Raw genomic sequence first — 115,343 nt, 5'->3', positions numbered from 1 at the left:
TTGCCAAATTATCGCATGGGCTTTAAAGATGGCATTCAAGGCATGCAATGGGATAACCCGCAGTACACCTTGGGAGACATGGTGGTACGTCGCCAAGATGGCATGATTAATTACATTTTAGCCGCCAGTCTCGATGATGGCCTGCAAGGCGTCACGCATATTATGCGCGGCTTAGATATTTTACCGATGACCACCGCCCAAATCAGCATCATGCATGCCGCGCGCTTACCGGCTATCGACTATTGGTATCATTTGCCGCTGATATGCAGTCCTGACGGTCAAAAGCTGTCGAAACAAAACCTTGCCCAGCCGATTGATACTCGCGACCCAAGCAAGCTAATTACTCATGCTTTACAGCTATTGCAGCAGCCTGCCGTTGATAGAGATACCCCAACAAATATGCTTAAGCAAGCGATTGCACAATGGGATAACTCACCGCTACAAAATATGCAGTCTTTAAATATGCCTAGCATTGAATAACATAGTCCTAAGCCCTAATAGAAAAAGCGCCGCTATTAGCGACGCCTTTTTATAGTTAATGATTAGAGTGAGAATGTCTTAAACAATATAAAAGTATTTAGCACTTTATCATTAAATGGTTTAATAATAACGACACTGGCTTTTCTCAATCTCAGGGCTTTCTTTATAAATCTTTAGCAGCACCGCCACCATCACCAAGCTAATCAGCATCGATGAACCACCATAACTAAAAAATGGCATGGTCAAACCTTTGGTCGGAATCGCGCCCATATTCATCGCCGCATTAATAATCGTCTGGGCAATAAACACCACGGCGATACCAAAGGCGGTATAGCTCATACGCATTTGGCGACGTTTAAGGGCATTATAACTGATGCGCATGGCACTACCGATAATCAGCGCCTCAAGTATCAAGATCATCGTGACGCCAACAAAGCCCAATTCTTCACCGGTAATCGCTAACAGGAAATCCGTATGTGCCTCTGGCAAATGCGACAGTTTTTGTACACTTTCGCCATAACCGACACCGGTAAACTGACCACGACCAAAGGCGATTAAGCTGCGTGCCAACTGATAATCGGTATCTTGCACATCATCAAAAGGGTCCAAAAACGACATCACGCGTACGAGGCGATATTGTACAGTCGCCACCATTAATACTGCGCCACCAACGGCGACAGCACCGAGCGCGATAAATTGCTTATAGGGCGCGCCAGCAATATAAAATATTGCAAAGACAGTACCGATAATAACCACAAACGAGCCAAAATCTGGCTGCGCTAGTAACAGAACGGTAATTAGCCCGACCACTATCGCAATGCGTAAAAAGCCATCCCAACCATTACGTACCTCAAATGAGCGGCGTACCACAAAGTCTGAGACAAATATAATCATCACCAGCTTTGCAAGCTCTGCGACCTGAAAGTTAAAGCCGCCGAGGGTCAGCCAACGCTTCGAGCCGTTAATAGGCGTACTAAATAAGGTGGCAAATAACAAGAGCCCGGTAATCGCCAACAGCATAAACTGGGTTTCAGTTCTATAGAGCCTTTTTAACGATACCAGTTTATAAGAAAAACCGGCGATAAACAGACCAATACCCATATAGAGGAGCTGATTATAGAAAAAATTCAGCTCGCTCATGCCGCGACTGAGCGCAAAAGGAATAGAAGCAGAAGCCACCATCAATAGGCTAAGCACCAACATACAGCCGACGCTCGATAATAAAATTGCGCGCGCTGATGGCATAGACAAAATACCATCTGAGCCAGTAGCTTGTGGCGATTGAGAGTTCGAACGAAAAAGAGAAGAGAGCGCCATAATTTTATATACACTAGCAAACGAAAAAACACGGCGTTTATAAAACGCCACCGTTTAAAAAATATGAAATAGATTTTATTTAAAAAGATAATAGCAGACAGCTAGTTAGTGACAAACCACGTTTTTTGGCAGTTTACCATGTCAATATTAAGTACTGACATGGCAACGTGCTTCGGTTGCTGCTTGGTTCGTCATCTGATTCATCACTGGGTTGTCGCAAGCCTTACTGCTTATATTTGACAGTAGCAGCAATTCATAAGCAAAACAATCATTTATCAAAAAACGCCTGCCATTTTTACAACGATAAACGAAACAGTATAAAAGCTGATGGTCGTGCTATCTAGCGACAAGCTCTTTTATGGCAACTTATCTGAAGACCAACTATCTGTTGACACAATATCTTAATAAACACTGCCTTAAGAAACACTGCCTTGTGAGACAGTGTCTAACTGCTTAACAAGCTGACTAAAGTGCTCGCCTCGGGCAGCAAAGCCACTAAACTGATCAAAGCTGGCGCAAGCTGGTGATAAGAGCACCGCTTGTACTTGTGATAGGCTGCTTTCTGTGACCTGTTTAATCATCGCAAAAGCGCCTTCTAACGTCTGACACTGATGTAATGAGACATCGTCAGCACGGATACCTGCTGCTCGTAAATGCTGCTCAATCTGTTGGCTGTCTTCACCAATAAATAGCACTTGGCTGACATACTGATTGATAAACGGCGTTAATTCACCAAATTGTTGCCCTTTGCCTTGACCACCTAAGATTAATAATAGCTTACCGTCTTTAGGTGCGTATACCGCTCCTAAGCCCTCGACAGCTGCCATGGTTGAACCAATATTGGTGCCTTTAGAATCATTAAAATAATCAATCCCATCGACTGTAGCGACATATTCACAGCGATGCTCAAGCCCTGTAAATGCCTGCAAGGTGTTAAGCATACTATCAAGTGGTAAACCTGCAAGCTCGCCCAATGCCAAAGCTGCTTGGGCATTGAGTAAATTATGACGACCTTTAATGCGCAGTTTATCCGCCGAGAGCAAACGCTCTGTCCCGCGGGCTAAATACGTATGCCCTTCTGAGTCGGTAATAAGCCCATACTGACCTTTATCAGGGGCGTGAATGCCCGTGCTCAAACGTGGCAAATTATCCGCCACCAGCGGGCGCGTCAAGGCATCTTCGCGATTGATAACCACTGACTTGGCACCTTGAAAGATACGATGTTTGGCTTGATGATAACCGAGCATATCGCCATGACGGTCTAAGTGGTCAGGTGACATATTCAGCACCGTTGCCACTTGTGCGCCTAAATTGGTGACGGTCTCTAATTGGAAACTTGATAGCTCAAGAACCGCTAACTCCATCTCGCTATTAGACAGCAAAGTCAGCGCTGGCACACCAATATTGCCACCCACGCCAACATTCACCCCTGCATCCGCCGCCATTTGGCCAACCAATGTCGTTACGGTACTTTTAGCGTTAGAGCCAGTAATGGCAATAATCGGTACGCGGCACGCTTCACAAAATAACTGAATGTCGCTGACGACCGGAATATTCGCCTCTTTCGCCGCGGCAACTGCTGCTGTTTTTAGTGAGATGCCAGGGCTGATGATAATTCGAGCCGCTTGTTGCAATAACTCTGCATCTATCGCCCCAAATTGGCGAATCTCAACCGCAGCAGGTAATTGGTCTGCTAAAGTGGGGCTCACTTGATTATCAGTCACAGCGACTTGGTAGCCTTGCGCGGTCAAATAATGCGCCACCGACAGCCCCGACTGCCCCAAACCGACCACGACTTGTAAACCACTGCCTTTATGAAGTAAGGCGTCTTTTGCGGTGCTGGCGGTCATATCTATTCCTTCTATCTATTGGACGAACAAAATTGTGTCAAGCATACCGGTTTCATAAGCAGCTTTATAAACAGCTTTTATAAGTAGATTCTATAAACAAACTGCCTATAAGCTTAGATCTATAAATACGCGCTATATATAGCCTGCATAAGGCGCTTTAGATGAACAGCATCATAAAGGTATCACTCGGATTTCGGTACTGGTTTTTTGAGACTTTGTGTTATTATGCGCCTGTTTTTATATTGAGTCGCTAATGCTATAATAGCTGCCCTAATAGGAAGCGCTAGGTTAAATAGCTATTTTGACCAAGTATGCAATCTAGTATTTTAGTTTAGCATGTTGTCACACGTATCGCGCTATTGTCACATCTCTTCAGCAACGATTCATATGGTGATAATGGTATGACAGGCAAGCACTGCCCTATATTGTAGCGTTTTCGTCTGACAGATTATTTATCTTCTTCTACCGCAACAGACCATCGCGGACACTTATTCATCATTTTAAAGACTGTCATCATATTGATTATGGGTGATGGCATTTGCGATACCGTTATAAAGGTCGATAGCTAAGTAGTTAGCTAATACTCAAGCAGGCAATTACTCAAACAAATAATTACTCAAACAAATAATAGTGCCACAGCCATATGGCTGCATGAGTACCTGTTTACAGAACGATTATCAGCATCTATTACGATGACTTATTTTTTATAACGTAATTATGGTCGATATCATCTCGACATAGTTAATCACGATGCAATCCTTTTATCGCTCAGCTTTAACGCTCAATGATGAACGATTGCTTTTTTTGCCTCTAATCCTATGCAGTTTACTTATGACATCTTTTTTTGGCAGTTTACGTGAAGAGTGGTTTTCCAATATTCGCGGTGATACGTTATCAGGTTTGGTCGTCGCACTGGCCTTGATTCCAGAAGCGATTGCCTTTTCCATTATCGCCGGTGTCGACCCAAAAGTCGGTCTGTATGCGTCGTTTTGTATCGCCGTGGTGATCAGTTTCGTCGGTGGTCGTCCCGGTATGATTTCAGCGGCGACCGGTGCCATGGCGCTGGTCATGGTTGATTTAGTTGCCGAGCACGGCTTGCAGTATTTACTAGCGGCAACCTTATTTTGCGGCGTCATCCAAATAATCATGGGTATCTTTAAGCTTGGTAACTTAATGCGCTTTGTATCGCGCTCGGTGGTCATTGGTTTTGTCAATGCGCTGGCGATTTTGATCTTTGCTGCTCAGTTGCCCGAGCTGAACCCGATGACTGAGCGCGTCGGCATGACGGTTTATATCATGACCGCAGCCGGTTTAGCCATTATCTACTTGTTTCCGCTGATTCCTAAAATCGGACGCGTGATTCCATCGCCGCTGATTTGTATCGTTGGCCTGACCGCGGTCGCCATGTATATGAATCTTGACATCCGTAACGTCGGTAGCATGGGCGATTTGCCAGATTCTTTACCGGTGTTTTTATTACCTGACATTCCGCTCAATTTGAATACCTTATTGATTATCGCACCTTATTCTATCGCGCTTGCCGTCGTAGGTTTATTAGAATCTATGATGACCGCAACCATTGTCGATGAATTAACTGACACGCCAAGTGACAAAAACAAAGAATGCCGCGGTCAAGGTATCGCCAACGTAGTGTCGGGATTCTTTGGTGGGATGGCAGGTTGTGCAATGATTGGACAGTCGATGATTAACGTCAAATCTGGCGGTCGTACGCGTTTATCAACGCTCATCGCTGGCGTGGTACTGCTTATCATGGTGGTATTCTTAAGTGACTGGGTCAGCCTGATACCGATGGCCGCACTGGTGGCGGTGATGATTATGGTCTCTATCGGCACCTTTAACTGGCAATCTATCCGTGAATTTAAAACCCATCCGATGTCCTTTAATATCGTTATGCTAGCGACGGTTTTGACCACCGTCTTTACTCATAACCTAGCATACGGCGTCGGCGTTGGGGTATTGTTATCTGCCTTAGCATTTGCCAATAAAATTGGGCAATTCCTGACCATCTTTAGTGAATATGACGACAGCAGCAATACCCGCTATTACTACGTGCAAGGGCAGGTTTTCTTTGCTTCAACGACGCAGTTTTTGCAGAGTTTTGATACCAAAGAAGCCTTAGATAGCGTACATATTGACGTCAGCCAAGCCCATTTTTGGGATGTCAGTGCCGTTGATACTTTGGACAAGCTGGTCATGCGCTTGCAACGCGAAGGCATTGATGTCAAAGTGGTTGGACTCAATAGCGCCAGCCGCACCCTTATCGATCGTTTTTCGATTCATGATCGCCGAGATATTGGGCTCTTGGATTAAGCAAAACTGCATGGGTGTTATCAAGCTGAGATAGACATTTGGTTTATTCATCAGCAATTATATTGGTATATAAAATCAGGCTCGTTGGTTAAAGGATGACTTTAACCAACGGGCCTGTGTTTTCATTATTGAGATATGTGGTGCCTTTATGAGTAATTTGAAGCCAGATAGCGTGATTGCTTGCTTGGATTGTCCCGATCATGTGCAAGCCGTATTGGATGCCAGTATGTGGGCGTCTATTCGTCTGCAAGCGCCCATTGGCCTGCTCCATTCCGTACCAAGTTTACAACAAAAAGCCGCTGTTGATTATTCAGGCTGCCTAAATATCGATGATGAAAATGTCTTGCTCGATCAATTTACGGCAAAAGAACACTTCAGTAATAGCGAGCTAAAAGCCCAAGGTAAGCTACTGCTACACCAAGCAACCACTTACTGCGAGCAGCAACCTCATAAGTTTAAAACCTATACATTACATCGGCATGAAAACCTGAGTGATAGTATTGATTATGTCGATGACAAGGCACAATTAATCGTCATCGGTCATCATGTCACCTGCAAATCAACCTTAAGCCAGCTTATCCGCTTAAGCCACTGCCCCATTTTGGTGACTCATGCACCATTTTTGCCCCCAACCACGGCATTATTTGCTTTTGACAATAGCCCTACTTCGCATAAATTGCTCAATTGGCTGTGTAAAACGGCTCTTGTTCGGGCATTGACCGTGCATATCGTCATGGTTGCCAAAGAAAATTCAGAAAACTGCGATGCACTGCGGGAAGCTTATGCGCGCCTTAAGCAAGCTGGCATCAAATGCAAAAAGGCCTTGCTTGACTGCCGCGATGTAACTGCCGCCTTAAACTATTATCAAAGTAAAAATGATATTGGTCTGCTAATGACCGGTGCTTTTGGGCAACCACGTTTGCTTGAATTGCTAAAAGGTAGCGAGACCAAAAAACTGCTTGGTAGCACCAAGACCCCGTACTTACTCTTCCCCAAGGCTTAAGGCCGCTCGTTTATTTGAATACAGAGGCTGAATATTAAGCGTGATTCATCGCGCTTTACTATCGTATTTAGCTTAAGCCTCTGTAACCTCTTCCTGTTACGCCTCCTCGTTTCTTTGCCCTCACCTTTTATCAAATCATCACATGAAATAAAGTGATAGCCTCCCCAAGTGCTTAAAAAGTTGGTTATAATAAAGTTTTCGTTCATGCAACGTTAAAGGTTGATTTCTCTAACTTATACCAATAACTGTGCTATTTATTGTTATGGTATAAGCGCTATTTTTTGTCATACTGATGAGTGTTTTTGAGCGCATGTGCGCAAACCTACCTACCCCCTTGAGTAGGTTTGGCACAATTCTTGAAGCGCTAACCATAAGCATGACAATAATATGCGGCAGCAAACTGCCTCTATTAACCTGCGACATCACCCATATAAGGATTTTTTTATGAAGCTAATCACTGCGATCTTAAAACCGTTTAAGCTCGATGATGTGCGTGAAGCGCTTTCTGACATCGGTGTGAAAGGCGTCACCGTCACCGAGGTTAAAGGTTTCGGTCGTCAAAAAGGTCATACCGAGCTCTATCGCGGCGCCGAGTACGTGGTGGACTTTTTACCTAAAGTAAAAGTCGAAGTGGCGGTGATGGATGAGATGGTCGAACCTGCTATCGAAGCCATTACGCGTATCGCCAGTACTGGCAAAATCGGCGACGGCAAGATATTCGTGACCAATCTTGAGCAAGTCATTCGTATTCGTACGGGTGAGACAGGTCCTGACGCTATTTAATAATTAAGCGCCAGACCATCTATAAACACTGATTTATAGGTCATCTCGATAGTTATATTGCATATATTCAAGGGGGAATTAACATGCAAAACCAAATCTTTGAGCTCCAGTACGCGCTAGATACGTTTTACTTCTTAATGTGTGGGGCGCTGGTCATGTGGATGGCAGCTGGCTTCACCATGTTAGAAGCAGGATTGATACGCTCAAAAAACACCGTCGAAATCCTCACCAAAAATATCGCCCTCTTTGCCACCGCCTGTACCATGTATATGATATGCGGTTATGCCATTATGTATGATGGCAATCTGTTTTTGAGCGGTATTGCTGGCACTGAAACTTTAGTAGCAGATGCATTGGCGACCTCAGCTGAAAATGGCTTTGCTGGCGATGCCGTATATTCGGCCGCCTCTGATTTCTTCTTCCAAGTGGTTTTCGTCGCCACCTGTATGTCAATCGTTTCAGGTGCCGTAGCTGAACGCATGAAGTTATGGTCTTTTTTACTGTTTGCCGTTGTCATGACCGGAGTTATTTACCCATTAGAAGGTAGCTGGACGTGGGGCGGTAAAGCCGTGTTTGGCCTATTTAGCCTTGGCGATTTGGGATTTTCTGATTTTGCTGGCTCAGGTATCGTCCATATGGCAGGAGCCGCTGCCGCGCTATCGGGCGTATTACTGTTAGGGGCGCGTAGAGGTAAATACGGTCCCAATGGTGAGATACGTGCTATCCCTGGGGCCAATTTACCCTTGGCCGCACTTGGCACCCTTATTTTATGGATGGGCTGGTTTGGTTTTAACGGCGGCTCAGTGCTCAAGCTTGGCGATATTGCCAGCGCCAATGCGGTTGCGGTAGTATTTTTAAATACCAATGCCGCCGCTGCCGGTGGTGCCATCGGCGCCCTTATCATCGCGCGCATCATCTTTGGTAAGGCAGATTTGACTATGCTCTTAAATGGTGCATTGGCAGGTCTTGTCGCTATCACTGCCGAACCCTCTACCCCGTCGGCGCTTCAGGCCACGCTATTTGGAATGGTGGCAGGCGTCATCGTTGTACTATCCATCTTAGTATTAGATAAAATAAAAATTGATGATCCGGTTGGCGCTATCTCGGTGCATGGCGTGGCAGGCTTATTCGGTCTACTAATTGTCCCTCTGACCAATCCAGCCGCTACATTGCTCGGTCAAATTGCCGGTGCTGCGACCATCTTTACTTGGGTGTTTATTAGTAGTCTGATAGTCTGGAGCATCGTTAAATTTGTCATAGGTCTGCGTATCTCTGAAGAAGAAGAATATCAAGGAGCAGACATTGCTGAATGTGGTATGGAAGCCTATCCAGAGTTTATAAGGTAAGCCCACTATCTACGATGGTTTTATTGAGGACTATTTTATCCACAGTAAGACCATCATTAATAAAATTGGCATTGATAAAATCAGTATTAAGAAATTTCACATTAAAAAAAACATCATTGATAAAAACGCCACCATTAAAAATCCCGCATAACCTTTCGGTCATGCGGGATTCTTTATGCTTTAAAGTTTTAACACTTTATCTTTCTATGAAGTCTAGTCTACGTTAACAACCAAACTTCATAAGGCAGAATTATAGCAGTTTATTTCTTTTTCCACGTTTGGCTACGTGAGAATGGACCGATATAACCTTTTAATTTTAAAGTGCTGCCACTTAGATTAGCAGTCATGCGATAGTCTTTATTTTTTTCAGGGTCAGTAATCGTACCGCCACTGTATTTACCACCACCGTCAGCTTTCAGACCAGAGATAATCGTCATGCCAACATGCTTTTTACCTTTTTCTGAAGTCGTGCTGATAAGCTTACCCGTTAGGACGCCGTTAGACTCAGTGATTTTAACCACGCCTTTTGGCTGGCCTTCATCAAAAGTCTGCCAAGTAGTGTTGTGTAATGGGTCAGCGGCGAATGCCATGCTTGCTAAACTGATGCCAGCAACTGCTAAAGTGGTTTTTGCGAATAATTTCATAAATTGACTCCCTTCATTCAATGATTACTAGAAACGTTGTGTTTCTGATGTCCCACGCTTATCCTTTTATCAACAATCTTTTATTGCAAGCTTGCAGCTCTATCCTAAGTTTCAGTTAAAAGCCGATATTAATATCTTATTAATGCTTAGCTTTGCAAAGAAGGTTTGATCGACATAAGCGATGTCTTGACCCATTATAAGCAATTTTTAGATTTTGCCTAGTAATTTTTTTATAGTTTATTATTACTATAAAATCAAAAGCATATCAAACAGTTACAGGAACGGATTGTCTATAATTTTATCCGCTTGGTCATCTTTTTCTTTTGACTTATCATCGTAATTACTATATTGACTGCGGTTTTCAAATGCCAGCATAATTTTACTAGTGAGCTCGTGTAGCTGCTGTGCTTGCTCAAATCCCGCCTCATTAAAGACCAGATTAATGTCGCCATAAATAATGATTTTGTCTTCTTGATTTTCAATAACCAAATCACCAATCTGCATACTCTGGTGATTATTTGCAAATGGATCAATCATCTCGTCCTCCTTTACCTTAACAGCGCATTACCCAATCTTTCAATGCTGTGGGGATTTAGTTACATTTAAACCACTTATGCCTGCAATTGTGCCACGAGCCAGTCAATGATTGCTAGGACAAATAGCATCCAAACCGGTTCTTCTTGGGGAGTTTCGGGCAAATCTGAGCTATCACCTGCCTTTAATGGCAAATCAAACGCTTGGGCTTTGGTTTGGGCATCCAATACCGGTAACACATCAATGCCAATCTTGGCGGTTAATTCGTCAAGACTAATCACCTCTATACGCTCTGATTCATCATTGGGCGCATAATAGACGCCTGCTTGGTTGCTCGCAGGTATGTAAACCGCTTTAAAGAAATGACTGGGTACCAGCACACGATCCGCCAGTTGTTTGGTCTTTTTACTGGTAAAGGCCACCCCTGTAATGGTGTAAACCTCACCGTATTGCTGGGTTAGATAGCGCGTGGCAGACTCAATATTACGCCAAATATAGCGATTATTACGCGGTGATTGCGGTGCGATGTTAGCAAGGCTAAAACTATCATACTGCTGGCTGCGATTGGCCATATTGCCATTGGGCGCTAAATGGCCGCGATCATAACCGGAGCCTGAATAATCAGACAGTTTGGCGCGCATGGATTTTGGCAGGCGACTTTCTTCATGAAAACTGTCTTCACGGTCAATCTCTTTGGCTTGCTGCAAGCGCTTGCGGTCGAGATATTCTGCTGACCACAGCGGGGTGCGTGATACGCCCGAGTACATAACGGCAAAACCGTCCATACATAGCGCTTGGGTATTATTACTGAGCTTAGGATTGGTAAATTCAGGATAGACGCCACCATAAAAAGACTGGCTACACTGGCTCAGGTCATCCGCTTGTGCAGACGACATCCCTATTAAGACAGTGAATACTGCCATTATGAGGTTATTTTTAACCCGTGCTTTATCTTTAAAAAAACTTATCATGCCACTTTCAACCATCTATGCCTGCCATTACGTATGCGCTATCCTAGCAGGCAGTTACCAATAAAGAAAGATGCGGCGCAAGTGGTGACATTTTAAATGCTATCCGCTATACTTAGGCAGCCAAAAATCTTGGTCTTGCAAAAAACGGTGAAGTGGGTGAGTGGCTGAAACCGCACGCCTGGAAAGTGTGTATACGTTCATAGCGTATCGAGGGTTCGAATCCCTCCTTCACCGCCAATCTTATTAAATATCAGTTTTCCTACCTATTCCCAAACACTCCCATATATATCTGCAACCCTTTATAAATAACGCTTCTAGCGTTTTTTTTATGCCTACTGTTTTCCTAATCTATCCGAACATAACTCACATATCCCATAGCTTGTGTTGGTCTATTCTATTCGTTGGTCTATGATTCAATTAGACCTCAAAAAGACCAACATTTAAAAGCTTTATGATTCAGCTTTAGACCAACGTTTTTTTTGTATCGCTTGATTTATATAGCTTGTAGCCACAGGGAATAGACCAACATGTTAAGTGATGCCAAAATTCGTAAGCTCAAACCCAGTGAAAAATGCATGCCTTCACGTCCTGATAAATACAGTGACCAGCAAGGGAATTATCAGAATGGGTTAGCCACTCAGAACGTGAGCAGCATTGAGCAAGGCTTACGAAAAAGCGTGACAGCAGTGAGCTATAGTCAAAGAACTTATAAATCGCCACACAGCCATAAGAAATAAAAGAACAGTGTGTCAACGCAATCTAGCCGCCACTCTTTACGTTTTTGTTTGACCCAAGCCCACATTTGCTCGATAGGATTCAAATCAGGACTGTAAGGTGGCAGCCATAAAATAGTGTGCCCTGCATCTTCTATAAGTTCAGTTGTGTCTTTGCGCTTATGGAAGGTTGCATTATCCATAATAATGACACTGCTTTTCGGTAGGCTCGGTAGCAGCAATTGCTCAACCCAACTATGGAACACATCACTATTGACACTGCGATCATAAAGTCCAACAGCGAACAGCTGATTATTGTAAATAGCACCTATCGCATTGGTTTGGTTTTTAAGCTGCCAGTTGTATTGTCCAAAGCATTTTTTACCTCTATTAGAGTAACCGTAAGGCCTGTTCTCATGAGACTTAAAGCCACTTTCATCAAGATAGATAATAGGCTTATCATCAAACTCAAATTGCGCTAACTTTTCAAGAAATATTAAACGTTTTTTATCATCTGCTTTTGGATGAGTTAAGCTCTTTTTTTTGAGTGATGCCGATTCGTTTTAATGCAATGCCTATCGCTCTTTGAGTACAATTAAAACGCCGAGCTCGTTCGTGCTGATAGTCATCAGGATAAGCCTCTACATCCGCTCTCAGTAATGCATCGTCTATTTTAGTTGGGGTAAACTGACGTTTTTTACGCTCAGGAAATTTTTTCCAACGCTGAATAGTGTTGGTGCTAATTTGATATTCCTCGGCAAGTTGTCGAATGCTATAGCCTTCTGCAAGCTTATTGAGGATCAGTTGTCGGTAGTCTTTTGAGTATGCCATATTATATACTGTAGCGGATTTTTGTTTCTTTTACTATAAAACCATCGGGCTAGAGATGCGATAAAAGAAGGAGCTGATCATTCAGCTCCTTCTTTTATTGTTTCATACAAGGCCAGTCACTGGACTACATGAGATACCGTAAAAAAATATGGGACTCCGTAACTGTATGAGAAGAAAGATTCTCATTAATTTACAAAGGAGATAATCATGCAATTATTAAATGCGAACACACAACAAAACGTATCAACAGCTAGCACTTTACAGATATCTCGCATGATACCGCTCAAGCAGGTAATGCATTATACAGCGCTTAGCAGTAATACGATTTATGAGATGGTCAATAAAAAATCTGATCGTTACGACCCAACATTCCCTGTTCAAGTAAAGCTATCAAAGGGACGTGTAGCATGGGTAGAAAGCGAAGTGGCTGATTGGATTGAAAGTAAGATGGCTGCGCGGATTCACTGATCAAGGACAGAAAACAAGGCGCGTAGTGCGGCTTGTTTTTTGCCTCCTTTTTGATCCAGTAATTTAGTAGCATGCTATATGCAATGTAGCTTTAATTAGACATATATAAAGGTTAGATACAGACTATAGCTATGGATTTAAGAAAAAAAATAGCGTTGAATATTTCTGCAGCGCTATCTAGAATCTTGTCAGATAAGATCACTAGACAGACTATCAGATGGATGCAAAACTTTGATACTGCATTAAATATGGGCTATCTCAAAAACTTATGGGATGATGTTTGCTATCAGCGCCAAACAGAAAAGTCTTTTTCATGGAGTTACTACGACGATATGATTTTATCGTTTGTAGCAGCCCAGCTCAAAGAGCTAAGCAACTATGAGGTTAATGGTATTTGGTTGCAAACTGACGCAATCTACGATCAGCTAGATCATATGCAATCCAACGGGATGACTACAGCTAGCGCATACTCAGAAATTAACTTGCTTTGCTATATAAGTGATATAGCAAGATATGTGATAAATGAGTATATTTATAGTCAGGCAGATAGGTGGCAAAACGATAGACTCAAACAGCTACTAGGCACCTTAACCTAGCTACATTTAGCTATCCTTAGCTGTTTTTAGCTATCCTTAGCGCTTTGCAAGATACCAAGACCAACCTTCAGAAACGACTAAACTGAACCGCCCCGACTTTATCAGAGGTTGATTTACTTGAGCTAGGCAGCTTCACCTAACAGATTAAGATTATTACTATACCCCTTTTCAAACTCAAAGGGCCACACATAACCAATCGTACTATGCAAACGGGTTTTATTGAACCAATCCACCCATTCAAAGGTTGCCAGTTCAACATCATTTACACCGTCCCAGCTCTGCTTTAAATAATGAAACACCTCAGATTTATAAATCCCATTAACCGTCTTAGCCAATGTATTGTTGCATGAATCACCATTGGTGCCCACAGACGCAATAACGTTCGATTCGGCAATTTTATTGGTGTAGCAGATGGATAAGCACTGAACCCCTCGATCACTGTGATGAATCACCTCTTTAGGCTTATTTCTGTCTGCTATCGCTTGATTTACCGCTGCTATATCAGTGTTCATACGACTAGATACTTTCCAGCCGACAATTACTCGTGTAAATACATTAATGATAAAAGCAGTATATACCCAGCCGCTCAATGTCTTGTAAGCCATAATGTCTCATTAATCGCTCAACAGTACATCGAGCAACCTCTAAACCGTTCGCTTGCATCTGCTGCCAAACCTTACGCACTCATAACGGCATTTACTGTCCAGCCAGATACGGCTGATTTCACTGATGTAGAAATCAACATGCCACTGACGCTGTGAACAGCAGGTTCTTTAATCTCAGGAGTGTAGGTTTGTCTTTTCATTGTCGTATTCTCTCAGAATTTTTAGTCTCCGACAATCCCGAGGCGGTTCAGTCTAGCCAAAGACACAACTTACATCGTGATAATATATTAGCGGACTTAAAAATAGCTCAGCAACACTTTAAACATTCGTTGTACAGACAGCCCAATTGTGTCTCTCTATATTAGATATGTCAGCTTGAAGCTTAATAACTGCTGATAGCCCATTCATCAATAAAAAAATAAAAGATGAATGAGCTTGGTCTTGGTATAGATGCGTTGCCTCAAAAACTCATAAATGGAAAAGGAAAACCATAATGGACAATCAAGATGTGAACGAACAAAGTATGGATGAACAGTATAAAAACAATCAAAAAATGGATAATGATATGAATAACCAAACACTAAAAGGCGAATGGAACCAGCTCAAAGGTTCAGTAAAACAAAAGTGGGCAGATTTAACAGATGACGATCTAACCCATATCGAAGGTGACCGTGACAAATTGGTTGGCCGTATCCAAGAGCGTTATGGTCATTCAAAAGAAGATGCTGAACGGGATGTAGCTGAGTGGCGTAACCAAAATAAATATTGATTATTATATCTTCAATAATCATACCCTGAAAATGTAAAAAGCCCGTGACTATGGTCACGGGCTTTTTTAGTCAGTTTAGTTAGGACTTGATCCTTTGGCTGTGTGTTATTGATACTTTATCGTGGCTTACTACGATGCTTAGGATAACATTGGAAATTGATAGATTTTTGCGTAAATCAACGTGCAAATAAATACGCCTAACCCGCTCAGCCATATCATGTATGCATGAGAAGTTGACCACCCGACTTTCCATATGATTTTACTTTCTACGCTTAGCCACTCTGTAATACTGATGCCAAGTGTCAACCAAAATGCACCTACTAGATAACCGCCCAGTACATCGCTTAGATAATGCTGGTTCAATACAACTCTGCTCAATCCGATCAAGAGGATAAAAAGAATCGCTATTGTAAATATACGAATTTTTTGAGCAAAATTTTGGTGGAATCGAATCAGTAGGTAAGCGATAAATCCATATAACGCCATAGCGGTCGTCGCATGACCACTTGGAAACGAATAAGTTTGCACAACTAATAAGCTATTAGCAGGCCTTTCACGCTGAAATAAATATTTCAACAAAGAAGTAAATGCAGTGCTGCCTAAAGTAGCAATCAATAACCCTACTATTATATAGCGTTGCTGCTTTACCCAGCAATTCACAGCAACAAACAAAACCACCAAAACGGCAATAGGCGTAGACGCAAAGCTGGTTATCGGGACGAAAAAACCAACAACGTCGGAATCACGTAGTAAGCTCATCTGTGCCGATATAAAATAATCGATGGAAACAATAGAATTCAACGTAGCCACAGCTTCAGCCAATGCAATGAATAACACCAGCATGCAACCTATCACTACCCATAGAAATGTCAGTGACAGCCCATGAAAATCCCGTAAATCAAACCGCCGAGACATTATCACATCCAGCTTGGGATACTTACCTCTGAATAGAATGATACGTTTGTTCTTTGCAAGACTCCGTTTTGTCCTCACCCAACAGCGGATTGCTTGAGTGAAAAGCTGCTGACCATAACGAATAACCGCGTACTGCAATATCAATAAAACAGTGACCACCAGAAAAATCAGAAAACCTAAGGCGAACAATGGCTGATTTTCTGATATTAAAGATATCATTATTGAACCTTTTCCGAGAGTATTCTGAACCCTGAGTAATTACTTTCTATAGTAGAATTACTTTAAAATCGATACAGTGCGACTGGGATGAATTTTTCGTAGCCTCTGTGATAACAGCAAGCAAGGAAAATTTATACCAGTCGCACACAGCTATAATGTCTCGCTTTTATTTTGAACTGACTATAGTTAAAACTCTGGATAGAACTTCTGTTTAAGTTACTAAATCTATTAGGCATAGCTGTCTGACTTAAGTAAATCAACCACCGATATAGTCAGAGCGATTCAAGCTGATCACAACCTTACAGAAACCCTTTAATCTTTAATGGATTGTGCACTTTCTGATATTTACTGCACTCCATCTGCTGGTGTTTGATCTAAGTTCGAGTTATTTTCATTGACAGTAACCGTATCATCAGCCTTTTGGTCATTTTCTACACTGCCATTACTAGAATAGTACGCTGTACCTCCCGCACCTTCTACATCCTCTGTGGAAGCAGGGATTTGATCTTCAGCCTCGGTTGCTGTTTGCACAGGTGTCATTTCGCTAGATTCTGTATTAGGAGCTGGCTCTTCTGTTTCACTGCTGCAAGCGCTGAGACCAAAGAAGCTCACCAAAAATACTATCCATAATTTATTTTGAAGCGACTTAGTAGGTACGGATGTTTTCATTTTAATATCCTTATTATAATTAAGATCGAAATATTTAAAAAAACTCTAGGAAACCATCATACAGTCATTGAGCTGAGCCAATTTAAGTACTAACGCAGACCATTTACTCTTTTTATTATTTATTGCTGTCATTCTTTTATGAAACAAAAATAACGCTCAACTAACAAGTTAAACCTAACAGACAAATTTAATGTTTTCACGTGGTGAAAGGTAAGAGTTTGTTAGCTTGTGTGCCATATATTTTTTAAAGAACATATGGTTCTTATGAACACCTAAGATTTAAAGTCATAGTACAATCGCCATTGGGTGATATGGGAAAGCCATTTCCAATTCTTCACATGGCACTATAAATTTAGCTATACGGTATATACCAAGGAAAAACAAAATGGATTGGATAAGTATTTTTATTTATGACACTACATGGGCTTTTGCGGCAGAAATAGTCATACGTACCACCATTATGTTTTGCTTGATCATTTTGTTATTACGAAGTACAGGCAAGCGCGGCATCCGCCAACTTTCAATTTTCGAATTAACTATAATTTTGGCACTTGGTTCTATTGCTGGTGATCCAATGTTTACAGAGGATCTCCCACTTATCCAAGCGGTGCTCATCATGAGCCTTGTCCTTTTTCTCTATAGACTTTTTACGTGGTTCAGCACAAAACATAAGCTTTTTGAGCTGTTATTAGAAGGCAAACCTACTTATATCGTAGAAAATGGCATGCTGATAATGGAAGATGTCAAGAAAGGTAAAATGTCGCACGATGAGTTCTTTGCTGAAATGCGCCAACAAGGTGTGCGTCACTTAGGACAAGTGGAAGTAGGATTGCTCGAAACAGATGGTGAGTTTAGTGTATTGTTATTTCCACACGAGGACACACAGTATGGGCTACCCATTTTTCCTAAAGAGTTTCAGGCTACGAAAGCCATAAAGGATGGTCAGCTCTATGCTTGTATGCATTGCGGTTATGTCGAATGTATTTCAGCGCCAAATGAAGAATGCAATCGCTGCCATCTTTCAAGAGGATGGGCTAAAGCTTTAAATAATAAGATTGTAAATTAGTCAGTATGGCGGTTTACCACCTCAATAATGCTCTTACAAATAAGACTATTGATGCTGCGTAGCTTTTGCTCAGGCGCGCCTTGACAGATGCTGCGAAAATCATAAAGCTCATCTTTATAACCAATGCAATAAAAAAACGTTCCGACAGGCTTCTCCTCCGTTTCAGAGCCTCCAGGCTTTAATAAACCTGTACAAGCGACATGCAAGTCGGCATCAAACATTGTCTTAGACTTATTAACCAGTTCTTGGGTGACTTCTAAGGATTCAGGTGTACACTCAGCAATTAATTGGCTCGATATATTTAACACGTTCTTTTTTATCGCAACGTCATAGCATACCAAGCCGCCCATTAATATATCGCCTGAATAAGGACTCATAGAAAAGCGATGTGCTAGATAGCCCGCGGTCGCGCTTTCAATGAAGACTATAGTCAATTGCTTATCTGCCAACAACTTTGCACAGCTATTAGTCACAACGCCCTCCATATCAACATTAGAACAATCAAGGCTATTACAGTCCTTTCCTATTAAAAACTCAATTCATATCGTGATGAATTTGCGTAACAGTACTTTTTAATTAGGTTTGCACTAGCAAAGGTAGAATAGGTAATAGTTTAGGTTCTGTAATCTGATTAGATTAGGGCATGCTATTTTTCTCGATAATCACTTTAAAGTATTTGGTTTGGTATTCTATTATGTCAATTATGACTGTGTCTGATGTCAGTATACTTTTTAGAACACCGCTAAATAATTATTAGGGCGTGTCTTCAATTGGATAAGGCATAAATAATAGTTACAATACCGCATCTACTGAGTCGATGCGAGAAATACAAGTTATGGCAAGAAAAGCATTAACAGATACGCTTTGGGATCAATTGCAATCGACGATGATAAAGTACGGCTGCTATCAAACTCAAAACAGTCGAGAGATCATGGAAGCCATACTGTGGAAACTACGCACAGGGGCGCCTTGGCGTGACATACCTAAAGAATTGTGTTCTTGGAAAACAGCTTATAGTCGCTTTAATCGATGGTCGAAAACTGGCTTATGGGAGAATTTTTTTTTAGCTTACGCAAAGAAATTGATACGGAATGGGTATTCACAGACGGAAGCTATGTTCGCTGTCACCAGCATGCAAGTGGAGCTCGGCGTGGTGAAGATAGAGCAATTGGACGAAGCCGTGGCGGCGCAACTACAAAGATACACCTATCCTGTGATGCCGATGGATATCCGCTCAATTTTAAAATCACTGGGGGTGACGTCCACGACAGTCAAGTTGCAGGTGAATTGATTGACATGATTGGACAAGCTGATTACTTTATCGCTGATAAGGGCTATGATTCCCAAGCGATTAGGGATAAAGCTTACATGCATGACATGATCCCTATAATCCCTAAAAGAAGCAATGCTAAAGCGCCTAATCCAGAGTTTGATAGCTATTTGTACAAACTGCGTCATCTTGTTGAAAATATGTTTGCAAGGCTTAAGCACTTTCGTAGTATCGCTACTCGCTATGAGAAGTTAGCTCGTAATTTTAAGTCAATGCTCTATCTGGCGTGTACTCTCGTTCATTGTAAGATGAATTGAAGACACGCCCTAGTAACTATTGTTACAAATTACCTTTAATTTGAATCCGCTTTATTCCACTATAATAAGAAATCAGTCATCAACAAGATAAGGTAAATTAATGCATCAAATGAGTGAGTGGGTGCTGGCTATCATGGCAAAGTTTGGCTATGTCGGCATTTTATTCGCTATGTTTGCTGAAAATGTTTTTCCGCCTATACCATCTGAGCTTATTATGCCAGCAGCAGGTTTTTCGGCCGCTAGAGGTGATTTGAATATACTATTAATCATAGTAGCCGGTACGTTTGGTAGCGTCCTTGGTGCATTACCTCTTTATTATCTGGGAACTTTGTTCAATAAAGAACGCTTAATGGTATTTACTGAAAAGTACGGAAAATACGTGTTTATTAAGTCTGAGGATGTTTTATCGTCCAATGCGTGGTTCGATAAACATGGTAAGAAAGTGGTCTTTTTTGGCCGCATGGTACCTGGTATTCGTTCATTGATCTCCATCCCTGCAGGGATGAATAAGATGCCAATGGCCTCTTTTTTAGTATTAACGGCTTTGGGATCTAGCATTTGGACGACAATATTAGCCCTAGCAGGATTTTACTTAGGTAAAAATTATGAGGTCATTACGACTATGTTAGCGCCTTACTCCAAAGTTTTCTTATTGCTTGCCATAGTCATTATTATTGTTTGGTTTATTAAACGTCGACTGTCTGATCAGCATAGTAGTAATAATATTTAATACAAAACCGATTTATTTGACTTCCAAATTTCAATGATTTTTTTAAATAAAACACAGCTACTGTAACCCTCAATCAGCGCTACGCTTCACCTATGTTTTCTTCCCTATACTGAAATTATAAATACAGTAGATGGCACAACCCATCTGTCATAAAAAACACTCAAAGACAAAGGATAACATCATGAAAAACTTATCAACTCTAAGCAAATCTATCATTATGGTACTTAGTATTGCAGGTGTTAGCACCGCTGCTATCGCTGTAGGGCAAAGCACCACTACAAGAACCGAAGTCAGTGAGGCTGTAGCAGCGGCACAAAGCAAGATCAGTCTTGAGCAAGCCATTGTTATTGCTAAAAAAACCATTAAAGGTGATGTTGTCAGCGCTGACTTTGATCAAAATGACCATTCAGCAGGTGGCAATTACGAGGTTAAGACTACCGCTAATAATACTGAATATAAAGTAAAAATAGATGCCAATAGCGGTAAGGTTTTAAGCAATAAGCAAGAGAAACTTGATAAAGAAGATATAGCAGAATATAACGCGATGAAAAAGTCTAAGACCAGTTTGAACCAAGCAATACAAAAAGCGAACCAAAGCGTGAAAGGAAAAGTCATTGAAGCAGGATTTGATATGGATTTTGGCAAACCTACTTATAAAATTGAGATTATTAAAGGGACTAAAGTACATAAAGTGGTTGTCGATAGCATGACTGGTAAGATTATTCGTAGCCAAGTAGAAGCAGCTGATAATGATGATTAATATTACAGTAAGTCGAACTGATAAATAAGCTAACACCCATGTCTAATGATTTCTAAAAGGCTCTAAGCGACATCCCCATATCGCTTAGAGCCTTTTGGTTTAGAGCGGCCACTATAAAAATGTGTTAGTGCAGATTAGGATGGCTGTGATGATTACAGAAAATTGAATCAATAATATACTGTTGAAATTGCGCCTAAAACCATTTGATTTAGCTATTTTGAGCCTCTCCTAAAGGGAATGTAACTGCTTATAATACACTAACAGGAGAATAAGCAATGACTACTCAATCTGACATTAAAAAACTGGCCGGGCAAATGGCTGGTAGCATGAATAGCTTTGATGACATCAAAGACTTTCAAAAGTAGCTCATACAATCCTTTATCGACACTGTAAATAGTGTTGAACAGTGTGTATTTATAAATCATTTAATCGTGCTTAGGAGGTATGGAGTATGTGCCAACGACATGTGCAACCAAGTCGCTAGATCCTTCTGAGTACAAGGAAACTTCGCCTACGATTAGCGTACGTCCTACTTTTAGTAAGGTGCACTTAGCAATGATACGTGCTTCTGCTGCTGGTTTACGCAAAAAATTGATGGTTAGGCTCGTCGTTACTGTTAAAGGCACAATACCAATTTTACCAAGTATCGCTACATAGAGTGCGACATCAGCAATGCTCATTAATACAGGACCAGAGACGGTCCCACCTGGACGCAACTCATCTCTACCAATATCATGCGATAAAATGGAACTGTTATCGTCTACTGCTTCAACTATGCATTTGGTTTGAGGAAACTCTAATGCCAGAAAGGCAGTTATCTCTTCTTTGGTTGCTGACATATATAATCCTAGAGTCTAATTATTCTCATGACCTAGCCGACTTTCTCATCAAGGGTCAGTAGTCTGTTACTATCGTCGAATGTAGAGAATAGACATTTATTTAAACGAGCTAAAAATCATGGTGATGTGCTAAAAAAGCATGCTATCACCAGACATAGCCATAATTGATATAAAAGCATACCACGTATCCCACTCTCAACTTCGAAAGTGAACCGTCCCGACTATATCGGAGACAGATCTACTTGAGTCAGGCAGCAATGCCTGACTGATTAAGATTATCCTAATAGCGCTTTTCAAACTTAAAGGGTGCCACATAAAGAATCGTACTATCAATCGTATTTTATTAAACCATTACAATCATGAACGCCCATGGGTAATGGCGGTTTTACGCCTATACAGAAACCAAACCATGCATCTTAATGCTATTAATTCAATGCGTTATGCATGGGACGATTACCTAACAAGCTGAATGCTGCGTTCCCTAGCCACGCTGATAAAAGCCCTTTGATCAATAGTTCCAAGACTGGCTATAAGCTCAGTCCATTCAATTAAAATACTCACGCTCAAACACCAGTCTAGGGGATTTTAAAGAAAGCTTTTAGTTTTAAGATATATAGTTATCCTACCCAATTTTTTGTCTAAACCTCATAGATTCAAGAGTAGCAAGCCATATCAAAGGTAGGATAATCAGCGCAGAACCTATTAACAAAGTTATGTTTGGCACTTCGTTAAACCATATGATTCCGACCACCACCGCCCCTATTAAACCTGAGTATTCCGCACTAGATACTTTGTACGCTTCAATGTGTCGGTACACCTGTACGCATATACCCGCATAAATCAAAATAAATACATTTGAACTGGCGGCCGTAATCAATGAGCGCCAGTCAAATGGCTGTCCCTCCCAAATAGCCAAACCAAGCGCGAATGGGATTCCTAATAAATTGGTTAAAAGTAGCGTTTGATAGACAGAATGATTTTGTGGAAGTTTACGAACTAAGAGATTGTTTATCGCCATGGTTACCGCCACTATAAGCGCAAAAACCGCCCCTAAATTAATCTGTTTTGGTTGTACAATAACGAGGATACCAGCAAAACCTAACATAGATACCGCTATAGTTGGAAAGGTTAATCTGTCTTTATAAAATAAAAAACCTAGCGGCAATATAAACAAAGGGGCTGCATAAAAAATAGCATTCGCAGTCGCGAGGGGCAATGCTTGAAGAGACAGTACCATGAATATCACACCCAACAACCAAACGTGACTACGGACAAAGTGCCATTTCAGATTACTGAATAACTTGCTCTTTTTATAGATTAAACAAAAGGGCAACAGCATTAAAACCGCTGTTAATTGACGAAACAGGATAAACTGATACACCGCCGTCTCAGAGGGCAAGTCCTTTATCAAGGCATCCGAGAAGACCGCAATGATATTTCCTAGTACCAATAGCGTCATGGCAAATGCAACACTCATCTTTGGCATTCTTATCCTCCCCGCCCTACTCTAAATTCAGAAACTGTTAAAACCCCAACGGGTTCATGCTGATTTAACGATCTGTCAGGCAGTATATTCAAGTAACGCTATGATGTATAATGATATAAAACATATTTAGTATTAGCTGAGGTAATCATGGATTTACCACCGCTGCGTGCAATACAGTGCTTCGAATCCGTTGCACGGCTTAACAGCTTTTCAAAAGCAGCAGAGAGCCTCAATGTGACACAAAGTGCCGTGAGTCACCAAATACGCATCCTTGAGAAGTATCTTGGGGAAGCAATGTTTTACAGGCAAGGCCGGACCTTTTCGTTAACAGAGGTTGGTGAGCGTTATTTCACAGATGTGAGTGGCGCTTTGGGTCTTCTTTCAGATAGTAGTCAGATTATTAAGCATGGAAAACCTGGGCATATACGCTTAGCTCTGTACAGTTCAGTCGCAGTAAATTGGTTGATCCCTCGATTAGAAGACTTCTATAGACAGTATCCAGAAATAGAACTCACTTTAGATATGGTTAATCATCCGTCTGATCATAATGAGCAAAGGGCCGATTGTTATATTACCGTCAATCCCCCTCCACATGCTTTCATCAGTAAGTTTTTATTTTCTGAAACTTTATATCCTGTTTGTGGTCAAAAGCTTTGGGAGAAAATAAGAGATAAACCACTTCCTGATACATTATGGCGGCATCCAATATTATCCGTGAGGTATACAGATATAAGTGAGAATACAGCGGAGGATTGGCTGCGGTGGTGTAAGGCAGGCGGATTTGAGTTACCGAAGGATATAAAGATAAATCATTTTAGTCATGTACTACTAGCGATAGAAGCCGCACGGTATAATCTGGGAGTTACCCTCGTTAACAACTATATGATGCTAGATAAATCTTATAAGCAGACACTCGTTAGAATCCCAATGCATGAATTACTAACAGGGGATAAGTTTTACTTCGTTTGCAAGGAATTAAAGAATAATCAGGATGATATTATTAAACTATCTAAATGGTTAGAATCTCAATGCTAGTAAAGAAATCCTCTATCTTATTTGTTGTTACAAGGAAAATAATGATTTGTTAAGGGGTTTAAGATGATGATTTAGAAAATCCCGATTCAATAACTCATAAACACTCGTATCCTCAAAAAATAGTCATTCATTTTATCTGATATTCGAATAATATAAGTTAATAGGTTGAAATTTAAAAGGAATAAAGCTCATTACATTTAGTTAAAGTCGAATTAACTTTAGAATAAAAACGGAAATTTATACGTTTTTTTATTGTTTATCTGTTAGTGATAATGGCTGTTATCATATCTATTCTTAATATGGATTAGGGTCTATATATATATTTGCTTAAACTTGCCCGAATAACATTACGCCATGTATTAATGAAGGGCCTAAGAATACCATAAACAATCCCGCTAAAATCATTGTTAAACTGGCTATAACGCCCTCATCCTCATTGCGCTGACTTGCCCGGGCTGTACCAAAACCGTGTGATGCATTACCAAATGCGATTCCATTTGCAAGATGGGAGCGAATACGAAAAAAAGTCAAGATCATATCCCCTAAAATCATTCCCACCATCCCTGTAATCAAAGTAAACAATGAAACTAAAGAGGGAGATCCGTGAATCTTTTCAGATAAGTCTAACGCAAATGGTGTCGATATTGAACGGGCCATCAAACTATAGGTCAAGGTCTTATCAAAATGGAACAAACCAGTGAATAGGTATATGCTTAAGACTCCCACCACCATCCCAACAGTTATAGAAGCGGTCAAAGCCAAAGCATGTTGACGTATTAAACGACGATACTCATAAATAGGTATAGCAAACGCAACCGTTGCGGGGGCAAGTAACTGCACAATCCAAGCTGTATCCTTCCAATATGTATCATAAGAGATATTAAAAATAATCATTAATGAAAGCGTTATTACTGGAACCGTAATAGCAGGGTTTAGCCAAGATTTTCGATAGCGCACATAGATTACTTTAGCCATATAATAAGCAGCTAATGTCCAAATGAGACAAAGGATTGACCAGACATTCATCGCAAATCCTCACGCATTATCATCATTTTTTAGGTTTAATTGGGCTTTATGAATCTGATGTCGATACAATCTACGTTGCAAACGGTGCCCCATGATAAAAGTTAATGCTGAGCTTAACATCACCATCGCGGTACTTAAGATAATCGTCAGCATTAATTGCCAGCCCTTACTGATAAATAGCGCCTTGTATTGAAGTATTGACATCATAAGTGGGATAAACATTAATACTAATTCACCCAAAACAAATTTTGCCCCCAGTCTGACCCAGTTAACCTTAATAGCACCACTCATTAATAATACCAGCATTAAAAACACTCCTAATACGCCTGAGGATACGGGTAAATGCAATAATTCAACCAATATCGCAGCACAATACCAGACAGCTGCGATAATAGCGCATTGCATAAGCACATGAAGCCATGATTGGCGATAAAACTGCTGAAGTGTAAGTTTGTTTTCAGCTACAAAAGAGAGGAGTAAGCGAATATTAAGATTACGCATAATAGTTGTTGTTTGTTAATTAGAGACCACTTATTATAAGAACACTACAGTCATAAATTATGAATTATATTTTTATTTTTATTCCTAATTTCTATAATAAATTTCGTTCTCATTCCTAACTGTGGTTTATTATTTATGATAACTTTGAAACAATTACGCTGCTTTGTGACAGTTGTAAAAACAGGTGGGTTTCTTCAAGCCAGTATTCAACTCAATTTAACCCAACCCACCGTTACCAAATCCATTAGTAATCTTGAAGAATATTTAGGCGTAGCTCTGTTTGATAAGCCGTTGACTCATAGAAAAAAGCGGCTAGTTAATTTAACGGAAATTGGCGAATACCTCTATATTCAAGCAATGGATATCTTACAAAAGGCAGATAATCTTGAACAAACAGTAGTAGATTATCAGCAATTAATAGGTGGTAAGTTGCGTCTGGGGATTTCACCGTTAGGCAGTGAAATACTAAGCAAAGCTATTTTTAACTTTTACCAAATGCATCCTAGTATAGAAACCTCACTTATCGAAGATGGTGCTGAGTCACTTAAGCAGGCCCTTCTAGAGGGGCAACTTGATGTGGCAACATTGATGAAGCCGATTGACGATGATTTTGACTACTCGTCGATATGTTGCTATCCAGTGGTGGTCGTAGCAAATAAAAACCGTATGGGTAAGCGAAAAACCAAGGTAACACTTAAGTCACTATCAAATGCACCCCTAATTTTATTTACCTCCAATTCATCATTTACTCCGATGATTATAGAAAACTGTCAATCACTAGGTTTTGAACCTAATATTATTTGCCAAACCAATCAGTGGCACTTGCTTCTTGACATGGTAAAACAGGATATGGGTGTGACTCTTTTGCCTCAATATTATACTCAAAAGTTGGATTTAACAGGATTAGTCTGCTTGCCACTAACCCAACCTCAGTTAAAATGGGAGCTTGTCATGGCTTGGCGTCGTCATCGCTTGCTTACACCAAGTATGCGAGCTTGGCTTGATAACATAAGAAAAAATATATAACCAGGCCTTGATAATGCTTTGGCTGAAACAGGGCATAGGTTATACAAAACAGAGGTGATTGAATATTTAAAAGCAGGTTGGCAAGGTTTAGCGAATGTACAACTTGCGACATTGAATTGAGTAGATTGGTTCAATAAAAAGCGTATACACAGTGCATTGGGCTATGTATCGCCTTTTGAGTTTGAAAGCGGCATTATTATAGTTTGATCCTGGCAGGCATTGCTACCTGACTCAAGTAAATCGGCCTCCGATAAACTCGGGGCGGTTCACCACATCCTTAGACTTTGCTGAACATATTCTTTTAGATATACCGATTGAAACCAAGAAGAATAACTAATCCAGCTTATCCTTTACCTTGAACGGCTCTGAGAATTGCAGTATTAAGAAATTGACAACCGATAATATGATCGCTATCTCATAACGACCATAAGCAACGGAGATGCCAATAGCAGCAGTATTCCATAAACTTGCAGCCGTCGCCGTCCCCTTTACACTATCATTTCCTTTAAAAATAGCACCACCACCGATAAAGCCCATGCCCGTAATAATCGCGTACATGATTCTCGCTTCAGGCTGTGAGCCATGATAGATATCTACAGCAACTAGCATGAAGGCACAGGATGCAATACTTACTAGTGGAAAGGTTCTGAGTCCTGCACCCTTATCTTTCATCTCACGATTGAGCGCAATCGGCAGCGAAAGTATAAAAGCAATGCCCAATTGAGTAAGGTGATACACCATTAGTTTTAAGCTTAAATCGAATTCAAACATGGCTTATTACGCTCTTTAAAATAATGTTAAATGAACAAGAATAATCGTTATTCTTAATGTGTAGAAGATGGTTTATTGCCACGTATTGAGACTTTCCTGAAAAGTGTGTAAGTATTGCTATAAGCTAAATGACAGTTACACAGAATCTGGGATGGTCTCTAGTAAATTACCATTTTTATCGAATAGGCAATCGACCACAATCAGAGGAGTAGCATCTACGCTATCTTTAGCGTAGTAATGCGTTGTAACTTTGAAATTACCGTTATTTAATAGTCTGTAGTCTGTATTTTTGCGGTTAATCTCCATAGACTTAAGGTTTTTAAGCATAGGTTTTGTCGTTTCTTGACACTTCGTTAGCAGTGCAATCTTTGATGTTTTGCGAGCTTGTTCAAGTTCAGTGTCTTTTTCTTCATAAAATGAGTTACTGTCGCTTTGAATCCAAATATAAAATGCTGCAAATGTAATAATAGACAATCCTGTCAGCGTTTCTTTTTTCATGATATGACCCGTTTATTAGTAACAGATGAAGATATTTACCAATATACAATCATAGTTCATTAACCCATACAGTACACCACAAAAGTGTTTATTCAATCAATTTACAATTATAACTAATATTCTTATTGGTCTCTGTCATTATTAGGAAAGAGCACAGTCTAAACGCTTTCAACTCATGCTATACCGTTGCTAATTAAGGCCACTCTTTTAAAGCAATCTCAACGAAACTTAAGCGATCTTGACCAAAAAACATCTCACCGTTCACGAAGAAACTAGGTGCACCAAAAACACCTCGTGCTACAGCTTCCTCAGTAGTTGCTTTCAAACGCTCTTTGACCTCAGTCTCACTAATACGAGCCATAAAATCAGTCACGTCAATGCCTGCTTTGCTCAAAACCTCAGCCACTACTTCTGGTGATTCCATGTTTAGCTGTTCAGACCATAAAGCGTTAAAAATGGCTGCTAAATAAGTCTGGAACTCAGGTTCTTCCAAGTAAGCGGTCGCACCTCTCATTAAATGCATCGTATTCAACGGGAAAAATGGATTGAAGTTAAACGGCACCCCATAAATATTTGAAAAACGCTTAAGGTCTTTGAGCATATAAGCGCCTTTAGCAGGAACCACAGCTGGTGACGCATTACCAGTGGCTTGAAAGACAGCACCAAGCAGCATAGGCCGCCAAATGATTTTAGCGTTAGTGCGCTGTGCAATACTCTCTAATTGTGTCCATGCCAAATAACTGGCTGGGCTTCCTACATCAAAGAAAAACTCTACTTTTTTACTCATCTCAAAGTACTCCTGACAAAATATATTAGAAAGTTTCTAAAAGGTCTCTAACCATGGGCGTAGATCAAGCTCATGCGTCCAGCTGTCTCTTGGTTGACAATGTAATTGCCAGTACTGCTCAGCGATATGCTCAGGATTTAAGATCCCGTCTTGATCTTTAAGCGCATAACGCTCAGGAAAGTTGTCACGAATAAAGGCGGTATCAATGGCACCATCAATAATAGGATGAGCCACATGTATACCTTGTGGCCCTAACTCTCGAGCCATGCTTTGCGCCAAAGCACGTAAAGCAAATTTAGCGCCAGCAAAAGCAGAAAAACCTTTACTACCTCGTAAAGAAGCCGTCGCGCCGGTGAAAATAATCGTGCCCTTTCCACGGGGAAGCATTACTTTTGCTGCCTCTCTACCTGTGAGAAATCCAGATAGCGCTGCCATCTCCCATACTTTTCGGTAGACTCTTTCTGTGGTGTCTACAATGGAAAAATGGACATTCGCACCAATATTAAATACCACAACTTCAATCGTGCCAATGTCTTGTTCAATATGGGTAAACAGCTCAACCATCTCTTGCTCTACACGCGCATCGCAACCAAATGGCTTTGCTATTCCACCAGCGGCTTCAATATCACTGACTAATGCGCTCAGCTTCTCCACATTCCTTCTGGTCACGCATAAGGTAAAACCTTCTCTTGCAAAACGTTTCGCAACAGCACTGCCAGTGGCATCGCCTGCGCCAATTACAACCGCTACGGGTGCTCTATACATGTCTATTTCCTTATAGGTTCCTTTTTAGAACTAACAAAAATATAGCTTCCTTTTCAGAGTCTGTCAAGCTAATCTATTACTCATACATGTAGGAGGTAACATATGCGCTGGGATGAACTTGATAAACAGCCTTGCTCAGTAGCTCGCACTTTGGCAGTCATTGGTGATCGTTGGACGCTAATGATTTTACGTGACTGTTTTTTAGGTGTCAGACGTTTTGATATATTTGAGCAACGCTTAGGCATCACACGTCATGTCTTGTCTAACCGGCTTCGTAAGCTGGTTGAGTATGACGTTCTGACAAAAACACCGTATCAACAGCAACCACTGCGTGAGGAATACCGGTTGACAGAGCGTGGTTTAGATTTGCATCCAATCGTTTTGGCACTGGTTAGCTGGGGAGACAAACACATGGCTGATGAACGGGGTGCGCCGTTGCTACATAGACACAATAAGTGCGGCCAAATAATGCATCCCGTAACGGTATGTTCAGAATGCCATAAACCAATAAATGCACGGGATATTAAGATTGAAATAGGACCTGATTGGATAGGTGAGGACGAGTTTGGTATATGAAGAGAGGGTTCTGCCAAGCTGTTTTACAGTTGCTGAGATATTGCCGTTATTTTCTACTATCTGTTTAACTGCTTGAGCTTTAAATTAGTTTCTGTAGGCCCTGATTTTTTTATGCATGATAAACGCCTGTTATGATGCTTAGTCTACCAAGTTCATCTCTACGGTCTTTTCAGTATAGCTCAATATCAATATCGGGGTGGCTCATTTGAATAGGCAGGTTATTCAATAAAAATCTATCAGGCTTAGCTGCCTGACTCAGAATGTTAAGTCTCCGACCATCTCAGGACAGTTCGTTCTTAATGGCCTTTTTAAGAGATCTACTCAAAAATAAGTACTCTAGATTTGATTCTAGATGTTATTCTTAAGGAATGCTTTAAAACCATAACTAACTGCTTGAAAGCAAGGGATAAATAATGTTTCCGTTCTAATTAAATCAGCTTAGTATTATAAGCTTTGGTATTAGAACACTATGCGCTGTCCCCAGCAAAACTAAACTACCGCTATCGCAACAACCCAACTCCCAACTCATCATAACTTATAAAATAGGGCTTAATAAAAGATGGATACCTTAAATATCGTGTATCTCGTAGGAGCAGTATTAATTTTCGCCAGTATCATGGCGAGCACTTTATCAGCACGTTTGGGTGTACCTCTTTTGCTATTATTTTTAGTCGTTGGGATGCTGGCTGGTGAAGAGGGTATCTTGGGTATTGAGTTTTCTCAATATGCAATAGCCAATTTTGTCGGGCAGGCGGCATTGGCTTGTATTTTGCTAGACGGTGGACTGCGTACTTCTTTTAAATCGTTTCGAGTTGGACTAAAACCAGCAATTACGCTAGCTACTTGGGGCGTACTTGCGACCGTAATGATACTGGGTGTATTCGTCACGTGGCTGCTTGATGTCGATTGGCGCTTTGGGCTATTGCTAGCGGCAATCGTTGGTTCTACTGATGCGGCAGCGGTGTTTTCACTGCTGCGTAATGGCGGTGTTAAATTAAATGATCGTGTCCAAGCCACGCTTGAATTAGAGTCGGGCGCCAACGACCCTTTAGCAATTCTGTTAGTAACTGGATTAATTGCTTTAAATGTTGATCCTGCCGGACAGACAGCGCTAGGCTTTTTAGGGCTGCTATTACAGCAGCTTAGCTTTGGTCTAGGAATGGGCTTGTTCTTCGGGTACTTCCTCTCTCGGTTATTACCCAAAATACACTTGGCAGAAGGTATGTATGCCATCTTGATATTATCGGCTGGTTTAGCGGTGTTTGCTGCCACCAACTTACTAGGCGGAAGTGGCTTTTTAGCCGTCTTTGTCACGGGTATTATGATTGGCAACCATAAGGTACGCTCAACTGAGCATGTCATGCGCGTGATGGACAGCTTTGCGTGGTTGTCGCAAGCGGTGTTATTCGTCGTATTGGGTTTATTGGTCACACCATCGAACGTTCTTGAAGTTTGGCCTTATTCAGTGGCCATTGCTGCCTTTATGATTTTAGTGGCTCGTCCTATTGCAGTCTATACCAGTGTTTTACCTTTTAAGTTTAAAAACAAAGAGATCGGTTTCATCTCTTGGGTTGGCTTACGCGGTGCGGTACCCATTACCCTTGCCATGTTGCCAGTGATTGCAGGGGTAGATAATGCCTTTATGCTATTTGATATTGCTTTTGGTGTGGTAGTTTTATCATTAGTATTACAAGGGACGACCATTCCTTTTATGGCCAATCTGTTTAAGGTGCGTATTCCTAACAATAAAGACCCAAAAGAAGAGCATGAAGTGTGGGTGTCAGACAGAGCAAGCATTACGTTGTATGAATTTGAAGTAAAGTTAGGTGCGTTTGCAATTGGTCGTCATCCAAGGGACATCTCTACGCGCATCAGCCCTGAGGAAATCCGTGTTTTTGCCTTGGTGCGCGGTCAGCAAATCTTGGCAATTAATAAAGACACCAAGCTTAAATTTGGCGACAGCGTTTGGTATGCCATGAGCGGCAATCATGCCGGTCAGATTGCGGATGTTTTTAATGACACGACCTTAGACCGTAGAGCCATCGATGATTTTTATGGCGATTGGTTGCTATCGCCGAATGTCAAGCTTGGGGATGTGCCATTCTTCAGCGATAAGATGAAATTCGAGTCTCTGGACGATGGCTTGAACACTAAAAATGAAGGCAGCTCAAAAAATATGTGGGAACAAACGGTCGCTCAGTATGTCAAAGCAAGCTTAAAGATGGCACCCGTATCGGGTGATACGGTGGTGATTAATGAGGAGTGGTTACTGGTTATCAAGGATGTTGATGATAATGGAAGACTTAGAGCGATTGGCTTAAAACAACAAGAGCCCAAGCAGCAGTAGCATAGTCTATATCGCTGTTAGACTTAACATGAGCTAGTGGCTGCACGGCAAATATCTCAACCATAAGATACTTATCCAATAGGATTAAGCTGCATTATTTAACAGTTAATGTCTAGTTTTAAGCGTTCTGATTTATTAACGGAATTATCATTAAAGTTTATGCCAATCTTCAATCGCTTTGTACCCAGTTTCTAGTCCTACATCATAGCTATAACGGATTTTAGCTTTATCTTTAGATAATCGACTCGCCATATTTTTCAAGTCGGGTGGGCAAACTTCTAAAAACTTCTGTGGTGATGCAGAATGTAAAAATTGCACCGCATCATTATAACGTTGGGTTCGTGTCAATAAGCTTTGGGCAAAACCATATCGTTGCTTAGAAAAATATTTAGCCAACAGCTGATCGCCTTTGCGACCTGCTTTATAGTAATTTTGAGGGCGAGTACGTATTACCATTAGCTGAGCAACACGATCTTGTTGAGCGGCCCAATGCACAGGCAAAGCATCAGCTACACCACCATCGAAATAAGGTTCGCCAAATATCTCGACCGCTTGTCGAGTTAGCACTGGAATAGAACTTGATGCTCTTAATCCATCCAAAATATTGTCTTTACAGGCTTTAATATAGTTAGCTTCACCTGAAATAGCATGTGTTAGCACCATGTAAAACTCAGCATGACTGGCAAATAATTGTGCCTGATTTAGTGGATGCTCTTGTTCCACCACATCCCACATCCACTTTAGATCCAGTAAGTCCCCGCCTTTAAGGAAACGACCATAATGGATAAATTCAGGTCGAAGTGAATGATCTAAGTAAATCTGCAGGGTGCGACCTCGTTGTGCAGCTAAATAGTTAGCAACGTTCGTTGAGCCTGAGGACACCCCCACACAAAGATCAAAAGGATTAAATTGTTGTTGTAAAAATGCGTCTAAGACACCACTGGTAAATGCGCCACGCATTCCACCACCTTCAACTACTAGTGCTTGTCGATGTTGTTTAAGCATTGAAAACCTCGAATTTTTGTGAATACCACCTTTTTAACTCAACCATTACATAGAGTAATTAAGTGAAGCGCCTCGGGTATATCGGAGGCTGATACTTTTCCAAAAAATCATCTTAAACTACCTAGCTCCAAATTCCACTCATTCAAGTAAAGCTCAGCCATCCCGTCGAGCCTAGCCTTCACCTCTTTCCAGTTCGGCATTACTTGAGTTAGTAAGCGCCAAAAATGCTCGATAACAATATGAATATTATGGGTACTGAGAAGATATGTTTAACAGGGTATATGTATAAGTCATTTAATCATGCTTAGGCGGTACGGAATAGGTACCAACAACATGTGCGACCAAGTCACTAGAGCCCTCTGAATATAAAGAAACTTCGCCTACGATAAGCGTGCGACCTACTTTTAGCAAGCTACACTCAGCAATAATACGTGCTTCTGCTGAGGGTTTACGCAAAAAATTAATGGTCAGGCTTGTCGTCACTGTCAACGGTACAATTCCAATCTTGCCAAGTATAGCTACATAGAGTGCGACATCAGCAATACTCATCAATACAGGACCTGAGACAGTGCCACCAGGACGTAACTCGTCTATACCGATATCATGTGATAAGGTCGAACCACTATTACCTACTGCTTCAACAATACATTTGGTTTGAGGAAACTCTAACGCTAAAAAGGCAGCTATTTCTTCTTTGGTTGCAGACATACATACTCCTAGAGTCTAATTATTCTTATGACCTAACCGACTTTCTCATCAAAGGTTAGTGGTCTGTTACTATCGTCGAACGTAGGGAGTGGATCTTTATTTAAATGAGTTAAAAATCTTTTCTAACTTGCAGGATAGCATTACTGAAAAGCAAGATAAATAGGAAGCTTCATTACCATCCTAACCATTTATCTCAAAACCTCACGACAATCATCGTCCTCTGATTCTTACCTGCGCTCAGATTTTTCAATCATCTATGTCTATATCTAAAGTCATCTTTGCAAGGCATCGATCTATCTGATTAACATAAAAGTTGGCAGTATGATTTATACCAGCATCTATCCCAATACTACTCTAATAATTGATCACTCGCTGACAGCTTGCTGTAAAAAAATTATCACTGCACTGGTAACAAAATGCTTCACCATCATAATATTGATAATAAGTGAAAAAATTATCTTACGAGTATACAATGAGAATCATGCAGACATCTTGGTTAAGGAACCATTAATTCTTTTAAAACACAAAGCCTAAAGCTTATATTTAACCTTCAAGACCCACCCTTAAATGCTCGGCAATTGAGGCAACCAAAACACCAATGCCAATAACGTTGCTAATAATACGGGCGGCGTTATCAGCAGACCGACCTTCATATATTGTCCCCAGCTTATCTTATAATCCTTTTCTGCCAATACGTGTAACCACAATAACGTCGCTAAACTACCAATAGGCGTGAATTTTGGTCCCAAGTCATTGCCGATGACATTGGCATAAATCATCAACTCTCGAGTAGCAGTGGGCACTTGGGCGCTATCAATTGCCAGCGCGCCTATCAGCGTCGACGGCATATTGTTCATCACAGACGCTAAGATGGCGGATAAGAATCCTGTGCCAACCGTCGCAACGAGCGCGCCTTGTTGACCTAACCAATTGAGTATTTGCGCGCCATAAGCAGTAAGCCCTGCATTGCCCAAACCATAAACCACCAAATACATACCAATTGAAAACAACACAATTTGCCACGGGGCTTTCTTAAGAATATTAGTCATAGAAAACTGGGCATCACGTCCGCCTTGCCACCAGCGTCCAGCAATCGCCATGAGTATAAGCGCCGCGGCACTCGTCACTACGGAGATAACCAGCCCGAGCGATTCAGTCGCGAAATAAGCGATTAATAATAATGCCAGCAGTGGAAAAGCCGCTCGAAACACCAGCGGGTCTTTGATAGCGGACTGTGGTGAGCTAAGATTTGCCGTTGAGTAGTGTTTAGGAATATGCCGCGCATAAGCAATCCACAATACCAATAGCGTTGCTAGGACAGAGACGATATTTACCGGTACCATTACCGCCGCGTAGCGACCAAAACCAATATCAAAATAATTGGCACTGACGATATTAACCAAATTAGAAGTCACTAATGGCAAACTTGCGGTATCAGCAATAAAACCAGTGGCAATAATAAAAGCTAAAGCAGATTTGGGGGCAAAATCAAGGCGCAGTAGAATAGCAATCACAATTGGCGTCAGCAGTAAGGCCGCGCCATCATTGGCAAAGAAAGCGGAGATAAACGCCCCTAACAGCACAATCATCGGAAACAACAAACGCCCGCGCCCATTGCCAAGCCGAGCAACGTGTAAGGCCGCCCAGCCAAAAAATCCCGCTTCATCTAAAATAAGAGAGATGATAATCAGGGCGACAAAGGTAAAGGTAGCATCCCAAACGATATCCCAAACGATACCAACGTCAGACCATTGCACCACACCAAATACCAAGGCAACCAAAGCGCCGCCCATCGCACTCCAACCAATGCCAAGCCCTTTAGGCTGCCAGATGACTAAGACCAAAGTCACGATAAAAATAGCGAATGCGAGCATGAAGTAACCTTAATGAGCCAATTGAAGCAATGAAATATTAATAAAGGCAATAATAAAATAACAACGTTAGAGCGATTTTTGATTGACGCGTTGTGAGACTTCCGCAGCGCTTTCAACCCGTTCTGAATAGCGATCGGTCAGATACACCGAACGACCTCGGGTAAGCCAGGTAAATTTGACCAATTCTTCGCAAATGTCAACCACACGTAGATAAAGTGGAGACATTTTCATGCGGTCATTATCGTCAAATTCCAAAAATGCTTTAGGGATAGAAGATTGATTGGGGATGGTAATCATGCGCATCCAGCGCCCAAGAATACGTAATTGATTGACGGTATTAAAGCTTTGGCTGCCGCCACTGACTTGCATGATAGCGAGAGTTTTACCTTGGGTCGGACGTACGCCGCCGAGCGCCAATGGAATCCAGTCAATTTGCGCTTTCATAATACTGGTAATGCTGCCATGGCGTTCTGGACTGACCCACAGCATGCCCTCTGACCACTGTGCCAGCTCGCGTAACTCTTGCACCTTTGGGTGGTCGCTATCTGCGTCATCTGGCAGTGGCAAACCTGATGGATTAAACATGCGCACCTCACAGCCATACCAACGCAATAGACGGCTTGCTTCCTCAGCGGCCAATCTAGAAAATGAGCGCGCTCGCAGGGAGCCATATAACACCAATATTCTTGGCGCATGGCGTGGGTCATCTTTACCGACCAAAGACTCAATATCAATGGCTTGTATTTGATCAAAATCAACATTGGGTAAATCGTTATTAAGTGAATCAGCAGCGGGCAAATCAGTAGCGTCAATATTACTAGTACTTTTATTACTAAGACCGTCTACTATTAAGACTTCTGTCTCTTTATTCTGTAACATGCTTCACCACTTCCCCATTCTCTTTTGTGAAACTACTGACCGGATTTTCCAGTAATTCAAACACTCGCTCTGCCGGTCGGCACAGCACCGCGCCTTTATCGGTAACAACAATAGGACGATTGATTAAAATAGGGTGCGCTATCATGGCATCAATCAGTTGCGCATCCGTCAATGCTGGATTGTCTAAACCAAGCTCGGTATAAATACTCTCTTTACTGCGTAAAAGCTCGCGCGGAGTATTCTGCATCAATGCCAACAGCTCAACCAAGTACTCACGTGATGGCGGTGTTTTTAGGTATTCCACCACATCTGGCGTCTCACCTGAGGCTTGCATAATGGCAAGGGTATTACGAGAAGTGCCGCATTTGGGATTATGAAAAATTATTGGCGTCATAAGGTTTTCCTCTTTTAAGGTGAAAGGGACGAGATTTAGTATGTCTTGATATGACCAAACCGCCATGCAATTAAAACAACGTATAATTAAATAGACAAATAAGCACTTGATTGAATAAACCCTAAACTACAGCAGCTTTACCTAAACATAATAAATTTAAAACTATGGCAAAAAAACTACTCATTATAACGCGAGTTGGATTGGTCGTTATCGGTACCGTTATCATGGTTGATTGTGCCGTGTTAATGACGGTTGGCAAAATCAACTTTGGCACCGTGGTACCGTTTTTATTGGGCAGCGCATTTGTCGCCCATGGGATATTTTGGCATGCCATCCGCAAATTTACTAGGCAAAACCCATTTCGCAATCGTCTTTGGTACACGCTATGGCTGCTGTTTTTTATTTGGCTGATAAGCTTTGGCTTATTTGTTTTCTCATTGCAGCAGCAAATTAAAAGGAGCTCGCAGCCTGTATCAGAGGTCGCGGCGATTATTGTATTAGGGTCAGGTACTATCGCCGGTAAGCCAACACCAACGCTTGCTCAGCGTTTAGATACGGCCGCGCCGCTGATTAAAGCACAGCCAGAGGCGCTAGCGCTGACCAGTGGCGGTATAGGTATGGGGCAGACGCGCAGTGAAGCCAGTATTATGGCGACTTATTTACATGAGACACATGGCATTGCCTTTGAGCACATCTTACAAGAGGGCAAAAGCACCAGTACCGCCGAAAACTTAATCTATAGCCAAGTAATTTTGGCGGCAAAAGGCATCTCTATTTCAGCGCCTATTGCCATTGTGACCAGTGACTTTCATACCATTCGCGCCGCTGCCATTGCCAAGCATCAAGGCTACCAGCAGCCTATTCTGCTCGCCAGCCCAACACCGTTATCCATTCGCTACAATGCATGGTTTCGCGAGTATTTTGCCTTTGTCAGTGGTTGGCTATTTGGCGAATATTGATAGAATTTAATAAAGCGGTTCATAAATTAGCCCGATACATAAAACCGTTTTTAAATAAAAATAATAACCATAATTAACCAGAATAATAATGGACGGCAGCCCTATGCTCATCGACATCTTATTAACCATTCACTTTATCCTACTGGTGCTGATATCCTTGCGCGTCCTATCGCGCGATGACTTAACCGCGCCCGCACGCTTGGCTTGGATTGTTATCTTATTCATCTTACCTTATTTGGCGTATTGGTTTATTGGATGTTCGGTGAGGTGCATTTAGGGCGCAACTTCGCGCGTGAACGTGAAGACATTATCAATAAATTACGTCAACACCGTCCTGCAGTGCTCGGTAGCGATGTGGCGTTAACACTGGCCGTCAAACCTGAATATCAAGCAGCCTTTGCTTATTCAGCAAAAGCCACCGGTTTTCAGACCACGGTGGGCAATCGTGCCGAGCTGATGGCTGATGCCGCTGAGACCCGCAGTCGTATGATTGCCGATTTTGATGCGGCAACCGACCATATCCATGTGCTGTATTATATTTGGCTGGTCGATGGTATGGGCACTGCTACCGCCCAAGCACTGATTCGCGCCGCAAAGCGCGGCGTTACCTGCCGAGCAATGGTCGATGGTATGGGCTCGCGCAAGATGGTCGGCTCAACGCTATGGCAAGAAATGAAGGACGCGGGTGTAAAGCTTAGTGTCGCCCTACCCTTGACCAATATATTCAAAGTGCTGCTGTTCAGCCGTATTGACTTGCGTAATCACCGTAAAATTACCGTGATTGATGGCAAAATTGGCTACGCTGGCAGCCGAAATTGTGCCGACCCTGAGTTTATGGTAAAACCCAAATATGTCCCTTGGGTCGATATTATGCTGCGCATCGAAGGTCCCATCGTTGCGCAAACTCAGATGCTATTTGCCAGTGATTGGCTGACTGAAAACCCTGATACGCCGCTCGATAGCTTTCCGTATGCGACGGATTTGCAGCCAAATCTGCCGACCAATGATTTTGCTGCGCAAGTTTTCTCTGATGGTCCGACTCAGCGTCACGGCACCACGCCGCAGTTTTTAGGCGCTTTGATTAGCCAAGCTCAACACACGCTAATGATTTCTACACCTTATTTCGTACCCGATTATTCACTGGTGAGCATTCTATGTGCGACCGCCTATCGCGGGGTTGAGGTGACGATGGTTTTCCCGAAGAAAAACGACTCCTTTATCGTCGCCGCGACCAGTCATAGCTACTATTGGCAATTACTTGAAGCAGGGGTAAAAATCTATGAGTATAAACCTGGGCTGCTACACGCCAAAACTCTGACTGTCGATGGTGAAATCAGCTTGATTGGTTCAACCAATTTGGATTTGCGCAGTTTTCATTTGAACTATGAAAACAATATCCTATTTAGTGATAACAAACTGACTGCGGATATTATGGAGCGCCAATATCAGTATATCGCTGACTCCGATGAAGTGACGCGCGAAGAAGTCAAAAACTGGCCGCTGTCTTATCGGATTTGGAATAATATCGTTGCCACTATGGGACCCGTTTTATAAATGAGTCCTTGTTAATGAATCCTTGTTAATGAGTAATTATTAATGAGTGCTTACGCCAATCTCAACTTATCGTAGGCTTTTGATTTTTATAGAATTTAAAATTTTAATTGTTTTAACTGAAATTTTAAAAACTAAGTAAACCAATACCTTAGAAAAATAAGTTGAGAGTGGGGTGAGTGCTTATTAATGAGTACTTGTTAAAGAGAAATTATTAACATGAAATAATTTGTCATTAAATGTGCTTTATTAATTCTATTGAACAGCTGTTTTTTGCAAAATATAGATGACAAACTTGGCTTCTGTCGCAAAAGGTTTGGCTGCCACTTCTGCTAGTAGCGCCTGTCTTTTGTCGCTACGCGCACGATACGCATAAGGGGTCATGGTCATTAAGTCCGCCAAACCCTCTGCCGATAAATTTAAACTACTGCTGATATGATGGGTTTCTAGCAGCTGGAAATAAGGCGCTAATTCCTGTAAAAACTTCTCAGAATCATGCTCACGGACGTCATCAAATAACGCCTCACGCATCGTCGCTAAATGCCCCATATCGGGCTTGGCAATGATTAGATAGCCTGCATCGCTTAATACCTCATTAAACGCTTCTGGCAAGATGGGGCTAAAAATACTGCTAATGCCATTGATGCTATGCGCGCGTAGCGGTAAATGCGCCGCGCTAGTGACCAGTGGGTAAATAGCTGCTGCCTTAATTGTTTCCTTACTAGCACTGTCTTTAGCTTGCTGATACCAAAGACGACCTAAAGCCTTACTGGTTTTTGCCAGCTCCACAACGGCAGGTTTACTGATATCCGCAGCGATAAGCATATCCATACCTGTTTGCGCCATTGCCTGCGTGTAATAGCCCTCTCCGCAGCCAATATCCAGCCAATTAATGGTCTTATCTTTTTGGTTAAGACTGGCTTTTTTTGCCGTCAATAATGCCGCCATCTTTTGGCAAATTAAGTCATTTAATGGCTGATAATGTCCGGCATTTAAAAACCGTTTGCGCGCATCAATTGATTGCTGACTGTCGCCCGGCGCTTTGGATTTTTTTTGTTGTACCGGTAATAGATTGACATAACCCTGACGCGCCACATCAAACGGATGAGACGTTTGTTTTGGGTGCAAGCTACCATCACAGCGCCAAGTATCGTCAGCTGGTTGCAGGGGTGATTGGCAAAGGGGACAAATAAATAAGCTCACAAGTATCTCAACGTCATCACAATATGGCTGCCATTTTAACAAAGTTCAGGCTTCGTAAGGGATAAAAGGCATAACAAAAGAGAAGATAGCATAGGACATAAAAAAGCCATCTCAGATTTTGAGATGGCTTTTGATTTGAATTTTTTTGATTTGAAACTGTTTGACGATTTAACGCAGTTTTAAGGTCATCAGCCCAAGAATGACTAGGATAATGGCAATAATCCAAAACCTTGCCACCACTTGCGTCTCTTTCCAGCCAATCTCTTCAAAGTGATGATGCAATGGTGCCATGCGAAAGACGCGCTTTTTACGCAGCTTATACGAGCCAACTTGTAGCATGACCGACAATGCTTCAGCGACAAATAAACCACCCATAATGGCAAAGGCAATCTCTTGACGGGTCATAACCGCAATCGTGCCGAGCATCGCGCCCAATGCTAACGCCCCAACATCACCCATAAATACTTGCGCTGGATGAGCGTTAAACCATAAGAAACCAAGCCCGGCGCCAATCATCGAACCACAGACAATAATCACTTCCGAGTTATAGGCAATATAAGGTACATGCAAGTAATCCGCAAAGCGCACGTCACCTGAGACATAAGCCATGGCGCCTAAACCTGCTGCGACCAAAACCACCGGCAAAATAGCCAAACCATCCAAGCCATCGGTTAAGTTGACGGAGTTAGAAGCACCATTAATCACAAAGTAGGTAAAGATAATAAAGCCAATACCAAACGGCACGGCTGAGAAGGGAATTATCCAATCTTTAAAAATCGGTAGCAGCAAATCCTGCATCTCACGCGTGGTCGCCATATCTGGCTGCAAGGTAGCAATATAATATAAAGAAATACCGACGAATAACGCGCCCATCGAGAGCCAAAAATATTTTTTGCGGGCAATCAGACCTTTTGGGTCTTTATACTTAATTTTAAGCCAATCATCTGCCCAACCGACTGCGCCAAAGATAATCATGACAATGAGCAAAATCCATACATAGGGATTGTTTAATCGCGCCCACAATAAGGTTGAAACCCCAATCGCGCTCAAAATCAGTACCCCACCCATGGTTGGCGTACCGGTTTTGGCCAAATGCGACTGCGGACCATCATTACGAATCGCCTGACCATACTTCAGCGCACGCAGACGTCGAATGACGCGTCCCCCAAAAATCATGCTAAAGGCAAGCGCGGTAATGACCGCTAGTAACGCGCGCAGCGTCAACGAAGAAACCGCAGAAAACGGCGTATAATACTGACCAAGCCAGCCAAACAACCAAACTAACACCGCCTACTCCTCGATTAGCGCATTGATAAGGGTTTCCATTTCCATGGAACGTGAGCCTTTAAACAGCACCGTACAAGGCTGCGCTTGCTGTGCTTGTAAATAAGGCTGTAAATATGCCAACAAACTGTCTTTATCAGCAAAGGCATGGGCGTTGATAGCAGAAATCTCTTTTGCGCCTGCCACTGTATAAGGGGCATATTCACCAACACACAGCAGCACATTGATGCCAGTGGTCGCAATCGTACGACCTAAGCTTTGATGCTCGCTGACCGCCGCTTCTCCCAGTTCTGCGATATCACCCAGCACCATGACTTGCGTGCCCGTTTGCGCCGCCAATACTTTTGCTGCCGCTCGCACCGAATGCGGATTGGCATTATAAGTATCATCGATCAAACGATGCATACCGAGTAGCTGGCTGTTTAAGCGCCCCTTAGCAGGACGGGCATTTTCAAGTCCGACGACGATATCACTGATATCGATATTTAACGCATGAGCACAAGCAGCAGCGGCCAAGGCATTATTGACATTATGCTCGCCCGCTAACGGCAGATTAATATCATGGACTTGGCTGCCAATATGCAGCTTAAATTCACTACGCTCAGGTTCAACATCTAAATGGCTGGCACTGACATCGGTATTACCAAAGCCAATCACATGTGACGTATGCTGCTCTGCGATACGGCGCAGCTTATTGGTAAAGTCATCTTTATCAGGAACGATAGCGTACTGCGTGTCATTCAAAGTATGGTAAATCTCAGCCTTGGTTTGGCAAATGCCTTCACGGCTACCAAATTCCCCTAAATGCGCGGTACCAATATTGAGAACACAAGCGACATCCGGCTTTACAATCTCAGTAGTATAAGCAATCTCACCAATATGGTTAGCGCCTAGCTCCAAAATCGCATAGCGATGATGATCGGATAATTCGAGCAACATCATCGGTACGCCCAAGTCATTATTTAGGTTGCCACGGGTAATCAGCGTCGGTGCCAAGCGTCCAAAGATACTACCGAGCATCTCTTTGCAGGTGGTCTTGCCGCTAGAGCCAGTAATGGCAATCACGGTCAAATTTTTATGCTGCTGACGACGATAAGCTGCCAATTGCCCTAACGCCAAACGTGTGTCATCAACAACTAATTGTGCAATATCAGCAGAAATGGGACGTGAAACGATGGCCGCAACCGCACCTTGTTCGATGGCGGTAGCGATATAATCGTGACCATCAAAATTATCACCGCTGAGCGCCAAAAAGATATCACCGGGTTTTATGGTACGGGTATCGGTAGCGATACGAGTGCTGCTAATGGGTTTGCTTGCGTCAGTGCTGTTATTGCTTGATGTCGTTTGACCTTCAGCAAATTGCCAATGCCCGTTGAGTGCTGCGGTTGCCGCAAGCAGATTGTCTACTTGCCAAACATACAGCCCTTGCGACTGAATGCTGTTATCGTTGTCGGCTGTCATAATGATTACCTTATATATGATGACTACTTATCTTTGATATTTAATGATATCTGTTTTTTAAAAAGTACAAAAAATGAGGCGCAGGCGCTATTATTTATCTATAAAGGCTATACGCGCCCTGCTTGCTTTAAAGCATTTTGCAAAATAACACTGTCGTCAAAATCATAACGAACATGGTTAATTTCTTGATAGGTTTCATGACCCTTGCCCGCGATAACGACAATATCATCAGGCGCTGCTTGATTGACTGCATATTCAATGGCGGTTTGGCGCGCCGGTTCGATATGGGCTTGCTGATATTGCTCGTTTGTCATGCCCGCTTGCATATCTTGCAAGATTACATTTGGGTCTTCGGTACGTGGATTATCCGCCGTCAATACAACGTTATCGGCGCCTGCCAATCCCGCTTGTGCCATCAATGGGCGCTTGCCAGCATCACGGTCGCCGCCACAACCAAATACTGCCCATAGCTGACCTTTGCAATGGGTTTTTAGGCTGGCAAGCACTTGGCTTAACGCATCAGGCGTATGCGCATAATCAACAATAAAACAACCATCATTGGAGGGCACACGCTGCATACGTCCAACGGCACCTTGTAGCTGCGGGATAACGGCCGCAATGCGCTCAAGGCTAATTCCTAAGGCTACGGCAGCGGCGATAGCAGCCAGCAAATTGGCAACGTTAAAACGCCCGAGTAATGGGCTGACGATATTAATGCTATTGGTTTCTTTGTTTTTAAAATCAGCATTATCAAAGTCACTGTTACCAAAATCAGTACGCAGCGCAATCTCAACACCTTGCAAACTTGGCTTGATTTCAGCGGCAACAAAGGTCGCAGATTTTGCTGGGTCTAAACTATAGGTCCAAACCGTTAATTGGCTTGCTTGTGCGGTATCGAGCATAATCTGTGCATGCTCGTCATCGATATTGATAATGGCGTGGGTTAAGTCGGGAAAGTGCGCTTGATCAAACAGCTTGGCTTTTGCCGCAGCATACTCTGCCATATCGGCATGATAATCTAGATGATCACGGCTCAAATTGGTATAAATCGCCACCGATACAGGCATCCCTTGTAAACGCTGCTGATCCAAACCGTGCGAGCTGGCTTCCAATGCCAATAATTCAGCATTCTCTGTACCCATTTGATATAAAAACTGCTGTACCGCTAAGGCATCACCGGTGGTATGGCTGGCTTGCACCAGAGCGCCTAATCTACCGTTACCCGCCGTGCCCATCACGGCGCTACTCATGTCAGTCAGCTGCGTCAATTGCGCCACCAATTGGCTGATAGTGGTTTTGCCATTGGTGCCCGTTACTGCGACGACCGTCGGCAAGGTTACAGGCTGCTGATATTGCAAACGCGCCTGAATCAAGTCACCTAAAAAATCACGGATATTTCGCACATATAATACCGGGCAAGGCAGGCGGTCCAATTGCTGCTGCGCGATAGATTCAGCATTATCATCAGTCAAAGCAAGATTGGCATGCGGCGGTACATTAGCTTTAGTAAGCAAAGCGCGCGGGTCAATTTCTGTTAGGATAAACGCCGCATTTTGCGCGGCTTGATAAAGGTAGTCACGACTTTTTTGACAGTTTGGCGTATGACTTTTTAATAACACAAAGACGTCGTTGGCTGCCAACTGACGGCTGTCTAAGCAAAACTGCTCAAATGGGATATTGGCAAGCAATGTTTTTAGATTGGGCAACTGACTGTTAGATGCGATTATCATCGCTGTCAATGCTTGCGCTAGGCTTTGTTTGTCTTTGTGGTTCTGCCTATGACTGTCGCTACCGCTGGCTTCAATCAGCTGTTGCAAGGTGACTGTGGTGCTGCTTGGCGGCGAGATAGACGGAGTCATTGGCAAATCCTAAACGGTTAAAACGCATCAAATGATTAATAGCTGAATATTTAAAAAGATTACTTTTTTACCTACTGTTCTTCGGTTTTTAACGGCTTATCTAACGGCACATTATACAAACGCAGCGCCTCTTTCATGACGTTATGGAAAACAGGAGCGACGGTTAAGCCCGCATAAATCTGACCACGCGGGTCTTCGATAAGTATCACACCGACCAGCTTAGGATTAGACGCTGGGGCCATACCGGCAAAGACGTTACGATATTGGTCGGTATAGTAGCCACCTTTTGGATTGATACGGCGCGACGTTCCTGTTTTACCAGCAACGCGATAACCATCGATAGCAGCACCCTTAGCCGTACCACCCGGTTCGGTGACACTCTCCATCATTTGTACGATAGACATGGCTTGCTCATGTGCCATGATACGCTTACTGGGCGGCCGCTCGCCATCTTTGGTCAGCGTTAATGGATGCATAACCCCGCCTGCTGCTAGCGCCGAATAGGCCTGTGCTACCTGCGCCAATGTCACTTGCAGACCGTAACCATAACTGACCGTCGCCCGTCTTGAGGTTTCTTTCTCTTTTGGCGTCACGACAAGTCCACTGCCCTCACCGGGGAATTGCAGCGGTGTTTTTGAGCCAAAGCCAAACTGTTTTTGCATATTAGTAATGGCATCAGGCGGCAGTGATAACGCAATCTTGGTCGAGGCCACGTTACTAGATTTCTGTAGTAGCGTGCCCAGAGTAATACGACCCAGATTATTATGATCGCGAATCGTATAACCACGCACACGAATAGAGCCAGGATTGGTATCAATCAATGACGTCGTCGTATACTTGCCTGAATCTAAAGCGGCGGCAACAGTAAATGGTTTCATGACCGAACCGGGCTCAAAAACATCAAGCAGCGCACGGTTACGTTGGTTTTCACCGGTCATCTCATTGAGATTGTTGGAGTTAAATGATGGCCATGTCGATAGAGCAAGTACTTCACCGGTTTGCACATCGACGATCATACCCGTTGACCAGCGCGCTTTTTGCAAGCGGCCGGCTTTTTCCAGCTCTTTATAAAGCAAGTACTGCAAGCGCGAATCAATCGTTAACGCCACGTCTTTACCGGGTATCTCTGGTTCAATTTGCTTGATTTCTTTCAAACTGTTTTGCTTGGCATCTTTGAGTACCAATACTTTACCATCATCGCCCGCCAGCTCAGTTTCATACTGACGTTCGATACCGGCGCGGCCTTCATAACCGCCTTCAGGATCATCGGCATTTTGGCCCATAAAACCCAACAGCTGCGAGTTCGGTTGCGGCTGCGGATAATAGCGCTGGAAGAAGTTTTTCTCATAGACGCCCGGAAAATCAAGCGAGCTGACGCTTTGAGCAATCTCAGGGGTGACTTTATTAAGTAGTGGCAGATAATGCGAGCCTGCGCCCGATGGTAGCGCCGCTTTAACGGCTTCCTCATCGGTTACATCGATACTGTCATCGATAGCCGTGACTTTTTTAAGCTCAGTAACTGAAATATTGGCCGCTGCCGCAAGGGTCGTCAAATCCATATTATCCAAGCGCTTTTGCATACGCGCGACCAGCTTTGGACTATCGGGATTGGTCAAAATAATGCGTTTAAGCTCATAATATTCACGGGCATAATCATGCGGACTAAAAGAAACCGTCGCTAATGGCGCACTGACTGCTAATGGCAAATCATTGCGATCGGTAATCATACCGCGATAGGATTTTTGCGTGCGCACGCTGGTGATAAGCTCGTTACCTTTATCTTGGTAAAATTGAGCGTTGGCCACTTGTAAATAATAAGCACGGCCGATAAGCCCTACCAAAATCAGCAGCGCCAGTGCCCAAATCATACGAAAACGGTTTTTGTCTTGCTCGACACCGCCGCGAGAGGAGGCACCAGACGCTTTACCCAAAAACGCTCTTTTGCTTTTTAGGTTTTTAACACTGGTATAAGCGCCCTGCTCTTCGTTCTTTTTGAGGCGAACAAACAGCTTGGCTTTACGGCTATCACTGGTTTTATTGTCAGGCTTGCTACTCGTTTGCCCAGATTTGGCGGCACTGGCCCGGCGTAACGGCTTGGTGACTTTGCCGCTGGCTGGTTTTTTGTTGTTATTCTTAGCGGCAGCTTTATCGCTATTGGCATTGGATTTTTTATCACTCATCGTCCAGCCTCCGCTACATCAGCATCGTTTGTAGGAGTCTCAGGAGATAAATCCGTAGAAGCCCGTGGCTCGATGACTTCAGTCTCAGCTTTATTTTCATCTGCACCATCAGACTCGAGAACTGGCGTCATTGTTGCTGGTGCAACTGCCTTGCCCGGTTGGATAATAAGCTTGTCTTTGAGGGTTGGCGAAAACATACCCAGTTCAGCAACGGCACGACTGGCAATTTGCGGGGTCGCACTAAAGGTTTGCTGCTCGATAAGCAAACGCTGATGTTCTACTTGCAGTTTGCGCTCTTGTTTTTTCATGTCTTGCAAGGTTTTATAATCCTGATGATATTGCTGCACGCCTTCGGCAGTTTTAATACCGCTCCAGATAATTGCTGCCGCCAATAGCAATAATATGGCCACGTAAATACTAACCATATTAAATCGGCGCACGAATAATTCGCCAACATCAGTATTAGGAGGCATTGCGGCGCGGCGGTTTACAGGTTTGTCAGATATTGCCATGACGATCTCAAAAAAGTGAACTTCAAAATATAAAAAGCGCTAACCATTTGCGAGTGATCACACCCTCATGAGCCATCAGCACCATCAATAAAAACAAATAAGATTAGAAATAAAACAAAACCAAGCAAAAAAGTAACTGCTGAGCCTAGCAGAGAATGTTTACAGCTTTTTAACAGCCGCGTAATCATTAAAACATTCAGTCATATTCTAACCACATAATTTAATAGGAATATCTATGGCTGAACGTCTGCTACATAATCAGTATCGGTACGGGTTGCCAGTCGTAACCATGCACTACGCGAGCGCGGGTTTTTGCTGATTTCTGCTTTACTAGGGCCGACGCGTTTGGGCTTGCTAAAATAACGCGGACGCTTCGGCGGCATCGGCAAATTCTCATCTTCTGGATACTGACCTTTACTATGACGCTGCAAAAACTGCTTAATACGGCGATCTTCTAAGGAATGAAAACTAATCACCGCCAACTGTCCGCCCGAATTTAAAATCGGAATGCTTTGCTCTAAAAAGTCGTCAACATCGCCAAGCTCATTATTAATGAAGATACGCATCGCCTGAAAACTTTGCGTCGCCGGATGCTTACCGCGTTGCCAGTTTGGGTGCGCGACTTTTATCACTTCTGCCAGCTCAAGCGTCGATTCATAACTGTCCATTTGCTTGATCGCACGGGCAATACGGCGGCTATGGCGCTCTTCGCCGAACTCATACAGCACATTAGCCAGAGTCTCATCATCGACTTTTTCTAGCCATTCAGCAACCGACTGCCCGCGGCTGGTATCCATACGCATATCGACTGCACCATCACGCATAAAACTAAAACCGCGACTGCCATCGTCAATTTGTGGCGATGAGATACCCAAATCCGCCATTAATCCATCAACTTGCGTGATACCCATTGCCGCTAGGCTATCAGTCAAGGTCGCAAAGCTGTCATGCACCACTTTTACGCGACTGTCGCTACTTGCCAATTCATGAGCAACGCTAATGGCCGTTGGGTCTTTATCAAAAACAATCAAGGTTGCGTCATCGGCCAGCTGACTTAATAACAGTCGACTATGGCCGCCACGCCCAAAGGTTGCATCGACGTAGATGCCACTCATTTGTAAGCTATTCTGTCCTGCGTCGTCTGTTTGCTTGGGCAGTGATTTGACACCCAATACCGCGGCGACCGTTTCTTGCAATAGCACCGCATCATGAACGAAACTTAATTCATCAGAAGTGGTTTGCTCTGTTATAGCAGCTACAGACTCTTGAGCGGGTGAATTAGCAGAGTCACTCTCTACAACAAAGTCATTTCCCACCGCAGACAAGTCACGCGCTGACTTAGCGTTATCAGTGGCTGACGAAGCGGTTGTTTTAAGATCTTGCTTACTTTTTGGCTTATTATTCGATATGGACACAAACGACTCAGTAGATGACGACCATTTTGGTCAGTAATAGTAAAAAATCAGATGAAAATAAACAAGTTATGACTTGTCTAACATTATTATCGCAAGGATACACTGGTAGTCAAGCGCTAGACGGGCTTTTCGTTAAAAATATCCCATCTCTCTGTTATACTAGCGCTATATTTTACGCTATTTTTCTACCTTGACGGCTATTGTTTGTGCCGTATTTTTTGTTCAAACTTGTCATGCACATTTATTATTAATACTTTTAATCGCCATTTTTCACAGCCATATTCATTAACCACCCTATTCTGAGAATTTTATGATGCAATCATCGACTTCAACTAACAGCACGCGCCCTGTCCGTACTCGTATCGCGCCTTCACCGACTGGCTTTCCGCATGTTGGCACCGCTTATATCGCGCTATTCAATTTAGCCTTTGCTAAAGCCCATGGCGGCGAATTTATTTTACGTATTGAAGACACCGACCAAACGCGCTCAACCGAACAATCTGAAAAAATGATTTTGGATGCGCTACGTTGGGTCGGTCTCGACTGGAGCGAGGGTCCAGATATCGGCGGTCCGCACGCGCCTTATCGTCAGAGCGAGCGTAGTGATATTTATAAAAAGCATGCCGAGCAGCTTATAGAAAATGACCATGCGTTTCGCTGCTTTTGTACGAGTGAAGAGCTCGATGCCATGCGTGCTGCGCAAATGGCCAATGGCGAAACGCCACGTTACGACGGTCGCTGTGCCCATTTAGCCCCAGAAAAAACCGCGCAATTGGTTGCTGAGGGCAAACCAAACGTCATTCGTATGCGTGTGCCAACCGAAGGCGTTTGTCAGGTACAAGATATGCTACGCGGGACGGTTGAGATTCCTTGGACGCAAGTCGATATGCAAGTGCTGCTAAAAACCGACGGCATGCCAACTTACCATTTAGCCAACGTCGTTGATGACCATTTAATGGACATCAGCCACGTATTGCGCGGCGAAGAGTGGCTCAACTCTGCGCCGAAACATCAGCTGCTTTATGAATATTTTGGTTGGGAGATGCCGGTTCTTTGCCATATGCCGCTACTACGTAATCCAGATAAATCAAAGCTGTCTAAGCGTAAAAACCCAACCTCTATCACTTACTACCGTGATGCCGGCGTGCTACCTGAAGCGCTGCTCAATTATCTTGGTCGTATGGGCTACTCTATGCCTGATGAAGCGGAGAAATTTACCTTAGAGGAAATGATTGCCAGCTTTGATATTCAACGTGTGTCGCTTGGCGGCCCTATTTTCGATATCGAAAAGCTCAATTGGCTGAACGCCGAATGGCTACGTGCGCTCACCCCTGAAGAGTTAAAGAATAAAATCCTTGACTGGGCAAGTAACAGCGATAAATTAACGGCTATCGCCGCTGCTATTCAGCCACGTATTGAATTATTGTCTGATGCGGTCAATTGGGGCGGCTTTTATTTCCAAAACCTACCTGATATCAATGCTGAGAGCTTTACCCATAAATCACTGACGCCTGAACAAATTACAGAGATGCTGCAACTGGCACTTTGGCAGCTAGAAACCTTACCAACGTGGTCAGAAGAAAATATCTACGCCACCCTAAAAGGTCTTGCCGCCCATCTTGATATTAAGATGCGTGACTTTATGGCGCCGTTCTTTATCGCTATCGCTGGTAGCACCTCATCGACACCCGTCATGAACTCTATGGCGATTATTGGCGCTGACATGACGTTGACGCGCTTACGTCATGCAGTTGACGTACTAGGCGGCTTGGGTAAAAAGAAGCTGAAAAAACTTGAGAAACAAGCAGCAGAATTGCCAGACTTCTTAGCTGATAAATAGTTTGGCAGCTGAATAGTTCTTCAATTTTTAATTAAAAACAAGATTGCTAAATATAATCAGTTCAAAATAAAAGCGCTACGTTATAGCTATATGCGACTGGTATAAATTTTCCTTGCTTGCTGTGCGCTTTGCACTCCAGAGGCTACGAAAAATTCATCCCAGTCGCACTGTATCGATTTTAAAGTAACTCTACTATAACGAAAAGGGGTCAGGCTAATACTGCCCCTTTTTTACGTTAATCTCAGCATTTAAAATTCAACACCCTCATTGGATATAAATATGGCCGCCAAAACCGTCACCATCGAAAGCAAAGATTATGTCTTTAACACCCTCAAAGAAGCGCAGAATTACTATGATGCCATCGTAAAAGAGCTTTATAACGCAAAACTGACCCTGACAACCGGTCAAGACTTTGAAGATTTAAAATGGATATATAGCACTTACTGTAAGTATACCAAGCAGAATTTAGATAAATTAAACAATTCTGACATTGTTGGTTTTAAAGGTATAAGTACTGTCCGAGAAAAAGGTGGTCAATATATCCCAACGGAATGCTGTGCCATCATTTTTTCTGACAGCAGCTCTAATTGTACGGAAGAAGAATTCTTTACCGATAAAGCCCTAAAAGAGATTGCCATCAAGCAAAATCCACGTTAATTTAAGCTTATTCAGCCGCTAAAATGGCTTTAAACGCTTTTTTTTGCATATTTATGCATTATTTTTCAAATAGCAGTTGACAAGACTGCCGGTCTTACATAAAATACGCACACTCTTAGCGAGGGGCTATAGCTCAGTTGGTAGAGCACTTGCATGGCATGCAAGGGGTCAACGGTTCGACTCCGTTTAGCTCCACCATACTATTTATCGCAACGCTCAGTATGACTGAAACTTGATATAAATACTCGCTAGTAGGACGATATCAGCACCTAGGCACAGCTTGCTCTGTTATTAATAGATAAGCTCTCTGATATTGTGAAGTACCGTTATAACCATTGGTTATAACACTCTATGCGTCCCCATCGTCTAGAGGCCTAGGACACCGCCCTTTCACGGCGGTAACGGGGGTTCGAATCCCCCTGGGGACGCCACTATTCGGCGTCACTTATTAGCACTTTTGCTTAGCATCTTTTAAGCATCAGGTTAGACTAATAAGCGAACAATAAAAAAGCCCAGTCATCATATGGTGACTGGGCTTTTTTATGTCTGTGGTTTTTAAAAATGGCTATTAAGGCTGTATAATTCCTTGGGAATATTGATAGAATGCAAGGTAAAGGCGCTCTATAAACTATAGATATTTGAAGCTATCACAAGGATGTATTGGCTATGTTTGGTATTGAGAATTATCTAGGGTTTGTCATGGCGGCCATTTTGCTAAACCTAACCCCTGGCAGTGATAGCATGTATATCATCACCCGTAGCATTTCACAGGGTAGCCAAGCAGGGTTTTATTCTGTGTTAGGTATCATCTCAGGCATTTTAGTCCATACGTTGTTAGCAGCGCTGGGCTTGTCCATCATTTTAGCCAATTCTCCACTGGCATTTATGATCGTCAAATATATCGGTGCTAGCTACTTATGTTATTTGGGCGTAAAAATGCTTATGAGCAAGCAGCAGCCTTTGATAGCCGAGAGTTTACAAGAAAACGAAAAATCTTCGTCCGCTAAGACTCTAGATCATTGGCAAATATATAAACAAGGTGTACTCACCAATACCTTTAATCCAAAGGTTGCTCTATTTTTCCTCGCATTCTTCCCGCAGTTTATCGATGCCAGTTATGCTTATAGCATGGTGTCGTTTATCATTTTAGGATTGACCTTTGCTGTTACTGGCTTTATATGGTGCTCCTGCTTAGCATTACTAGCGTCGAAGTTTAGTGAAAACCTAAGAAAGAACCCCTCTATCGAAGTCATTTTAAATAAAATAAGCGGTGTGGTGTTTATTGGTTTGGGAATTAAACTGTTGACTGATAAGGGTTGAAGGTAAAAAACAACGTATAAAAAATCATTCTGCACAAAAAAAGCCCAATCCCCTACTTTAACTGGGATTGGGCTTTTTTATTATAAATAGAGCTACCTATTAAGCAGCATTTTTACTCTCAGCTGCCAATTGACGTAGCACATAGTGCAATACACCGCCGTGACGCACGTATTCGCGCTCTTTTGGCGTCTGTAGCATGACATTGACATCAAAGCTCTCAGTTGAACCATCGGCACGTGTGGCCGTAACCTTGGCGGTTTTGCTTTCGCCATTATTAAGACCTGTGATGCTCAGCACCTCAGAACCGTCTAAATTATAGGTCGCAGCATTTTCACCGTCTTTAAAGGTTAATGGCAACACACCCATACCGACTAGGTTTGAGCGGTGAATACGCTCAAATGAGCTGGTCAATACCGCTTTTACGCCGAGCAAAATCGTACCCTTCGCGGCCCAGTCACGACTAGAGCCAGAACCATATTCTGCCCCGCCAAGTACCACGAGCGGACGCTTGTCTTCTTTATACTTCATAGCCGCATCATAGATGGCCATTTCTTGACCGTCTTGTAGCGTCGCGCTATCGCCGTTGAAGTAATAAGTGTAGCCGCCCTCTTTACCAGCCATCATGGTGTTTTTGATGCGGATATTGGCAAACGTACCGCGCGTCATGACCGCATCATTACCACGGCGTGAGCCATAGCTGTTGAAGTCGGCTTCCATTACACCGCGCTCTTGCAAGTACTTACCCGCAGGAGAATTGGCATCGATATTACCGGCTGGTGAGATATGATCCGTGGTGATTGAATCACCGAATAGACCCAAGATACGCGCGCCTTCGATATCAAGGATACCCTCTGGCTCCATGGTCATACCATCAAAGAACGGTGGGTTCTTAATGTACGTAGACTCTTCGCTCCATGGGTACAACTGGCTATCAGCTGAGCTAATGGCGTTCCATGCGGCACTACCGTCAAACACTTCACCATAGTTTTTACGGAACATATCAGCGTCGATATTATTGGCAATCAGCTCATTAATTTCTTCTGACGTTGGCCAGATATCTTTTAGGAAGACATCATTACCGTCGTTATCCTGACCTAGTGGATGCGTGGTTAAGTCAATATCGACAGTACCTGCTAGCGCATACGCAACAACGAGCGGCGGTGACGCCAAATAACTGGCTTTGACGTGTGAGTGAATACGACCTTCAAAGTTACGGTTACCTGACAATACAGCTGCGGCAACCAAATCGCCTTCTTCGATAGCCTCTTCAATCGCCCCTAATAGTGGTCCTGAGTTACCGATACAAGTGGTACAACCATAACCAACTAGGTAGAAGCCGATTTTTTCTAGCTCATCCATTAGCTGAGACTTTTCAAGGTAATCAGTCACCACTTTTGAGCCGGGAGCCAGTGAAGTCTTAACCCATGGCTTAGCCGTTAGACCTTTTGCAGCGGCTTTTTTCGCAACCAGACCTGCGCCTATCATCACTGCTGGGTTTGAGGTATTGGTACAAGAAGTAATCGCCGCGATAACGACAGAGCCATCACGCAATCTATACTCTTCATCTTCGATTTTGACCGTGCAATAAGTACTGCCTTCCGCGCAGAAAGGATTGGGTTTTGCCGCCAGAGTTTTTGCTTGATCTTGCTTACCGCCTTCTTCATCAAAGCGTACCTTGGCTTCAACTTCTTTTTTACGGTCTTTGGTCATCGCCGTTAAGGTTTCACCAAATTTTTCATGCATATCAGATAGGTTAATACGCTGCTGTGGCAAGTTCGGACCGGCAAGTGCTGGCTGTACGGATGATAAATCCAACTCTAACTTACTTGAGTAAGTCGCTGCTGGCGTATCGGCGTCGTGCCATAAGCCTTGCGCTTTGGCATATTTTTCAACCAGCTCAATCTGGCTTTCTTCACGACCTGACAGACGTAGATAATCAATCGCCATTTGATCAATCGGGAAAATACCACAAGTGGCGCCATACTCTGGTGCCATGTTGGCAATGGTTGCACGATCAGCAAGTGGCATACTGTGTAGACCTTCGCCGTAAAATTCGACGAACTTACCAACCACGCCATGCGCACGTAGCATTTCAACCACACGTAATACCAAATCCGTCGCAGTAACGCCTTCGGTTAATTTACCCGTCAGCTCAAAGCCAACGACTTGTGGAATCAGCATCGATGATGGTTGACCAAGCATTGCGGCTTCCGCTTCAATACCGCCGACACCCCAACCAAGGACGCCAATACCATTAATCATCGTGGTGTGACTGTCCGTACCAAACACGGTATCAGGATACGCAGTCAGCTCACCGTCGACATCAGCAGCCATGACCACGCGGGCTAGATATTCAAGGTTAACCTGATGCACAATACCCGTTGCTGGTGGCACGACGACAAAGTTTTTAAAGGCATTTTTGCCCCAATGTAAAAACTCATAACGCTCATTATTACGTTTAAACTCAATTTTCTCGTTTAAATCCAGTGCATCTTCGCGGCCATAGGCATCGACCTGTACAGAGTGGTCAACGACCAATTCACTTGGGATAAACGGGTTAATTTGCTCAGCGTTACCGCCAAGCTCAACGACTGCATCACGCATGGCTGCCAAATCGACCACCGATGGTACACCGGTAAAATCTTGCAGGACCACACGCGCTGGCATAAAGGCAATTTCTTTTGACGCTTCTGCACCTGCGTCCCAATTGGCAACCGCTTCGATGTGATTTTTACCGACAGATTGGCCATCATCTTCATTACGTAATAGGTTTTCTAAGACGATTTTCATACAAAATGGCAGCTTACTGATGTTCTCGTAAGTGTTGGTCAGCTTTGTCAGGCTGTAATAAGCGTGCTCCTTGCCATCGACCGAAATGGTGTCTTTTACATTAAAAATATCACTCATGGTAGCTTCCTTATCGTTGTTATAGATCCTGAACATAAATGACTCTTGAACTAATATGACTATCAATCAATAAGCATTTATGCTGATAACTGGTGGCTAAATAGATGGTGGTTTAGTTGTTCTTAAATTAAATGGCTTTGTTAAATTGAATGGCTATACTTAGTTTCTAACAAGCGCTAAATGTTTCACAATAGCTAACTGCCCTAGCCAACTGTGCTTTTACTCTAACAAACCCTGTGTTAATAACGGTTTTATTAATACAGCGACGTTAACAAAAGCTATAAGCATCTGTTTAGCGTTTAACAGTAACGCCCTTTTACCATAACAAATAACCCGCCCTTTGTTAACGTCTAGATGGTGTTGAATCGTGGCACAATCGTAAACGCAGCAATGCTTTAGCAGTTAAGGTTTAACAGTTAACTGGCAAGGTATGAATTTATCTTTTATTTTTGACGGCGACGACCACTGCGAAACACTTGGCTATCATCATAAAAGTTAGGCTTGGCATTTTCAGCCCAATAGTGCGGTACCCCCAAAATGGGTAATGGAGACAGTTTGCGCGGTGTCACATCCGGCTGTGATAATAACGCCTCCATATAATCAGCTACTCTTTTATCCAAGTGACTAATGCGCTCAGATAGCGATAAGGCAAAAAAATCTTGCGTGACATTTATCACGATACTATGGGAGCATAATGCCTTGCGCGGCTGAAGTAGCTTCTCTAATAATGCATGACCAAAGATATAAACTGCCGCCTGAGAGTGGTTATTCGATTGCTTTGGTTTATCCCACTTGTCACGCGGTGCAACCAAACTTGCCTGCCAATCGAAATCAATCAACGCCTTACCGATACTAGACTCAGCGGTGACTAATATTGCGCCATTTTCATCAAATACGGTAATGGTATCGCGGACACGCCCGCGACTGGCACCAATACCTTGCTGCTCAATCTCAAGCATATGATAATAATTCAGCAGGGCTTTAGTCTTGGGAAAGGTTAGCCAAATGCTACCGTTAAATAAATCGTGCAAGTTATCGCGGGTTGGAATATTACCAGTCGTGCCGATAAAACTCTCGTACGCCTCGCCTGCTGGCAACGCATTTTGTGAGACAAATCGTAAGGTGTGGCCTTGATTGTTTAGTGCAGGTTTGGTTTGCGGTAATGACTGAAGTAGGTCATCAGCCTGTTGCTGCAACGCTGTATTTAAAACTTTAGCAATAATATCAGGTGTATTTTCGAGTTTATCTGTCTGAGCAGAGTTATCTCTTAAAGAGCTAAGCTTTGTGATGGCTTTACTAATATAGCCTAACTGATTTAAGTGACAGAGCCATGGCGCTTGCCAGTCAATAGCAGCAAAGCTGTCATCAAGCGTGCTGGCGCATACAGACGGGTTATTAATAGAAGCGTCAGAAGAAGCAGTTGGATAAGGCTTAGCAGGTATATCAGTAGCGATCATGTTCACTATCTCTATTAGACGACTGGCTTTGCTATGGTATCATGGAGCGCTTTTTTACGGCTAGACAAGCCGCTCGAAATAACGTTTTCGCGCGCTATTTATTGATGAGTTTTTATGGCAAATTTTAACACCCACTTAAATGTTGCATTCATGGTCAGCGGTACGATGAGTCTAACGGTTTATAAAGCCGGATTGATTGATGATGCAGGGTTCTTGATGTGCGTGGCGCTCGGTACCATCGGTGGGTTGCTGCCTGATTTGGATTCCGATAATTCAACGCCGATTAAGCTTGGTTTTAATATTACCTCGTTTATTTTTGCCTTTGGTCTGGTGATGCATTGGCGTAGTGAGCTGAGTTTACTGGCGCTGATAGCATTATGGCTAGCAGGCTACGGCTTTATGCGTTATGTGGTGTTTTCGATTTTTACCAATATGACCGTGCATCGCGGTGTCATACATTCGGTGCCCTATATGGCGATAATGGGGCTTGGAATGACCTATGTCAGCTACGATATTTTAAACTTACCGTTGACGGTTAGCTGGTTTTACGGCTTGTTTTTATTCGGTGGCGCGATGGTGCATTTGACATTGGATGAGCTATATAGTGTGAATTTGTCCAATATGAAAATGAAGCGCTCATCGGGTACAGCGATGAAGTTTTATCAGCATAAAGACAAATGGTGGTATCTGCTACTGTACGTCATGCTTGCGCTCTTGGTGTATTTTGCGCCGCCGTTTGATGAGTTTTGGCAGCAGCTACGTGACCCCGCGCCTTGGGCAAAGCTTAAACTCGGTCTATGGCCAGAATTGATCAAAAACTGGCTCAATTGAAACTTATAAATCGCTAATAATATAAATAACAACTTGAGTAAATAATGTCAATTTCCGCACAGATCTGCCCTTGCCAAATCAATCCATCATCGGATGACATTAGCGCGCCGCTACTTTATCAAGACTGCTGTCAGCCTTATCATGACGGGCTTTTAAATAACGAAGCTGATAAAATTGACGGTGCAAAGCCAGACTCTGCTGAACGATTGATGCGCACGCGTTATAGTGCCTTTGTCTTGATTAAACCAGAATACATCGTCAAGACGACGCTCCCCGCACAGCAAGCATTACTTGATATCAAGGCTATTGAGTCTTGGGCAAAAGAGACGGTTTGGGCAGGATTAGAGATCATTACGCATACGCCAAAGCTAGGTAAACGTCATGCGCAAGTTGAATTTAAAGCTTACTTTAATATCTCTGATAATACAGCTGATAGTTTAGAAGAAAAAAGGCAGGCGCATCATGAATTGTCTGCCTTTGTAAAAGTAACAGACAAAGCGAACAACGATGCGCGTTGGTACTTCCTCGACCCAACAGTAGAATTGACTATCACCCAAAAACAGCCCTGTATTTGTGGCTCAGGTGAGAAGTTTAAGCGTTGTTGTGGAATGTATATTTAATTAACATAAAATATTCGCCACTCCTAAACACTCGCTCCAACTGCCCGCGCAACCGCAATTCCTTCCTCAATGGTTAAAAACTTACGCTGGCTTGGGCTGTCTTTATAAATGACATCACCATCTTGGAATATTAAGCATTCATTGACCGCCAACTGCTGCCACTTTTCATTTTCAGTCAATGGCACAGTCACTAGAATCGTCACTTTATCCGTGTCGGTAGTCACATCGCTAAAGTTAATGGCCAAATCGTCATCTGCTAATTTTGCTTCACCAAATGGCGCTTTACGCGTGAGATAAAACAGTAAGCTACCAGCATAAGCCAATTGCCATCTGCCATTTGAGATTAGGCAATTAAACAAACCGTTTGCGGATAGATAACGACATTGAGTGGTTAAAAAATTAAACAGCGTCTGATCATCTGGGCGGGTTTTAAAGCTGCTTTTTAGGCGATTGACCAAATAGCAAAACGCCATTTCAGAATCGGTATTACCGACTGGCTGGCAATGTGAGGCATTGCCATTGTCTTGCAGGCGCTGACAGCGTTTAATAAATTCGCTATTCATCTGCCCGTTATGGGCAAATACCCACTGCTCGCCCCACACTTCACGGACGAAAGGATGTGTATTCGCCAAGCAATTCTGCCCTTGGGTTGCCTTACGGATATGGGCAATGACGTTCATGGCTTTAATCGGATAATTATTAACCAAATCAGCCACGGGCGATAGATGGCTCGGATGATTGTCATGGAATAGACGCAGACCAGTCGAGGCATTGTCTGTTTTATCATTATTGGCACATTCACTGCGCTCGAAAAACGCAATGCCAAAGCCATCTTCATGACTGTCAGTCATGCCGCCGCGACGGCGAAACCCTGCAAAGCTAAAACCAATATCAGTTGGGGTATTACAGTTCATTCCTAAGAGTTGACACATTTATACTTCACCGCCGTTGTTGTCGTCTTTTGCAGGATTTAAAGTAGGGTTTAGAGTAGGGTTTAGAGTAGCTTCTGACACTTCATCAAACATCTCATAAGGCGTGGCCCCATCGGTGTCAATATTCGCCAAGATACGCTGCGCATGCGCCAAATCAGTATCTTGGATCCACAGCACAATCCCAGAATTCATACCCGGCATGGCACTCAGCGGTTGCAGAGACACCGTAATACCGTTATTACGTAGCAGATTGGCATGCAGCTCGCCTTGCATATTGGTATCGTAGCGTGCCAGTTTGTGCCAGTTATCAACTTGATCGGTCATGGGATCCGCCTTTATGGTTTTGATACAGGAATGGTCGAACAATAACAATCTATGCTAATTGGTCGAGCGTATATTCTTTAATTGCAAAATCACTGCTATTACTTAATTTATCACGTGCTTGCTCAGCTTGGGTGATATTGCTAAAAATACCGATTATCTGAGTGTCTTTTTGCGCCGCTGATTGATTATTTAACAATACAAAAACCGTATTTTGCGCTTTTTCAACATGTGACCAATGATAAGCAGCAAGGCGTTTCATCAGGTCAGGGTTTTTGACCATGATATTATCGCCAGTCCGCCCTTCGGTACGGTTATAGTGGATAACGTTTAAACGCAAGAGCCAAAAAATCACCGTCGCTTTGGCGAGCATCACTGGTAAAGCGCGTTTTTCATCTTCGCCAAGCGCACGTTTTGACTCATAGCCTTGTAAAAATGCCGCCATTTTACTGCGGTCAAAATTGACAGTTTCGCCCTGCTCGGCATCGCCCCAGGTGGTACAAAAATCATTAATGGTAATGGCAATATCCATCACATAATGCTCGACGCTGACTTCAGTAAAGTCTAGCAAGCCTGTTAAACGCTCTGCGCCTTTTTGGCTATTATTTAACGATAAGTCCCATAAAGTATTATCAGCGAACATGTCTAAATGACATAAGCCTTTTGGCAAAGTCGCAAGCGGTAATTCGCTATATGACTGCCAAATATCGCTCATCAGCTTGGCTTCGTCACCGGGCATAAACTGCATTTCACGGTCGCGTACTTCCGCCCATGGGTATAAAGGTACGCCATATTCTTCCGCAGGCTGTAATGCTTGCAAGGTCTCATGCAGCATCGCTAAAGCGGCACCAATCTCATGGCACATCGCTTGTGTGGTTTGCTGTGGATGCGCGCCAGCCAAACAAGGCACTAGCGTAATCGCTTTATTGTCGTAGCGTATGACATAGCATTTTTCTGCGCTATCAGCGCCTAAATCAAGCAATGCTAACGGCGCGGCTACTGGCAATTTACCATCCAATTGATTGAGGATAACCGCCATCTTTTCAATGTCTTCTGGTGGACGCTCTTCAAATAAGGTAAATACATAAGAGTGCGCGCCATCTACATCATCAGTCGTCTGAATAAACCAGTTAGAGTTTTTGATACCTTGGGTAATCGGAATGGCACGCGCAAATGACACGCCAAAACGCTGGCAAAAAGCGGCAAACTGATCATCGGTTAACTGGGTATAGACGGACATGACATCTCACTTATGGCAATGGAATAAGAAGGTAAATGGCTACGGTAATGACAGTGATTGTACCGCGCATGAGCAAACTTTGGTTAAAAGCATAATAATCTTGCGAAAAGCTGCCTGATATGGCGGCGATTTTGCTAGACTAGCGCTTACGGATAAATTGATTATAAGGTGAAAGACCCTATGTTAGCAAAGCGTATCATTCCTTGTTTGGATGTTGATAATGGCCGTGTGGTCAAAGGCGTGCAATTTGTTGATATTAAAGACGCAGGCGACCCTGTTGAAGTCGCCAAGCGCTATAACGAGCAAGGTGCCGACGAGATTACTTTTTTAGACATTACGGCGACCAATGATGAGCGCGATACCACTTATCATACCGTTGAGCGTATGGCAGAAACCGTGTTTGTCCCATTAACCGTCGGCGGCGGTGTGCGTAAGATTGCTGATATTCGTAACCTGCTCAATGCCGGTGCCGATAAAGTGGCGATTAACTCTGCGGCGGTATTTACCCCTGAGTTCGTTGGGGAGGCGGCGCAGAAATTTGGTAATCAATGTATCGTCGTTGCTATCGATGCCAAACGCGTTGCAGATATCACGGTTGATGGTGTTATCGTACCGCGTTGGGAGATTTTTACCCACGGTGGTCGTAAGCCAACCGGTATTGATGCCGTCGCTTGGGCAAGCAAAATGGCGGAGCTTGGCGCTGGTGAATTATTGGTCACCTCAATGGATGGTGACGGCACCAAAAAAGGCTATGATTTAACTTTAATGAAGCAGATTACCAGCCGCGTAAATGTGCCCGTTATCGCCTCAGGCGGCGTTGGCAATTTAGAACATTTAGCAGAAGGCGTATTAGAAGGCGGCGTTGATGCCGTCCTTGCCGCCAGTATTTTTCACTTTGGTGAATATACGGTGCAAGAAGCCAAAGAATATATGGCAGCACAAGGCATAGCAATGCGCTTATAACGCTTTTGTAAAATACAAATACAGTGGTAAAAAATGTTATCATAGCGCTAACTACTTCTTATCATTTGATTTTCGTTCATTTAATGGCTTATTTAACGGATAATTAACCGCTTAAATAAACGATTTGAACCCAGCGTTATATTTAGATTCCTATATTTTATTAAAAGCCCATTCAGCAAAGGATATTTTTATGTCGAATTTACAACAGCAGCGCAATGATGTGACCCATATCGATGGTAATTTACATCAAAACCAAGATGCGCGTATCGGTATCGTCGTTGGTCGTTTTAACGGTTTTGTCGTTGAATCATTGGTAGATGGTGCAATCGATGCGCTACTACGTCATGGCGTATTGGGTAGCAATATTACCGTGATTCGCGTACCGGGTGCCTTTGAGTTGCCATTGGTTGCCCAGCGCGCGGCTGAATCTGACCGCTTTGACGCTATCATTGCGTTAGGCGCGATTATCCGTGGTAGCACGCCGCATTTTGACTTTGTCGCCAGCGAATCTGCCAAAGGTTTAAGCAGTGTTGCGATTGATTATAACATCCCTGTTGCCAATGGCGTATTGACCACTGACAGCATCGAGCAAGCGATTGAGCGCTCTGGCACCAAAGCCGGTAATAAAGGCTCAGAAGCTGCGATGGTGGTGTTAGAGATGATTGCTGTTCTATCACAGTTAGACATTGATGATGACTATGATAGTAGCGACAATGCTTAGATAGACAATGCTTAGATAATAGCGACGATGCTTAACAATGACGCTTAATTGAACCGTCATTTTATAGAGTATTTTTGCTTATTTAAGCAGCTTAAGCAGCACTGTGGTTTTTATAAGCTATTGTTTGTTATAAATAGCCACAGTGTCATTGCTACAAAGAATAATGCTACAAAAAACAGTGCTCTAAAAAACAGTGTAAACGGCGCTAACAAGCGCCGCTGCAACACTCGACTGTCATAGCTGTCAGCCGATTACTATTTAACCTATTTTATGCTATTGCTTATCCCATAGTTGCTTATCACATATTTGTTTAAAACCTAGGTACAAACCCCTTATGACTGACCAACTCAAGCGCGCTATTAGCGCTGCGCAAACCGCACAACTCACTGATGGACAAGCTGAAGCGACGCGTATCGCAAGCAGTAGTGCGGGCGATCAAACCTTCGATATGAGTGAAACCACTTATAAGACCAGCCACACCGCGGTGCGTAAGGCTCGTCGCTTTGCTATGCAAGGCCTATACGAATGGCTCGTTACTGACCGCCGTTTTGATATCGATGGCAAGCTTGGCTGGAAAGCCAATGCCCCGCATGATATCGCTGCCCGTACCCGTGCGACCAATGCCATGCATACCGTACATATCGGCTACTATCATGAAATGATGCGCGATATTCCAGAGCAAATTGACGCCCTCGATGCGCTAATCAGTCAGCATCTTGATCGTGAAATCGATAAGCTTGATACCGTCGAGCACGCCATTTTATTAATTGGTGCTTATGAGCTACAAAACCGCTTAGAGATTCCGTATAAAGTTGTGCTTGATGAGGCGATGAAGCTGAATAATCATTTTGGCGCTACGGACGCGCATAAACTGATTAATGCTGTCCTTGATAAAATGGCGGTTGAATTGCGTGTGCTTGAAGTAGACGCAGATAGCAAAGCCAATCTACGCACGTCACAAAAAGCGGCGACTCAATCTAAGACTAAGCAGGCTGAAGCTCAATCTGCGAATGTTGAAGAAGCTAGTGAAAGCACTGCTGAATCTGATCTCGACAGTACATCAACTACTTCAAACAAACCGCGTATCAGTGCCAATAATGCTAGTGTTAAACGCAATAGCGCGAGTAAAGCATTAGCAAATATCATTGATTATAAGATAAGTAAGCAAAACGAAGCGGCAAAAGATGTCGTTGTTGCCGACCCTATTGTTAATGAACAGCCTGTTAATGAAAATCCTGTCGCAGAAAGCACGTCGGCTGATAATGTCAATGTCAGTGATGAGGGCAGTAATGCAGATAGTAGCGCAGATGGCAATGACGCCAGCAATGAGAACAATAGCGCCGCCGATATTGCCCTACACGATTCTAATATCGTTAGCGCTGACTCAGATAGCAGCTCGTTAGATAATGCTGAGTTAGACGATACTGAGCTAGATAAGACTACGTCAGACAACTTAGATAACATTGCGTCAGATGATACTGATGCAAAAAGTAAAGACTAGTCATGAATGAGTTTGAGCTGATTGAGCGTATATTTTCCCAAATGCAAGCTGCGCCATCATTGTCTAGCACTGTCGATAAAGGCAATGTCGAAAAGGGCATTGGTGATGATGCCGCGGTCATGAGCTTGCCTGCAGGCTCGCGCTTGGTTAGCTGTATTGATACGCTCGTTCAAGGTCGTCACTTTAGCGCTGATTGGGAGCAAGTGAATAAGCTCGCCTTTGCCATCGGTTATAAAGCTGTCGCAGTCAACGTCTCCGACATTGCCGCGATGGGCGCAACCCCGCATAGTATTTTATTGGCATTGGCCTTACCTGAGCGTTTGGCGAATGAGCAATGGCTGACTGAATTTGCCAAAGGTTTATTTCACGCCTGCCAGCTATTTGGTGTGACGCTTATTGGCGGTGATACCACGCGCAGTGATAGCTTGATACTCAGTGTCAGCGCGCAAGGATTACTTGCTGCAAGCACGCCAGCTGTGTATCGCTCAGGCGCGCAAGTCGGCGATAAAATCTATGTCTCAGGCACGCTTGGCGATGCCGCTTATGCGCTACAGCATCCTGACAATGCTGTCGGTATTGAGCTTGCCCATCGATTGCATATGCCCACACCACGTATTGCCTTAGGGGCAGCACTTGCCAAACTTGGTGCAACTTCGATGATAGATATCTCTGACGGTCTGTATCAAGACCTTGGTCATATCTGCCAGCAAAGTAAGGTTGATATGCGCATTCATCTTGAACAGCTACCTACCAGTCAAGCATTGGCTAGCAGCGAGTTAACTGAGCGCTTATTATGTCAGCTGGCGGGCGGCGATGATTATGAGCTGGCTTTTACCTTGCCTGCCCATATCGCGCCACCGATTGATAATAGTAGCAACACGCCTGTTACCTGTATCGGTGAAGTAATAGCCGCAGCAAGCACAACAGATGCTGCTAAGAATGTACGACCAGAGATTTTTTATCAAGGACAGCCAGTCACACCGGCTTATCCTGCCCCCTTTTCTACTTGGCCCAATCTGACGGGTTATCAACATTTTGCAGGTTAGCCCATGATTGATCACAACCTATCTAAGCCTGATATCCGTAAAGCCAATGATTGCCCGCCGCTACCCGCCAATGCGAGTATGCCTGACCGTTTGATTTATTGGCTTGGTATTGGTCTAGGAAGTGGTCTGCCCCGCCGTGCACCCGGCACTTGGGGCACGGTTGGCGGTTTAATCGTTGCGATACCATTATTAAGCTTAGGTTTTGTGCCGTTTTTGATTATTACCATTTTAGCTTGTTTGCTTGGTAATTCGATATGCGGTCGTACCTCAGAGCTAATGGGCGGTCATGACAACCCGCACATTGTTTGGGATGAATGGGCCGGTATGTGGCTTACCCTACTGCCGCTATCTTACATGGGTATCGCCAACGGAAATTTCTGGCAAAATATCGCTCAACCCTCTTCTATTGTTGCCATTATTATCGCCTTTATATTATTCCGCTTTTTTGACATTATTAAGCCACCACCGATTGGCTGGGCAGATAAAAAAGTCGCAGGCGGTCTAGGTATTATGCTCGATGACATTATCGCCGGTATCATGGCCGCAGCCGTTTGGGTGATTATTTATACCACTCTTTTTCAATTAGCCAATTAGCCACGCTGTTATATTTTATAACCTATTGTCGTTGATAACCCATTTTCGTTTATAGGCCATGGTCTTTTTTGACTTGCCCGCTTCTTTAGTGCTGCATTTTTGACGCTAGATAATTGCTAAGGACTTTATAAGCCAATCACAAGCAATAGAGGTTACAAAGATGTCACGACATAGCATTTTGGTTAAATGACGATTTACGCTATAATCCACTCTTATATTTTGTTACATTTGTAGGCTATTATGACATCTCCTCTTTCGGTAATTATCCTCGCGGCGGGCAAAGGCACGCGTATGCAGTCGGCCAAGCCAAAAGTGCTGCAGACACTGGCTGGCAAGTCGTTACTGGGTCATGTTCTTGATACCTGTCATCAATTAACCGTTGATGACACCATCATCGTTCATGGTTTTGGTGGCGAGCAGGTCCAAGCAGATATTAATGAGCAATATGCGCACCTGCCTATTACTTGGGTTGCCCAAACTGAGCAGTTAGGAACAGGACATGCGGTAAAAGTGACGCTGTCTGATTTACCAAAAGAAGGACAAAGTCTGATTCTCTATGGTGATGTGCCATTGGTCAGCTGCCAGACGTTAACGGCATTAAAATCTGCCAATACTGACGGTATGTCGATGTTGACGCTGACAGTCGATAATCCTTTTGGCCTCGGTCGTATCAAACGTGATGAAGACGGCAATATCGCAGCCATCGTCGAGCAAAAAGATGCCAGCGCCGATGAGCAAAAAATTCAAGAGATTAATAGCGGTATTTACTGCGTTGACAACGCGTTATTGCATAAATATCTGCCAAAGCTGTCTAATGACAATGCGCAGCAAGAATACTATCTGACGGATATCGTTAAAATGGCGGTCGCTGAAGGTATTAATATCGTTGCGATTGAGCCTGAGCATACCTTTGAGATTGAAGGCGTCAATAACCGCCAACAGCTTGCTAGCTTAGAGCGCACATGGCAGGGCAAACTGGTTGCAGACCTGCAAGAAGCTGGTGTACAGTTTGCTGACCCGAGTCGCGTTGATATTCGTGGCACCTTAACTGCCGGTCAAGATGTGTTTGTTGATGTTGGCGTGGTGTTTGAGGGCGATTGTGTCTTAGGCGATAACGTTTATATCGAAGCAGGCTGTGTGATTAAAAACGCCCGTATTGGCAACGCCTGTCATATCAAACCTTACTGCGTGATTGATCGCGCTGAGATTGGTGCTGGCGTTGATATTGGTCCTTTTGCCCATCTGCGTCCTGAAACGGTATTGGCTGACAATAGTAAAGTTGGTAATTTCGTCGAAATTAAGAAATCGACTATCGGTCATGGCAGCAAGGTTAACCACTTAAGCTACGTTGGTGATGCAACGGTCGGCACCGGCGTCAATATCGGCGCGGGTGTCATTACTTGTAATTACGACGGCGTAAATAAATCGCAAACCATTATCGAAGATAATGCGTTTATTGGCTCTAATGCCAGTTTGGTTGCGCCCGTAACCATTGGTGATATGGCTACGGTTGCCGCAGGCTCAGTGATTACTAAAGACGTTGATAGTAAAGCATTAGCCTTTGGACGAGCACGCCAAACCCAGAAAGATGACTTTCAGCGTCCGACTAAAAAATTAAAATAGTAGCCATCAGTCAAAATCACGTTGAAAACTGTTCATTTAAACACTATTTAATTTAGACACTATTTAATTTAAATAATAATAAGCAGCATGACAATCTTTGTGATGCTGCTTCCTTATATTTATAGCGTCAGGATTGTTAGCGCAAAAGTCTCGCACTGACCTAATGTAAAGTTCTATTATTTGATAAATAAATATAATCGTAAAACATCTAAGCATTGAACAATCAAAACATGAAACATCGAATTTAAGGAATAGTTATGTGTGGAATCGTTGGAGCAGTAGCTGAGCGTAATATCGCCAATATCTTACTTGAGGGTCTTAAGCGCCTAGAATACCGTGGTTATGATTCCGCTGGTTTGGTTGTCATTCGTAATGGCGAGCTCCATCGCGAGCGTCAAGTGGGTAAAGTGCAAGAGCTGGTCGATGCTGTCGCAGTCAACCCTGAATTTTTCGATGGTCATATCGGTATTGCGCATACCCGTTGGGCAACGCATGGCGAACCTGCTCAACGTAACGCCCACCCGCACGTATCAGGTAAAATCGCTGTCGTCCACAACGGTATCGTTGAAAACTATGCCGAGCTAAAAGAAGAGCTGGTTGCCAAAGGCTACGAGTTTACCTCGCAAACGGATACCGAAGTTGTCGCCCATTTAATCAATGACATCTACAAAACAACGCCTGATTTACTAGAAGCGGTGCGCGCCGTTATTCCTTTATTACATGGCGCTTTTGCCCTTGGTATTGTACATATCGATTGCCCAGAAGAGCTGATTACCGTCCGCTTGGGCTCGCCTTTGGTCATCGGTGTGGGTATCGGCGAGAACTTTATCGCCTCTGACCAATTAGCCCTATTACCGGTCACCAATCGCTTTATGTATCTAGAAGAAGGCGATATCGCCAAATTGACGCGTAGTAGCATTCAGGTTTATGCCGACGGTGTCGAAGTAAAGCGTGAGATACATGAAATTGACGCCGCGCAGCATAATGCCGATAAAGGTGAGTTTAAGCATTATATGCTCAAAGAAATCTACGAGCAGCCAGATGCTGTCAGAAGAACCGTCGAGATGGCAGTTGATAACGGTACAACCTCTAAATTACGCGATGATTTTTTACAGCGTCATGAAGCGCAATTAAAAGGCATTAAACACGTCCAAGTCATCGCTTGTGGTACCAGTTATCACTCAGGTTTGGTCGCTAAATATTGGTTTGAGAGCCTGATTCGTGTGCCGTGTTCGGTTGAGGTTGCTAGTGAATTCCGCTATCGCAATCCGGTTGTCGTCGATAACACACTAGTCATTTGTATTTCGCAATCTGGTGAAACCGCGGACACCTTATCGGCGCTACGTGATATTCAAAAGCATACACCAACAGGGCTAGTTAGCTTAGCCTTATGTAATGTACCGACATCGTCTTTGGTACGTGAGACGGATATCTTTTTACCAACGCTTGCAGGCCCCGAGATTGGCGTTGCTTCTACCAAAGCCTTTACTACTCAGCTTGCCGCTTTGATGTTACTCGTCTTAAAAGTGGGTGTCGTACAAGAGCGTATGACTGGCGAAAACCTAACGACCTTACTTGGTCAACTGCAACAATTACCCGGTCAACTACATGCCAGCTTAAACCTTGATGCACCTATCAAAGTCATGAGTGAGCATTTTGAATATAAGAAAAGCTGCTTGTTCTTAGGTCGTGGTTTACAGTTCCCTATTGCCTTAGAAGGGGCGCTAAAGCTCAAAGAAATCTCGTATATTCACGCCGAAGGCTATGCAGCAGGCGAGCTAAAACATGGCCCATTGGCATTGGTTGATAAAGACATGCCTATCGTGGTATTGGCCCCAAAAGACAGTATGTTTGATAAGCTAAAAGCCAACATGCAAGAGGTACACGCGCGCCACGGTGAGCTGTTTGTATTTGCCAGTGAAGAAAGCAAGATGGTTGCAGAAGATAGAATGCACGTGGTTTATGTGCCTGATGTGTGCGAGACGCTTGCCCCTATCGTCTATAGCGTGCCGGTGCAGCTGTTGTCTTATCATGTGGCGGTGATGCGCGGTACAGATGTCGATCAACCTCGCAACCTCGCAAAATCAGTAACAGTCGAATAATGTTTACTAGTTAGCTAATATCTATTGTGAGCGAGTAATAAAGATTCATACTGAGTAATAAAGTATCATACTATTGACTCAACTATTAGCCCTTGCTGCTGTTTAACATCGCAGTGAGGGCTTTTTTTATGCTCAAACTAACCCTTTATAAAGGAAATAACACCCCACCACGGTTAATAATACCGCAAAGCATTTCTTTAAAAGCTTCGGTGATAGTATATGGGCGACCTTTGCACCTAGCTTCGCAGTGAAAAAGCTCATGATGCTAATGCCTAAAAAGGCATTAATATGCACAAAGCCAATGGTATTGGGCACATCAACTTGTTGCTGCATGCCAAAGAACATAAAGCCTAACGCTCCAGCGATGGCAATCGGCAAGCCACACGCTGCTGACGTGCCAACGGCTTTTTGCATGACCACACCGTAACGCGTGAGATAAGGTACGGTTAAGCTGCCGCCGCCAATACCGAAAATGGCAGAAGCAATACCAATAACCCCGCCTGCTGCTAGCTGCTTAGGTTTTGAAGGCAGTTCTGTATTAGCGCCAGCGACATCATTAGCATGACTAACGACTTGTTTTTTGCCACCGAAAAACATCTTATAAGCGACCCACAGCAAAAACACCCCGACGATAAGCTGAAGATACAGCCCAGATATCTGTCCTGCAATACCTGCCCCTAAAAAACAGCCAATCGCTAAGCCGGGTGCTAGGTTTTTAAAGACCGGCCACATGACGGCGCCCTTTTTATTGTGCGCCATCAACGAGCTGATAGAGGTGACAATGATGGTCGCCAGCGACGTACCTAAGGCCAAATGCATAATGCTGTCAGGACTGTAATCCATTTGGGTAAAGACGATAAATAATAGTGGTACGATAATCGTCCCGCCGCCCACACCAAAAAGCCCCGCAGCAAATCCTGCTAGCGCGCCTATTATTAAAAAAATGATTAGTTCCACAGGATAGCTACTTCTCGGTTAAATGATAGTTTTATAGTCGATGCTAAATAACATGGATACATTATCTGGCAAGGTAAAACTGGTACAAATTTTTCTAGCTTGCTGTGCCTACGCCGACAGAGGCTACAAAAAATTCATTCCAGTTTCACTGTATCGGCTTGATATTGAGCTGACTATAGTTAAATGACCATGAGATAATCAATGTCAGAAAGTCAGCTTAAACGATTTCTACCTGACCTACTTGATGGTAAGCACGGTTAAAATACACCAAACTTTCATCAGTACTGTTTTGTTGATAGCCTTGTTTGATGGCGACAACTCGGCACATAAAGACACTGTGCGTGCCAACTTGCTGAATATCCTCAATCTCACAGTCAAAACTGACCAATGCATCTGTTAAAACAGGAGCTCCGGTTACTAACTGCGTCCAAGCACCGTGCCGAAAGCGCTCTTCTGAGCATAATTTAGAAGCAAAAGCATTGGATATAGATTCATGCTGTGCGCCCAACACATTAACACTCAAGGTTTTGTTTTCAAGAAAATGAGCATGTGAGCGAGCCGTTTGATTCATACAGACCAGCAAGGTTGGCGGTGTATCGGTGACGCTACATACCGCCGAGGCGGTAAACCCATGAGCACCTGAGCTGCCTTTGGTGGTGACTACATTGACGGCGGTCGTCAACAAAGACATGGCATCTCTAAAGTCGGTTGCTTCAATCACATCTTTACTCATTGCTGCAATCCTAAATGTTAAGTCAGTATGTACATTGATAACTGAGGTCACTCATAAGTTTAAACAAGCTTTTATAGGCGGGGTTAAAAACCTGACCTACAAAAGCTCGATTTTGCATAAGTTTAGTTAATAAATCCTAAGCCGTCAGCTCTTGACGCACGATTGCTGCGCCTGCGCTTAACGCGTTCAATTTATCGCGTGCCACTTGGCGCGATAACGGTGCCATGCCGCAGTTGGTCGAAGGATAGAGCTTGTCCGCATCAACAAATTGCAGCGCTTTGCGTAGTGTATCCGCAACCTCTTCAGGGGTTTCAATGCTATTGGTTGCAACGTCAATGGCACCAATCATCACTTTTTTACCGCGAATCAGTTCTATCAAATCCATTGGCACATGTGAGTTTTGACATTCCAGTGAGACAATATCGATATTCGACTGCTGCAACTTAGGAAAGGCTTGCTCATATTGACGCCACTCTGAACCCAGTGTCTTTTTCCAATCGGTATTGGCTTTGATGCCATAGCCGTAGCATATATGCACTGCCGTCTCACATTTCAGCCCTTCAATCGCACGCTCTAAAGTAGCAATACCCCAGTCGTTGACGTCGTCGAAGAACACGTTAAACGCAGGTTCATCAAATTGAATGATATCTACACCCGCCGCTTCTAATTCTCTCGCTTCTTGATTGAGGATTTTAGCAAATTCCCACGCCAATTTTTCACGGCTTTTATAATGACCATCATATAAGGTATCAATCATGGTCATCGGACCGGGCAGCGCCCATTTGATCGGCTGATCGGTTTGCTGACGTAAAAACTTCGCATCTTCAACGAATACTGGCTTTTGACGGCTCACAGCCCCAACGACTGACGGCACACTGGCATCATAACGATCACGAATTTTAACGGTTTTTCGATTCTCAAAATCGACGCCATCAAGATGTTCAATAAAGGTGGTGACAAAATGCTGACGCGTCTGCTCGCCATCACTGACAATATCAATCCCTGCATGACGCTGTTCTTGCAATGTTAAACGTAGCGCATCTTGTTTGGCTTCAAGCAGCTGCTCGCCTTCTAATGCCCAAGGTGACCAAATTTTTTCAGGTTCGGCAAGCCAAGAAGGTTTTGGTAAGCTGCCCGCAGTTGATGTTGGTAACAATTTTTGTGTCGGTAATAATATTGTCATGGGATTCATCTTCTTATTCATTCGTATTTTATAGGTCAGTTAATTAGATGTCGCTCAGTTAAGCAGCCTGTTTTTTGACAGCATTTTCTTTAACCGATTCTTTTTGAGCAGTATGAGTTGCAACATCATAGTTTGCTGCCCATTCCTCAAGAATGTCTTGGTAGGGCTTGATAAATTGCGCTTCTGTGAACTTACCTTGCGTCACCGCCATTTGGCTGCGTTCTGCGCGGTCATAGACAATTTGCGTCAGTGAATAATCTTGGTAGTTTAAACTCGGCTGATAGACTTGACCTGCGCTTGAGTTGGCATTGTAAATTTCAGGTCGATAGATTTTTTGGAAAGTCTCCATGGTACTGATCGCACTGATTAGCTCAAAATCGGTGTAATCCGTCAGCAAGTCACCGGCAAAATAAAACGCTAAAGGCGCCACACTACCTGCAGGCATAAAGTAGCGCACGGTTAAGCCCATTTTGGAAAAGTACTCATCAGTCAATGACCCCTTGTTCAAAGAGCAGCCGTCTTGTTTGTACTCAACCCCTAATACTGGATGCTGATTGGTCGTACGCTGATAGGTCTTACTAGTAGACACACTGAGGCAAATGACCGGTTTTTTAGTAAAGTTGGCTTGGTAGGCCTCTGAGTTCAATAAATATTGAAACAATTTGCCATGTAAATCGCCAAAATCTTCTGGCGGTTGCGATGCAGGATGTTTATCGAAATGCTCTGGCAGGACCACACTAAAGTCATAATCGCGCACGTAAGAGGAGAAACTGTTGCCAATCATCCCGTCAATACGGCTGTTGTCTTTATGGTCAATAATCGTTGTTTTGAGCGTTTCGATAACAGGGAATGTATCACCATTACCTGCGACATCCATATCGACAGAAATGATATCAACCTCAATAGAATAACGGTCTGCGGTCGGGTTATCCCAATGCGCCAAGGCGTTAAAACGATTGTTAATCATGGTTAATGTTTTGCGTAAATTCTCTTGGCGATGCTCACCGCGCGCCAAATTTGCAAAGTTAGTCGTCAGACGCGTGCTGTCTGCAGGATGATAGTTTTCATCAAAACGAATGCGCTTAATTGAACAGGTGAATTCTGTACTCATGATAATCCGCTACCCTAATCTATTCTCATAGTCTGAGATAAAACCAAATTTGTGTATGAGATAAATCATACCTGAACCGAACCATGAATAAAAATGATACTATTTAAATTAAAGATGAGTAAAATTCATGTTTGTAAGTTAGGCTATGAGAAAAGGATTAGAAAGTTGGGGTTTTAAAGGATTGCTTTGAGAGGAATCATCTTCACGACGAGCGAAGATAGTCTTAGAGAATTAGGGAGTAGCTCAGAAATTGATGAAAATTTAAATATATATATATAAGATAAAATTTAAAGTGTAATAATTTAAAACTCAATGAATATTACATTAAATCCTTCGCCTTCTTATTATTAATATGAGCGAATTTTTTTAAAACTTAAAACCAATGTTTAATCACCAATCAACGGAAAATTTAATTAAAATAAGTAGCTATTAAGTTCAGAATATTACTGAATTAAGTTTATATCAACGGGTTTTATATTCTTAATTAGCTATCCTTAAAGTATAAGACAATAAGTAACATCACGCTCCCTACCAACAATTCTCATCATATGCTTATTACGTAGTCACCTTAGCGCCCCGCTTAGAATTACACTACTTACCATTTTTCTGAAACATATTCCCTATAAAAAACTACTTATCTTCGCCCCTCAAAACTTTACGAAACACTCCCTATTCTAAAGCTATTCAAGATAGTTAATAGCTTACATAGCCTATTTACATAGACACCCAATAAGTTACAAATTTTAAATGGATAAATAAAATAAATATTCTCTTGAAATCTTATATAACAATAGAGTAATACATTATAAAGTAAACATATTTTCAGAAGTAAGAATAAATCTCATTTTTCTAAAAATTATAAGAACCTTATATCTTTTAGTTTTAAGAAAAACTGAGATTGTAAAATCAAAATAACCTTAGGTTAAACGGAGCAACAATAAAGTGTCCTTAATTCATTTCTCAAAAGTAAGCGCTCTTACTATTCTAGCAGTAACTATTGTCGCATGTAGCAGTGGCGGCAATCACACAAAACTATCTCCAAACACCCCACCATTATCAGAGCAGGATGCTGCCGATAAAGCTGCTGCTGAGAAAGCTGCTGCTGAGAAAGCTGCTGCTGAGAAAGCCGCTGCTGAGAAAGCCGCTGCTGAAAAAGCTGCTGAAAAAGCTGCTGCAAAAGCTGCCGCTGAGAAAGCGGCTGCTGAGAAAGCCGCTGCTGAAAAAGCTGCTGCTGAAAAAGCTGCTGCTGAAAAAGCTGCTGCTGAGAAAGCCGCTGCTGAGAAAGCTGCCGCTGCAAAAGCTGCTGCTGAGAAAGCCGCTGCTGAGAAAGCTGCTGCTGAGAAAGCTGCTGCTGAGAAAGCCGCTGCTGAGAAAGCCGCTGCCGATAAAGCTGAGAAAGAACGCTTACAAAAAATCGAAGCCAATCGTCTAGTCTTACTCGATAAAGCTAAGAAAGCAGGCTTAAGTGCTGCACAAGCAGCTGCTTATGCAGAAGCCAATAAGCAAGCTACTGATAAAGTGGCGCAAACTGCATTAGAAACTTTAGTTGCCGATAAAGCCGCTGCCGATAAAGCTGCTGCTGACAAAGCCGCTGCTGAAAAGGCTGAGAAAAAACGCTTGCAAAAGATCGAAGCCAATCGTCTAGCCTTACTCGATAAAGCTAAAAAAGCGGGCTTAAATGATGATCAAGCAACTGCTTATGCCGAAGCCAATAAAGAGGCCAATGCAACAGCTGCACAAGCTGCATTAGAAACTATCATTGCTGAGAATGAAAGAATTGCTTTAGATGAAACTCTATACCAGACCAAAGGTGAGTATCATAATAATTATGCGTATCCTATAGGTCAAATTACAGCGCAAAGAACATCTGCTTCTGACTCTACGATTAACGGTGATAGAACTTTCACTCTCGAACATGAAGTAGTTTACAATCAGCCTTATTCTGTTGTTTTAGGAAGTTATACAAGTTGGACAAAGGGCGTAGGCTCATACATCTTTGATTCTGGTATGACCTCTGATATTGCTATCAAAGGATTAAAAACTGAAGTTAATGCAATTCCATCTTTAGGAACGGCAAATTATTCTGGTAAAGCATTTAGTAGTGAGAAAAACCCTATCTTTTCTTCAACTTCAGGTTTGTATACAGAGGGCTTGTTATCATATGATGTAAACTTTAAGGATAGAACTGGTAATGGTTCTATTACTGGCTTAGGCGATACTGTTGAGTTACAGCAAGGCTCAATTTCAGGAACTGGAATCTCTGCAATAGCTCAACAAGGCTACAGAAACGGAAACTACCTACTAGATTTCTATGGCAAAAAGGCTGAAGAAATTGCTGGTAAGGTTGTCTTCGATGGTAAAGATACGATTGGCTTTGGCGGTACTCGTGGTGAAATTTCTAAATAATAGAAAGCTTCAGCTTGATTGAATTTATAACTTAAACCGTTTGAAGTATTAAATATATATTTCAAACGGTTTTTTTTCGTCATATCGGTAAAAGTTAATGAAAATAAAGCTATATACAGCCTTTTGTATTGCATTATCTGCCCCAGCCATCGCTCAAGAAATACCCCCTACCCAAACCGTATTTTTTGAAAAGACGCCGCAGGTACAACCAGAATTACTACTCAACCAGCCTAGTCTTAATACGCCAAGTGTTGCACCACTAGCAGAAGGTAGCAGTCTGGAAGAAAGCATCAACTTTGCCATTGTCACTAAAGACTGGCAAATGCTAGAAAAACTATTGGCTCAATATCTTACCACTACGAACTTTGATCCAATTTTATATGATTATGGACTAGGGGCACTATATCGACATCAGGGTCGCCAAAAAGAAGCTATTGTGTTATATCAGCAACTCTTAGAGCGTCAACCAAATCTACATTATCCAAGATTTGATTTGGCAATGATGTTATATGAAGACAAGCGTTATACCGAAGCAAAAGTGCAACTTGAGACAGCTGAGCCCTATCTTGCACCAGCATTACAAGTTTTGGTTGGCCAGCTTTTAGGCACCATCAAAAAATCTCAAGAATGGCAGCCTACACTAAACTTTAGTTATGAATCCACTGATAACGTCAATCAGGCATCTGATTTAAAAGAGTTAGTGCTTGGTGAAGCCACGTTTATTCGTAGTGATGATTCATTACCGCAAGATGCACACGGCATACGTTATAACGTCGGTGCTACTCAAGAAAAAAATCTCAAAGGCAATCATTATATTTATAAAAGTGTAGACTTAGGGGGCGTAAATTATTGGGATAATAGTGATTATAGTGAATTAACACTGCAAGCAAATTTAGGCTACCGTTATAAAGACATCAAGCAATCATGGGGTGTCATAACGATGGTTGAGCAAAACTTGCTAGGTGGAAGTCGATATAATCAGAACTATGCAGCGACGTTAGAATACAACCGACAAGTATCAGATCAATGGCAAGTTTCTGGGAGTGTCTCACATTTACAGAAGCGTTATGAGGACGATGACTTAGCTAATTACTACGATGGTCATGCCAACAGTACTGCGTGGATTTTACTTTACCAACCAAAGCCTAAATGGCTGGTTTATGCCGGTGCTGATTTTATGCGTGATGACTTAGCAGATCAGGCTGAATCATCAGATCGTCAAGGTATACGTGGAGGAATGGCTTTTTCTGGAGAAAAGATTAGTGTGAGAAGCAGTCTTCGTTACGCTCAGCGAGATTTTAAAGCAGACAATTTCTTTTATGGCGAAAAGCGTAAAGACGATGAATATCAATTTAGTACAACCCTAGGGCATAAAAAACTTAGTTGGCAAGGTTTTACACCAAAGTTAAACTACGAATATCAGAAAATTGACAGTAACTTGCCACTTTATGAGCGTAGCAACAGCACATTTTTCGTAAAAGTAGATAAATATTTTTAACGTTTACTGCTGAATATGAAATACTATTTTTTGAAACTCATAAAAAAAGATTGAATAATTAAAGCGTAATTAATATGAAATAAACAATATTTATGGAGCTATCCTAGATTATTTTACTTATCTAAGATAGCTCCATATTCATAGCTAGACTACCGTATAATTTACCCTGTGAGAATAAATTGGCACTTCACAACAAACTAACCTTTAGCCAATATTTAACGTAAGAATCAACCACTTTACCAGCACTGACTACTTTTCGATAACTGTGCTTTCTTTATCTTTACCATGCGGTATCAACCATTTACCAAACCATCCTGATAAGTCATCCATCAAGGTATAAACCACGGGAATGACGACGAGACTTAATAAGGTTGAGGTCACCAAACCACCCAATACTGCGGCGGCCATCGGACGACGGAAGGTGGGATCGGCATCGCCCCAACCAAATACTAAAGGCAGCATGCCAGCGCCCATCGCAATGGTAGTCATAATAATTGGCCGCGCACGCTTACGACAAGAATCGATAATGGCATCAAAACGCGCCAAACCTCGGCGCTGTGCAATTAGGGCATAGTCGACCAACAAGATAGAGTTTTTGGTGGCGATACCCATTAGCATAATAAAACCAATCATCGATGGCATCGACAGACTGCTATTGGTAATCACCAAGCCGACAAAAGCGCCACCGATAGACAACGGTAACGCCATCAAAATAGTAAAGGGCTGCAATATCCGCCCAAATAATAAAATCAGCACGCCTAAAATACAGACCACACCAACCGACATCGCAATCACAAAACCGCTAAATAGCTCAGCCATGTTTTCCGCTTGCCCTTGGTCAATAATGGTAATAGAAGCTGGCATCTGTTGCATACTGGGTATGCTTTTAACCGCTTGTACCAAGTCACCAAGCTCGCCATTGGCAGGCTGGACTGTGATACTAATCGCCCGCTCACGATCGAGGCGGCTGATTTGCGCAGGTCCAGTACCAAAATCTAACGACGCCACTTCACCCACTCGTACGCCTTGTCCCGCAGGTAAGGCACTCGGCACATATAGACCTTCTAATTGACTGACATTTTGCTTGGCAATATCTGGCAAACGCACCACTATCGGTATCTGCCTCGTATCGAGATTCAGCTTAGATAAACGCTGCTCATAATCGCCCACGGTCGCCACACGTAAAGTCGTAGCAATATCTTGCGTGGTCACGCCTTTATCAGCCATCGCCAGTCTGTTTGGTGTCACTGTCAGCTCTTGGCGCGGCAGACTGCGATCACTGGTGACGGCACCAGCACTTGGTAACGCCCGAATCTCTGCCATCATTTGCTGCGCTGTTTGCTCAAGCAGGCGCGGATCGGTACTGGTTAAAGAAAAATTATAACCAGTTTCACCGCCACTCGATAAACCAACGGAAAAGCGCGCGCCCGGCACTTCTGCCAACATGCTGCTTATCTGACGCTCAATCTCTTGCTTAGAGCCGCGCTCTGCTCTTGGAGCAAGCACAATATCCAAGCCTGCGATATTTTCAGCTTTGCCGCCTGAGCTGGCTTCCATTGCCGCTTGCGCTTCTCCTACTGAGGTAAAAATATTGGTCACTTCAGGCATCGCCAGTATACGTTCACTGGCCATCGCCGCAACACGCTCGGTATCTTCAAGCGCCACATCTGGGGTCAGCTCAATCTCAACCCGCGTCTGGTCAATATCATTATCAGGGATAAATGACGTTGGTAGTAATTTCACCAAAGCCAACGACGCCACAAATAATATTAACGTCGCCCCCATCGTAATCCAGCGATGATGCAGCGTCCATGAGACCACTTTTAAATACCAATCCATCAATGCGCTTTGTTTTTCAACGTGCTTTTTTTCTGGGCGCAATATATAAGCGGCCATCATCGGGGTGATAAGACGCGCGACCATTAACGATGCAAATATGGATAAGGCCGCTGTCCAACCAAATTGCCGGAAAAACTGCCCGACAATACCGCCCATAAAGGCCGTCGGTAAAAATACCGCAATTAGAGTAAAGGTGGTCGCGACGACTGCCAAGCCAATCTCATCAGCCGCTTCCATCGCGGCTTCATAAGGGGTTTTGCCCATACGCAAATGGCGGATGATGTTTTCGACTTCTACAATCGCATCATCGACCAGTACGCCAATGACCAAAGACAGTGCTAATAACGAGATAATATTAAGACTAAAGCCAAATAAGTACATACCTAAAAAAGTAGGAATGACTGACAGTGGCAATGCTACCGCCGCTACAAAGGTCGCGCGGATATTGCGTAAAAATAAGAATACCACGACTACGGCAAGCAAACCGCCTTCTATCAGCATGCGTAAAGATGCTTGATAATCCTCGGCAATTGGCGTGGCTCTATCATAGACTTTTTCAATATCGATATTGCCGATATCGGCTGACAGCTTGGCAAGCTCAGCATCAACCAGCTCCATAACCTCCACCTCACTGGCACCGCGTGAACGGGTGATATTAAATGCCACCACGGTTTCGCCATCTAGCTTGGCAATCGAGCTTGGGTCAGCGGCGCCATCAGTGATTTGCGCCATACGTCCGAGCGCTTGCGTACCACCTGTCGGCACAGCAACTTGTAAATTGTTTAAATCACTGGCGCGCTCAACCGCCCCAAGCACACGAATGGTCTGGGTGGTTTTGCCTACTTCTGCTTCACCGCCTGAGCTGTCTTGCTGAATACCAGTGATTTGATTGGATAACTGAGTGATAGAAAGCTTAAGACCACTTAGAGTAATAGGGTCAGCGGCAACCGTAATCTCACGCTGCAAACCGCCGATACGGCTGACGGTGCTGACACCCGGTATATCAGAGAGACGCTTGGTAATGGTGTCATCGACGAACCAAGATAAATCCTCCACATTCATATTTTCAGAGGCAACAGAGTAGGTAACGACGGGGAAACCTGACGTTGAAACCTTGGTAATGATAGGATCATTGGCAGCAGCTGGTAAATCGCCCCGTACCTCACCGACTGCCGAGCGCACATCGTCCACCGCTTCTTGAATGTCTTTTTCTAAGACAAACTCGGTGGCGATGGTCGCTACGCCCGTCTGCAGGGTGGTGCGAATATGCTTGACACCCTCAATACTGGTGAGCTTATTTTCCACCTTTTTTGCAATATCGTTTTCGAGCTGTGATGGCGCAGCACCCGGTAAAGTGACCGTGACCACCACCGCTGGCAGGTCAATATCAGGAAACTGCTGCACCTTCATTTGCATAAAGCCGTAGATGCCACCCAAGGTCAGCAGCACAAATAGCAAAATGGCAACTAAAGGATTTCTAATCGAGTAAGCGGAAACATTTAAACTCATGAGCGCGCCTGCGTGGCTGTGCCAGTGCTTGCGGCGGTTGCCGTTTTTCCAGCTTGGCTACCCGATTTATCATTGGCTGTATTTAAACCATCAACGACACGTACTAAGTCGCCATCGTTTAAGAAGCTGCCACCCTGCTTTACCAGTCGGCTTTCTGCAGGTAATGGCTCTGTCAACTCCACACTATCACCAAAGCGCTCACCTAAGGTCACGCGTTGTTGCTTGATACGGCCAATGTTTTGACCGTCTTGGCTCTTAATATTGGTCACTAGCATCACATAATCATAGCCGTCATTACTGACGATAGCGCTATTGGGCACCGTTTGCGCGCTGGTACTACCCAATAAAAACTCGCCCGTTTGGTACATGCCCGCGCGTACTTTTGAGTTCGCAGCAAGGCTGGCATAAATGGTGATTTGGCGATTATCATCAGCCGTTGGCGCAATACGATTAACCTTACCCATAACCGAATCGCCGGCTGGCAAGCTGACGCGCACTGGCGTACCGACACTCACTTCGCCTAGCAGCTTAGGATCGATATCCGCACGCCACTCTAAAATACCGCCTTTAATGATAGTAAATAATGGCTCACCACCAGCAACCATACCGACTTCCGCCATTTTTTCACTGATGACACCGCTGACCGGCGCAACCACGTTGGCGTTTTTCACACTCAAGCGTTGGGTACTAAGACGCGCTTTCGACGCTTGCAAGGCCGCCTCTGCCTGTAGCTTTGAGGTACGATAGCGATCCGCTTCTTGCCTACTAATGGCATCAATCTCAATCAGCGGTAGGACACGAGCGGCATCGGCAGTTGCATTGGCAAGCGTTGCTTCGGCTTCGGCAACATCGGCTTCTGCCTGCAAGACTTGCTGCCGCATGGCATCAGTATCAAATATCGCCAGGACTTGCCCCGCTTTGACCCGATCGCCTTCTTCAACCAACACCTGCTCGATAGCCACACCATTTACTTTAGGGCTGACATTGGCAACATCTTTGGCACTGATGGTGCCGTCAGCGCTTAAGGTATTGCCAATACTGTCTTGGCTTGGCATCACCGTTTCGACCGAAAGCACTGCCTGTTGATTGCTACTCTCTTTTGGGTCAGCGTTTGCGCTTTGTGCCTTGTTAGCCGCTGATGAATCAACACTCGCATCTTTATCGCCGCCCCAATACTTACCGACCAAAACCCCAATCACAAGGACTACGGCTAATACTGGCAATAACCACCAAGGATATTTCGATGATGATTTGGGCGCACGTGCATCCGCTTGGCGGTAAGGTGGTAGCTCTGGTTCAACTGGTCGCTGGTTGTCTTCAACATCGCTCATGATAACTCTCTGTCAATACAGGCAATTAGAAAGGGTATAAAGTTAGAAAATTATAGCTAAAAAAGGGGCTATTTATGATTACAATAGTCTATAAATTTATTGAGGATAGCATATATTAAGTCATCATCTTATTTTTATATATCGTGTTTTAGCTTCGTAAGTCTGCTTCTATTAATAAAGGATGGGCGTAAAACTGACCAAGCGAAACGGATAAAAATTACAAATAATCAGAACATCTCGTTAATGAACTTAAATAGGCTGGTATTACCTTCTAACTTCTAGATAGCCTATAAAACCCATAAGAAAAAGCCATTATCTTTAAAAAAATAATGGCTTTTTTAGGAGAGTTGATGACAGAGAATTGGCTCAGTTACTAAGCAAGCGTTAATTATTAAGCATTGGTATAGCGACTGGCTTCTGGCATCCAGCGATGGATAAGTTGGCTGACGTCCGCTTTACGTGTTGGGTCAGAAATAAGATGTTTTGCTAGGCGCTGCGCAATAGCAAATAACTGCTCATCGCGGATAAGGTCGGCCAAATAATAACCAACGTTGCCAGTTTGGCGTTTGCCTAATAACTCACCAGGACCACGTAGCTCTAAGTCTTTTTGCGCAATAACAAAACCGTCGGTACTTTCGCGCAGGACGTTTAAGCGCTCCGTGCCCGTCTCTGATAACGGCTTTTGGTATAATAGTACGCAGAAGCTTTTGGTCGAACCACGACCAACGCGCCCGCGTAATTGATGTAATTGCGATAAACCCAATCGTTCAGCATTTTCAATGACCATTAACGACGCATTAGGTACATCAACACCCACTTCGATAACGGTAGTGGCAATCAATAAATCAAGATTGCCAGTCTTGAATTCTTGCATGGTGGCTTGTTTGTCAGCGGACTTCATTTTGCCGTGTACCAAGCCAATACGAATATCCAAGCGCTCATTTAAGTCTTCATAAGTCGCTTCTGCTGCTTGCGCATCGAGCACACTGGATTCTTCTACCAATGAGCAGACCCAATACGCCTGCCTGCCTGCTTCACAATTGACCGCAATACGCTCAATGACTTCATCGCGGCGGTTACGGTCAATCGTCACCGTGGTAATTGGCGTACGCCCCGGAGGTAATTCATCGATGATAGAAGTATCCATATCACCATAAACGCTCATCGCGAGCGTACGCGGAATCGGGGTTGCCGTCATGATTAGCTGATGCGGCGTGCTATTGGCCACGCCCTTATTGGTCAAGGCCATACGCTGCTCAACGCCAAAGCGGTGCTGCTCATCAATAATAACCAAGCCCAATTTGGCAAACTGTACCTGCTCCTGAAATAGTGCATGGGTGCCAACGACCACTTGTACCGTATTTTCCGCCACTGCCGCTAAGGCTTCGCGGCGCTGCTTTGCCGTTTGCTTACCAGCGAGCCAGCCAACGCCGACCCCTAACGGCTCAAACCAGTTTTTAAAATTCACCAAATGCTGTTCTGCTAAGATTTCCGTTGGCGCCATGACCGCCACCTGCCAGCCACTATCTAGCGCATAGCCTGCCGCTCCTGCCGCAACCAAGGTTTTACCTGCACCGACATCGCCTTGTACCAGTCTTAGCATCGGAATAGAAGTCGCCATATCTGCCGTGATATCTTTCATGACTCGTTGCTGCGCACCGGTTAAGTCAAACGGCAACGCCGCAAATAGCTTATCCGTCAGCGTGCTTTGGCTAGTACATTTAGGCGCTTTATACTGATGTAATTGCTGACGGCGATATAATAGGCTAAGTTGATGGGCGGTCAGTTCTTCAATGATTAAACGCTGACAAGCCGCATGGGTACGGGCACTTAATTGCGTCAGCAGCTGATATTGTCGCCCTGCATCGGTATAAGTCGGCGGCGTATGTAGCAATACTAAGGCTTCAAATATGGTTAAGTTATAGACATTATTATTGGCAATATCATTAGCAGTGGCTGTATTAGAGTCATTATTTAGGTTATAAATAGAGGACGCAGCTCTATTTACACTATTGTTAATAGAGTTGTCAGGCACGCTACGCGCGAGGGTTGAAAATATATCGTCTGGAAAGTCATGTTCTGCAACTGCTAATTTAGCAGGCTCAAAAGGTACTAACGGTAAATCAGCGACCACGGCAAAGTCAGCTGGCGTAAACAAAGTCATCGGTAAACCTTGAGTACGAACCGTTTGCAGCGCAAGCTTAATTAGCGTGCGCAGCTTATTTTGATGTAAGCCTTTCACGCTAGGATAAATCGGCTGTAAGCCTGTATTAACGACGGCTTCATTGCTACTAATAATCTGATACTCAGGATGATGTATCTGCTTACCGTAACGACTGACCTTTACTTCGCCAAACAATTGCAGCTGCGTGCCAAGACTCATCGTTTGCGCAAGACCTTGATACACCTTAAAAAAACGCAGCGATATGGTGCCAGTATCATCATCGACCACCACTGTCATACCACTACGCTTGGTATCGACATGCACCACCCGCCCTGTAATCAAGGCAGCTTGCCCATGCGCCACATCGGCTATCGATACCAGTCGGCTACGGTCTTCATAATCACGCGGCAGATGCAGCAGCAAATCAAAAATGCGCTCAATACCTAATTGGGCTAATTGCTCGGCCACTTTTGGTCCCACACCCGCCAGCGCCGTCACCGGCATATCAAGCGCCGAAACGGGCATATCAGACCTAATATGGTCTGATGGATTCACTGTCGCGTGCTTAACCGATATGGGCATCAATAATCCTAATGATGTTAAGGTAAATATTATTTAATCAACTGTACTTTTTAACGTCTATTTTTTAAAGTCTGAGCCGTCTTATAAAAGCTATAATCATCAACCTGCTATAAAATACTCAGTCATTATGATTATAACTGACAAGCGACTTGCTTATGCTAAGCTATTTAGCGATACGGCGTCTAGCTGATTTCTGAGTAAGCTATTGATGAATGGCTTATCGTATAACCATTTATTCCTCTATGACGATTTTTGCTAAGGTTTTTTATGTTTTTACTTACTACCTATTATTCATATCGTCATTTATCACGATTACTGCGATTCAGTATGCTTGGCATATTGGGATTGTCTATGAGTGCTTGTCAGAGCCTGACGCCAGCTAGTGAGACAGTCACGCCTATAAACAATCAACCAAAAGTCGCCTTAGTATTAGGCGGCGGCGGTGCCAAAGGTTTTGCTCATATTGGGGTGATTAAGGCGTTAGAAGAAAACGGTATCACGCCAACGCTAGTGGTCGGTACCAGTGTCGGTAGCTTGGTTGGCAGCTTATATGCCAGTGGTTATAACGCCAAACAGCTCGAGCGCTTAGCGTTAAATACTTCTGATAGTGAATTGACAGATTTTACTTTATCCAATCAAGGTTTTATTGAAGGTATTAAGCTTAAAAACTTTATCAATACAAAAGTAAGCGGACGCGCTATAGAGGACTTTCCTATCAGCTTTGCCGCGGTTGCTGCCGAAAAGCACACGCTAAAAAAGGCAGTTTTTAGCAGTGGCAATGCTGGACTTGCGGTACAAGCATCCTGTAGTGTGCCCAATATCTTTATTGCCCCGCGCATTCCCGAACAAGTCGGTAAAAAATATATCGATGGCGGTGTGGTCAGCTTAGTACCGGTTGATACCGCACGTGACTTGGGTGCCGATATTATCATCGCTATTGATGTGACTGCTGCTAATGTTAATACTTCTGCCAGCAATAAAAAACCGACCATCAACTCATTAACCAGTTTCTGGGGCTTTCTTGAGAGCAGCGTTATCGCAAATGCCGCCGCAACTGGCACTGATTCCAGTCAAGCAAGTAGCAGTCTTACTACATCGATGCGCCTTGAGCGTGATCGCGCTGATATTATCATCACGCCAAATGTTGCTCATATCAGCTCAATCGATACCAGCCAGCGCAGTACTTTGATGACAGCTGGCGCGCAAGCAACTACCCCACAAATCAATGCAATTAAACAACTTATTAAAGACAAAGCACAGAGTAAATATGCAACGCTTTAGCAGCTCCTTAATCGATAAATGAACGACAAATATGATCAAAACAACTTAAAGGCTACAGTACTGCCGAAGCTCAAAAAACGACAATAAAAAAGCACCGCAGTATTCACTGTGGTGCTTTTTGATGCAGCAAGTATTAAAAAAGGAGCTTATTTAACACGCGCACGATATTTAACCACGACCGTGTCATTAAGACCAACGCCTTCTAAGTCCCAACGTACCGCTTTATAGAACTTTAATGGGATTTCTTGCAGTTGATTATCAACCTTGCCACGTAACGGCATACGAGAAAAATTACTGCCGTCGGCACTGCCATATGGGAAATCAGGAGATACGGCACGTAGCAATTCTACTTGCTCAGGAATACTCATGGTAACCGTCATTTTACGGACGCGATCGGCATTGGTGTTGGTAAAGTAGCCTTGATACTCCAAGACGTTACCTGACTGCAAGCGTGTATTGGCATTCACCGGTACGAGCAGTTCCTGACCATTGGTATCGACACTAATGAGTGACGCAGTGATTTTGCTATTAACCGCTTGCGCATTTGAGCTACTGCCTTGGTTGGCATTTGCCTGCATGGCCACTGAGTTATCAACGGCTTGTTCTGGCGTTGGCAACATTGCTGATGCCTGCGTCACTGCCATCACCCCAACGAGCGTACCTGCGACAACATGAAATAAGCGGTGTCCGCTCCACGCACTGAACGGGTTTGCAAAATGGTTACTTTTCTTCATGACATTCATTATCCCTAGTTAATGTATCGATAAAACAATCTTGTAATAAAAATTCGCTAATACAACAATGTGTAGATAAAACCATATAGTTATAAAACGCGTCAATACAACACGTAAATAAAACACGTAAATAAAATAATACTGCTAAGCAACCATCCGATTGCACACACTACTATTTTATTGCTTAATTTTTTAGCTTAGCCATCATCATATATCGTCATCGTGATGAATGTTAAGTTTTTAGCATGACTATTTTTAGCGATGGTTATTTTTATCAATTATCTGTGTAAGCTATGACTAAAGCAATAGCGCTTAGCATAACAAAAAGCGTTTGGCGGTACACTAATCCCGTGTTGAGGTTGTGTATATCATCTATTTACTACCAAGACTTCTTAATACGACTGAAATAAAAGATAGCTCATAACGGCGTTTTTTGCTATGGTAATTCATTAGCGACAGGCTTTTGCTGTCACGCTCCTTTTCTTATTCTAACGACTATTGCTCCCATTATGACTACTAGCGCCATGCCACAGATTAACCCCGAATACGTTCACTGGTTCCGTAACTCTGCCCCTTACATTAATACCCATCGCGGTAAGACTTTCGTGATTATGTTTGGCGGTGAGGCGGTCAATCATCCAAATTTCAGTACCTTGATTCATGACTTTGCTTTATTGCACAGCTTGGGCATCAAGCTGGTATTGGTACACGGGGCGCGACCGCAAATCGAAAAAAACCTCAAAGACGCAGACATTGCCTCACCATTGCATCAAGATATTCGCGTGACCCCGCGCGTCGCCATGCCGTCTATTTTACAAGCCGTTGGCGCGATTCGTTTGCAAATCGAAGCCCAACTATCGATGGGCTTGGCAAACTCACCCATGTACGGCTCGCGTATTGATGCAGTCTCAGGTAATTTTGTCACCGCCCGTCCTTATGGTATCCGTGATGGCGTTGATTATCAGATGACCGGTGAAGTGCGCTCTATCGATGTTGAAGCCATTAAAAACAACCTTTTACATGACCATATCGTGATTTTAGGGTCTATGGGTTATTCAGCGACTGGTGAAGTCTTTAACTTATTGGCTGAAGACGTTGCTCTTAGTGCCGCTGTGGCGCTTGGTGCCGATAAGCTGATATTCTTAGGCGAAGAAGCCGGTATCAATCATGATAATCGTTTGCTACGTGAGATGATTCCAAATGAAGTCGACCGCTTCTTACGTGACCGTGATTTAAACTGTGAGATTAATTATTTCTTAAGCTGCGCCAGTAATGCCTGCCGCCAAGGGGTTCATCGCACCCATATTATCTCTTATGCCAAAAATGGCGCGCTCCTCGAAGAGCTATTTACCCGTGATGGTTCTGGCACCTTGATTAGCCATGACCCGTATGAAGAGATTCGCCGTGCCAATATTGACGATGTGGTCGGACTGATTGAGCTATTATCACCGCTAGAAGAACAAGGTATCTTGGTCAGCCGCTCACGCGAACGCTTAGAACAAGAGATTGATAACTATAGCGTCATTGAACGTGACGGCATGATTTTAGGCTGTGCCGCGCTTTATCCGTTGGATGCAGATTCAGCAGAAGTCGCTTGTGTGGCGGTACATCCTGAATACCGTAGTGGCAGCCGCGGTGCTGACTTGCTGGCATTTTTAGAGCAGCAAGCACGCAGCCATGGTCTGCATAAGTTATTTGTGCTGACCACTCGTACCGCCCATTGGTTTGTCGAGCAAGGGTTTGCGGAAGTTGAAGCAAGCGCATTGCCTGAAGCGCGCCGTGAAAAATATAATAACGGTCGTAATTCTAAAGTGTTCCAAAAGACTTTGTAATTTAAAAAAACTCTATAAGCCGCGAGTTAATTGGTTAGTTAGCCCTTCATTCATTAATCAATTGATAATTAACCTTTAACTGCCGCGCACGAAAAAGCCCTCATAATGTATGAGGGCTTTTTATTTTTTATAAGCGCTTTCTTATAACCATTTTTTTATAACCACTTTGGGTTAAAACAGTTAAAAGCCTAATAACGCCTTATTTTACTTTTAATAGCTCAACGGTAAAGATAAGCGTGCTGTTTGGCTCGATACCTGCGTTACCCGCTTCGCCATAAGCGATATCAGATGGGATATAGAACTCGTATTTGCCACCTTCTTTCATCAACTGTAGACCTTCCGTCCAGCCAGCGATGACTTGGTTTAGTGGGAATTCGATTGGCTCACCGCGCTCATAAGAGCTATCAAATACCGTACCGTCAATCAATTTACCTTCGTAGTTTACTTCAACCACGTCAGTTGCTTTTGGTGATTTGCCTGTACCAGCGGTCAATACTTTATATTGTAAGCCAGAAGCGGTGGTTTTTACGCCAGCTTTCTTGCCGTTCTCTGCTAAGAATGCCGCACCTTTGGTTTTATTTTCGCCAGCTTTGGTTTCCATATCTTTAACAAACTTCTCTTCTTGTTCTTTTTGATAGGTCATCAATACTTCTTCCATTTGCTCTTGCGTCAATGCTGACTCTTTGCCTTCATAGCCGTCACGGAAGCCTTTTTCAAAAGTATCAAGATTGAGATCGCCGACCGCTTCTTTATTACCTTCTGCCATCATATAACCCAAACTGTAACCCACTTTTTCATTGGCTGGGCTTTTTTCAGTTACTGAAACGCTTTTGCTGGCGGTTTCTTTATTACCATTGCTGGCGTTACAGCCGGTGATTAATAACATCGCACTAGCAAGGGCACTAATGCTTAAGGTAGTAATTTTTTTCATAGAATACTCTCAAATTATAAGGATAGTGGCGAGATGTCACATTCTTCTATCATAACAAATCTTAGTTTTAGGAGCTATGATTCCCGTGAAATTATCGGTCAAATGTACAGTCTATGTTAATATTTGCCGCAAAAATAACAACTTATCACACAACTATAGTAAGCAGTTAAGCTTTCTGTCTTTAAATCCTTCATTACATCAGCTAAGCTAAATTAGTTAAGGTATGAAGTAACAGAACGTAGTTTTTGTTAACAATTGACATAAAGTGTTGATTGTTCTCTGTTTAGAACCGCTTTTTAAATAACTTAAATCAAAAATACTAATAACTAGGTATGTGTTTCCTGCAAATAATCCTGTTTCTATTCGATAGTATATATTTAATAGCGTGGATTATTTGACGGCTGATACATGAACATTCAAGGAGGACAGGATGAATCCAATGTATACATCGTTCAACGGTTATCTGGGTGGCCCTATTGGCTCCATCATCGGCGCTATTCTAATTTTTATCATTGGCTGGCTTGTGGCACTAGGTATCGCCGCCCTTGTACGCGGTGTGCTATCGAAGATTAACCTCAACCAGCGTATGAATTCTTCTACGGGTAAAAGCTACGATTTAGAGGGTATTATCTCAAAAATCGTTTTCTGGTTTATTTTCATCATCGCCATCGCTGGCGCGTTAAGTCAATTAAATCTGAATTCTATCTCAACCCCATTTGCTAATATGGTCAACCAAGTCTTGACCTTTATACCAAATATCATTGCGGCGGTTGCTGTTGGTGTGGTTGGTTGGGTTATTGCCACCGTTGCTCGTACAGCGATTAACGCAGCGTTAGCAAAAACCTCGATGGATGAGCGTTTAAGTGCCAAGGCTGGCGTAAAGCCAATGAGCAGCACCATTGCTGATATGGTTTACTGGTTTATCCTGTTGATTGTATTGACCATGGTACTTGGTCAGTTAGAGCTTGATGGTTTATTTGCACCATTGACCAATATGGTTGATAAAATCTTCAGCTTTATTCCTAATATCCTTATCGCTGGTGTGGTCTTTGTGGTGGGTTATATCATCGCCAAAGTCGTACGCGGCATTGTAACCAACTTAGTTTCTACTTTTGATGTACAGAAGCTCGCAACCAAAGCAGGCCTAAGCGAACAAAACAGCTTGCCTAATATCGCAGGTTCATTAGCATTTTTAGTGGTTATCATTCCAACGATTATTGCAGCTTTAAATGCCTTAAAAATCGATGTGATTGCTCGCCCTGCGACTAATATGCTTAATAAAATTATGGAAGCATTGCCAAATATCTTTATGGCAGCGGCGATTTTAATCGTCACCTTCTATGTCGTACGTATGGTTGCCAACATCATCAAAGGTCTACTTGAAAACACCCAAATTAATCAGTTGCCTGCGAAAGTTGGTTTAGAGCAGACGATGGGCGATAAGAAAATCTCTGACCTAGTGGGTTATGCGATTATCTTCTTTGCGATGTTGTTTGCTGCTATCGCTGCCGCTGATTTACTAGGTTTTGAGCCTATCTCAGCCATCATCACTATGTTTATCGCGTTTGGTGCCAACATCATCCTCGGCGCGGTCATTCTGTTTATTGGCTTTTGGCTTGCCAACATCATCGCTGGTGTCGTTGAGCGCTCTGAGCAAGGTTCACAGTTCTTAGCAAACATCGTCCGTGTATTAATCATGGGCTTAGTATTGGCCATGGGTCTAAAAGCGATGGGTATTGCTGACTCTATTGTTAACCTCGCATTTGGTCTAACCTTAGGTGCGGTTGCGGTAGCGTTTGCTCTATCATTTGGTCTTGGCGGTCAAGAAGCAGCAGCTCGCTTCCTACGCAAGATGCAGGATAAAATGGATAGAGAGCGTGATGAAGCAAAAGCGAAATCTGCTTTGACACCTAACTCGTCAACTCAAGATAAGTTTGCCGCGTCAGTTCGTGAGAATACGCCAAATGCAGCGAGCAACACCACGCCTGCATCAACCGTATCTACGACGCCTGCTGCCACCAGTACGCCAAATAACTTAAGCTCAAATACTGTTACGCCTAGCAACTTAGGCACAAGTAATGACTTAGATTCAAGAAACGATTTGGGTTCTGAACCGGTTGATATTAACCATATCGAAACCGATGACAGTAATATCAACAATAATGGTTTCCCTACTGGCAACGACAATGATAATTTGAAATAACTTATCATTTAGTAATGGATAGTCGTTAACTTAAATAAAAAAGACAGCTTCGGCTGTCTTTTTTATGCTTACTGATTAAGCCTTTATTGAAGATTTTTTATTTGAGTTTTCTGTTATTTAAATTCGTCATCGCATGCTGAAATATTAAACTTTAAGCCTATTTCTACTATAGTAGGATTACTTTGAAATCGATACCAGTCGCACACAGCTATAACGTATCGTTTTTATTTTTGGTTCTGCTGCTGTAAGCGCTGAAGTTGCTTGCTCAGTTGACGCTCGCGCTGGCTCATGGCATCGACCGGCTGTATCCATAAGTCAATATCCATAAAGCTATCTTTATCCTCTGTGATAAAGTCTATTCCAAGCACAATAACGTGGTGCAGCTCAGCTATCGGTAAACGTGTGGCAACGTCTAAAGCAATTTTCGCCAAGCTCGGTTGAATAGCTTTTTTGCTATGCTGTCCTTCTGCATCCTGTCCATAAAATATCAGCACATAGTGCCGACCTAAACGCTCATAGGAATGTTGATGGACGACATAGCCTTGTTGTTGCAGACTTTGCTGCTGCTTTGGATGCCGATATAAAGTACGAACCAGCTCATGGCGCGAAAACAATGATTCATCTAGTATTTGCTGCTGCCAATGAGAAAGCTCTGTTTGTTGCTGCTGTTTTTCTGCTTCTGTAAATGGCTTATTACCCTGCTGCTCCTTACCTTTCTTAGCAATAAACTTTTCACTAACCGTCGTTATCATTTGGCTGCTAAGCTGTGACCATAAAATAGCCGCTTGCTGCATATGCTGCTGATACATCTGGCTAGTAGGACTATGATTTTTTTGTGCAAGCGCCATAGCAATCAGGGCGGCATTGGGCGCATCCTGCATACCATATTTAATCAGCGCATTGTCTATGGCGATAGCTTGGGTAAATAACGTTGAACTGTTTACGAAGTTATTAATCAACGCCTCTTCAGACTCAAAGCTTGGCACATGACTAATAGCGCTCCGTTGCAGCTGCTCTAAGCGATATCTTAAAAATCGCCACAATTCGCATGGGGTATGAAGCGCAGTGAGTATCGATTGCCAGTCGTGCCAGCCAAATATTTGTAACAACTGCCCGTTATCACTCATATCTATAATTAAATCTTCCATAAAATAGCGGGCAGGAAAATCATGTTTTAAGCGTTTATATTTGCCATGCCGATTGTCTCTGTCTGCAACATTGCTTGATTCCTCAATATCACTTTTAAACTGAATATCAAAGACCAACACTTCTATCGTGGACACCATATTGGCTTTTTGCCCAGATAAATAACCTTTATGCCATGCTAATACTGCTTTAATAGCGGTATTACGCACGCTTTCGATATCAGCGGCAGGCATACCCTCAGGTAAATAAACCACCAGCTCTAACAACTGCAATTCACCTAAAGATAACTGGTAAGCCAGTTTTTGAGCCTTATATTGGATTTTATGTGGCGCTTCAAGTGCTTGTATAGCAGGCAATAGCATCTCTAAGTTATCAGTCTGCACATAGCAGGCTAGCTCATTGCCAAGATAAGGCTTATCAGCAATCGCAGTAGTCGAATTTGACACAATTCCAACCTTTTAATATTAAATGTATATGGTGACGTATGACTTGCAACGAATACAATGCATGTTAGCCTAATAATCTTTGCCATTGCTTTTAGCAAAAGATTAAACAACATAAGCGCAATTATACACAGTCGCTTTCGTAGCAGTGAGTTGTTATGATGGCATAAAAGCAATCAAAGTTGCGCGAGCTAATCAAGCACCCTAGCACAGGCTCAAAGATTTTCTCTATATAATCACCATCATATGATAACAAGGACTGAACATCATGAAACGCTTTAAAGAAAAAACCGTTATCGTCACCGGTGCGGGCTCAGGTATTGGTCGCGCGACCGCCATTCGCTTTGCAAATGAAGGCGCAAACGTTGTTTTAGTTGGACGTACCGCTGAAACCTTGCAGGAAACCGCTGAAGCGTTTCCACAGGACCGAACTTGGATTCATACCGACAATTTTTTGACTGTCATCTGTGACATCAGCGTAGAAGCTCAAGTACAAGAAATGATGAAAAGAGTCATCGACAAGTTTGAGAGAATTGACGTTTTGGTGAATAATGCCGGTAAAGCCATACAAGGAAAAATCACCGAGCTGTCTTCTGAAGACTGGGAGTCGGCCATCGATGTGAATTTAAATGGCACGTTTTATGTTTGTCAGGCGGCGATGCCACATCTGATTGCCACCAAAGGCAATATTATCAATGTCTCGTCGCTGTCTGGCATCGGTGGTGACTGGAATATGGCCGCTTATAATGCCGCCAAAGCCGGTATCAGTAATTTAACGCGCACCCTAGCTTTAGACCACGGCGCAGATGGCGTGCGCGTCAATGCCGTCAATCCAAGCGTTACTAAAACCGATATGACCAGCGCCATTCAAGATGATAGCAGCAAAACCGATAAGTTTTTAGACCGCTGCCCACTTGGCCGTCTTGCCGCTCCAGAGGAAGTTGCCGCTGCCATTACCTTTTTGGCGAGCGATGATGCGTCTATGATTACTGGGGTGAACTTGCCCGTTGATGGCGGTGTCAGCGCGTCTAATGGTCAGCCGCATTTCTAAACAGAAATTCAGTTTAGCCTAAATCTTATCACTTTAAGGTTAAAAAGAAGCCCCTGATATTTTGCTATCAGGGGCTTCTTTACTATAGATAATTAGTAATAAGACGATACTTAGTAATAAGAAAGGTAGATTTTAATCAATCTGCTTATTAATATCCTGTAAAGGCTGCGATAAACGCTCAGGATGTCTTGGTATCACGCCCTGATACTGGGCGTAGATTTTTGGCAAATCAGCGTCGATATCACCGCTAGGATAAACCAGCGACATAAAACGTATCTCTTTGGTCTTATAATCCATCGCCACGGGCAAAATTGGCACACCAGCACCTACTGCCAAATAATAAAATCCCGATTTCCAGCTTTCGGTATATTGCCGCGTACCTTCTGGCGCTAAACCCAAAAACAGTGGTTTACCGGTTTTGAATTTATCGATACTCGCTTGCAATACCGAGCCTTTATTACCGCGATCGATAGGAATAACCCCTATCCAATTTAATAGCTGCGCAAATAATGGCACTTTAAACAGCGTATGCTTACCCATAATGCTTATTTTTAAATCTAGGGCAAATAAGCTCGGTATCGCATAAATACCATCGACGTTAGAGGTATGCGGCAGCGCTAAAACCACGGCCTGCGGAATGTTTGGAATCTCACCAACCGTACGCCAGCCCGCGGCCTTTAATAACGCTGATGCGATAATTGGCGCAGCTTTATTACCACGCCTTGGGACCAAATTACCCAAATGTTTTCTGCTTAATGTCGGGAATACTTTTGAGCGCGTAGGCTTAGAAGCAGTTGATTTAGAACGGTTAAATAGCTTTGATGTCATAACGGCACCATGTAATAAAAGATAGCTACATAATAACATTAAGCTTGTGCTGCTTAGCTGAATTTTGCAGGCTTTTATTACCTGATAGCTTACTCAATTATTTATATATACCCCACTCTCAACTTCGAAAGTGATTGAAAAAAGAAGAGCACCTCACTAATCTATTGTTTTCGACCAAGAATACAATGGAGTCATGAGATGCCCATAGACGAATTTATCATCAATATCTATTTAATGGTAGAGCAATATTACAAAACAGTCGTTACTAAACCCTTGCGAGGTGCAGGTTACGCACCAAAGCTGAGTGATCCTGAGGTTATTTGCATGGAGATGGTCGGTGAATTTTTAAACCTTGATCAAGACAAACAGATTTGGCAATACTTTACCCAGCATTGGCAAGCCTGGTTTCCAGCCATCGGCTCATATCCTAACTTCGCAAAGCATTGCGCTAATCTGTGGCAAGTCAAACAGCAGATACAAGATAAAGTCAGTCAAATTGAAGGCCGTGACAACATTCATTTTATGGATGGCTTTCCGATACCCGTCTGTCATTATGGACGCGCTTATCGGCATAAAAACTATCAAGACTTAGCGGCTTTTAGCTACTGTGCCGCTAAGCAAGAGAGGTACTATGGCTTTGAAGGCCATTTGCTTGTTAACTTATCGGGCATGATTAAAGGCTTTACCTTTGCTCCTGCCAATGTTGATGAAAGAGCGGTTGCCCCAGAAATCACCACTCATATTCATGGGCTACTTGGCGCTGATAAAGGGTATATCAGCCCTAGTCTGACATCGTACTACGACGCTCAAGGCGTGGATTTACAAACGCCACTCAGAGCCAACATGAAAGAGGATAGACCCAAACCTGTGGTAAGGCGGCTAATGAAAGCCCGCCGTATCGTTGAAACAGTCATTGGTCAGCTATCAGAACGATTTAATATACAAAGAGTGAGAGCAAGAGATTTATGGCATTTGTCTCATCGATTGATTCGTAAGATTCTGTCACACAATCTGTGCTTTGTACTCAATAAAAAACTTGGTAACCCGCCTCTTCAGTTTGATTTGCTTATTTCAAGTTGAGAGTGGGGTTTATATATATGAACATATATAAATAAAGCCTATAAAATCGACGCCTATTCCTGCTCTCTCATCACTCTTTAGGAAATATCGGCTAAGTTACCTTTGTTCTCAAGCCAAGACTTACGATCTGCCGCGCGCTTTTTAGCCAATAGCATATCCATCACGCTATTGGTCAATACCATATCATCCATATCTAACTGCACTAGACGGCGGGTATCACGGTTCATGGTGGTCTCTCGTAGCTGCTCTGCGCTCATTTCACCCAAGCCTTTGAAACGTGTGATTTGCGCTTTCTTATTGCCCGGTACATTGGCCAAAATATGCGCAAGCTCAGGCTCATCGAGCGCATAATGCACCTCTTTACCGACATCGACACGATATAAAGGCGGCATCGCTACAAATAAATGACCGGCATCTACCAAGGCAGGGAAATGCTTAACAAACAGGGCGCAAATCAGCGTAGCAATATGCAAACCATCAGAGTCCGCATCCGCTAAAATACATACTTTGTCATAGCGCAGCTCAGATAAGTCATCTGACGCTGGATCGACGCCGATAGCAATGGCAATATCATGAATCTCTTGGCTTGATAAAACTGTATCTGATGATACTTCCCACGTATTTAAAATCTTACCACGCAGTGGCAATATCGCCTGATAATGACGATCGCGCGCTTGCTTGGCACTACCACCCGCAGAATCACCCTCCACTAAAAACAGCTCTGCGCCATCACGCAAATCCCCACGACAGTCTGCTAATTTACCCGGCAATGCAGGACCTTGCGTGATTTTCTTACGCGCAACTTTTTTCGCTGATTTTAGACGACGACCTGCTTTATTAATCGCCAACTCGGCAATTTGGGTACCCATATCAGCATGCTGGTTTAGCCACAAGCTAAAGGCATCCTTTGCTAATGTCTGCACCGCACCAGCCGCTTCACGACTTGATAAGCGCTCTTTGGTTTGACCCGAAAATTGTGGCTCAGAAAACTTAAGCGATAGGATATAGTTCACCCCATCCCATACATCTTCTGCCGTCAGCTTGACACTACGTGGCAGTAGATTATGAATATCACAAAACTCGCGTAACGCTTCCAAGATACCGGTGCGTAGACCATTAACGTGCGTACCGCCTTGCGCAGTCGGGATAAGGTTTACATAGCTTTCTTGTACAGGCGTGCCGCCATCGGGCAGCCAAGACAATGCAAAGGTAATACCTGCTCGTTCGCCTGCTTTGGCATTGTAATTATAATAAAACGGTGCTTCAGGTAAGGTCTCTAAACCATCTAGCTGCTCGTTTAAATACTCAACAACACCATCAGTAAACTGCCAAACGACTTTTTCATTATTAATATCATCAACGAACTCAATTGTTAGACCAGCAGCCAACACGGCTTTAGCTTTTAGATTGTGCTTAAGCTGTTTGACGTTAAATTTAGGCGTATCAAAAAAGCTGCCATCGGCCCAAAAATGTACTTTGGTACCGCGCTTACGTTTATTTGAGCTGATGGTTTCGGTTAAAGGTGTGACTGCTGCACCATTCTCGAACGCCATCTCAAACTGCGTACTATCACGCCATACCGTCACTTCTACTCGCGTTGATAGCGCATTGACGACAGAGATGCCTACACCGTGTAAGCCGCCTGAAACTTCATAGTTAGATGTTGAAAACTTACCACCAGCATGCAGACGGGTTAGAATCAGCTCAATACCCGTTTGATTAAATTCGGGATGAATATCGGTTGGCATGCCGCGGCCATCATCTTCGACTGATAAAGAACCATCACTATGCAACTGCACTTTGATAACCTTGGCATAACCCGCCAATGCTTCATCGACTGAGTTATCAATAACTTCTTGCGCCAAATGATTGGGACGGGTGGTATCGGTATACATACCTGGGCGACGACGGACGGGCTCAAGCCCTTCTAAAACTTCTAACGATTGCGCATTATATTGACTCACAAATGCATCCTTAACTATTCATGTGCGATTAATTCTATTCGACCATTATAACGAAAAATAGCGACGGTAACGGTAATAGTCAGTCGCTCACGTCAGATAATGTCGTCTATTTAAGTTGCTTGATATACCAAGTTCTCTATGAGCCTCTATGTCAGATTTATTTGAACTTAGAGCAAATTCCTTAACATCTCAATTACCATTGGCAATTGTGCTCCAAAGTCACTAAACCTGTGATCACCACCGGCTTGCATGGTTACTGTTACTCCCTGTTCTTTATAAAATTGCTTAGACAGTTTGGGATTTAACAGCTCATCGCCATCTTTGATTAATACAGAAATTTTATCAGGATAATTAATAGTGGATAGCTGATGCGCTGCAAACCATTGCAAATCTGCATGAGTAATATCCCACCCACCTGTTGTCGAATGAATAATATGACTGTCTAAATCCTCTTCTTCAACATTATTTTTTGCAGCCGAATCTTCAGCAAAGCGCTGTAATGTCACATGCGGTTGCGTACTAGGATTTAATAGTAGTGCTGGGCAGCCGGTATGATTGCTGATTAAAGTGGAAAAATAACCACCTAATGAGCTACCGACCAATATTGTGTTTGACGATTTAAACTTTCCATCTTCAGCATGATTACCATTGCTATTCAAATTTTCGATTAATAACAATATCTGATTGAAAACTTGATCAGGCGTCTTATTCAAATCAGGTCGCAATATATTGATATCAGAATGATACTGGCGGCAATAATCCTCTAACAACTTGCCTTTAGTAGAGTTCGCATCGCTGTCGAGCCCATGAATATAAATAACGTTCACGTATAATCTCACTTATTAATTTTGTTATGATTGCTATATATGAATAATAAAAACTCAGCATAGCATTACGTTAATAAAGACAGTAACAATAAAACCGCACATTATTATTCATTATATGCGACATAATAGTGTTTTAGAATGAGATTAGGTACATTAAAGGAATAACGAAAATAGCAATGGAGCCGCCATGAATCAGCAGTTTGAGCTGTTCGAGATTGCCAATCCATGCATTGGTGTCTGTCAAAGCAATAAAAAAGGCTATTGCTTTGGCTGCTTACGTAGTCGACCTGAGCGTCAGTTATGGCATGAGATGACGAGTGAGCAGCGCCGTGAGGTGCTACGGCTGGTCTCTGGACGTAAGCTGCGTATCGAGCAGATGAGACAGCGCAAAGGCGAGCAGTTAGGGTTTGATTTTGAAGAAGCGGTCGAGACGGGTGAGCTTTTCTAAAAAAAGCTTATGACAACGCACTACTAGGATACTCACTCTACACTGAGTAAACGAGCGCGAACACCCAATAAACCGCAACCACCCACGAAAGAAAAGCCCCTCAACAATTAAGTTGAGGGGCTTTTCAGGAATAGAGAGCTGACGATGACCTACTCTCACATGGCCGGAGCCACACTACCATTGGCGCGATGATGTTTCACTTCTGAGTTCGGGAAGGGATCAGGTGGTGCCATCATGCTATTGTCGTCAGCAAAGGGGGTTAGATATGAGTCTGATGTTGTTATTATGACTTTAAGTATTATCTTTTAGTCTCATCAACATAAACCTAACTGAATCAAGGTTTAAGGTGATATCGAAATATTCTTTCTTTATTCTAAAGCTTTCGCTTTACAAGATAGATTAATTAGAGCTTTGATACAAACCACTTGGGTGTTGTATGGTCAAGCCAAACGAGCAATTAGTACAGGTTAGCTACACACATCGCTGTGCTTCCACACCCTGCCTATCAACGTCGTAGTCTTCAACGGCTCTTTAGGGAAATCTTATCTTGAGGTGGGCTTCCCGCTTAGATGCTTTCAGCGGTTATCCCATCCGAACGTAGCTACCGGGCAATGCCACTGGCGTGACAACCCGAACACCAGAGGTTCGTCCACTCTGGTCCTCTCGTACTAGGAGCAGATCCTCTCAAATTTCCAACGCCCACGGTAGATAGGGACCGAACTGTCTCACGACGTTCTAAACCCAGCTCGCGTACCTCTTTAAATGGCGAACAGCCATACCCTTAGGACCTGCTTCAGCCCTAGGATGAGATGAGCCGACATCGAGGTGCCAAACACCGCCGTCGATATGAACTCTTGGGCGGTATCAGCCTGTTATCCCCAGAGTACCTTTTATCCGTTGAGCGATGGCCCTTCCATACAGAACCACCGGATCACTAAGACCTACTTTCGTACCTGCTCGACTTGTGGGTCTCGCAGTTAAGCGCGCTTTTGCCTTTATACTCTATGAACGATTTCCGACCGTTCTGAGCGCACCTTCGTACTCCTCCGTTACTCTTTAGGAGGAGACCGCCCCAGTCAAACTACCCACCATACATTGTCCTCGGTATTGTTATACCTGAGTTAGAACCCCAACATGACCAGGGTGGTATTTCAAGATTGGCTCCACCAAGACTAGCGTCTCGGCTTCAAAGCCTCCCACCTATCCTGCACAAGTCAGGTCAAAGTTCAATGTAAAGCTGTAGTAAAGGTTCACGGGGTCTTTCCGTCTAGCCGCGGGTACACAGCATCTTCACTGCGATTTCGATTTCACTGAGTCTCTGCTGGAGACAGCGCTGCCATCATTATGCCATTCGTGCAGGTCGGAACTTACCCGACAAGGAATTTCGCTACCTTAGGACCGTTATAGTTACGGCCGCCGTTTACTGGGGCTTCGATCAAGAGCTTCGCTTACGCTAACCCCATCAATTAACCTTCCAGCACCGGGCAGGCATCACACCCTATACGTCCACTTTCGTGTTTGCAGAGTGCTGTGTTTTTAATAAACAGTTGCAGCAGCCTGGTATCTGCGACTGCCAACAGCTCAAGGAGCAAGTCCTATCACCATCGGCAGCGTACCTTCTCCCGAAGTTACGGTACCATTTTGCCTAGTTCCTTCAGCAGAGTTCTCTCAAGCGCCTTGGTATTCTCTACCTGATCACCTGTGTCGGTTTAGGGTACGATTCGTTTATAACTATTGCTTAGAAGCTTTTCCTGGAAGCATGGTATTTGCCACTTCGCTGTACAAGTACAGCTTGCTATCAGATCTCAGTATAATGACAGTCCGGATTTGCCTAAACTGTCTACCTACATCCTTTCACCTGGACAACCAACGCCAGGCTGACATAACCTACTCCGTCCCTCCATCGCATTATAAACAAGTATCGGAATATTAACCGATTTCCCATCGACTACGCCTTTCGGCCTCGCCTTAGGGGTCGACTCACCCAGCCCCGATTAACGTTGGACTGGAACCCTTGATCTTCCGGCGTGCGAGCTTTTCACTCGCATTATCGTTACTCACGTCAGCATTCGCTCTTGTGATACCTCCAGCATGCTTTACAACACACCTTCACAGGCTTACACAACGCTCCCCTACCACTTGAAAACAAATTCAAATCCGCAGCTTCGGCTCCTAGTTTGAGCCCCGTTACATCTTCCGCGCGGGCCGACTCGACTAGTGAGCTATTACGCTTTCTTTAAAGGATGGCTGCTTCTAAGCCAACCTCCTAGCTGTCTATGCCTTCCCACCTCGTTTCCCACTTAACTAGGAATTTGGGGCCTTAGCTGGCGGTCTGGGTTGTTTCCCTCTCCACAATGGACGTTAGCACCCACTGTGTGTCTCCCGGATATCACTCATCGGTATTCGGAGTTTGCATCGGTTTGGTAAGTCGGTATGACCCCCTAGCCGAAACAGTGCTCTACCCCCAATGGTGTTCGTCCGAGGCGCTACCTAAATAGCTTTCGGGGAGAACCAGCTATCACCGAGTTTGATTAGCCTTTCACCCCTATCCACAAGTCATCCCCTGGCTTTTCAACGACAGTGGGTTCGGTCCTCCGGTGCCTGTTACGGCACTTTCAACCTGCTCATGGATAGATCACTCGGTTTCGGGTCTATGCCCTGCAACTAATTCGCCCTATTAAGACTCGGTTTCCCTACGGCTCCCCTAAACGGTTAACCTTGCTACAGAACATAAGTCGCTGACCCATTATACAAAAGGTACGCGGTCACCCTAATAAATTAAGGCTCCCACTGCTTGTACGCACACGGTTTCAGGTTCTATTTCACTCCCCTCACAGGGGTTCTTTTCGCCTTTCCCTCACGGTACTGGTTCACTATCGGTCAGTCAGGAGTATTTAGCCTTGGAGGATGGTCCCCCCATCTTCAAACAGGATTTCTCGTGCCCCGCTCTACTTAATATGTTAACTCTAATGTTTCGAATACAGGACTATCACCTACTACGGTCAGCTTTCCCACGCTGTTCTTCTACATTAGAATTAATCGGCTTCTCCCCGTTCGCTCGCCGCTACTAGGGGAATCTCATTTGATGTCTATTCCTAAGGGTACTGAGATGTTTCACTTCCCCTCGTTCGCTTCTTGTACAAGTACAAGATACCTACCTTATGGTAAGTGGGTTTCCCCATTCAGAAATCTCCGGATCACAGGATATTGCCGCCTCCCCGAAGCTTATCGCAGGCTGTCACGTCTTTCATCGCCTCTGACTGCCAAGGCATCCACCATGTGCGCTTCATTACTTGACCATACAACCCCAAGTAGTCTCGACTTTAAATAAGTCTTAACTTCTAAGTGTTATAAAGTCTAATTATGATAACGATATCACCTATGTTTATACGCTTGATTCAGTTCTCTTTACTTTTTTAATAACTCACTACTGGGATAACAACTGATGTCGTTAAGTAGTGAGTTATTAAGGTTAGGAACAACGCGTGAACACGTGTTCCTAACCCAGACTCATATCTATGTTTTTAAATAGTTCTTACGCTCTCGTCGAGTCATAAGTTCTGTATAAAACAGAAAGAAGTAATCTTATACAAATCACTTGTTTCTGTTGAATACCTATTGTATTTATTGGCATTTAAAGCTTACTGCGTTTATAGTGGTGGAGCCAAACGGAGTCGAACCGTTGACCTCCTGCGTGCAAGGCAGGCGCTCTACCAACTGAGCTATGGCCCCATGTAAAATGGTGGGTCTAAGTGGACTTGAACCACTGACCCCCGCGTTATCAACACGGTGCTCTAACCAGCTGAGCTACAGACCCAATTACGCTTGTTATAAACGTAAGCTTAAACTAAAGAACAACTTGTTGTGAATTCTTGCTGACCGAATGCCATCTATAAGGAGGTGATCCAGCCGCAGGTTCCCCTACGGCTACCTTGTTACGACTTCACCCCAGTCATCAACCACACCGTGGTGAACGCCTTCCTTACGGTTAGGCTATCCACTTCTGGTGCAATCAACTCCCATGGTGTGACGGGCGGTGTGTACAAGGCCCGGGAACGTATTCACCGCGGCATTCTGATCCGCGATTACTAGCGATTCCTACTTCATGGAGTCGAGTTGCAGACTCCAATCTGGACTACGATAGGCTTTTTGAGATTCGCATCACATCGCTGTGTAGCTGCCCTCTGTACCTACCATTGTAGCACGTGTGTAGCCCTGGTCGTAAGGGCCATGATGACTTGACGTCGTCCCCGCCTTCCTCCAGTTTGTCACTGGCAGTATCCTTAGAGTTCCCGGCTTAACCCGCTGGTAACTAAGGACAAGGGTTGCGCTCGTTGCGGGACTTAACCCAACATCTCACGACACGAGCTGACGACAGCCATGCAGCACCTGTATTCTAATTCCCGAAGGCACTCCCGCATCTCTGCAGGATTCTAGATATGTCAAGACCAGGTAAGGTTCTTCGCGTTGCATCGAATTAAACCACATGCTCCACCGCTTGTGCGGGCCCCCGTCAATTCATTTGAGTTTTAACCTTGCGGCCGTACTCCCCAGGCGGTCTACTTATTGCGTTAGCTGCGTCACTAAGTCCTCAAGGGACCCAACGACTAGTAGACATCGTTTACGGCGTGGACTACCAGGGTATCTAATCCTGTTTGCTACCCACGCTTTCGAACCTCAGTGTCAATATGATGCCAGAAGGCTGCCTTCGCCATCGGTATTCCTCCAGATCTCTACGCATTTCACCGCTACACCTGGAATTCTACCTTCCTCTCACCTATTCTAGCCTAACAGTATCAGATGCAGTTCCCAGGTTAAGCCCGGGGATTTCACATCTGACTTATCAAGCCACCTACGCTCGCTTTACGCCCAGTAATTCCGATTAACGCTTGCACCCTCTGTATTACCGCGGCTGCTGGCACAGAGTTAGCCGGTGCTTATTCTGCAGCTAATGTCATCGTCCATGGGTATTAACCATGGAGTCTTCTTCACTGCTTAAAGTGCTTTACAACCAAAAGGCCTTCTTCACACACGCGGCATGGCTGGATCAGGGTTGCCCCCATTGTCCAATATTCCCCACTGCTGCCTCCCGTAGGAGTCCGGGCCGTGTCTCAGTCCCGGTGTGGCTGATCATCCTCTCAGACCAGCTACAGATCGTCGCCATGGTAGGCCTTTACCCCACCATCTAGCTAATCCGACTTAGGCTCATCTAATAGCGAGAGCAACAAGTTGCCCCCTTTCTCCCGTAGGTCGTATGCGGTATTAATTCGAGTTTCCCCGAGCTATCCCCCACTACTAGGTAGATTCCTAAGTATTACTCACCCGTCCGCCGCTCGACGCCTGATAGCAAGCTATCATCGTTTCCGCTCGACTTGCATGTGTTAAGCCTGCCGCCAGCGTTCAATCTGAGCCATGATCAAACTCTTCAGTTTAATCTTGCTATGAAGCTCTTTAAAGAAGCTTCTAAACTTGGCTCATCTAATCTGGCAAAATCGCTAAAAATTATGTTCGTAATGAATTAACTTTGAGTTTTTCTGCTGTCTTAAATGATAATTTTTATAGTTAATAATCTTTCCGAAAAGAAAAGATAGTCAACTTTATTTTTTAGCATTCTGAATCAGCAAAAATCCACACAAGTTGTTCTTTAGTTATGCTTTTAAATAGTGTCACGCTACTGTCGTCCAGTAGATGATTATATAGGGTATTTCTCTTTGCTATTCAGTCTAAGTTAATAACTTATCCTATCTAGCGAGCCGACTATCATATCATAATGATTTGGTTTGTCAAGCTTTTTTATAATTTGTTTCAATAAGTTATCTGGGTTTGTTATATGTAATTCACATATAAGTCATTCCAGTTCGTCTTAATGAGGTGCGTATTATAGACGTTTAAATCAGTAAGTCAAGAAGTAAATTATTTTATTTAGTTTAAAGTTTCTATCTACACTACCAAGGTAGTTGATTGAAACTGTAAACTATCGGCTGATTGGTGAATAGCTTAGTTAATAACTGGCTACTATAATAAGTGGTGAACCACTTCCCAAATCATCCTTCCCTTTCGACTGGGTGGCATTATACGCGCTTTGAGATGGGGGTCAAGCTAATATCAGCCTTTATTTTATATATATTACAACTCATTGAAATACCTGGCTTTAAATAAGCAGAACAAAGTACTTCTATTTTAGGAATATACCATAAAGATATTATTTGATTAGGATGCAAGGCCATCAAGCTCGTTATATATGGAATAATGATAGATAGAACCAGCCTCTTTTAAAACAAAACCTCTAATTATGGGCTTAATACTCACTCTACAGTGGATGATAAGCGCGAACACCCAATAAACCGCAACCACCCACGAAAGAAAAGCCCCTCAACAATTAAGTTGAGGGGCTTTTCAGGAATAGAGAGCTGACGATGACCTACTCTCACATGGCCGGAGCCACACTACCATTGGCGCGATGATGTTTCACTTCTGAGTTCGGGAAGGGATCAGGTGGTGCCATCATGCTATTGTCGTCAGCAAAGGGGGTTAGATATGAGTCTGATGTTGTTATTATGACTTTAAGTATTATCTTTTAGTCTCATCAACATAAACCTAACTGAATCAAGGTTTAAGGTGATATCGAAATATTCTTTCTTTATTCTAAAGCTTTCGCTTTACAAGATAGATTAATTAGAGCTTTGATACAAACCACTTGGGTGTTGTATGGTCAAGCCAAACGAGCAATTAGTACAGGTTAGCTACACACATCGCTGTGCTTCCACACCCTGCCTATCAACGTCGTAGTCTTCAACGGCTCTTTAGGGAAATCTTATCTTGAGGTGGGCTTCCCGCTTAGATGCTTTCAGCGGTTATCCCATCCGAACGTAGCTACCGGGCAATGCCACTGGCGTGACAACCCGAACACCAGAGGTTCGTCCACTCTGGTCCTCTCGTACTAGGAGCAGATCCTCTCAAATTTCCAACGCCCACGGTAGATAGGGACCGAACTGTCTCACGACGTTCTAAACCCAGCTCGCGTACCTCTTTAAATGGCGAACAGCCATACCCTTAGGACCTGCTTCAGCCCTAGGATGAGATGAGCCGACATCGAGGTGCCAAACACCGCCGTCGATATGAACTCTTGGGCGGTATCAGCCTGTTATCCCCAGAGTACCTTTTATCCGTTGAGCGATGGCCCTTCCATACAGAACCACCGGATCACTAAGACCTACTTTCGTACCTGCTCGACTTGTGGGTCTCGCAGTTAAGCGCGCTTTTGCCTTTATACTCTATGAACGATTTCCGACCGTTCTGAGCGCACCTTCGTACTCCTCCGTTACTCTTTAGGAGGAGACCGCCCCAGTCAAACTACCCACCATACATTGTCCTCGGTATTGTTATACCTGAGTTAGAACCCCAACATGACCAGGGTGGTATTTCAAGATTGGCTCCACCAAGACTAGCGTCTCGGCTTCAAAGCCTCCCACCTATCCTGCACAAGTCAGGTCAAAGTTCAATGTAAAGCTGTAGTAAAGGTTCACGGGGTCTTTCCGTCTAGCCGCGGGTACACAGCATCTTCACTGCGATTTCGATTTCACTGAGTCTCTGCTGGAGACAGCGCTGCCATCATTATGCCATTCGTGCAGGTCGGAACTTACCCGACAAGGAATTTCGCTACCTTAGGACCGTTATAGTTACGGCCGCCGTTTACTGGGGCTTCGATCAAGAGCTTCGCTTACGCTAACCCCATCAATTAACCTTCCAGCACCGGGCAGGCATCACACCCTATACGTCCACTTTCGTGTTTGCAGAGTGCTGTGTTTTTAATAAACAGTTGCAGCAGCCTGGTATCTGCGACTGCCAACAGCTCAAGGAGCAAGTCCTATCACCATCGGCAGCGTACCTTCTCCCGAAGTTACGGTACCATTTTGCCTAGTTCCTTCAGCAGAGTTCTCTCAAGCGCCTTGGTATTCTCTACCTGATCACCTGTGTCGGTTTAGGGTACGATTCGTTTATAACTATTGCTTAGAAGCTTTTCCTGGAAGCATGGTATTTGCCACTTCGCTGTACAAGTACAGCTTGCTATCAGATCTCAGTATAATGACAGTCCGGATTTGCCTAAACTGTCTACCTACATCCTTTCACCTGGACAACCAACGCCAGGCTGACATAACCTACTCCGTCCCTCCATCGCATTATAAACAAGTATCGGAATATTAACCGATTTCCCATCGACTACGCCTTTCGGCCTCGCCTTAGGGGTCGACTCACCCAGCCCCGATTAACGTTGGACTGGAACCCTTGATCTTCCGGCGTGCGAGCTTTTCACTCGCATTATCGTTACTCACGTCAGCATTCGCTCTTGTGATACCTCCAGCATGCTTTACAACACACCTTCACAGGCTTACACAACGCTCCCCTACCACTTGAAAACAAATTCAAATCCGCAGCTTCGGCTCCTAGTTTGAGCCCCGTTACATCTTCCGCGCGGGCCGACTCGACTAGTGAGCTATTACGCTTTCTTTAAAGGATGGCTGCTTCTAAGCCAACCTCCTAGCTGTCTATGCCTTCCCACCTCGTTTCCCACTTAACTAGGAATTTGGGGCCTTAGCTGGCGGTCTGGGTTGTTTCCCTCTCCACAATGGACGTTAGCACCCACTGTGTGTCTCCCGGATATCACTCATCGGTATTCGGAGTTTGCATCGGTTTGGTAAGTCGGTATGACCCCCTAGCCGAAACAGTGCTCTACCCCCAATGGTGTTCGTCCGAGGCGCTACCTAAATAGCTTTCGGGGAGAACCAGCTATCACCGAGTTTGATTAGCCTTTCACCCCTATCCACAAGTCATCCCCTGGCTTTTCAACGACAGTGGGTTCGGTCCTCCGGTGCCTGTTACGGCACTTTCAACCTGCTCATGGATAGATCACTCGGTTTCGGGTCTATGCCCTGCAACTAATTCGCCCTATTAAGACTCGGTTTCCCTACGGCTCCCCTAAACGGTTAACCTTGCTACAGAACATAAGTCGCTGACCCATTATACAAAAGGTACGCGGTCACCCTAATAAATTAAGGCTCCCACTGCTTGTACGCACACGGTTTCAGGTTCTATTTCACTCCCCTCACAGGGGTTCTTTTCGCCTTTCCCTCACGGTACTGGTTCACTATCGGTCAGTCAGGAGTATTTAGCCTTGGAGGATGGTCCCCCCATCTTCAAACAGGATTTCTCGTGCCCCGCTCTACTTAATATGTTAACTCTAATGTTTCGAATACAGGACTATCACCTACTACGGTCAGCTTTCCCACGCTGTTCTTCTACATTAGAATTAATCGGCTTCTCCCCGTTCGCTCGCCGCTACTAGGGGAATCTCATTTGATGTCTATTCCTAAGGGTACTGAGATGTTTCACTTCCCCTCGTTCGCTTCTTGTACAAGTACAAGATACCTACCTTATGGTAAGTGGGTTTCCCCATTCAGAAATCTCCGGATCACAGGATATTGCCGCCTCCCCGAAGCTTATCGCAGGCTGTCACGTCTTTCATCGCCTCTGACTGCCAAGGCATCCACCATGTGCGCTTCATTACTTGACCATACAACCCCAAGTAGTCTCGACTTTAAATAAGTCTTAACTTCTAAGTGTTATAAAGTCTAATTATGATAACGATATCACCTATGTTTATACGCTTGATTCAGTTCTCTTTACTTTTTTAATAACTCACTACTGGGATAACAACTGATGTCGTTAAGTAGTGAGTTATTAAGGTTAGGAACAACGCGTGAACACGTGTTCCTAACCCAGACTCATATCTATGTTTTTAAATAGTTCTTACGCTCTCGTCGAGTCATAAGTTCTGTATAAAACAGAAAGAAGTAATCTTATACAAATCACTTGTTTCTGTTGAATACCTATTGTATTTATTGGCATTTAAAGCTTACTGCGTTTATAGTGGTGGAGCCAAACGGAGTCGAACCGTTGACCTCCTGCGTGCAAGGCAGGCGCTCTACCAACTGAGCTATGGCCCCATGTAAAATGGTGGGTCTAAGTGGACTTGAACCACTGACCCCCGCGTTATCAACACGGTGCTCTAACCAGCTGAGCTACAGACCCAATTACGCTTGTTATAAACGTAAGCTTAAACTAAAGAACAACTTGTTGTGAATTCTTGCTGACCGAATGCCATCTATAAGGAGGTGATCCAGCCGCAGGTTCCCCTACGGCTACCTTGTTACGACTTCACCCCAGTCATCAACCACACCGTGGTGAACGCCTTCCTTACGGTTAGGCTATCCACTTCTGGTGCAATCAACTCCCATGGTGTGACGGGCGGTGTGTACAAGGCCCGGGAACGTATTCACCGCGGCATTCTGATCCGCGATTACTAGCGATTCCTACTTCATGGAGTCGAGTTGCAGACTCCAATCTGGACTACGATAGGCTTTTTGAGATTCGCATCACATCGCTGTGTAGCTGCCCTCTGTACCTACCATTGTAGCACGTGTGTAGCCCTGGTCGTAAGGGCCATGATGACTTGACGTCGTCCCCGCCTTCCTCCAGTTTGTCACTGGCAGTATCCTTAGAGTTCCCGGCTTAACCCGCTGGTAACTAAGGACAAGGGTTGCGCTCGTTGCGGGACTTAACCCAACATCTCACGACACGAGCTGACGACAGCCATGCAGCACCTGTATTCTAATTCCCGAAGGCACTCCCGCATCTCTGCAGGATTCTAGATATGTCAAGACCAGGTAAGGTTCTTCGCGTTGCATCGAATTAAACCACATGCTCCACCGCTTGTGCGGGCCCCCGTCAATTCATTTGAGTTTTAACCTTGCGGCCGTACTCCCCAGGCGGTCTACTTATTGCGTTAGCTGCGTCACTAAGTCCTCAAGGGACCCAACGACTAGTAGACATCGTTTACGGCGTGGACTACCAGGGTATCTAATCCTGTTTGCTACCCACGCTTTCGAACCTCAGTGTCAATATGATGCCAGAAGGCTGCCTTCGCCATCGGTATTCCTCCAGATCTCTACGCATTTCACCGCTACACCTGGAATTCTACCTTCCTCTCACCTATTCTAGCCTAACAGTATCAGATGCAGTTCCCAGGTTAAGCCCGGGGATTTCACATCTGACTTATCAAGCCACCTACGCTCGCTTTACGCCCAGTAATTCCGATTAACGCTTGCACCCTCTGTATTACCGCGGCTGCTGGCACAGAGTTAGCCGGTGCTTATTCTGCAGCTAATGTCATCGTCCATGGGTATTAACCATGGAGTCTTCTTCACTGCTTAAAGTGCTTTACAACCAAAAGGCCTTCTTCACACACGCGGCATGGCTGGATCAGGGTTGCCCCCATTGTCCAATATTCCCCACTGCTGCCTCCCGTAGGAGTCCGGGCCGTGTCTCAGTCCCGGTGTGGCTGATCATCCTCTCAGACCAGCTACAGATCGTCGCCATGGTAGGCCTTTACCCCACCATCTAGCTAATCCGACTTAGGCTCATCTAATAGCGAGAGCAACAAGTTGCCCCCTTTCTCCCGTAGGTCGTATGCGGTATTAATTCGAGTTTCCCCGAGCTATCCCCCACTACTAGGTAGATTCCTAAGTATTACTCACCCGTCCGCCGCTCGACGCCTGATAGCAAGCTATCATCGTTTCCGCTCGACTTGCATGTGTTAAGCCTGCCGCCAGCGTTCAATCTGAGCCATGATCAAACTCTTCAGTTTAATCTTGCTATGAAGCTCTTTAAAGAAGCTTCTAAACTTGGCTCATCTAATCTGGCAAAATCGCTAAAAATTATGTTCGTAATGAATTAACTTTGAGTTTTTCTGCTGTCTTAAATGATAATTTTTATAGTTAATAATCTTTCCGAAAAGAAAAGATAGTCAACTTTATTTTTTAGCATTCTGAATCAGCAAAAATCCACACAAGTTGTTCTTTAGTTATGCTTTTAAATAGTGTCACGCTACTGTCGTCCAGTAGATGATTATATAGGGTATTTCTCTTTGCTATTCAGTCTAAGTTAATAACTTATCCTATCTAGCGAGCCGACTATCATATCATAATGATTTGGTTTGTCAAGCTTTTTTATAATTTGTTTCAATAAGTTATCTGGGTTTGTTATATGTAATTTACATATAAGTCGTTCCAGTTCGTCTTAATGAGGTGCGTATTATAGACGGTTTGAGCTGGGTGTCAACTGCTTTTCGATAGATTTCTTAATTAATTTTAGAAGATAATAAACAAGTCATATCTTTCAATAACTTAGAGTAAAACCATTTATCAAAACATTAAGATTCTATTCTATAAACCGTCTTTGGCGTCTGCTTTTTACTGCTTTTTCAATTCAATCTGCCATTTAAAAACTGCATGTCAATTTATTATACCTATAAATATAGGTTTTAGTGCGATTATTAATCGATATTAATGATGTCTATATTCATCTCTATTGATATTAGTCCTAAGTGCACTTATATAACTCACTTATATGCATTCATATATAGCAACTGGATATAGAAGCTGAGCTAACCCCTACTATCTAGTGTTGATAGACAGTTTTTGCTATAATAGCTGCTTTTATGACATTACTGCATAGCATGTCTGCTTACCTTTATCAGAAGGGTACTTATTTGACATCATAGTAAGTTAATTATCAGATGACTTAATAATTATCACACTATATATGATGCTATATAAGTCTAAGCACAGTGCTTCCAGTGAATGCCTATTTCTTATAACATATCCAACATATCAAAGCGGTTAGATATAATTGACGCAGTCTTACGGTTATATGATTGATGGTTGCAATCATCACTGCCAACGGACGCAAAAAGGTGAATAGATTATGGTAGCGATTACTTTACCCGATGGTAGCGTAAAAAACTTCGAAGGCAATACCACCGTCATGGAAGTGGCGCAAAGTATTGGGGCAGGATTGGCGAAAGCGACGGTCGCTGGACGTGTAGATGGTCAGTTAGTCGATGCGCACGATCTTATCGCCCATGATGCCAAAGTTGAAATCGTGACGCCAAAAGACGCTGACGGTGTCGATATCATTCGCCACTCGGCTGCCCACTTATTAGGTCATGCGGTTAAGCAGCTATATCCTGATGTAAAAATGGTCATCGGTCCTGTAATCGAAGATGGCTTTTATTATGACATCTATAGTGAGACACCATTTACCCCTGAGCACATGGAAAAAATTGAAAAACGCATGATGGAGCTGATTAAGCAAGATTATGACGTTATCAAAAAAATCACGCCACGTGATGAAGTGATTAAGATTTTTGAAGAGCGCGGCGAAGACTATAAGCTTAAGCTGATTAATGATATGCCGGGCGAAGAAGCTTTCGGTCTATATCATCATCAAGAATATGTCGATATGTGCCGTGGTCCACACGTGCCAAACACGCGCTTCTTAAAAGTATTTAAACTGACCAAAATGTCAGGTGCTTATTGGCGCGGCGATGCTAAAAATGAACAGCTACAACGTATTTATGGTACGGCGTGGGCGGATAAAAAAGATTTAAAAGCCTATATCCAACGTATTGAAGAAGCCGAAAAACGCGACCATCGTAAAATTGGTAAAGCGTTAAATCTGTTCCATATGCAAGAGCAAGCGCCGGGTATGGTGTTTTGGCATGCCAATGGTTGGACGATTTATCAGGTACTTGAGCAATATATGCGTAAAGTACAAAATGATAATGGCTATGAAGAGATTAAAACGCCGCAAATCGTCGATCGCAGCTTGTGGGAACGCTCAGGACATTGGGGCAACTATGCGACCAATATGTTTACCACCTCGAGTGAAAACCGCGATTATGCGGTAAAACCGATGAACTGCCCGTGTCACGTGCAAGTCTTTAACCAAGGTTTAAAGTCTTACCGTGAATTGCCGCTACGTATGGCAGAATTTGGCTCATGCCATCGTAATGAGCCATCAGGCTCATTGCATGGTTTGATGCGCGTGCGCGGATTTACCCAAGATGATGCGCATATCTTTTGTACGCAAGCGCAAATTCAGCAAGAAGTGGCGGACTTTATTAAGCTGACCCTTGCCGTTTATGAAGATTTTGGTTTTGATAATATTATTATGAAGCTCTCGACCCGTCCTGAAAAACGTGTTGGTAGCGATGAGTCTTGGGACTTTGCCGAAAAAGCTTTGGCAGATGCACTAGATAGTTCGGGTCTTGATTGGGAATATCTACCCGGTGAAGGCGCGTTCTATGGTCCGAAGATTGAGTTTAGTCTGAAAGACAGTTTAGGTCGCGTCTGGCAGTGCGGTACGATTCAGGTTGATCCAAATATGCCTGAGCGCCTTGATGCCGAATTCGTCAACGAGCAGAACGAGCGCGAAACCCCAATTATGTTGCACCGTGCAATTCTAGGTTCGTTTGAGCGCTTTATCGGTATCTTGATCGAAAACTACGCCGGTTGGATGCCAGTATGGTTAGCACCGCAGCAAGTAGCGGTGATGAA

General features: G+C 43.6%; 88 protein-coding genes, 7 tRNA genes, 6 rRNA genes and 4 pseudogenes (2 of these 105 cut by a window edge). 44 read left to right on the top strand and 61 right to left on the bottom strand.

The features are described from left to right. Positions 1–480, top strand: partial view of a tRNA glutamyl-Q(34) synthetase GluQRS gene (gluQRS, locus tag QJS82_RS13060; RefSeq protein ID WP_281490775.1) — the 3' portion only. 495 nt of this gene lie to the left of the window's left edge; the window shows 480 of its 975 coding nt (coding positions 496–975); its start codon lies off the left edge, out of view; the stop codon is at positions 478–480. A gap of 120 nt (positions 481–600) precedes the next feature. On the opposite strand, the gene QJS82_RS13055 is transcribed toward gluQRS, so the two are convergent. Further along, positions 601–1,797 (bottom strand): FtsW/RodA/SpoVE family cell cycle protein, encoded by a 1,197-nt coding sequence (locus QJS82_RS13055; RefSeq protein ID WP_227670463.1) that lies wholly within the window; start codon positions 1,795–1,797, stop codon positions 601–603. Positions 1,798–2,213: 416 nt separating this feature from the next. Continuing rightward, the gene (murD, locus tag QJS82_RS13050) at positions 2,214–3,647 is read right to left on the bottom strand and encodes a UDP-N-acetylmuramoyl-L-alanine--D-glutamate ligase (protein ID WP_281490774.1); all 1,434 of its coding nucleotides are present in this window, start codon (positions 3,645–3,647) and stop codon (positions 2,214–2,216) included. A gap of 831 nt (positions 3,648–4,478) precedes the next feature. Here murD and QJS82_RS13045 point away from each other — a divergent pair. The 4 genes from QJS82_RS13045 to QJS82_RS13030 all read left to right on the top strand — a co-directional run bounded on the left by QJS82_RS13045 (position 4,479) and on the right by QJS82_RS13030 (position 9,110). Continuing rightward, the gene (locus tag QJS82_RS13045) at positions 4,479–5,978 is read left to right on the top strand and encodes a SulP family inorganic anion transporter (protein ID WP_201563699.1); all 1,500 of its coding nucleotides are present in this window, start codon (positions 4,479–4,481) and stop codon (positions 5,976–5,978) included. A gap of 148 nt (positions 5,979–6,126) precedes the next feature. Next, entirely contained in the window at positions 6,127–6,981 is an 855-nt protein-coding gene (locus QJS82_RS13040; protein ID WP_201563701.1) for a universal stress protein, read from the top strand. A gap of 444 nt (positions 6,982–7,425) precedes the next feature. Beyond that, positions 7,426–7,764 (top strand): P-II family nitrogen regulator, encoded by a 339-nt coding sequence (locus QJS82_RS13035; protein ID WP_011514651.1) that lies wholly within the window; start codon positions 7,426–7,428, stop codon positions 7,762–7,764. Between the two features lie 83 nt (positions 7,765–7,847). Further along, the gene (locus QJS82_RS13030) at positions 7,848–9,110 is read left to right on the top strand and encodes an ammonium transporter (protein ID WP_281490773.1); all 1,263 of its coding nucleotides are present in this window, start codon (positions 7,848–7,850) and stop codon (positions 9,108–9,110) included. Positions 9,111–9,370: 260 nt separating this feature from the next. On the opposite strand, the gene QJS82_RS13025 is transcribed toward QJS82_RS13030, so the two are convergent. The 3 genes from QJS82_RS13025 to QJS82_RS13015 all read right to left on the bottom strand — a co-directional run bounded on the left by QJS82_RS13025 (position 9,371) and on the right by QJS82_RS13015 (position 11,259). Next, the gene (locus QJS82_RS13025; protein WP_201545882.1) at positions 9,371–9,754 is read right to left on the bottom strand and encodes a DUF2147 domain-containing protein; all 384 of its coding nucleotides are present in this window, start codon (positions 9,752–9,754) and stop codon (positions 9,371–9,373) included. A 273-nt stretch (positions 9,755–10,027) separates the two neighbouring features. After that, positions 10,028–10,291, bottom strand: coding sequence for a hypothetical protein (locus QJS82_RS13020; RefSeq protein ID WP_281490772.1), 264 nt, complete (start codon positions 10,289–10,291; stop codon positions 10,028–10,030). Positions 10,292–10,365: 74 nt separating this feature from the next. Continuing rightward, the gene (locus tag QJS82_RS13015) at positions 10,366–11,259 is read right to left on the bottom strand and encodes a DNA/RNA non-specific endonuclease (RefSeq protein WP_281490771.1); all 894 of its coding nucleotides are present in this window, start codon (positions 11,257–11,259) and stop codon (positions 10,366–10,368) included. Between the two features lie 146 nt (positions 11,260–11,405). Between QJS82_RS13015 and QJS82_RS13010 the strand changes: the two genes are divergently transcribed. Further along, positions 11,406–11,496 (top strand) — tRNA-Ser (locus tag QJS82_RS13010). Positions 11,497–11,965: 469 nt separating this feature from the next. Here the strand turns inward: QJS82_RS13010 and QJS82_RS13005 are convergent. Continuing rightward, a complete protein-coding gene (locus tag QJS82_RS13005; protein ID WP_281491642.1) occupies positions 11,966–12,469 on the bottom strand; it encodes an IS630 family transposase in 504 nt (167 codons plus the stop codon). Positions 12,470–12,482: 13 nt separating this feature from the next. Beyond that, positions 12,483–12,803, bottom strand: a complete 321-nt coding sequence (locus QJS82_RS13000) for an IS630 transposase-related protein (protein WP_025651424.1) — start codon at positions 12,801–12,803, stop codon at positions 12,483–12,485. A 207-nt stretch (positions 12,804–13,010) separates the two neighbouring features. Here QJS82_RS13000 and QJS82_RS12995 point away from each other — a divergent pair, with 207 nt between their 5' ends. Together QJS82_RS12995 and QJS82_RS12990 are read left to right on the top strand one after the other, a co-directional pair. Beyond that, positions 13,011–13,271 (top strand): helix-turn-helix transcriptional regulator, encoded by a 261-nt coding sequence (locus tag QJS82_RS12995; protein WP_281490770.1) that lies wholly within the window; start codon positions 13,011–13,013, stop codon positions 13,269–13,271. Positions 13,272–13,402: 131 nt separating this feature from the next. After that, positions 13,403–13,867 (top strand): hypothetical protein, encoded by a 465-nt coding sequence (locus QJS82_RS12990; protein ID WP_281490769.1) that lies wholly within the window; start codon positions 13,403–13,405, stop codon positions 13,865–13,867. A 125-nt stretch (positions 13,868–13,992) separates the two neighbouring features. On the opposite strand, the pseudogene QJS82_RS12985 reads toward QJS82_RS12990, so the two are convergent. Further along, a pseudogene (locus QJS82_RS12985) lies at positions 13,993–14,551 on the bottom strand (IS3 family transposase); the annotation flags it as partial. Then, on the bottom strand, positions 14,544–14,672 hold the full coding sequence (locus QJS82_RS13785) for a hypothetical protein (protein ID WP_438656195.1): 129 nt from the start codon (positions 14,670–14,672) through the stop codon (positions 14,544–14,546). The gene QJS82_RS13785 and the pseudogene QJS82_RS12985, both read right to left, overlap by 8 nt. A 293-nt stretch (positions 14,673–14,965) precedes the next feature. On the opposite strand from QJS82_RS13785, the gene QJS82_RS12980 reads away from it, so the two are divergent. Beyond that, on the top strand, positions 14,966–15,241 hold the full coding sequence (locus tag QJS82_RS12980; RefSeq protein WP_348651552.1) for a CsbD family protein: 276 nt from the start codon (positions 14,966–14,968) through the stop codon (positions 15,239–15,241). A 138-nt stretch (positions 15,242–15,379) separates the two neighbouring features. Here QJS82_RS12980 and QJS82_RS12975 read toward each other — a convergent pair whose 3' ends face one another. Both QJS82_RS12975 and QJS82_RS12970 read right to left on the bottom strand, forming a co-directional pair. Continuing rightward, positions 15,380–16,375, bottom strand: a complete 996-nt coding sequence (locus tag QJS82_RS12975) for a phosphatase PAP2 family protein (RefSeq protein WP_281490768.1) — start codon at positions 16,373–16,375, stop codon at positions 15,380–15,382. Positions 16,376–16,720: 345 nt separating this feature from the next. Next, on the bottom strand, positions 16,721–17,044 hold the full coding sequence (locus QJS82_RS12970; protein ID WP_011512364.1) for a hypothetical protein: 324 nt from the start codon (positions 17,042–17,044) through the stop codon (positions 16,721–16,723). A gap of 385 nt (positions 17,045–17,429) precedes the next feature. Between QJS82_RS12970 and QJS82_RS12965 the strand changes: the two genes are divergently transcribed. Continuing rightward, entirely contained in the window at positions 17,430–18,110 is a 681-nt protein-coding gene (locus QJS82_RS12965; RefSeq protein WP_281490767.1) for a DUF421 domain-containing protein, read from the top strand. Here QJS82_RS12965 and QJS82_RS12960 read toward each other — a convergent pair. Then, positions 18,107–18,583, bottom strand: a complete 477-nt coding sequence (locus QJS82_RS12960; RefSeq protein ID WP_281490766.1) for a CinA family protein — start codon at positions 18,581–18,583, stop codon at positions 18,107–18,109. The two genes, QJS82_RS12965 and QJS82_RS12960, sit on opposite strands and share 4 nt — an antisense overlap. 362 nt (positions 18,584–18,945) lie before the next feature. Between QJS82_RS12960 and QJS82_RS12955 the strand changes: the two genes are divergently transcribed. From QJS82_RS12955 to QJS82_RS13780, 4 genes and pseudogenes are all read left to right on the top strand, one after another. After that, a protein-coding gene (locus tag QJS82_RS12955) for an IS5 family transposase (protein WP_201569475.1) occupies positions 18,946–19,697 on the top strand; the annotation gives its coding sequence in 2 pieces (ribosomal slippage) (positions 18,946–19,153 and positions 19,153–19,697; 753 coding nt in all). A 100-nt stretch (positions 19,698–19,797) separates the two neighbouring features. Beyond that, positions 19,798–20,427, top strand: coding sequence for a DedA family protein (locus tag QJS82_RS12950; RefSeq protein ID WP_201629361.1), 630 nt, complete (start codon positions 19,798–19,800; stop codon positions 20,425–20,427). 181 nt (positions 20,428–20,608) lie between these two features. After that, complete coding sequence (locus tag QJS82_RS12945; RefSeq protein ID WP_281490765.1) at positions 20,609–21,187, top strand: PepSY domain-containing protein; 579 nt, start codon at positions 20,609–20,611, stop codon at positions 21,185–21,187. A gap of 275 nt (positions 21,188–21,462) precedes the next feature. Next, positions 21,463–21,549 (top strand): annotated as a pseudogene (locus QJS82_RS13780) (transposase); the annotation flags it as partial. A gap of 63 nt (positions 21,550–21,612) precedes the next feature. Here QJS82_RS13780 and QJS82_RS12940 read toward each other — a convergent pair. Next, on the bottom strand, positions 21,613–22,026 hold the full coding sequence (locus QJS82_RS12940) for a PaaI family thioesterase (protein WP_281490764.1): 414 nt from the start codon (positions 22,024–22,026) through the stop codon (positions 21,613–21,615). A gap of 622 nt (positions 22,027–22,648) precedes the next feature. Next, positions 22,649–23,512: a DMT family transporter gene (locus QJS82_RS12935; protein ID WP_281490763.1), complete on the bottom strand. Its 864-nt coding sequence runs from the start codon at positions 23,510–23,512 to the stop codon at positions 22,649–22,651. Between the two features lie 147 nt (positions 23,513–23,659). On the opposite strand from QJS82_RS12935, the gene QJS82_RS12930 reads away from it, so the two are divergent. Next, positions 23,660–24,547, top strand: coding sequence for a LysR substrate-binding domain-containing protein (locus QJS82_RS12930; RefSeq protein WP_281490762.1), 888 nt, complete (start codon positions 23,660–23,662; stop codon positions 24,545–24,547). 327 nt (positions 24,548–24,874) lie between these two features. Here QJS82_RS12930 and QJS82_RS12925 read toward each other — a convergent pair whose 3' ends face one another. Then, positions 24,875–25,573 carry an LrgB family protein gene (locus tag QJS82_RS12925; protein WP_281490761.1) on the bottom strand — a complete coding sequence of 233 codons (699 nt, stop codon included), beginning with the start codon at positions 25,571–25,573 and terminating at the stop codon, positions 24,875–24,877. A gap of 9 nt (positions 25,574–25,582) precedes the next feature. Then, positions 25,583–26,074: a CidA/LrgA family protein gene (locus tag QJS82_RS12920; protein WP_281490760.1), complete on the bottom strand. Its 492-nt coding sequence runs from the start codon at positions 26,072–26,074 to the stop codon at positions 25,583–25,585. A gap of 135 nt (positions 26,075–26,209) precedes the next feature. Between QJS82_RS12920 and QJS82_RS12915 the strand changes: the two genes are divergently transcribed. Then, the gene (locus QJS82_RS12915; RefSeq protein ID WP_281490759.1) at positions 26,210–27,100 is read left to right on the top strand and encodes a LysR family transcriptional regulator; all 891 of its coding nucleotides are present in this window, start codon (positions 26,210–26,212) and stop codon (positions 27,098–27,100) included. Between the two features lie 9 nt (positions 27,101–27,109). After that, positions 27,110–27,307 (top strand): annotated as a pseudogene (locus QJS82_RS12910) (integrase core domain-containing protein); the annotation flags it as partial. A gap of 126 nt (positions 27,308–27,433) precedes the next feature. On the opposite strand, the gene QJS82_RS12905 reads toward QJS82_RS12910, so the two are convergent. The 4 genes from QJS82_RS12905 to QJS82_RS12890 all read right to left on the bottom strand — a co-directional run bounded on the left by QJS82_RS12905 (position 27,434) and on the right by QJS82_RS12890 (position 29,921). Then, entirely contained in the window at positions 27,434–27,871 is a 438-nt protein-coding gene (locus tag QJS82_RS12905) for an MgtC/SapB family protein (protein ID WP_201591980.1), read from the bottom strand. Positions 27,872–28,006: 135 nt separating this feature from the next. Then, positions 28,007–28,369: a hypothetical protein gene (locus tag QJS82_RS12900; protein ID WP_281490758.1), complete on the bottom strand. Its 363-nt coding sequence runs from the start codon at positions 28,367–28,369 to the stop codon at positions 28,007–28,009. 193 nt (positions 28,370–28,562) lie between these two features. Continuing rightward, positions 28,563–29,156, bottom strand: a complete 594-nt coding sequence (locus tag QJS82_RS12895) for a 2-hydroxychromene-2-carboxylate isomerase (protein ID WP_281490757.1) — start codon at positions 29,154–29,156, stop codon at positions 28,563–28,565. 36 nt (positions 29,157–29,192) lie between these two features. Next, positions 29,193–29,921: an SDR family oxidoreductase gene (locus QJS82_RS12890; RefSeq protein WP_281490756.1), complete on the bottom strand. Its 729-nt coding sequence runs from the start codon at positions 29,919–29,921 to the stop codon at positions 29,193–29,195. A gap of 102 nt (positions 29,922–30,023) precedes the next feature. On the opposite strand from QJS82_RS12890, the gene QJS82_RS12885 reads away from it, so the two are divergent. Next, positions 30,024–30,497, top strand: a complete 474-nt coding sequence (locus QJS82_RS12885) for a winged helix-turn-helix transcriptional regulator (RefSeq protein ID WP_281490755.1) — start codon at positions 30,024–30,026, stop codon at positions 30,495–30,497. Here QJS82_RS12885 and QJS82_RS12880 read toward each other — a convergent pair. Continuing rightward, positions 30,492–30,614: pseudogene (locus tag QJS82_RS12880) on the bottom strand (IS3-like element ISPar1 family transposase); the annotation flags it as partial. The gene QJS82_RS12885 and the pseudogene QJS82_RS12880 sit on opposite strands and share 6 nt — an antisense overlap. A gap of 442 nt (positions 30,615–31,056) precedes the next feature. On the opposite strand from QJS82_RS12880, the gene QJS82_RS12875 reads away from it, so the two are divergent. Then, complete coding sequence (locus QJS82_RS12875) at positions 31,057–32,844, top strand: potassium/proton antiporter (protein WP_281490754.1); 1,788 nt, start codon at positions 31,057–31,059, stop codon at positions 32,842–32,844. Positions 32,845–32,994: 150 nt separating this feature from the next. On the opposite strand, the gene QJS82_RS12870 is transcribed toward QJS82_RS12875, so the two are convergent. The 5 genes from QJS82_RS12870 to arsC form a co-directional block, all read right to left on the bottom strand. Further along, positions 32,995–33,849: a patatin-like phospholipase family protein gene (locus QJS82_RS12870; RefSeq protein WP_281490753.1), complete on the bottom strand. Its 855-nt coding sequence runs from the start codon at positions 33,847–33,849 to the stop codon at positions 32,995–32,997. A 294-nt stretch (positions 33,850–34,143) separates the two neighbouring features. Next, complete coding sequence (locus QJS82_RS12865) at positions 34,144–34,557, bottom strand: PaaI family thioesterase (protein ID WP_201563775.1); 414 nt, start codon at positions 34,555–34,557, stop codon at positions 34,144–34,146. Positions 34,558–35,120: 563 nt separating this feature from the next. Beyond that, positions 35,121–36,431 (bottom strand): arsenic transporter, encoded by a 1,311-nt coding sequence (locus QJS82_RS12860; RefSeq protein ID WP_281490752.1) that lies wholly within the window; start codon positions 36,429–36,431, stop codon positions 35,121–35,123. Positions 36,432–36,497: 66 nt separating this feature from the next. Continuing rightward, entirely contained in the window at positions 36,498–37,310 is an 813-nt protein-coding gene (arsH, locus tag QJS82_RS12855) for an arsenical resistance protein ArsH (protein ID WP_281490751.1), read from the bottom strand. Beyond that, entirely contained in the window at positions 37,297–37,704 is a 408-nt protein-coding gene (arsC, locus tag QJS82_RS12850) for an arsenate reductase (glutaredoxin) (protein WP_191690668.1), read from the bottom strand. The genes arsH and arsC overlap by 14 nt, the downstream gene beginning before the upstream one ends. Positions 37,705–37,868: 164 nt before the next feature. On the opposite strand from arsC, the gene QJS82_RS12845 reads away from it, so the two are divergent. Together QJS82_RS12845 and cls are read left to right on the top strand one after the other, a co-directional pair. Next, positions 37,869–38,663, top strand: coding sequence for a YdcF family protein (locus tag QJS82_RS12845; protein WP_281490750.1), 795 nt, complete (start codon positions 37,869–37,871; stop codon positions 38,661–38,663). Between the two features lie 204 nt (positions 38,664–38,867). Further along, positions 38,868–40,217 carry a cardiolipin synthase gene (gene cls / locus QJS82_RS12840; RefSeq protein WP_281490749.1) on the top strand — a complete coding sequence of 450 codons (1,350 nt, stop codon included), beginning with the start codon at positions 38,868–38,870 and terminating at the stop codon, positions 40,215–40,217. 252 nt (positions 40,218–40,469) lie between these two features. On the opposite strand, the gene QJS82_RS12835 is transcribed toward cls, so the two are convergent. The 7 genes from QJS82_RS12835 to rsmH form a co-directional block, all read right to left on the bottom strand. After that, entirely contained in the window at positions 40,470–41,417 is a 948-nt protein-coding gene (locus QJS82_RS12835; RefSeq protein WP_438656184.1) for a putative RNA methyltransferase, read from the bottom strand. A 168-nt stretch (positions 41,418–41,585) separates the two neighbouring features. Then, the gene (mraY, locus tag QJS82_RS12830; protein WP_183621046.1) at positions 41,586–42,704 is read right to left on the bottom strand and encodes a phospho-N-acetylmuramoyl-pentapeptide-transferase; all 1,119 of its coding nucleotides are present in this window, start codon (positions 42,702–42,704) and stop codon (positions 41,586–41,588) included. A gap of 3 nt (positions 42,705–42,707) precedes the next feature. After that, positions 42,708–44,165 (bottom strand): UDP-N-acetylmuramoyl-tripeptide--D-alanyl-D-alanine ligase, encoded by a 1,458-nt coding sequence (locus QJS82_RS12825; RefSeq protein WP_281490748.1) that lies wholly within the window; start codon positions 44,163–44,165, stop codon positions 42,708–42,710. 107 nt (positions 44,166–44,272) lie between these two features. Beyond that, complete coding sequence (locus QJS82_RS12820; RefSeq protein ID WP_438656732.1) at positions 44,273–45,895, bottom strand: UDP-N-acetylmuramoyl-L-alanyl-D-glutamate--2,6-diaminopimelate ligase; 1,623 nt, start codon at positions 45,893–45,895, stop codon at positions 44,273–44,275. Between the two features lie 200 nt (positions 45,896–46,095). Continuing rightward, on the bottom strand, positions 46,096–48,204 hold the full coding sequence (locus QJS82_RS12815; RefSeq protein ID WP_281490746.1) for a peptidoglycan D,D-transpeptidase FtsI family protein: 2,109 nt from the start codon (positions 48,202–48,204) through the stop codon (positions 46,096–46,098). Continuing rightward, positions 48,201–48,716 (bottom strand): cell division protein FtsL, encoded by a 516-nt coding sequence (gene ftsL / locus QJS82_RS12810; protein ID WP_281490745.1) that lies wholly within the window; start codon positions 48,714–48,716, stop codon positions 48,201–48,203. The genes QJS82_RS12815 and ftsL overlap by 4 nt, the downstream gene beginning before the upstream one ends. Before the next feature lie 233 nt (positions 48,717–48,949). Next, positions 48,950–49,966 (bottom strand): 16S rRNA (cytosine(1402)-N(4))-methyltransferase RsmH, encoded by a 1,017-nt coding sequence (rsmH, locus tag QJS82_RS12805; protein WP_281491731.1) that lies wholly within the window; start codon positions 49,964–49,966, stop codon positions 48,950–48,952. 475 nt (positions 49,967–50,441) lie between these two features. Between rsmH and gltX the strand changes: the two genes are divergently transcribed. The 5 genes from gltX to QJS82_RS12780 all read left to right on the top strand — a co-directional run bounded on the left by gltX (position 50,442) and on the right by QJS82_RS12780 (position 53,948). After that, entirely contained in the window at positions 50,442–51,971 is a 1,530-nt protein-coding gene (gene gltX / locus QJS82_RS12800; RefSeq protein ID WP_281490744.1) for a glutamate--tRNA ligase, read from the top strand. A gap of 279 nt (positions 51,972–52,250) precedes the next feature. After that, complete coding sequence (locus QJS82_RS12795; RefSeq protein WP_281490743.1) at positions 52,251–52,628, top strand: hypothetical protein; 378 nt, start codon at positions 52,251–52,253, stop codon at positions 52,626–52,628. 122 nt (positions 52,629–52,750) lie between these two features. After that, positions 52,751–52,826, top strand: a tRNA-Ala gene (locus tag QJS82_RS12790). Between the two features lie 157 nt (positions 52,827–52,983). Next, positions 52,984–53,059: transfer RNA gene (locus tag QJS82_RS12785), tRNA-Glu, on the top strand. Positions 53,060–53,294: 235 nt separating this feature from the next. Next, positions 53,295–53,948: a LysE family translocator gene (locus tag QJS82_RS12780; RefSeq protein ID WP_281490742.1), complete on the top strand. Its 654-nt coding sequence runs from the start codon at positions 53,295–53,297 to the stop codon at positions 53,946–53,948. A 99-nt stretch (positions 53,949–54,047) separates the two neighbouring features. On the opposite strand, the gene acnA is transcribed toward QJS82_RS12780, so the two are convergent. Both acnA and QJS82_RS12770 read right to left on the bottom strand, forming a co-directional pair. Then, complete coding sequence (gene acnA, locus QJS82_RS12775) at positions 54,048–56,855, bottom strand: aconitate hydratase AcnA (RefSeq protein WP_281490741.1); 2,808 nt, start codon at positions 56,853–56,855, stop codon at positions 54,048–54,050. Between the two features lie 443 nt (positions 56,856–57,298). Then, positions 57,299–58,312, bottom strand: a complete 1,014-nt coding sequence (locus tag QJS82_RS12770) for a DUF3025 domain-containing protein (RefSeq protein WP_281490740.1) — start codon at positions 58,310–58,312, stop codon at positions 57,299–57,301. A gap of 114 nt (positions 58,313–58,426) precedes the next feature. Between QJS82_RS12770 and QJS82_RS12765 the strand changes: the two genes are divergently transcribed. Both QJS82_RS12765 and QJS82_RS12760 read left to right on the top strand, forming a co-directional pair. After that, a complete protein-coding gene (locus QJS82_RS12765) occupies positions 58,427–59,143 on the top strand; it encodes a metal-dependent hydrolase (RefSeq protein ID WP_281490739.1) in 717 nt (238 codons plus the stop codon). Between the two features lie 44 nt (positions 59,144–59,187). Further along, positions 59,188–59,763, top strand: coding sequence for a YchJ family protein (locus QJS82_RS12760; RefSeq protein WP_281490738.1), 576 nt, complete (start codon positions 59,188–59,190; stop codon positions 59,761–59,763). Positions 59,764–59,786: 23 nt separating this feature from the next. Here the strand turns inward: QJS82_RS12760 and QJS82_RS12755 are convergent, their stop codons facing one another. The 3 genes from QJS82_RS12755 to QJS82_RS12745 are packed head-to-tail and all read right to left on the bottom strand — an operon-like array spanning position 59,787 to position 62,256. Then, complete coding sequence (locus QJS82_RS12755; protein WP_281490737.1) at positions 59,787–60,695, bottom strand: class II glutamine amidotransferase; 909 nt, start codon at positions 60,693–60,695, stop codon at positions 59,787–59,789. After that, positions 60,696–61,019, bottom strand: a complete 324-nt coding sequence (locus QJS82_RS12750) for a hypothetical protein (RefSeq protein WP_281490736.1) — start codon at positions 61,017–61,019, stop codon at positions 60,696–60,698. It lies immediately after the preceding gene. A 49-nt stretch (positions 61,020–61,068) separates the two neighbouring features. Further along, positions 61,069–62,256: a homoserine kinase gene (locus QJS82_RS12745; protein ID WP_281490735.1), complete on the bottom strand. Its 1,188-nt coding sequence runs from the start codon at positions 62,254–62,256 to the stop codon at positions 61,069–61,071. Positions 62,257–62,436: 180 nt separating this feature from the next. On the opposite strand from QJS82_RS12745, the gene hisF reads away from it, so the two are divergent. The 7 genes from hisF (at position 62,437) to glmS (ending at position 70,806) form a co-directional block, all read left to right on the top strand. Beyond that, positions 62,437–63,219 (top strand): imidazole glycerol phosphate synthase subunit HisF, encoded by a 783-nt coding sequence (hisF, locus tag QJS82_RS12740; RefSeq protein ID WP_281490734.1) that lies wholly within the window; start codon positions 62,437–62,439, stop codon positions 63,217–63,219. Positions 63,220–63,409: 190 nt separating this feature from the next. After that, on the top strand, positions 63,410–63,940 hold the full coding sequence (ribH, locus tag QJS82_RS12735; protein WP_201629396.1) for a 6,7-dimethyl-8-ribityllumazine synthase: 531 nt from the start codon (positions 63,410–63,412) through the stop codon (positions 63,938–63,940). A 334-nt stretch (positions 63,941–64,274) separates the two neighbouring features. Continuing rightward, positions 64,275–65,441, top strand: coding sequence for a transcription antitermination factor NusB (nusB, locus tag QJS82_RS12730; protein ID WP_281490733.1), 1,167 nt, complete (start codon positions 64,275–64,277; stop codon positions 65,439–65,441). Positions 65,442–65,443: 2 nt separating this feature from the next. Further along, positions 65,444–66,487 carry a thiamine-phosphate kinase gene (thiL, locus tag QJS82_RS12725; RefSeq protein WP_281490732.1) on the top strand — a complete coding sequence of 348 codons (1,044 nt, stop codon included), beginning with the start codon at positions 65,444–65,446 and terminating at the stop codon, positions 66,485–66,487. A gap of 3 nt (positions 66,488–66,490) precedes the next feature. Further along, entirely contained in the window at positions 66,491–67,081 is a 591-nt protein-coding gene (locus tag QJS82_RS12720) for a phosphatidylglycerophosphatase A family protein (protein WP_281490731.1), read from the top strand. A 240-nt stretch (positions 67,082–67,321) separates the two neighbouring features. Then, positions 67,322–68,704 (top strand): bifunctional UDP-N-acetylglucosamine diphosphorylase/glucosamine-1-phosphate N-acetyltransferase GlmU, encoded by a 1,383-nt coding sequence (gene glmU, locus QJS82_RS12715; protein WP_281490730.1) that lies wholly within the window; start codon positions 67,322–67,324, stop codon positions 68,702–68,704. A 257-nt stretch (positions 68,705–68,961) separates the two neighbouring features. After that, positions 68,962–70,806 (top strand): glutamine--fructose-6-phosphate transaminase (isomerizing), encoded by a 1,845-nt coding sequence (gene glmS, locus QJS82_RS12710; RefSeq protein WP_281490729.1) that lies wholly within the window; start codon positions 68,962–68,964, stop codon positions 70,804–70,806. A 132-nt stretch (positions 70,807–70,938) separates the two neighbouring features. Here the strand turns inward: glmS and QJS82_RS12705 are convergent, their stop codons facing one another. From QJS82_RS12705 to QJS82_RS12690, 4 genes are all read right to left on the bottom strand, one after another. Continuing rightward, a complete protein-coding gene (locus QJS82_RS12705; protein WP_281490728.1) occupies positions 70,939–71,763 on the bottom strand; it encodes a sulfite exporter TauE/SafE family protein in 825 nt (274 codons plus the stop codon). A gap of 217 nt (positions 71,764–71,980) precedes the next feature. Beyond that, positions 71,981–72,484 (bottom strand): flavin reductase, encoded by a 504-nt coding sequence (locus QJS82_RS12700; RefSeq protein WP_281491730.1) that lies wholly within the window; start codon positions 72,482–72,484, stop codon positions 71,981–71,983. A gap of 148 nt (positions 72,485–72,632) precedes the next feature. Then, positions 72,633–73,679: a methionine synthase gene (locus QJS82_RS12695; RefSeq protein ID WP_281490727.1), complete on the bottom strand. Its 1,047-nt coding sequence runs from the start codon at positions 73,677–73,679 to the stop codon at positions 72,633–72,635. Positions 73,680–73,737: 58 nt separating this feature from the next. Then, positions 73,738–74,790, bottom strand: coding sequence for a DUF1852 domain-containing protein (locus QJS82_RS12690; RefSeq protein WP_281490726.1), 1,053 nt, complete (start codon positions 74,788–74,790; stop codon positions 73,738–73,740). A gap of 942 nt (positions 74,791–75,732) precedes the next feature. Here QJS82_RS12690 and QJS82_RS12685 point away from each other — a divergent pair. Together QJS82_RS12685 and QJS82_RS12680 are read left to right on the top strand one after the other, a co-directional pair. After that, a complete protein-coding gene (locus QJS82_RS12685) occupies positions 75,733–77,196 on the top strand; it encodes a Slam-dependent surface lipoprotein (RefSeq protein ID WP_281490725.1) in 1,464 nt (487 codons plus the stop codon). A gap of 97 nt (positions 77,197–77,293) precedes the next feature. After that, positions 77,294–78,694: a surface lipoprotein assembly modifier gene (locus QJS82_RS12680; protein WP_281490724.1), complete on the top strand. Its 1,401-nt coding sequence runs from the start codon at positions 77,294–77,296 to the stop codon at positions 78,692–78,694. 249 nt (positions 78,695–78,943) lie between these two features. On the opposite strand, the gene QJS82_RS12675 is transcribed toward QJS82_RS12680, so the two are convergent. The 3 genes from QJS82_RS12675 to recG all read right to left on the bottom strand — a co-directional run bounded on the left by QJS82_RS12675 (position 78,944) and on the right by recG (position 86,119). Then, the gene (locus QJS82_RS12675) at positions 78,944–82,042 is read right to left on the bottom strand and encodes an efflux RND transporter permease subunit (protein WP_201626066.1); all 3,099 of its coding nucleotides are present in this window, start codon (positions 82,040–82,042) and stop codon (positions 78,944–78,946) included. Beyond that, a complete protein-coding gene (locus QJS82_RS12670; RefSeq protein ID WP_281490723.1) occupies positions 82,039–83,373 on the bottom strand; it encodes an efflux RND transporter periplasmic adaptor subunit in 1,335 nt (444 codons plus the stop codon). Before QJS82_RS12670 ends, QJS82_RS12675 begins: the two co-directional genes overlap by 4 nt. A gap of 391 nt (positions 83,374–83,764) precedes the next feature. Further along, entirely contained in the window at positions 83,765–86,119 is a 2,355-nt protein-coding gene (gene recG, locus QJS82_RS12665) for an ATP-dependent DNA helicase RecG (protein WP_281490722.1), read from the bottom strand. A gap of 351 nt (positions 86,120–86,470) precedes the next feature. Between recG and QJS82_RS12660 the strand changes: the two genes are divergently transcribed. Then, a complete protein-coding gene (locus tag QJS82_RS12660; RefSeq protein WP_281490721.1) occupies positions 86,471–87,400 on the top strand; it encodes a patatin-like phospholipase family protein in 930 nt (309 codons plus the stop codon). A 146-nt stretch (positions 87,401–87,546) separates the two neighbouring features. On the opposite strand, the gene QJS82_RS12655 is transcribed toward QJS82_RS12660, so the two are convergent. Continuing rightward, complete coding sequence (locus QJS82_RS12655) at positions 87,547–88,134, bottom strand: hypothetical protein (protein ID WP_281490720.1); 588 nt, start codon at positions 88,132–88,134, stop codon at positions 87,547–87,549. Positions 88,135–88,643: 509 nt separating this feature from the next. Here QJS82_RS12655 and argA point away from each other — a divergent pair. Continuing rightward, positions 88,644–89,966 carry an amino-acid N-acetyltransferase gene (argA, locus tag QJS82_RS12650; protein ID WP_201563945.1) on the top strand — a complete coding sequence of 441 codons (1,323 nt, stop codon included), beginning with the start codon at positions 88,644–88,646 and terminating at the stop codon, positions 89,964–89,966. Between the two features lie 199 nt (positions 89,967–90,165). Here the strand turns inward: argA and QJS82_RS12645 are convergent, their stop codons facing one another. Continuing rightward, complete coding sequence (locus tag QJS82_RS12645) at positions 90,166–90,897, bottom strand: BamJ family beta-barrel-assembly machinery protein (protein ID WP_281490719.1); 732 nt, start codon at positions 90,895–90,897, stop codon at positions 90,166–90,168. A 430-nt stretch (positions 90,898–91,327) separates the two neighbouring features. Between QJS82_RS12645 and QJS82_RS12640 the strand changes: the two genes are divergently transcribed. Then, entirely contained in the window at positions 91,328–93,100 is a 1,773-nt protein-coding gene (locus tag QJS82_RS12640) for a mechanosensitive ion channel (RefSeq protein ID WP_281490718.1), read from the top strand. 224 nt (positions 93,101–93,324) lie between these two features. On the opposite strand, the gene QJS82_RS12635 is transcribed toward QJS82_RS12640, so the two are convergent. Then, positions 93,325–94,692 carry a hypothetical protein gene (locus QJS82_RS12635; RefSeq protein WP_281490717.1) on the bottom strand — a complete coding sequence of 456 codons (1,368 nt, stop codon included), beginning with the start codon at positions 94,690–94,692 and terminating at the stop codon, positions 93,325–93,327. Positions 94,693–94,957: 265 nt separating this feature from the next. Between QJS82_RS12635 and budC the strand changes: the two genes are divergently transcribed. Next, complete coding sequence (gene budC / locus QJS82_RS12630; protein ID WP_201563939.1) at positions 94,958–95,740, top strand: meso-2,3-butanediol dehydrogenase; 783 nt, start codon at positions 94,958–94,960, stop codon at positions 95,738–95,740. 132 nt (positions 95,741–95,872) lie between these two features. Here budC and QJS82_RS12625 read toward each other — a convergent pair whose 3' ends face one another. Further along, positions 95,873–96,568: a lysophospholipid acyltransferase family protein gene (locus QJS82_RS12625; RefSeq protein ID WP_281490716.1), complete on the bottom strand. Its 696-nt coding sequence runs from the start codon at positions 96,566–96,568 to the stop codon at positions 95,873–95,875. 198 nt (positions 96,569–96,766) lie between these two features. On the opposite strand from QJS82_RS12625, the gene QJS82_RS12620 reads away from it, so the two are divergent. Next, positions 96,767–97,648, top strand: coding sequence for an IS982 family transposase (locus tag QJS82_RS12620; RefSeq protein ID WP_281490715.1), 882 nt, complete (start codon positions 96,767–96,769; stop codon positions 97,646–97,648). A 77-nt stretch (positions 97,649–97,725) separates the two neighbouring features. On the opposite strand, the gene parE is transcribed toward QJS82_RS12620, so the two are convergent. Together parE and QJS82_RS12610 are read right to left on the bottom strand one after the other, a co-directional pair. After that, entirely contained in the window at positions 97,726–99,612 is a 1,887-nt protein-coding gene (parE, locus tag QJS82_RS12615; RefSeq protein WP_201620447.1) for a DNA topoisomerase IV subunit B, read from the bottom strand. A 167-nt stretch (positions 99,613–99,779) separates the two neighbouring features. Next, positions 99,780–100,439 carry a YqiA/YcfP family alpha/beta fold hydrolase gene (locus QJS82_RS12610; protein WP_281490714.1) on the bottom strand — a complete coding sequence of 220 codons (660 nt, stop codon included), beginning with the start codon at positions 100,437–100,439 and terminating at the stop codon, positions 99,780–99,782. A gap of 187 nt (positions 100,440–100,626) precedes the next feature. Here QJS82_RS12610 and QJS82_RS12605 point away from each other — a divergent pair, with 187 nt between their 5' ends. Beyond that, entirely contained in the window at positions 100,627–100,887 is a 261-nt protein-coding gene (locus QJS82_RS12605; RefSeq protein ID WP_281490713.1) for a DUF1289 domain-containing protein, read from the top strand. A gap of 136 nt (positions 100,888–101,023) precedes the next feature. Here the strand turns inward: QJS82_RS12605 and rrf (QJS82_RS12600) are convergent. The 10 genes from rrf (QJS82_RS12600) to QJS82_RS12555 form a co-directional block, all read right to left on the bottom strand. After that, positions 101,024–101,138 (bottom strand): 5S ribosomal RNA (gene rrf / locus QJS82_RS12600). 185 nt (positions 101,139–101,323) lie between these two features. After that, positions 101,324–104,186, bottom strand: a 23S ribosomal RNA gene (locus QJS82_RS12595). A 357-nt stretch (positions 104,187–104,543) separates the two neighbouring features. Further along, positions 104,544–104,619: transfer RNA gene (locus QJS82_RS12590), tRNA-Ala, on the bottom strand. Between the two features lie 8 nt (positions 104,620–104,627). Beyond that, positions 104,628–104,704: transfer RNA gene (locus QJS82_RS12585), tRNA-Ile, on the bottom strand. Positions 104,705–104,780: 76 nt separating this feature from the next. Next, positions 104,781–106,319: ribosomal RNA gene (locus QJS82_RS12580) — 16S ribosomal RNA — on the bottom strand. A gap of 976 nt (positions 106,320–107,295) precedes the next feature. Beyond that, positions 107,296–107,410 (bottom strand): 5S ribosomal RNA (gene rrf / locus QJS82_RS12575). A gap of 185 nt (positions 107,411–107,595) precedes the next feature. Continuing rightward, a 23S ribosomal RNA gene (locus QJS82_RS12570) occupies positions 107,596–110,458 on the bottom strand. 357 nt (positions 110,459–110,815) lie between these two features. After that, positions 110,816–110,891 (bottom strand) — tRNA-Ala (locus QJS82_RS12565). Positions 110,892–110,899: 8 nt separating this feature from the next. Beyond that, a tRNA-Ile gene (locus QJS82_RS12560) sits at positions 110,900–110,976 on the bottom strand. Between the two features lie 76 nt (positions 110,977–111,052). Beyond that, positions 111,053–112,591, bottom strand: a 16S ribosomal RNA gene (locus tag QJS82_RS12555). Together the 16S, 23S and 5S rRNA genes with 4 tRNA genes alongside form the textbook arrangement of a ribosomal RNA operon. A 1,118-nt stretch (positions 112,592–113,709) precedes the next feature. Here QJS82_RS12555 and thrS point away from each other — a divergent pair. After that, positions 113,710–115,343 carry the 5' portion of a threonine--tRNA ligase gene (gene thrS / locus QJS82_RS12550; RefSeq protein ID WP_281490712.1) on the top strand. It continues 301 nt past the right edge of the window, so 1,634 of the gene's 1,935 nt are visible here — the first part of the coding sequence; its start codon is at positions 113,710–113,712; the stop codon falls past the right edge of the window.

Source organism: Psychrobacter maritimus, from assembly GCF_029953575.1.
In the GTDB taxonomy this organism is placed as follows: Bacteria; Pseudomonadota; Gammaproteobacteria; order Pseudomonadales; family Moraxellaceae; genus Psychrobacter; species Psychrobacter maritimus.
This window is presented reverse-complemented; position numbering and strand designations above follow the sequence as displayed.

What these genes read in the sequence shown, in the direction of transcription:
- ftsL (WP_281490745.1), bottom strand. Translation starts at nt 48,716, where the DNA reads ATGGCAATATCTGACAAACCTGTAAACCGCCGCGCCGCAATGCCTCCT.
- QJS82_RS12870 (WP_281490753.1), bottom strand. Translation starts at nt 33,849, where the DNA reads ATGCTTAAACAACATCGACAAGCACTAGTAGTTGAAGGTGGTGGAATG.
- QJS82_RS12695 (WP_281490727.1), bottom strand. Translation starts at nt 73,679, where the DNA reads ATGACAATATTATTACCGACACAAAAATTGTTACCAACATCAACTGCG.
- QJS82_RS12900 (WP_281490758.1), bottom strand. Translation starts at nt 28,369, where the DNA reads ATGAAAAAAGAAACGCTGACAGGATTGTCTATTATTACATTTGCAGCA.
- QJS82_RS13035 (WP_011514651.1), top strand. Translation starts at nt 7,426, where the DNA reads ATGAAGCTAATCACTGCGATCTTAAAACCGTTTAAGCTCGATGATGTG.
- QJS82_RS13020 (WP_281490772.1), bottom strand. Translation starts at nt 10,291, where the DNA reads ATGATTGATCCATTTGCAAATAATCACCAGAGTATGCAGATTGGTGAT.
- QJS82_RS12820 (WP_438656732.1), bottom strand. Translation starts at nt 45,895, where the DNA reads ATGATAATCGCATCTAACAGTCAGTTGCCCAATCTAAAAACATTGCTT.
- QJS82_RS12990 (WP_281490769.1), top strand. Translation starts at nt 13,403, where the DNA reads ATGGATTTAAGAAAAAAAATAGCGTTGAATATTTCTGCAGCGCTATCT.
- QJS82_RS12680 (WP_281490724.1), top strand. Translation starts at nt 77,294, where the DNA reads ATGAAAATAAAGCTATATACAGCCTTTTGTATTGCATTATCTGCCCCA.
- QJS82_RS12940 (WP_281490764.1), bottom strand. Translation starts at nt 22,026, where the DNA reads ATGTCAGCAACCAAAGAAGAGATAACTGCCTTTCTGGCATTAGAGTTT.
- glmS (WP_281490729.1), top strand. Translation starts at nt 68,962, where the DNA reads ATGTGTGGAATCGTTGGAGCAGTAGCTGAGCGTAATATCGCCAATATC.
- QJS82_RS12930 (WP_281490762.1), top strand. Translation starts at nt 23,660, where the DNA reads ATGGATTTACCACCGCTGCGTGCAATACAGTGCTTCGAATCCGTTGCA.
- QJS82_RS12970 (WP_011512364.1), bottom strand. Translation starts at nt 17,044, where the DNA reads ATGAAAACATCCGTACCTACTAAGTCGCTTCAAAATAAATTATGGATA.
- QJS82_RS12915 (WP_281490759.1), top strand. Translation starts at nt 26,210, where the DNA reads ATGATAACTTTGAAACAATTACGCTGCTTTGTGACAGTTGTAAAAACA.
- QJS82_RS12865 (WP_201563775.1), bottom strand. Translation starts at nt 34,557, where the DNA reads ATGTCTGCAACCAAAGAAGAAATAGCTGCCTTTTTAGCGTTAGAGTTT.
- QJS82_RS12770 (WP_281490740.1), bottom strand. Translation starts at nt 58,312, where the DNA reads ATGATCGCTACTGATATACCTGCTAAGCCTTATCCAACTGCTTCTTCT.
- QJS82_RS12625 (WP_281490716.1), bottom strand. Translation starts at nt 96,568, where the DNA reads ATGACATCAAAGCTATTTAACCGTTCTAAATCAACTGCTTCTAAGCCT.
- budC (WP_201563939.1), top strand. Translation starts at nt 94,958, where the DNA reads ATGAAACGCTTTAAAGAAAAAACCGTTATCGTCACCGGTGCGGGCTCA.
- QJS82_RS12950 (WP_201629361.1), top strand. Translation starts at nt 19,798, where the DNA reads ATGCATCAAATGAGTGAGTGGGTGCTGGCTATCATGGCAAAGTTTGGC.
- QJS82_RS12890 (WP_281490756.1), bottom strand. Translation starts at nt 29,921, where the DNA reads ATGTATAGAGCACCCGTAGCGGTTGTAATTGGCGCAGGCGATGCCACT.
- QJS82_RS12860 (WP_281490752.1), bottom strand. Translation starts at nt 36,431, where the DNA reads ATGCTCGCATTCGCTATTTTTATCGTGACTTTGGTCTTAGTCATCTGG.
- QJS82_RS12655 (WP_281490720.1), bottom strand. Translation starts at nt 88,134, where the DNA reads ATGAAGAAAAGTAACCATTTTGCAAACCCGTTCAGTGCGTGGAGCGGA.
- QJS82_RS12660 (WP_281490721.1), top strand. Translation starts at nt 86,471, where the DNA reads ATGAGTGCTTGTCAGAGCCTGACGCCAGCTAGTGAGACAGTCACGCCT.
- arsC (WP_191690668.1), bottom strand. Translation starts at nt 37,704, where the DNA reads ATGACGCCAATAATTTTTCATAATCCCAAATGCGGCACTTCTCGTAAT.
- QJS82_RS13785 (WP_438656195.1), bottom strand. Translation starts at nt 14,672, where the DNA reads ATGAAAAGACAAACCTACACTCCTGAGATTAAAGAACCTGCTGTTCAC.
- QJS82_RS12905 (WP_201591980.1), bottom strand. Translation starts at nt 27,871, where the DNA reads ATGTTTGAATTCGATTTAAGCTTAAAACTAATGGTGTATCACCTTACT.
- QJS82_RS12895 (WP_281490757.1), bottom strand. Translation starts at nt 29,156, where the DNA reads ATGAGTAAAAAAGTAGAGTTTTTCTTTGATGTAGGAAGCCCAGCCAGT.
- QJS82_RS12995 (WP_281490770.1), top strand. Translation starts at nt 13,011, where the DNA reads ATGCAATTATTAAATGCGAACACACAACAAAACGTATCAACAGCTAGC.
- QJS82_RS12755 (WP_281490737.1), bottom strand. Translation starts at nt 60,695, where the DNA reads ATGTGTCAACTCTTAGGAATGAACTGTAATACCCCAACTGATATTGGT.
- gltX (WP_281490744.1), top strand. Translation starts at nt 50,442, where the DNA reads ATGATGCAATCATCGACTTCAACTAACAGCACGCGCCCTGTCCGTACT.
- nusB (WP_281490733.1), top strand. Translation starts at nt 64,275, where the DNA reads ATGACTGACCAACTCAAGCGCGCTATTAGCGCTGCGCAAACCGCACAA.
- QJS82_RS12670 (WP_281490723.1), bottom strand. Translation starts at nt 83,373, where the DNA reads ATGAGCGATGTTGAAGACAACCAGCGACCAGTTGAACCAGAGCTACCA.
- QJS82_RS12690 (WP_281490726.1), bottom strand. Translation starts at nt 74,790, where the DNA reads ATGAGTACAGAATTCACCTGTTCAATTAAGCGCATTCGTTTTGATGAA.
- QJS82_RS13030 (WP_281490773.1), top strand. Translation starts at nt 7,848, where the DNA reads ATGCAAAACCAAATCTTTGAGCTCCAGTACGCGCTAGATACGTTTTAC.
- QJS82_RS13000 (WP_025651424.1), bottom strand. Translation starts at nt 12,803, where the DNA reads ATGGCATACTCAAAAGACTACCGACAACTGATCCTCAATAAGCTTGCA.
- QJS82_RS12815 (WP_281490746.1), bottom strand. Translation starts at nt 48,204, where the DNA reads ATGAGTGATAAAAAATCCAATGCCAATAGCGATAAAGCTGCCGCTAAG.
- murD (WP_281490774.1), bottom strand. Translation starts at nt 3,647, where the DNA reads ATGACCGCCAGCACCGCAAAAGACGCCTTACTTCATAAAGGCAGTGGT.
- QJS82_RS13055 (WP_227670463.1), bottom strand. Translation starts at nt 1,797, where the DNA reads ATGGCGCTCTCTTCTCTTTTTCGTTCGAACTCTCAATCGCCACAAGCT.
- QJS82_RS13015 (WP_281490771.1), bottom strand. Translation starts at nt 11,259, where the DNA reads ATGATAAGTTTTTTTAAAGATAAAGCACGGGTTAAAAATAACCTCATA.
- QJS82_RS12745 (WP_281490735.1), bottom strand. Translation starts at nt 62,256, where the DNA reads ATGTCCGTCTATACCCAGTTAACCGATGATCAGTTTGCCGCTTTTTGC.
- QJS82_RS12920 (WP_281490760.1), bottom strand. Translation starts at nt 26,074, where the DNA reads ATGCGTAATCTTAATATTCGCTTACTCCTCTCTTTTGTAGCTGAAAAC.
- QJS82_RS12750 (WP_281490736.1), bottom strand. Translation starts at nt 61,019, where the DNA reads ATGACCGATCAAGTTGATAACTGGCACAAACTGGCACGCTACGATACC.
- acnA (WP_281490741.1), bottom strand. Translation starts at nt 56,855, where the DNA reads ATGAGTGATATTTTTAATGTAAAAGACACCATTTCGGTCGATGGCAAG.
- QJS82_RS12620 (WP_281490715.1), top strand. Translation starts at nt 96,767, where the DNA reads ATGCCCATAGACGAATTTATCATCAATATCTATTTAATGGTAGAGCAA.
- hisF (WP_281490734.1), top strand. Translation starts at nt 62,437, where the DNA reads ATGTTAGCAAAGCGTATCATTCCTTGTTTGGATGTTGATAATGGCCGT.
- QJS82_RS12645 (WP_281490719.1), bottom strand. Translation starts at nt 90,897, where the DNA reads ATGAAAAAAATTACTACCTTAAGCATTAGTGCCCTTGCTAGTGCGATG.
- QJS82_RS12845 (WP_281490750.1), top strand. Translation starts at nt 37,869, where the DNA reads ATGGCAAAAAAACTACTCATTATAACGCGAGTTGGATTGGTCGTTATC.
- QJS82_RS12640 (WP_281490718.1), top strand. Translation starts at nt 91,328, where the DNA reads ATGAATCCAATGTATACATCGTTCAACGGTTATCTGGGTGGCCCTATT.
- QJS82_RS12875 (WP_281490754.1), top strand. Translation starts at nt 31,057, where the DNA reads ATGGATACCTTAAATATCGTGTATCTCGTAGGAGCAGTATTAATTTTC.
- ribH (WP_201629396.1), top strand. Translation starts at nt 63,410, where the DNA reads ATGTCGAATTTACAACAGCAGCGCAATGATGTGACCCATATCGATGGT.
- glmU (WP_281490730.1), top strand. Translation starts at nt 67,322, where the DNA reads ATGACATCTCCTCTTTCGGTAATTATCCTCGCGGCGGGCAAAGGCACG.
- QJS82_RS12925 (WP_281490761.1), bottom strand. Translation starts at nt 25,573, where the DNA reads ATGAATGTCTGGTCAATCCTTTGTCTCATTTGGACATTAGCTGCTTAT.
- argA (WP_201563945.1), top strand. Translation starts at nt 88,644, where the DNA reads ATGACTACTAGCGCCATGCCACAGATTAACCCCGAATACGTTCACTGG.
- recG (WP_281490722.1), bottom strand. Translation starts at nt 86,119, where the DNA reads ATGCCCATATCGGTTAAGCACGCGACAGTGAATCCATCAGACCATATT.
- QJS82_RS12795 (WP_281490743.1), top strand. Translation starts at nt 52,251, where the DNA reads ATGGCCGCCAAAACCGTCACCATCGAAAGCAAAGATTATGTCTTTAAC.
- QJS82_RS13045 (WP_201563699.1), top strand. Translation starts at nt 4,479, where the DNA reads ATGACATCTTTTTTTGGCAGTTTACGTGAAGAGTGGTTTTCCAATATT.
- QJS82_RS12765 (WP_281490739.1), top strand. Translation starts at nt 58,427, where the DNA reads ATGGCAAATTTTAACACCCACTTAAATGTTGCATTCATGGTCAGCGGT.
- arsH (WP_281490751.1), bottom strand. Translation starts at nt 37,310, where the DNA reads ATGTTACAGAATAAAGAGACAGAAGTCTTAATAGTAGACGGTCTTAGT.
- QJS82_RS12825 (WP_281490748.1), bottom strand. Translation starts at nt 44,165, where the DNA reads ATGACAGCCGACAACGATAACAGCATTCAGTCGCAAGGGCTGTATGTT.
- QJS82_RS12720 (WP_281490731.1), top strand. Translation starts at nt 66,491, where the DNA reads ATGATTGATCACAACCTATCTAAGCCTGATATCCGTAAAGCCAATGAT.
- thiL (WP_281490732.1), top strand. Translation starts at nt 65,444, where the DNA reads ATGAATGAGTTTGAGCTGATTGAGCGTATATTTTCCCAAATGCAAGCT.
- QJS82_RS13025 (WP_201545882.1), bottom strand. Translation starts at nt 9,754, where the DNA reads ATGAAATTATTCGCAAAAACCACTTTAGCAGTTGCTGGCATCAGTTTA.
- QJS82_RS12935 (WP_281490763.1), bottom strand. Translation starts at nt 23,512, where the DNA reads ATGCCAAAGATGAGTGTTGCATTTGCCATGACGCTATTGGTACTAGGA.
- QJS82_RS12965 (WP_281490767.1), top strand. Translation starts at nt 17,430, where the DNA reads ATGGATTGGATAAGTATTTTTATTTATGACACTACATGGGCTTTTGCG.
- QJS82_RS12980 (WP_348651552.1), top strand. Translation starts at nt 14,966, where the DNA reads ATGGACAATCAAGATGTGAACGAACAAAGTATGGATGAACAGTATAAA.
- QJS82_RS12605 (WP_281490713.1), top strand. Translation starts at nt 100,627, where the DNA reads ATGAATCAGCAGTTTGAGCTGTTCGAGATTGCCAATCCATGCATTGGT.
- QJS82_RS12975 (WP_281490768.1), bottom strand. Translation starts at nt 16,375, where the DNA reads ATGATATCTTTAATATCAGAAAATCAGCCATTGTTCGCCTTAGGTTTT.
- QJS82_RS12945 (WP_281490765.1), top strand. Translation starts at nt 20,609, where the DNA reads ATGAAAAACTTATCAACTCTAAGCAAATCTATCATTATGGTACTTAGT.
- QJS82_RS12760 (WP_281490738.1), top strand. Translation starts at nt 59,188, where the DNA reads ATGTCAATTTCCGCACAGATCTGCCCTTGCCAAATCAATCCATCATCG.
- QJS82_RS12885 (WP_281490755.1), top strand. Translation starts at nt 30,024, where the DNA reads ATGCGCTGGGATGAACTTGATAAACAGCCTTGCTCAGTAGCTCGCACT.
- QJS82_RS12780 (WP_281490742.1), top strand. Translation starts at nt 53,295, where the DNA reads ATGTTTGGTATTGAGAATTATCTAGGGTTTGTCATGGCGGCCATTTTG.
- QJS82_RS12675 (WP_201626066.1), bottom strand. Translation starts at nt 82,042, where the DNA reads ATGAGTTTAAATGTTTCCGCTTACTCGATTAGAAATCCTTTAGTTGCC.
- QJS82_RS13040 (WP_201563701.1), top strand. Translation starts at nt 6,127, where the DNA reads ATGAGTAATTTGAAGCCAGATAGCGTGATTGCTTGCTTGGATTGTCCC.